The 110812-nt window shown below is 68.2% G+C and carries 115 protein-coding genes, 2 tRNA genes and 1 pseudogene; 73 read left to right on the top strand and 45 right to left on the bottom strand.

What is annotated here, in order from left to right; all coding sequences use genetic code 11:
• Nucleotides 1-393 precede the first annotated feature (393 nt).
• The 3 genes from rpsT to ccmA form a co-directional block, all read right to left on the bottom strand.
• A complete protein-coding gene (rpsT, locus tag GGQ91_RS16375; protein WP_007561677.1) occupies nt 394-660 on the bottom strand; it encodes a 30S ribosomal protein S20 in 267 nt (88 codons plus the stop codon).
• Between the two features lie 310 nt (nt 661-970).
• On the bottom strand, nt 971-1639 hold the full coding sequence (ccmB, locus tag GGQ91_RS16370; protein WP_043380469.1) for a heme exporter protein CcmB: 669 nt from the start codon (nt 1637-1639) through the stop codon (nt 971-973).
• The gene (ccmA, locus tag GGQ91_RS16365; protein ID WP_182592430.1) at nt 1636-2274 is read right to left on the bottom strand and encodes a heme ABC exporter ATP-binding protein CcmA; all 639 of its coding nucleotides are present in this window, start codon (nt 2272-2274) and stop codon (nt 1636-1638) included. Before ccmA ends, ccmB begins: the two co-directional genes overlap by 4 nt.
• A 127-nt stretch (nt 2275-2401) precedes the next feature.
• Here ccmA and GGQ91_RS16360 point away from each other — a divergent pair, with 127 nt between their 5' ends.
• On the top strand, nt 2402-2587 hold the full coding sequence (locus GGQ91_RS16360) for a hypothetical protein (RefSeq protein ID WP_043346103.1): 186 nt from the start codon (nt 2402-2404) through the stop codon (nt 2585-2587).
• Here GGQ91_RS16360 and GGQ91_RS16355 read toward each other — a convergent pair whose 3' ends face one another.
• Nucleotides 2588-3361: an RNA methyltransferase gene (locus GGQ91_RS16355; RefSeq protein ID WP_053608754.1), complete on the bottom strand. Its 774-nt coding sequence runs from the start codon at nt 3359-3361 to the stop codon at nt 2588-2590.
• A gap of 206 nt (nt 3362-3567) precedes the next feature.
• On the opposite strand from GGQ91_RS16355, the gene GGQ91_RS16350 reads away from it, so the two are divergent.
• Nucleotides 3568-4782 (top strand): NADP-dependent isocitrate dehydrogenase, encoded by a 1215-nt coding sequence (locus tag GGQ91_RS16350; RefSeq protein WP_043380473.1) that lies wholly within the window; start codon nt 3568-3570, stop codon nt 4780-4782.
• A gap of 73 nt (nt 4783-4855) precedes the next feature.
• Here GGQ91_RS16350 and GGQ91_RS16345 read toward each other — a convergent pair whose 3' ends face one another.
• The 3 genes from GGQ91_RS16345 to GGQ91_RS16335 form a co-directional block, all read right to left on the bottom strand.
• Nucleotides 4856-5035, bottom strand: a complete 180-nt coding sequence (locus tag GGQ91_RS16345) for a hypothetical protein (protein ID WP_043380476.1) — start codon at nt 5033-5035, stop codon at nt 4856-4858.
• A 2-nt stretch (nt 5036-5037) separates the two neighbouring features.
• Nucleotides 5038-5661, bottom strand: coding sequence for an acyl-homoserine-lactone synthase (locus GGQ91_RS16340; protein WP_182592429.1), 624 nt, complete (start codon nt 5659-5661; stop codon nt 5038-5040).
• A gap of 163 nt (nt 5662-5824) precedes the next feature.
• Nucleotides 5825-6553: an autoinducer binding domain-containing protein gene (locus GGQ91_RS16335; protein WP_182592428.1), complete on the bottom strand. Its 729-nt coding sequence runs from the start codon at nt 6551-6553 to the stop codon at nt 5825-5827.
• A 150-nt stretch (nt 6554-6703) separates the two neighbouring features.
• On the opposite strand from GGQ91_RS16335, the gene GGQ91_RS16330 reads away from it, so the two are divergent.
• Nucleotides 6704-6934: a hypothetical protein gene (locus GGQ91_RS16330; protein ID WP_182592427.1), complete on the top strand. Its 231-nt coding sequence runs from the start codon at nt 6704-6706 to the stop codon at nt 6932-6934.
• A gap of 38 nt (nt 6935-6972) precedes the next feature.
• On the opposite strand, the gene GGQ91_RS16325 is transcribed toward GGQ91_RS16330, so the two are convergent.
• Nucleotides 6973-7410: a DUF3429 domain-containing protein gene (locus tag GGQ91_RS16325; RefSeq protein WP_043346119.1), complete on the bottom strand. Its 438-nt coding sequence runs from the start codon at nt 7408-7410 to the stop codon at nt 6973-6975.
• Between the two features lie 136 nt (nt 7411-7546).
• A complete protein-coding gene (locus GGQ91_RS16320; RefSeq protein WP_179697819.1) occupies nt 7547-10768 on the bottom strand; it encodes an SEL1-like repeat protein in 3222 nt (1073 codons plus the stop codon).
• Between the two features lie 355 nt (nt 10769-11123).
• Between GGQ91_RS16320 and GGQ91_RS16315 the strand changes: the two genes are divergently transcribed.
• Entirely contained in the window at nt 11124-12911 is a 1788-nt protein-coding gene (locus GGQ91_RS16315) for an acyl-CoA dehydrogenase C-terminal domain-containing protein (RefSeq protein WP_182592426.1), read from the top strand.
• Between the two features lie 171 nt (nt 12912-13082).
• Here GGQ91_RS16315 and GGQ91_RS16310 read toward each other — a convergent pair whose 3' ends face one another.
• The 3 genes from GGQ91_RS16310 to GGQ91_RS16300 form a co-directional block, all read right to left on the bottom strand.
• Entirely contained in the window at nt 13083-14363 is a 1281-nt protein-coding gene (locus GGQ91_RS16310) for an O-acetylhomoserine aminocarboxypropyltransferase (RefSeq protein ID WP_182592425.1), read from the bottom strand.
• Nucleotides 14364-14450: 87 nt separating this feature from the next.
• Nucleotides 14451-14666, bottom strand: coding sequence for a hypothetical protein (locus GGQ91_RS16305; protein ID WP_182592424.1), 216 nt, complete (start codon nt 14664-14666; stop codon nt 14451-14453).
• A gap of 35 nt (nt 14667-14701) precedes the next feature.
• Nucleotides 14702-14944, bottom strand: a complete 243-nt coding sequence (locus GGQ91_RS16300; protein WP_043346132.1) for a hypothetical protein — start codon at nt 14942-14944, stop codon at nt 14702-14704.
• Between the two features lie 669 nt (nt 14945-15613).
• Here GGQ91_RS16300 and GGQ91_RS16295 point away from each other — a divergent pair.
• The 4 genes from GGQ91_RS16295 (at nt 15614) to GGQ91_RS16280 (ending at nt 22086) form a co-directional block, all read left to right on the top strand.
• The gene (locus GGQ91_RS16295) at nt 15614-17443 is read left to right on the top strand and encodes an ATP-binding protein (RefSeq protein WP_043380551.1); all 1830 of its coding nucleotides are present in this window, start codon (nt 15614-15616) and stop codon (nt 17441-17443) included.
• Entirely contained in the window at nt 17440-19110 is a 1671-nt protein-coding gene (locus tag GGQ91_RS16290; protein ID WP_182592423.1) for an EAL domain-containing protein, read from the top strand. The genes GGQ91_RS16295 and GGQ91_RS16290 overlap by 4 nt, the downstream gene beginning before the upstream one ends.
• 529 nt (nt 19111-19639) lie before the next feature.
• Nucleotides 19640-20293 (top strand): ABC transporter ATP-binding protein, encoded by a 654-nt coding sequence (locus GGQ91_RS16285; RefSeq protein ID WP_043346135.1) that lies wholly within the window; start codon nt 19640-19642, stop codon nt 20291-20293.
• Between the two features lie 569 nt (nt 20294-20862).
• Complete coding sequence (locus GGQ91_RS16280; RefSeq protein WP_182592422.1) at nt 20863-22086, top strand: tyrosine-type recombinase/integrase; 1224 nt, start codon at nt 20863-20865, stop codon at nt 22084-22086.
• On the opposite strand, the gene GGQ91_RS28520 is transcribed toward GGQ91_RS16280, so the two are convergent.
• Both GGQ91_RS28520 and GGQ91_RS16270 read right to left on the bottom strand, forming a co-directional pair.
• Nucleotides 22008-22226, bottom strand: coding sequence for a helix-turn-helix domain-containing protein (locus GGQ91_RS28520; protein WP_182592421.1), 219 nt, complete (start codon nt 22224-22226; stop codon nt 22008-22010). The two genes, GGQ91_RS16280 and GGQ91_RS28520, sit on opposite strands and share 79 nt — an antisense overlap.
• Nucleotides 22219-22587: a hypothetical protein gene (locus GGQ91_RS16270; protein WP_182592420.1), complete on the bottom strand. Its 369-nt coding sequence runs from the start codon at nt 22585-22587 to the stop codon at nt 22219-22221. The genes GGQ91_RS28520 and GGQ91_RS16270 overlap by 8 nt, the downstream gene beginning before the upstream one ends.
• Nucleotides 22588-22720: 133 nt before the next feature.
• Here GGQ91_RS16270 and GGQ91_RS16265 point away from each other — a divergent pair, with 133 nt between their 5' ends.
• The gene (locus tag GGQ91_RS16265) at nt 22721-23179 is read left to right on the top strand and encodes a hypothetical protein (RefSeq protein WP_182592419.1); all 459 of its coding nucleotides are present in this window, start codon (nt 22721-22723) and stop codon (nt 23177-23179) included.
• A gap of 74 nt (nt 23180-23253) precedes the next feature.
• On the opposite strand, the gene GGQ91_RS16260 is transcribed toward GGQ91_RS16265, so the two are convergent.
• The 4 genes from GGQ91_RS16260 to GGQ91_RS16245 are packed head-to-tail and all read right to left on the bottom strand — an operon-like array spanning nt 23254 to nt 25447.
• Nucleotides 23254-23889, bottom strand: a complete 636-nt coding sequence (locus tag GGQ91_RS16260) for a lambda exonuclease family protein (RefSeq protein WP_182592418.1) — start codon at nt 23887-23889, stop codon at nt 23254-23256.
• Between the two features lies 1 nt (nt 23890).
• Complete coding sequence (locus GGQ91_RS16255; RefSeq protein WP_182592417.1) at nt 23891-24688, bottom strand: ERF family protein; 798 nt, start codon at nt 24686-24688, stop codon at nt 23891-23893.
• A gap of 31 nt (nt 24689-24719) precedes the next feature.
• On the bottom strand, nt 24720-25208 hold the full coding sequence (locus tag GGQ91_RS28165; protein ID WP_246410732.1) for a hypothetical protein: 489 nt from the start codon (nt 25206-25208) through the stop codon (nt 24720-24722).
• Nucleotides 25209-25210: 2 nt separating this feature from the next.
• Complete coding sequence (locus GGQ91_RS16245; RefSeq protein ID WP_182592416.1) at nt 25211-25447, bottom strand: hypothetical protein; 237 nt, start codon at nt 25445-25447, stop codon at nt 25211-25213.
• Between the two features lie 253 nt (nt 25448-25700).
• Between GGQ91_RS16245 and GGQ91_RS16240 the strand changes: the two genes are divergently transcribed.
• Nucleotides 25701-25949 (top strand): hypothetical protein, encoded by a 249-nt coding sequence (locus GGQ91_RS16240; RefSeq protein ID WP_182592415.1) that lies wholly within the window; start codon nt 25701-25703, stop codon nt 25947-25949.
• On the opposite strand, the gene GGQ91_RS16235 is transcribed toward GGQ91_RS16240, so the two are convergent.
• Nucleotides 25946-26554, bottom strand: a complete 609-nt coding sequence (locus GGQ91_RS16235; protein WP_182592414.1) for a S24 family peptidase — start codon at nt 26552-26554, stop codon at nt 25946-25948. The genes GGQ91_RS16240 and GGQ91_RS16235 overlap by 4 nt on opposite strands.
• A gap of 175 nt (nt 26555-26729) precedes the next feature.
• Here GGQ91_RS16235 and GGQ91_RS28160 point away from each other — a divergent pair, with 175 nt between their 5' ends.
• From GGQ91_RS28160 to GGQ91_RS16175, 12 genes are all read left to right on the top strand, one after another.
• Nucleotides 26730-26879: a hypothetical protein gene (locus GGQ91_RS28160; protein ID WP_246410730.1), complete on the top strand. Its 150-nt coding sequence runs from the start codon at nt 26730-26732 to the stop codon at nt 26877-26879.
• A 418-nt stretch (nt 26880-27297) separates the two neighbouring features.
• On the top strand, nt 27298-27744 hold the full coding sequence (locus GGQ91_RS16225; RefSeq protein ID WP_182592413.1) for a hypothetical protein: 447 nt from the start codon (nt 27298-27300) through the stop codon (nt 27742-27744).
• A 47-nt stretch (nt 27745-27791) separates the two neighbouring features.
• On the top strand, nt 27792-28424 hold the full coding sequence (locus GGQ91_RS16220) for an MT-A70 family methyltransferase (RefSeq protein ID WP_182592412.1): 633 nt from the start codon (nt 27792-27794) through the stop codon (nt 28422-28424).
• Between the two features lie 5 nt (nt 28425-28429).
• Nucleotides 28430-28663 carry a hypothetical protein gene (locus GGQ91_RS16215; RefSeq protein ID WP_182592411.1) on the top strand — a complete coding sequence of 78 codons (234 nt, stop codon included), beginning with the start codon at nt 28430-28432 and terminating at the stop codon, nt 28661-28663.
• Nucleotides 28660-30123: a DnaB-like helicase C-terminal domain-containing protein gene (locus GGQ91_RS16210; RefSeq protein WP_182592410.1), complete on the top strand. Its 1464-nt coding sequence runs from the start codon at nt 28660-28662 to the stop codon at nt 30121-30123. The genes GGQ91_RS16215 and GGQ91_RS16210 overlap by 4 nt, the downstream gene beginning before the upstream one ends.
• A 41-nt stretch (nt 30124-30164) precedes the next feature.
• The gene (locus tag GGQ91_RS16205; protein ID WP_210281319.1) at nt 30165-31235 is read left to right on the top strand and encodes a DUF1376 domain-containing protein; all 1071 of its coding nucleotides are present in this window, start codon (nt 30165-30167) and stop codon (nt 31233-31235) included.
• A gap of 384 nt (nt 31236-31619) precedes the next feature.
• A complete protein-coding gene (gene nusG / locus GGQ91_RS28410; RefSeq protein WP_182592408.1) occupies nt 31620-32210 on the top strand; it encodes a transcription termination/antitermination NusG family protein in 591 nt (196 codons plus the stop codon).
• 197 nt (nt 32211-32407) lie between these two features.
• Entirely contained in the window at nt 32408-32767 is a 360-nt protein-coding gene (locus tag GGQ91_RS16195; protein ID WP_182592407.1) for a hypothetical protein, read from the top strand.
• Entirely contained in the window at nt 32764-34080 is a 1317-nt protein-coding gene (locus GGQ91_RS16190; protein WP_182592406.1) for a terminase large subunit domain-containing protein, read from the top strand. The genes GGQ91_RS16195 and GGQ91_RS16190 overlap by 4 nt, the downstream gene beginning before the upstream one ends.
• A gap of 43 nt (nt 34081-34123) precedes the next feature.
• The gene (locus tag GGQ91_RS16185; protein ID WP_182592405.1) at nt 34124-35701 is read left to right on the top strand and encodes a DUF4055 domain-containing protein; all 1578 of its coding nucleotides are present in this window, start codon (nt 34124-34126) and stop codon (nt 35699-35701) included.
• Nucleotides 35702-35710: 9 nt separating this feature from the next.
• Entirely contained in the window at nt 35711-36790 is a 1080-nt protein-coding gene (locus GGQ91_RS28155) for a minor capsid protein (protein WP_182592404.1), read from the top strand.
• A 6-nt stretch (nt 36791-36796) separates the two neighbouring features.
• Complete coding sequence (locus GGQ91_RS16175) at nt 36797-37024, top strand: hypothetical protein (protein WP_182592403.1); 228 nt, start codon at nt 36797-36799, stop codon at nt 37022-37024.
• On the opposite strand, the gene GGQ91_RS16170 is transcribed toward GGQ91_RS16175, so the two are convergent.
• Entirely contained in the window at nt 37021-37215 is a 195-nt protein-coding gene (locus GGQ91_RS16170; protein WP_182592402.1) for a hypothetical protein, read from the bottom strand. The genes GGQ91_RS16175 and GGQ91_RS16170 overlap by 4 nt on opposite strands.
• 103 nt (nt 37216-37318) lie before the next feature.
• Between GGQ91_RS16170 and GGQ91_RS16165 the strand changes: the two genes are divergently transcribed.
• From GGQ91_RS16165 to GGQ91_RS16140, 6 genes are all read left to right on the top strand, one after another.
• Complete coding sequence (locus GGQ91_RS16165) at nt 37319-38197, top strand: hypothetical protein (protein WP_182592401.1); 879 nt, start codon at nt 37319-37321, stop codon at nt 38195-38197.
• Between the two features lie 152 nt (nt 38198-38349).
• Nucleotides 38350-39390 carry a hypothetical protein gene (locus GGQ91_RS16160; RefSeq protein WP_182592400.1) on the top strand — a complete coding sequence of 347 codons (1041 nt, stop codon included), beginning with the start codon at nt 38350-38352 and terminating at the stop codon, nt 39388-39390.
• 67 nt (nt 39391-39457) lie between these two features.
• The gene (locus GGQ91_RS16155; protein WP_182592399.1) at nt 39458-39844 is read left to right on the top strand and encodes a hypothetical protein; all 387 of its coding nucleotides are present in this window, start codon (nt 39458-39460) and stop codon (nt 39842-39844) included.
• Between the two features lie 6 nt (nt 39845-39850).
• Complete coding sequence (locus tag GGQ91_RS16150) at nt 39851-40357, top strand: DnaT-like ssDNA-binding protein (protein ID WP_182592398.1); 507 nt, start codon at nt 39851-39853, stop codon at nt 40355-40357.
• 76 nt (nt 40358-40433) lie between these two features.
• On the top strand, nt 40434-40880 hold the full coding sequence (locus tag GGQ91_RS16145) for a hypothetical protein (RefSeq protein WP_182592397.1): 447 nt from the start codon (nt 40434-40436) through the stop codon (nt 40878-40880).
• The gene (locus GGQ91_RS16140) at nt 40877-41263 is read left to right on the top strand and encodes a hypothetical protein (protein ID WP_182592396.1); all 387 of its coding nucleotides are present in this window, start codon (nt 40877-40879) and stop codon (nt 41261-41263) included. Before GGQ91_RS16145 ends, GGQ91_RS16140 begins: the two co-directional genes overlap by 4 nt.
• 40 nt (nt 41264-41303) lie before the next feature.
• Here GGQ91_RS16140 and GGQ91_RS16135 read toward each other — a convergent pair whose 3' ends face one another.
• Nucleotides 41304-41510, bottom strand: coding sequence for a hypothetical protein (locus tag GGQ91_RS16135; RefSeq protein ID WP_182592395.1), 207 nt, complete (start codon nt 41508-41510; stop codon nt 41304-41306).
• A 58-nt stretch (nt 41511-41568) separates the two neighbouring features.
• On the opposite strand from GGQ91_RS16135, the gene GGQ91_RS16130 reads away from it, so the two are divergent.
• The 19 genes from GGQ91_RS16130 (at nt 41569) to GGQ91_RS16040 (ending at nt 56817) form a co-directional block, all read left to right on the top strand.
• Nucleotides 41569-41982, top strand: coding sequence for an HK97 gp10 family phage protein (locus GGQ91_RS16130; RefSeq protein WP_182592394.1), 414 nt, complete (start codon nt 41569-41571; stop codon nt 41980-41982).
• Nucleotides 41982-42410: a phage tail terminator-like protein gene (locus GGQ91_RS16125; protein ID WP_043346175.1), complete on the top strand. Its 429-nt coding sequence runs from the start codon at nt 41982-41984 to the stop codon at nt 42408-42410. Before GGQ91_RS16130 ends, GGQ91_RS16125 begins: the two co-directional genes overlap by 1 nt.
• Before the next feature lie 84 nt (nt 42411-42494).
• A complete protein-coding gene (locus tag GGQ91_RS16120) occupies nt 42495-42977 on the top strand; it encodes a hypothetical protein (protein WP_148291053.1) in 483 nt (160 codons plus the stop codon).
• 11 nt (nt 42978-42988) lie between these two features.
• Nucleotides 42989-43438 (top strand): hypothetical protein, encoded by a 450-nt coding sequence (locus GGQ91_RS16115; RefSeq protein ID WP_043346177.1) that lies wholly within the window; start codon nt 42989-42991, stop codon nt 43436-43438.
• A 53-nt stretch (nt 43439-43491) separates the two neighbouring features.
• A complete protein-coding gene (locus GGQ91_RS16110; RefSeq protein WP_182592393.1) occupies nt 43492-43803 on the top strand; it encodes a phage tail assembly chaperone in 312 nt (103 codons plus the stop codon).
• A 128-nt stretch (nt 43804-43931) separates the two neighbouring features.
• The gene (locus GGQ91_RS16105; protein WP_182592392.1) at nt 43932-47219 is read left to right on the top strand and encodes a phage tail length tape measure family protein; all 3288 of its coding nucleotides are present in this window, start codon (nt 43932-43934) and stop codon (nt 47217-47219) included.
• On the top strand, nt 47219-47803 hold the full coding sequence (locus tag GGQ91_RS16100) for a hypothetical protein (RefSeq protein WP_182592391.1): 585 nt from the start codon (nt 47219-47221) through the stop codon (nt 47801-47803). The genes GGQ91_RS16105 and GGQ91_RS16100 overlap by 1 nt, the downstream gene beginning before the upstream one ends.
• Nucleotides 47770-48177, top strand: coding sequence for a DUF6950 family protein (locus tag GGQ91_RS16095; RefSeq protein ID WP_246410728.1), 408 nt, complete (start codon nt 47770-47772; stop codon nt 48175-48177). Before GGQ91_RS16100 ends, GGQ91_RS16095 begins: the two co-directional genes overlap by 34 nt.
• Entirely contained in the window at nt 48177-49613 is a 1437-nt protein-coding gene (locus tag GGQ91_RS16090) for a phage tail protein (protein WP_182592390.1), read from the top strand. The genes GGQ91_RS16095 and GGQ91_RS16090 overlap by 1 nt, the downstream gene beginning before the upstream one ends.
• Nucleotides 49614-49620: 7 nt before the next feature.
• Nucleotides 49621-50295, top strand: coding sequence for a hypothetical protein (locus GGQ91_RS16085; RefSeq protein WP_182592389.1), 675 nt, complete (start codon nt 49621-49623; stop codon nt 50293-50295).
• A gap of 24 nt (nt 50296-50319) precedes the next feature.
• Nucleotides 50320-52416 carry a proline dehydrogenase family protein gene (locus tag GGQ91_RS16080; protein WP_182592388.1) on the top strand — a complete coding sequence of 699 codons (2097 nt, stop codon included), beginning with the start codon at nt 50320-50322 and terminating at the stop codon, nt 52414-52416.
• Between the two features lie 39 nt (nt 52417-52455).
• Nucleotides 52456-52677: a hypothetical protein gene (locus GGQ91_RS16075; protein WP_182592387.1), complete on the top strand. Its 222-nt coding sequence runs from the start codon at nt 52456-52458 to the stop codon at nt 52675-52677.
• Nucleotides 52674-53024 (top strand): hypothetical protein, encoded by a 351-nt coding sequence (locus GGQ91_RS16070; RefSeq protein WP_182592386.1) that lies wholly within the window; start codon nt 52674-52676, stop codon nt 53022-53024. The genes GGQ91_RS16075 and GGQ91_RS16070 overlap by 4 nt, the downstream gene beginning before the upstream one ends.
• Nucleotides 53025-53028: 4 nt before the next feature.
• Nucleotides 53029-53292, top strand: coding sequence for a hypothetical protein (locus GGQ91_RS16065; protein ID WP_182592385.1), 264 nt, complete (start codon nt 53029-53031; stop codon nt 53290-53292).
• 7 nt (nt 53293-53299) lie between these two features.
• On the top strand, nt 53300-54043 hold the full coding sequence (locus tag GGQ91_RS16060; RefSeq protein ID WP_182592384.1) for a hypothetical protein: 744 nt from the start codon (nt 53300-53302) through the stop codon (nt 54041-54043).
• Nucleotides 54044-54098: 55 nt separating this feature from the next.
• Nucleotides 54099-54764 (top strand): glycoside hydrolase family 19 protein, encoded by a 666-nt coding sequence (locus GGQ91_RS16055; RefSeq protein WP_182592383.1) that lies wholly within the window; start codon nt 54099-54101, stop codon nt 54762-54764.
• Nucleotides 54765-54766: 2 nt separating this feature from the next.
• Nucleotides 54767-55177 (top strand): 3TM-type holin, encoded by a 411-nt coding sequence (locus tag GGQ91_RS16050; RefSeq protein ID WP_179698085.1) that lies wholly within the window; start codon nt 54767-54769, stop codon nt 55175-55177.
• A gap of 94 nt (nt 55178-55271) precedes the next feature.
• Nucleotides 55272-55610 carry a hypothetical protein gene (locus tag GGQ91_RS16045; RefSeq protein ID WP_043351545.1) on the top strand — a complete coding sequence of 113 codons (339 nt, stop codon included), beginning with the start codon at nt 55272-55274 and terminating at the stop codon, nt 55608-55610.
• A gap of 961 nt (nt 55611-56571) precedes the next feature.
• Nucleotides 56572-56817: a hypothetical protein gene (locus tag GGQ91_RS16040; RefSeq protein ID WP_182592382.1), complete on the top strand. Its 246-nt coding sequence runs from the start codon at nt 56572-56574 to the stop codon at nt 56815-56817.
• A gap of 532 nt (nt 56818-57349) precedes the next feature.
• On the opposite strand, the gene GGQ91_RS16035 is transcribed toward GGQ91_RS16040, so the two are convergent.
• The 4 genes from GGQ91_RS16035 to GGQ91_RS16020 form a co-directional block, all read right to left on the bottom strand.
• Entirely contained in the window at nt 57350-58048 is a 699-nt protein-coding gene (locus tag GGQ91_RS16035; RefSeq protein WP_182592381.1) for a thermonuclease family protein, read from the bottom strand.
• Between the two features lie 43 nt (nt 58049-58091).
• Nucleotides 58092-58499 carry a hypothetical protein gene (locus GGQ91_RS16030; RefSeq protein ID WP_182592380.1) on the bottom strand — a complete coding sequence of 136 codons (408 nt, stop codon included), beginning with the start codon at nt 58497-58499 and terminating at the stop codon, nt 58092-58094.
• Between the two features lie 82 nt (nt 58500-58581).
• Nucleotides 58582-60057: a HEPN domain-containing protein gene (locus tag GGQ91_RS16025; RefSeq protein WP_182592379.1), complete on the bottom strand. Its 1476-nt coding sequence runs from the start codon at nt 60055-60057 to the stop codon at nt 58582-58584.
• A 54-nt stretch (nt 60058-60111) separates the two neighbouring features.
• Entirely contained in the window at nt 60112-60291 is a 180-nt protein-coding gene (locus GGQ91_RS16020) for a hypothetical protein (protein WP_182592378.1), read from the bottom strand.
• Between the two features lie 153 nt (nt 60292-60444).
• On the opposite strand from GGQ91_RS16020, the gene GGQ91_RS16015 reads away from it, so the two are divergent.
• Nucleotides 60445-60852, top strand: a complete 408-nt coding sequence (locus tag GGQ91_RS16015) for a hypothetical protein (RefSeq protein ID WP_343066805.1) — start codon at nt 60445-60447, stop codon at nt 60850-60852.
• Between the two features lie 503 nt (nt 60853-61355).
• On the opposite strand, the gene GGQ91_RS16010 is transcribed toward GGQ91_RS16015, so the two are convergent.
• Both GGQ91_RS16010 and GGQ91_RS16005 read right to left on the bottom strand, forming a co-directional pair.
• On the bottom strand, nt 61356-61610 hold the full coding sequence (locus GGQ91_RS16010; protein ID WP_182592377.1) for a hypothetical protein: 255 nt from the start codon (nt 61608-61610) through the stop codon (nt 61356-61358).
• 16 nt (nt 61611-61626) lie between these two features.
• Nucleotides 61627-61872 (bottom strand): DUF6894 family protein, encoded by a 246-nt coding sequence (locus tag GGQ91_RS16005; RefSeq protein WP_182592603.1) that lies wholly within the window; start codon nt 61870-61872, stop codon nt 61627-61629.
• Between the two features lie 151 nt (nt 61873-62023).
• Here GGQ91_RS16005 and GGQ91_RS16000 point away from each other — a divergent pair, with 151 nt between their 5' ends.
• The 9 genes and pseudogenes from GGQ91_RS16000 (at nt 62024) to GGQ91_RS15960 (ending at nt 69806) form a co-directional block, all read left to right on the top strand.
• Entirely contained in the window at nt 62024-62218 is a 195-nt protein-coding gene (locus tag GGQ91_RS16000; protein ID WP_342462038.1) for a hypothetical protein, read from the top strand.
• 42 nt (nt 62219-62260) lie between these two features.
• Nucleotides 62261-62371 (top strand): annotated as a pseudogene (locus GGQ91_RS15995) (DUF4113 domain-containing protein); the annotation flags it as partial.
• Nucleotides 62372-62605: 234 nt separating this feature from the next.
• Nucleotides 62606-63220 (top strand): 2,3-bisphosphoglycerate-dependent phosphoglycerate mutase, encoded by a 615-nt coding sequence (locus GGQ91_RS15990; protein WP_182592602.1) that lies wholly within the window; start codon nt 62606-62608, stop codon nt 63218-63220.
• A 182-nt stretch (nt 63221-63402) separates the two neighbouring features.
• Nucleotides 63403-64464 (top strand): YeiH family protein, encoded by a 1062-nt coding sequence (locus GGQ91_RS15985; RefSeq protein ID WP_403091324.1) that lies wholly within the window; start codon nt 63403-63405, stop codon nt 64462-64464.
• A gap of 122 nt (nt 64465-64586) precedes the next feature.
• Nucleotides 64587-65711 carry an adenylate/guanylate cyclase domain-containing protein gene (locus GGQ91_RS15980; protein WP_343066803.1) on the top strand — a complete coding sequence of 375 codons (1125 nt, stop codon included), beginning with the start codon at nt 64587-64589 and terminating at the stop codon, nt 65709-65711.
• A 190-nt stretch (nt 65712-65901) separates the two neighbouring features.
• Complete coding sequence (locus GGQ91_RS15975; RefSeq protein WP_182592374.1) at nt 65902-67125, top strand: molybdopterin-dependent oxidoreductase; 1224 nt, start codon at nt 65902-65904, stop codon at nt 67123-67125.
• An 11-nt stretch (nt 67126-67136) separates the two neighbouring features.
• Complete coding sequence (locus tag GGQ91_RS15970; protein ID WP_182592373.1) at nt 67137-67475, top strand: c-type cytochrome; 339 nt, start codon at nt 67137-67139, stop codon at nt 67473-67475.
• A 231-nt stretch (nt 67476-67706) separates the two neighbouring features.
• A complete protein-coding gene (locus GGQ91_RS15965) occupies nt 67707-68642 on the top strand; it encodes a beta-propeller fold lactonase family protein (RefSeq protein ID WP_246410726.1) in 936 nt (311 codons plus the stop codon).
• A 78-nt stretch (nt 68643-68720) separates the two neighbouring features.
• A complete protein-coding gene (locus GGQ91_RS15960) occupies nt 68721-69806 on the top strand; it encodes a molybdopterin-dependent oxidoreductase (RefSeq protein WP_182592371.1) in 1086 nt (361 codons plus the stop codon).
• 3 nt (nt 69807-69809) lie between these two features.
• Here the strand turns inward: GGQ91_RS15960 and GGQ91_RS15955 are convergent, their stop codons facing one another.
• From GGQ91_RS15955 to GGQ91_RS15935, 5 genes are all read right to left on the bottom strand, one after another.
• Complete coding sequence (locus tag GGQ91_RS15955) at nt 69810-69998, bottom strand: hypothetical protein (RefSeq protein ID WP_246410725.1); 189 nt, start codon at nt 69996-69998, stop codon at nt 69810-69812.
• A 78-nt stretch (nt 69999-70076) separates the two neighbouring features.
• Nucleotides 70077-70967 carry a LysR substrate-binding domain-containing protein gene (locus GGQ91_RS15950; RefSeq protein WP_182592370.1) on the bottom strand — a complete coding sequence of 297 codons (891 nt, stop codon included), beginning with the start codon at nt 70965-70967 and terminating at the stop codon, nt 70077-70079.
• Complete coding sequence (locus GGQ91_RS15945) at nt 70964-71767, bottom strand: anti-sigma factor family protein (protein ID WP_182592369.1); 804 nt, start codon at nt 71765-71767, stop codon at nt 70964-70966. Before GGQ91_RS15945 ends, GGQ91_RS15950 begins: the two co-directional genes overlap by 4 nt.
• Nucleotides 71764-72273 (bottom strand): RNA polymerase sigma factor, encoded by a 510-nt coding sequence (locus GGQ91_RS15940; protein ID WP_012322155.1) that lies wholly within the window; start codon nt 72271-72273, stop codon nt 71764-71766. The genes GGQ91_RS15945 and GGQ91_RS15940 overlap by 4 nt, the downstream gene beginning before the upstream one ends.
• A 43-nt stretch (nt 72274-72316) precedes the next feature.
• Nucleotides 72317-72700, bottom strand: coding sequence for a COG4315 family predicted lipoprotein (locus GGQ91_RS15935; protein WP_182592368.1), 384 nt, complete (start codon nt 72698-72700; stop codon nt 72317-72319).
• Between the two features lie 181 nt (nt 72701-72881).
• Between GGQ91_RS15935 and copM the strand changes: the two genes are divergently transcribed.
• The 4 genes from copM (at nt 72882) to GGQ91_RS15915 (ending at nt 77099) form a co-directional block, all read left to right on the top strand.
• Entirely contained in the window at nt 72882-73334 is a 453-nt protein-coding gene (gene copM / locus GGQ91_RS15930) for a CopM family metallochaperone (RefSeq protein ID WP_182592367.1), read from the top strand.
• Nucleotides 73331-74767, top strand: a complete 1437-nt coding sequence (locus GGQ91_RS15925) for a YncE family protein (protein WP_182592366.1) — start codon at nt 73331-73333, stop codon at nt 74765-74767. The genes copM and GGQ91_RS15925 overlap by 4 nt, the downstream gene beginning before the upstream one ends.
• Before the next feature lie 749 nt (nt 74768-75516).
• Entirely contained in the window at nt 75517-76635 is a 1119-nt protein-coding gene (locus GGQ91_RS15920) for a sensor histidine kinase (protein WP_075382278.1), read from the top strand.
• Complete coding sequence (locus tag GGQ91_RS15915) at nt 76632-77099, top strand: response regulator (RefSeq protein WP_182592365.1); 468 nt, start codon at nt 76632-76634, stop codon at nt 77097-77099. The genes GGQ91_RS15920 and GGQ91_RS15915 overlap by 4 nt, the downstream gene beginning before the upstream one ends.
• 190 nt (nt 77100-77289) lie before the next feature.
• Here the strand turns inward: GGQ91_RS15915 and GGQ91_RS15910 are convergent, their stop codons facing one another.
• The 4 genes from GGQ91_RS15910 to GGQ91_RS28150 all read right to left on the bottom strand — a co-directional run bounded on the left by GGQ91_RS15910 (nt 77290) and on the right by GGQ91_RS28150 (nt 82764).
• The gene (locus GGQ91_RS15910) at nt 77290-79203 is read right to left on the bottom strand and encodes a PAS domain S-box protein (protein WP_182592364.1); all 1914 of its coding nucleotides are present in this window, start codon (nt 79201-79203) and stop codon (nt 77290-77292) included.
• 632 nt (nt 79204-79835) lie between these two features.
• A complete protein-coding gene (locus GGQ91_RS15905) occupies nt 79836-80309 on the bottom strand; it encodes a VOC family protein (protein WP_182592363.1) in 474 nt (157 codons plus the stop codon).
• 103 nt (nt 80310-80412) lie between these two features.
• Entirely contained in the window at nt 80413-81915 is a 1503-nt protein-coding gene (locus GGQ91_RS15900; RefSeq protein WP_343066802.1) for a diguanylate cyclase domain-containing protein, read from the bottom strand.
• A 303-nt stretch (nt 81916-82218) separates the two neighbouring features.
• Nucleotides 82219-82764, bottom strand: a complete 546-nt coding sequence (locus GGQ91_RS28150; RefSeq protein ID WP_246410724.1) for a hypothetical protein — start codon at nt 82762-82764, stop codon at nt 82219-82221.
• 33 nt (nt 82765-82797) lie between these two features.
• On the opposite strand from GGQ91_RS28150, the gene GGQ91_RS15895 reads away from it, so the two are divergent.
• Together GGQ91_RS15895 and GGQ91_RS15890 are read left to right on the top strand one after the other, a co-directional pair.
• Complete coding sequence (locus tag GGQ91_RS15895) at nt 82798-84312, top strand: ATP-dependent nuclease (protein WP_246410723.1); 1515 nt, start codon at nt 82798-82800, stop codon at nt 84310-84312.
• Nucleotides 84299-86116, top strand: a complete 1818-nt coding sequence (locus tag GGQ91_RS15890) for an ATP-dependent helicase (RefSeq protein ID WP_182592361.1) — start codon at nt 84299-84301, stop codon at nt 86114-86116. Before GGQ91_RS15895 ends, GGQ91_RS15890 begins: the two co-directional genes overlap by 14 nt.
• A 772-nt stretch (nt 86117-86888) precedes the next feature.
• On the opposite strand, the gene GGQ91_RS15885 is transcribed toward GGQ91_RS15890, so the two are convergent.
• The 3 genes from GGQ91_RS15885 to GGQ91_RS15875 form a co-directional block, all read right to left on the bottom strand.
• Complete coding sequence (locus GGQ91_RS15885; protein WP_043351560.1) at nt 86889-87290, bottom strand: hypothetical protein; 402 nt, start codon at nt 87288-87290, stop codon at nt 86889-86891.
• A 23-nt stretch (nt 87291-87313) separates the two neighbouring features.
• Nucleotides 87314-87973 (bottom strand): acyl-homoserine-lactone synthase, encoded by a 660-nt coding sequence (locus tag GGQ91_RS15880; RefSeq protein ID WP_246410722.1) that lies wholly within the window; start codon nt 87971-87973, stop codon nt 87314-87316.
• 89 nt (nt 87974-88062) lie between these two features.
• A complete protein-coding gene (locus GGQ91_RS15875; RefSeq protein ID WP_182592360.1) occupies nt 88063-88800 on the bottom strand; it encodes a LuxR family transcriptional regulator in 738 nt (245 codons plus the stop codon).
• A 276-nt stretch (nt 88801-89076) separates the two neighbouring features.
• Between GGQ91_RS15875 and GGQ91_RS15870 the strand changes: the two genes are divergently transcribed.
• Nucleotides 89077-89310, top strand: coding sequence for a hypothetical protein (locus tag GGQ91_RS15870; RefSeq protein WP_182592359.1), 234 nt, complete (start codon nt 89077-89079; stop codon nt 89308-89310).
• A 95-nt stretch (nt 89311-89405) separates the two neighbouring features.
• Here GGQ91_RS15870 and GGQ91_RS15865 read toward each other — a convergent pair.
• Nucleotides 89406-89495 (bottom strand) — tRNA-Ser (locus tag GGQ91_RS15865).
• 175 nt (nt 89496-89670) lie between these two features.
• Between GGQ91_RS15865 and GGQ91_RS15860 the strand changes: the two genes are divergently transcribed.
• A tRNA-Gln gene (locus GGQ91_RS15860) sits at nt 89671-89744 on the top strand.
• 610 nt (nt 89745-90354) lie between these two features.
• Here GGQ91_RS15860 and GGQ91_RS15855 read toward each other — a convergent pair.
• From GGQ91_RS15855 to GGQ91_RS15835, 5 genes are all read right to left on the bottom strand, one after another.
• Entirely contained in the window at nt 90355-93402 is a 3048-nt protein-coding gene (locus GGQ91_RS15855; protein WP_455709731.1) for a PAS domain S-box protein, read from the bottom strand.
• A gap of 1302 nt (nt 93403-94704) precedes the next feature.
• On the bottom strand, nt 94705-95427 hold the full coding sequence (locus GGQ91_RS15850; RefSeq protein ID WP_043380492.1) for an ABC transporter ATP-binding protein: 723 nt from the start codon (nt 95425-95427) through the stop codon (nt 94705-94707).
• Nucleotides 95420-97468, bottom strand: coding sequence for a branched-chain amino acid ABC transporter ATP-binding protein/permease (locus GGQ91_RS15845; RefSeq protein WP_182592358.1), 2049 nt, complete (start codon nt 97466-97468; stop codon nt 95420-95422). The genes GGQ91_RS15850 and GGQ91_RS15845 overlap by 8 nt, the downstream gene beginning before the upstream one ends.
• Before the next feature lie 38 nt (nt 97469-97506).
• The gene (locus GGQ91_RS15840; protein WP_043345455.1) at nt 97507-98379 is read right to left on the bottom strand and encodes a branched-chain amino acid ABC transporter permease; all 873 of its coding nucleotides are present in this window, start codon (nt 98377-98379) and stop codon (nt 97507-97509) included.
• Nucleotides 98380-98511: 132 nt separating this feature from the next.
• Entirely contained in the window at nt 98512-99723 is a 1212-nt protein-coding gene (locus GGQ91_RS15835) for an ABC transporter substrate-binding protein (RefSeq protein ID WP_043760547.1), read from the bottom strand.
• Between the two features lie 453 nt (nt 99724-100176).
• Between GGQ91_RS15835 and GGQ91_RS15830 the strand changes: the two genes are divergently transcribed.
• From GGQ91_RS15830 to GGQ91_RS15795, 8 genes are all read left to right on the top strand, one after another.
• Entirely contained in the window at nt 100177-100488 is a 312-nt protein-coding gene (locus GGQ91_RS15830) for a hypothetical protein (RefSeq protein WP_246410720.1), read from the top strand.
• Nucleotides 100489-100527: 39 nt separating this feature from the next.
• Nucleotides 100528-101910, top strand: a complete 1383-nt coding sequence (locus GGQ91_RS15825; RefSeq protein ID WP_182592356.1) for a PepSY-associated TM helix domain-containing protein — start codon at nt 100528-100530, stop codon at nt 101908-101910.
• Nucleotides 101911-102382: 472 nt separating this feature from the next.
• Nucleotides 102383-104692: a TonB-dependent receptor family protein gene (locus GGQ91_RS15820; protein WP_182592355.1), complete on the top strand. Its 2310-nt coding sequence runs from the start codon at nt 102383-102385 to the stop codon at nt 104690-104692.
• Nucleotides 104693-104831: 139 nt separating this feature from the next.
• Nucleotides 104832-105803, top strand: a complete 972-nt coding sequence (locus GGQ91_RS15815) for an ABC transporter substrate-binding protein (protein ID WP_043345438.1) — start codon at nt 104832-104834, stop codon at nt 105801-105803.
• Between the two features lie 47 nt (nt 105804-105850).
• Nucleotides 105851-107827 carry a sensor histidine kinase gene (locus GGQ91_RS15810; RefSeq protein ID WP_343066801.1) on the top strand — a complete coding sequence of 659 codons (1977 nt, stop codon included), beginning with the start codon at nt 105851-105853 and terminating at the stop codon, nt 107825-107827.
• The gene (locus GGQ91_RS15805; RefSeq protein ID WP_182592353.1) at nt 107824-108222 is read left to right on the top strand and encodes a response regulator; all 399 of its coding nucleotides are present in this window, start codon (nt 107824-107826) and stop codon (nt 108220-108222) included. The genes GGQ91_RS15810 and GGQ91_RS15805 overlap by 4 nt, the downstream gene beginning before the upstream one ends.
• Nucleotides 108219-109484, top strand: coding sequence for an adenylate/guanylate cyclase domain-containing protein (locus GGQ91_RS15800; RefSeq protein ID WP_043345434.1), 1266 nt, complete (start codon nt 108219-108221; stop codon nt 109482-109484). Before GGQ91_RS15805 ends, GGQ91_RS15800 begins: the two co-directional genes overlap by 4 nt.
• Before the next feature lie 140 nt (nt 109485-109624).
• A complete protein-coding gene (locus GGQ91_RS15795) occupies nt 109625-110611 on the top strand; it encodes an ABC transporter substrate-binding protein (protein WP_043345432.1) in 987 nt (328 codons plus the stop codon).
• Nucleotides 110612-110812: the final 201 nt, after the last annotated feature.

Below are 110812 nucleotides of genomic sequence, written 5' to 3'. Positions count from 1 at the left end.
CCCTGGACGGAGTCAACCCCACCGCGAGGAACTTTTGCCGATTGGGAGAGCCTATCAACAATTACCTACGGTTCCTTTAACAGTGGGACTTGTGGGGACGGCGTGGATTCCCATTCGGAAGTGTTCCCGGCACGGCTGAACACGGGCGCTAGAGTCTTGGCGAATCAGATTGATTCGCTTGAGTCCCGAAATCGTCGTGTTTTGCTTGCCCGGTGTCAGTTTCTGTTAAGCTACACGCCGTTTCCGGACTCTGCAATCGCGTTGATTCTTGGATAGGGTTAACGGTTTCGGCGGGCGCACGCAGCCGGCATCGAGCCATCGCGCCCGGACAGCGCGCACGAAAAAGCCCGGCGCGAAGGCCGGGCTTGAAACCGTCTCGGTGGTGCGTGGGTGTTAGGCGGCCAGCGCCTTCACACGGGCGGCGAGGCGCGAGACCTTCCGCGAGGCGTTGTTCTTGTGAACGATGCCGTGCTGGGCGGCGCGCATCATCTCGGGCTCGGCAGCGCGGAGGGCGGCGAGCGCGTCCTGCTGGTTGCCGGTGGCGATGGCCTCCTCGACCTTGCGGACGAAGGTCCGCATGCGCGAGCGGCGCGAGCGGTTGATCGCCGTGCGCTTGGCGATCTTGCGGGTCATCTTCTTGGCCGAAGCGGTGTTGGCCATGTAAGTCCTCGTGTTTCTCGTCGGGCGATGCCGACGGGCCGGCTTGGCCGGAAATCGGTCGTCGCGTCAGGTTGTCTGGCGATGGCCGAGACGCAGAGCGCGCGAAAGCGCGGCCTCTCGGCGAAGCGGCTTCTATAGTGAGGGGGGCGCCGCGCGTCAACGCGCCCGGAGCCAAATCCGGTCGCCGGCTTCGGCCACAGCCGAGGACCCGGACAGCATTCGACCGGCCCGACCGAAGACATCGGAACGAAGAAGCCGGCACTGCTGGCGCAACGATGAGTGCTGGCCGCTTTGCGCAAGAGAGCTTCGGCTATTCAGGCCAACGCAGCGCCGCCGCCGCCGCCAGCGTTCCGACCACGGCAGCGATCAACGTCAGCGCCCCGAGCACGGCCAGCGGTACGAGGAACGGCACCGTCCCCCCGCTCGCCGCCTGGGCGGCCGAGACGCCGAAGATCAGCGTCGGGATCATCAGCGGCAGAACCAGCACGGCGAGGATCAGTCCGCCCCGCCGGATCGAGGCCGTGAGCGCGGCGCCCACCGCGCCGATGAAGCTGAGAGCCGGCGTGCCGGCGAGCAGCGTCAGCGCGGAAGCGCCCATGGCGGTACCGTCGAGGGCCACCAGCAGGCCGAACAGCGGCGCGGCGAGCGCGAGCGGCAGGCCGGTGGTCAGCCAATGGGCCGTCACCTTGGCGAGCACCACCAGTTCGAGGGGCACCGGCGCGGCGGTCATCAGGTCGAGGGAACCGTCCTCCTCGTCGGCCTGGAACAGGCGGTCGAGGCCGATCAGGGTCGACAGCACCGCGGCCAGCCACAGGATCGCGGGACCGATCCGCGACAGCAGGTTCAGGTCCGGCCCGAGCGCGAAGGGCACCAGGGCGACGATCATCAGGAAGAAGACCAGCGACAGGGCACCGGAGCCGCCGACCCGGCCGGCGAGGCGCAGGTCGCGGGCGATGAGGGCGAGGACCGCGCGGATCATGCCCAATCCTCGGGGACGTCGGCCAAGGGCGCCGCGGCGGAAGCCTCGATGCGCAGTTCCGCCGCGCCGGCGAGGCCGAGGGATTGGTGGGTGGCGGCGATCACGAGGCCACCCCCGGCTCGATGTCCTTCCATCAGTTCGGCGAGCACCGCCTGCGAGGCCGTATCGAGGGCTGCGGTGGGCTCGTCCAGGAGCCAGAGCGGCCGGGCGCAGACGAGGAGCCGCGCCAGGGCCACACGCCGCCGCTGTCCCGCGGAGAGATAGGCCACCGGCAGATCGTGGGCGTGACCGAGGCCGAGCCGCTCCAGCGCGTCGCGCGGGTCCAGGCGCGGCGCACCCAGGAGCCGCTGCGCGAACAGGAGGTTCTCGCCCGCCGTGAGGGCACTCTTCAATCCGTCGCGATGGCCGACGGCGTGCAGGCATTCGGGCAGGCTCGCTTCCCCGACCTCGGCGACGGCGATCCGCCCGGCATCGGCCCGCAACCGGCCCGACAGGATGGCGAGCAGGCTCGATTTGCCCGCGCCGTTCCGCCCGGTGATCGCCAGGGCATCGCCGGGTCCGACGGCGAAGGACAGGTTGGAGAAGATGCGGCGGCCGGAGCGGCGGCAGGCCAGATTGTCCACGCTGAGCCGCACCCGATACCCCGCCCTCGTCCCGCTGCCGCGCAGCCGCTCCGCGAACCGCCGACTCCATGCCCGATTGCGCCGCGGAACGGAACCGCACGGCCCAGCTGAGCTTTCGTTCTGCAACGGAGGATTGCCCATGGCCGAGGCGAGAAACCCGAGCGAGTCCGAGGTGGCCGCGACGCCCGATGCGGTGGCCGGCCGCGCCAAGGTCGAGGCGCGCATGGCGCAATGCACCCCCGAGGAGCAGGCGGCGTTCTGGGAGGCGGTCGGCCGATGCTTCGGCGGCGGCAAGCCTCCGGAGATGAAGTCGGCCTCCGGCTGATCAGGCTCCCTTGCGGGTCAGGGCCCGCAGGGCACCGCGAAACGTCCGCACATCCTGCTCGGTCAGGCTCATGCGATGGAGCATGTCGCGCATGTTGCGGGCGATGATCTCTTTCTTCTCCGGCGGATAGAAGCCCGCCGCGTCGAGCGCGGCCTCGAGGCTTCCGAACAGAGCGACCAGCGCCTCGCGGGTCGCCGGCGGCGAGAGCAGCTCGCCCGAGAAGGGCAGTTGGGCCCGGCCGCTCGCCTGCCGCCACGTGTAGCCGACAAGCAGCACCGCCTGCGCGAGGTTGAGCGACGGAAAATCCGGTGAGACCGGGAAGGTGATGATCGCGTCGGCGAGCGACACCTCGTCGTTGGTGAGCCCGACCCGCTCGCGGCCGAACATCACCGCGGTCCGCTGGCCTTCCCGCGCCACGAGTTCGCCCATGGCCTCCTCGGGGGCGAAGACCCGCTTCATCTGCCCGCGCTCCCGCGCCGTGGTCGCCAGCACGTACCGGCAATCGGCGATGGCTTCGGCGACGCTGCCGAAGATCGTCGCCCGGTCCAGGACATGCGTCGCACCGGAGGCCGCCTCGCGCACCCCCTTCTTGGGCCAGCCGTTCTTCGGATTGACGAGCCGCAGCTCCGACAGGCCGAAATTCGCCATGGCGCGCGCCGTCATGCCGATATTCTCGGCGAGCTGCGGCTCCACCAGGATCACGGCCGGGGCGATCCCCGGCGGGAGTTCGGTGACCTTCCTCGGGGCGTCGCCCGGCACGTCTCGGCTCGTCATGCGGGCCGTCTGACACGGGCAGCCCCGCGCCGTCGAGGGTCGGGTGACGAAGCCGGCCGGATGACAGTGCGCGCCTTCCGTCGCCGGGTGGCCCGCGCTATGTCGCGGGGCGATTCCGGCCTGGGGCGCCCCACAGGGCACTCGGGTCGACGACCGCACGGCCCTTGCATGCCGTGCGCGGGGACAACGCGGGAAGGCATCGGTCCATGGCGAAGATCAAGGTAGCGAACCCCGTCGTCGAGCTCGACGGCGACGAGATGACCCGGATCATCTGGGCCGAGATCAAGAACAAGCTGATCCACCCCTATCTCGATGTCGATCTCGAATACTACGACCTCGGCGTCGAGCACCGCGACGCCACCAACGACAAGGTCACGGTCGACGCCGCCGAGGCGATCAAGCGCCACGGCGTCGGCGTGAAATGCGCCACCATCACGCCGGACGAGGCCCGCGTGAAGGAGTTCAACCTCAAGGAGATGTGGCGGTCGCCCAACGGCACGATCCGCAACATCCTGGGCGGCGTGATCTTCCGCGAGCCGATCATCTGCAAGAACGTGCCGCGCCTCGTCCCCGGCTGGACCCAGCCCTTCGTGATCGGCCGCCACGCCTACGGCGACCAGTACCGTGCCACCGACTTCAAGGTGCCCGGCAAGGGCCGCCTGACCATCAAGTTCGAGGGCGATGACGGCACGGTCATCGAGAAGGAGGTGTTCAAGTTCCCCGACGCCGGCGTCGCCATGTCGATGTACAACCTCGACCAGTCGATCATCGACTTCGCCCGCGCTTCGATGAACTACGGCCTGGCGCGCAAGTACCCGGTCTACCTCTCGACCAAGAACACCATTCTCAAGGTCTATGACGGCCGGTTCAAGGACCTGTTCCAGAAGGTCTACGAGGAGGAGTTCGAGGCGAAGTTCAAGGCGCTCGGCCTCACCTACGAGCACCGCCTGATCGACGACATGGTCGCCTCGTGCCTCAAGTGGTCGGGCGGTTACGTCTGGGCCTGCAAGAACTACGACGGCGACGTGCAGTCCGATACGGCCGCGCAGGGCTTCGGCTCCCTCGGCCTGATGACCTCGGTGCTGATGACGCCGGACGGCCAGACCGTGGAGGCCGAGGCCGCCCACGGCACCGTCACCCGCCACTATCGCGAGCACCAGAAGGGCCGCGAGACCTCGACCAACTCGATCGCGTCGATCTTCGCCTGGACCCGCGGCCTGTCGCACCGGGCCAAGCTCGACGGCAACGACGATCTCGCCAAGTTCTCCGCGACCCTGGAGAAGGTCTGCGTCGATACGGTCGAGGCGGGTCACATGACCAAGGACCTCGCGCTCCTGGTCGGCCCCGATCAGAAGTGGCTCTCGACCACCGGCTTCCTCGACAAGGTCGACCAGAACCTGAAGACGGCGATGGGCGCCTGAACTCCGGACGAAGAGCGGCGGGCGTCCTCCGGGACGCCCGCCGTTTCGTATGGGCGGTCCGCCGGCGACCGCTTCACGCCCCGCCTGCGCGCTCCTGCGGGCTGGTCTCGGCCAGGGCCCGGGCGACCTCGAGAAGCAGGAGGTCGATGACGGCCCGCATCAGCGGGTCTCCGACCGTGTCGACGAGTTCGCGCACCCGCAGGCACTGTGCGGCGAGCGCGTCCAGGGCCACATCCTTGCTGTCGAACATCATCCTCAAGCCACCAGGTAAGCGGGTTCGGAGACCAGGACCGAGTTGCTGTCGCCGCGGACCGCGCGCAGCTTGGCGAGGGTTCGGGCATCGAACCGGGCGGTGGCCGCCATGATCTCCTCGCCGGCGATCTGAACCGGCAGGCCAAGGGGCTGCGGGCGGAAATGCAGCTGGATCACGTGGATCATGTAGAGGGTCGGCATCTGCAGCAGCAGGCTGTTGACTCCGTGGGCGAGCCCCCATTCGACGATGCCGGTGAGCAGCGCGATCGAGACCGGGTTGACCACACGGCCCTTCGAACGGTGCGAGCGCGCCACGCCCTGGCGGGTCCATTCCCAGATCTGCGGGCCGACCGGCCGCTCGACCTCGCAGAGCTGAGGCAGGACATCGGACAGAAGATGCGGGCGCGTCGTCGGCAGCAGCCGGCTGTAGCCGATGACGGCGTCGCCCTCCATGGCGAGGAAGTGGACCGCATGCGGCGTGTCGAACTGGTCGATCTCCCGGCCATCCGGGCGGGCGAGTTCGGTCCAGCCTTTCTCTGCCACGAAGATGTCGTGGCGCAGGCGCCAAGCCTGCTCCATCGCATCGGCGTAGCGATGCGCGTTGGCGGGGGTGACGATATGGATCACGAAGTAACCTCACGTTGGATTGACGTGGGTTTTCTTCGTTTCGCGAAGACCTGGGTACTACGAGAAACCGTAGGGTTTGCGTGCGTGAGGGCCCACCGGTCCAGACCTTGCCGGGCCCGAGCGGGTCGCGCTCGCGCGCGCTCCGGAGCCGACCGTGCCGGCCCTACGTGATCAGGCCGGCACGCAGCGCCTGCGCCACGGTGTGGGCGCGGTTGACGGTATCGAGCTTCGCCCGCGCCGAGCGCAGATGGTAGTCGACCCCGGCTGCCGTGATGCCCATGACCATACCGATCTCGACATCGGTCTTGCCCTCGGCCGCCCATTGGAGGGTCTCGCGCTCCCGCGGCGAGAGGCGCGCCGGCGCCTGCGCGGAAGGGCGGCTGTTCATCAGCAGGAGTTGGCCGACCGCGTAGGTCGCCACCAGATTGACCGCAACGCGCTCGGCCGGATCGATCTCGATCCGATCCCCGGACACGCTGATCCCGCCCGGCTCGCCATCGAGGGTCACGAACGGGATCGTGATGCCGGCGCGGATACCGAATTCGCCGGCCTCGTTCATGATGCGGCTCGCAATCGGCGTGTCCGGCGGCACGGTGCTCCAGTCGAAGGGCGTCGCGCTGGTGCAGAGCCGCCGGACCGTGGGATCATGGAGCGCGTAGCCCCGCGTCACGTACCGGCGTGCCCACCCCTCCGGCATGGTGCTCGTGAGGACGAATCCGGCATGCCGCCGCGCCGGCAGGCCAGGCGTCGGAACGATCCCGGCCATCACGTACGACACCCCGTAGCGGGTGAAGGCGTCGACCAGCAATCGCGCGATCTCGTCGGGCGCCGCAGCCCGCTCCAGATCGCGCAACACGCTGAAGGTCCTGTCCAGGTGCTTCGAATGCGGCATGCCCGATCTCAACGTTGGTGCACGCATTGCGACAAATGATACATCGAGCGCAACCTGAGGATGGCATCGCCGACGCTGAAAGGCTAGGGTGGCGGTGGAAAGCTCTGCCGTTTGAATCGGTCCAGCGGGCAGAACGCGAGTTTCAACGGGATGACAGACGACGTGACCCCGCCGACGACGCGCTGGCTTCTGGAACGGATCGCAGTCACGCTGAACGTCTGCCCGACCTATTTCCTGCAGAACGATCGGCTCGCAGCGACAGAGCAGGATCAGATTGACGAGCAATCCGCCGAGGCCGCCGCCTTGTTCCGGGCGATCAAGTCACCGGCACGCCGCGACGCGGTCCTGAAGCTCCTGCGCGAGATGACACGCGAGGCCTGACGGCGCGCGGCGCTCGTCTCGCGGTCTCCGCGCCGGCCTCATGCCGCCACGAGGAGCGCGGCCCCGGCAACCCCCGAAAGGACGAGGCGCATCCGGCCGAGCCAGAGCGGAACGAGGCCGCGGCGGGGCAGATCCTGATCGATCAGCCCCCAGGCGAGCACCAGGGCGCCGAGGATCCGCAGATCCCAGGGTGCGGGCGCCGCCATTGCCGCCCAGGCCACCAGGGACGGCACGATGGCCACGAGATAGTCGCCGTTGCCGGCATTGCGCGCCGCGGCCGCGCCCCAGCGGATCCCGCCCAGGAACGAGGCGATCACCGCACCGTAGGCCGAGAGGATGGTGCGCGGCGACAGGCCGATGCTGCTCAGGCCGCCATCGGTACCGGAGACCGCGAGGGCCGCAAATCCCAGGAAGGGAATGAGGCCGGCAATGCCGAGGACGATGGCGCTCAGCGGGACAGAGTTCCGGTGCGCCATCCATCCTCCGGGCATCGGCAAGGGTTGGCGACCCGCGCGATCCGACCGCGGTCGATGCCGCCCCGCCGGAGCGTTCCCGCATCGCGGCACGGCGGTCAAGGTCGGCGCGGCTGCGGCGCCGGCTTCAGGAGAGCCGTCAGCCCCGGCGGGGCGAGGCCGTGGACGGCACCGCGCTGGGCAAAGGCGCCCCAAGCAGCGACATCGGCGGGCTGGCGGGGGCCTTCGACGCCGGCGGCTCGTTCACCGCCGCGTCAATCTTTCGCGGCTTGAAGTTGGCCGCGAGGCTCTTCGCGCTGGCGAGATCGGCGGGACTCAGCTTGTTGGCCACGTCGTCGCGCTTCTTGCCGGCATCGTCGTCACCCTGGCTCGCCGCAGCCGAGAACCACGCGTAGGATTGAATCAGGTCCTGTGTCAGGCCGAGGCCGCGGGCATAGAGAACGCCGAGATTGTACTGGCTGTCGCGGACACCGAATTCGGCTCCCTGGCGGAACCACGAGGCCGCGGACGCGAAGTCCGGCTTCCCGTTGGCGACCGGATTCTCCGCATAGAGCACCGCCAGATTGTGCATGGAGCGGGCATGACCCTGCTCGGCGGCACGGCCGTACCAGAGCTTCGCCTTGTCGAGATCGCGGACGACGCCGGACCCCTTCTCGTAATGGCCGGCGAGCTTGTACTGGGCGGGGGCGTAGCCGGCCGAGGCCAGCTTCTCGTAGAGCTTCGCCGCGACCGACAGATCGCGCGGCATGCCGCGGCCGTCGGCCTCCCGGGTGGCGAGGTCCCAGATGGCCGTGCCGTCGCCCTCGAGGGCGGCGAGCTTCACCTTGGCCAGCGCCGGCGGCAGGTTCCCGAGATCGGCCTGCAGAGCGTTCATGCCGGAGACCTGCGGCACCGCCGGCTTGGCGGTGGAGTGCGTCTCCGCGGGAGCGGGATTCGGCAGCGACTGGGTCGTGGTCGGATCGGCCACGGCCGGCTTCGCGTCCGGCGTCTCCTTGGCGGCGTCCGGAGCCTTCTTCTGGACGTCGGCGGCATCCCCGCGCGACGGCGCGATCTGGCTCGCCGGGGCGGGCGTTTGCGGCTCATCCGCGCTGCGCATGGTGATCGCCTGGAGCGCGCCCAGCGCCAGCACGATGGCGGCGAGCCCGAGCAGGAGCGGGCGGCGGCGGCGATCGATCTCGGCGCGCAGCCGCGCGAGCCGCCCCGTCGTCGCGTTGGGCAGCAGCGCGGCCCGCTCGCCCCGGGTCTCCCGGCGCTCCACGGGCGCTTCCGCGACCAGCTCCGCTTGCGCGGCCTGGGCGGCCCGTCGCGCCGCGGCGATGAAGCTGGTCTTGATGTCGGTCTCAGAGGTGGCGTCGGCCGCGATCCGCGCGGCGGCCGCGTCGCCGATCCGCTCCTGCATCGGCCGGCGGGCCGACGGCTCTCTGGGCGAGCGCGGCTCGCGCGGCGGACGGCCGCTGCCGGGCTCGAGCAGGTCGTCGGCGAGGCGGGAAGCCTCGATGCCGTCCCGCCGGGGCTTCGCGCGCGCCTCGACGGGCGCGAGGGTCGCCTCCGCGCTCGTCGACGACATCAGGCGCTCGTCGAGGGACGGGACCCGCGGCGGGACGGACTCGGCCGGGCCGAGCCGGACGAGAAGGCGCTCAAGGGCCGATTGGACGCCATCGAGGGTTGCGCCGAGCCGCTGATCGGACGCGACCTGCCGGGCCTGCATATCGGCCAAGCTGGCGCGGAGGAGGCCGATCTCCCCGGACTCGGCCGTGCCGAGACCGGAACCCTGGAGGGTCTGGGCCACGGCATTGCGCGCGGCGCGTTCCACCACGGCCTCGGTCGGGGCGGAGTCCCGGAGAGCCGTCACCTGCCGGAGCAGGTCGCCCATGGTGCGCTCGAGGCCGGCCAGCGCCGGATCGACGCTCAGCGGCGCGTCGAGGCGCCCCGCCAGAGAGACGACCTGCCGCTCCAGGGCGTCGAGCCCTTCGTGCTCAGCCCGGGCGCCGACCTGATCGACCTTGTCGGCGAGGCTGCGCAGCATGGCGTGGATCGACGCCATCCCGTCCGGACGGGCGGCGGCTTCGCCGGTCCGCTCGGACCAATCGTCCCGGGCGCAGAGGAGGTCGACCTTCTCCGCAAGCGCCTGGATCTGCTCCGCCAGCGCGGCCGGCGCGGCGATCTTCACGTCGCTGCGGATCTCCTCCAGGATCGGGCGCAGGTCCGGACCGGCGCTCAGGCTTTGCAACTGCGCAATCTGCGCGCTCAGCGCCTGAAGGCTCTGCGCGAGACCCTGTATCCGCTCCGGACCCGCCAGGGCACCGATCTGCCGGCGAATCTCCTCAAGCTCGGCAAACAGGCCGGCGAGGGTTCGACCATCCGGATCGGCCGCGCCGGTCGCCGCCGCGGAATCGAGGCGCTCGGCCAGGCGGCGGACATCCTCCGCGACGCGGCTGTGGACGTTCTCGGCCACCTCTTCGGCGAGGCGCTCGACCTGCGCCCGGACCTGCTCGATGGGCACCGCGATGGCGGTGAGATCGGTTCCGGCCTGGGCCCGCTCGATGCCGCTGGCCAGGGTGATGACAGCCTGCTCCAGGGCGCCGATATCCCGGCTCGTCGCCAGCTGGTTGATCGCCTCGCGCAGGCGTGTGGTCTCCTCCTGAAGCTCGATCAGGGCGGTCGACGGGGCGACACCTTCCTCGATCCGGGCTTCCAGCCGGCGCGCGAGGTCCATGCGCATGCTGGCGACGACGCCGCCATCGGTCGCGGACATCGCGGCCCCCGGCCCGGCGGTCTCGGCGAGCTCGCGCTGCCGTTGCCGGATGTCCTGGACCGCATTGCGGATGTCCGCGGCGGCGGGGCGCGCGCGACGGCCGGGCTGGCGCGTGGTGGCGACCTGCTCGCCGAGCTGGGACATGCGCCGCTCGATATCGCCGAGCCGTTCGGTCACCTGCTGGACAGGGGCCGCCTTGAGGGCCCGCTCGATGCGGGCTTCGATCTCCGCGAGGCGCCGCGCCTCCGCTTCCTGGGCGGCACGCCGCTCATGGTCGAGGGCCCGGTCGAGCCCGTCCAGGCGATCCATCAAGGCGGCGATGCCCTGGCCGTAGGCGTCGGCGCGGGGCTCCGGGTTCTCGCCGTCCGGAGCGGCCGGGGCGGATCGATCCGGCGCGGCATCGGGCCGGACGGCACCGGAACCGACCTGCTCGGCGCGGTGGCGGCGCCGGTGCCGCCGGTTTCCCGGAGCGGCCGATTGCTGCTGCGGCACCACTGAGGCGATCCAGGTCTCGAGCGGCACGCCCGCCCGCGCCGCCACGTCGCGCGCCGCGTCGAGCACCTCGGGATCGAAACTGTCGAGCTGCGGCATCGCGTTGCGGGTCATCGGTGGCCTGTCGTCGGCAGCGGTCGGCGTCCGTTTCCTCTGCGCAGGGCGGACCGGAATTCGGTATCCACGAACACACGCGTCGGATCGTTCGAGGCGACCATTAACTTTCTTGGTAAACACGAGGTTAAGGTTCACCGGGCCCCGGTAATCGTCGCGAGCGACCGGCGGCGTGGGACGGGTGCGCCGGTCCGGCGACGACGGGGTCGAGCCGTTGCTCCGGAGGCGGCGGGGTCGAGCCGTTGCTCCGGAGGCGGCGGGGTCGAGCCGTTGCTCCGGAGGCGGCGGGGCGGTTACATGCGGCCAAGGCAGCGGGCCGTGTCGAGGGGCCTGCACCAGACGGGGGAAGCCAGAGATGCCGCAGTATCGCGCTCCGGTTGAGGACACGCTGTTCCTGCTCACCGATGTGCTCGGCTTTCATGCCCGGGACAACCTAGTTGGCTTCGCCGATGCCTCACCCGATGTGATCGAGGCCGTCCTGCGCGAGGGCGCGAAGCTCGCCGAGGAGGTCCTGGCCCCGATCAACCGGACAGGCGATCTGGAGGGCTGTCGCCGGGACGCCGACGGCACGGTCCGTACGCCGACGGGCTTCAAGGCCGCTTACGACACCTATGCGAGCGGCGGCTGGATGGGACTTTCGGTGCCCGAAGCCTATGGCGGCCAGGGCCTGCCGCACACGCTGAACACCGCGATCCAGGAATTCGCCTCGGGCGCGAACCTCGCCTTCGGCATGTATCCCGGTCTGACGCAGGGCGCGATGGCGGCGCTGCTGGTCCACGGCACGGAGGAGCAGAAGGCGCTGTATCTGCCCAGGATGGTCGAAGGGGCCTGGACCGGCACCATGAACCTGACCGAGCCGCATTGCGGCACGGATCTCGGGCTGCTCAAGACCAAGGCCGTGCCGAACGGCGACGGCGCCTACAGCATCACCGGCACCAAGATCTTCATCTCGGCCGGCGAGCACGACCTCGCCGAGAACATCGTCCACCTCGTCCTCGCCCGGATCGAGGGGGCCCCCGCCGGCACCAAGGGCATCTCGCTCTTCGTGGTGCCGAAGGTTCTGGTGAACGCCGACGGCTCCCTCGGCGCGCGCAACGGCGTGTCCTGCGGCTCCCTCGAGCACAAGATGGGCATTCACGGCAACGCCACCTGCGTGATGAACTACGACGGCGCGACCGGCTGGCTCGTGGGCCAGGAGAACCGCGGCCTCAACGCCATGTTCGTGATGATGAACGAGGCGCGGCTCGCCGTGGGCGTCCAGGGGCTCGGGCAGTCCGAGGTCGCCTACCAGAACGCCGCCGCCTACGCGAAGGATCGCCTCCAGGGCCGGGCGCTGACCGGCGCGAAGGCGCCCGACAAAGCCGCCGACCCGATCATCGTCCATCCGGACGTGCGCCGCACGCTGATGCAGATCCGCGCGTTCAATGAAGCGGCCCGCGCCCTCATGCTCTGGACGGCGCTCCAGGCCGACATCCTGCACCGTTCCGAGGATGCCCGGGAGCGGCAGGCGGCCGACGATTATCTCGGCCTCATGACGCCGGTGGTGAAGGGCGTGTTCACCGATCGCGGCTTCGCCAATGCGGTCGAGGCGCAGCAGCTGCTCGGCGGCCACGGCTACATCGAGGAATGGGGCATGTCGCAGTTCGTGCGCGATGCCCGCATCGCCATGATCTACGAGGGCGCCAACGGCATCCAGGCGATGGACCTGATCGGCCGCAAGCTGCCGAAGGATGGCGGCCGGGCGATGATGACCTTCCTGGGCGAGGTCCAGACCTTCCTGAAGGACCACGGCGAGGATCCCGCGATGGCGCCGTTCACCCAGCCGCTCCAGGCCGGGCTGAACGATCTCCAGGGCGCGGTGATGTGGCTGATGCAGAACGCCTTCGCCAAGCCCGACAATGCCGGGGCCGGCGCAACCGACTTCATGCACCTCTTCGGCCTCGTGGCCCTGGGCTACATGTGGGCGCGGATCGCCAAGGCCGCCCAGGCCAAGCATGCCGAGGCGCCCTCCCCGCGCTGGGAGTCGAAGCTGACGAGCGGCCGGTTCTACATGGAGCGGATGCTGCCGGAGACTGCCCTGCGCCTGGCCCGCATCAAGGCCGGTGCGGACAGCACGATGGCGCTGGCGGCGGACGCGTTCTGAGCGTCCCACGGGCCGTCGCGCCAGAGCGCGGCGGCCGGCAACGTGGCGTCCCCGCCTTTGCGAGCGTCGCGAAGCAAACCAGCCGTGCGACGCTGACCCAGTGCCCGCTGCCCTCGGTCGCCGCGCCGCGCGCGCGACGACGGCGGAGCCGGCTCGTGGCGCGGGACCGTGTCAGCCCTCGAGCGCGGCGTCGAGATCGTCGATCAGGTCCGCCGGATCTTCCAAGCCGATCGACAGGCGCACCACTTCCGGCCCCGCCCCGGCGGCGGTCTTCTGCGCGTCGGTGAGCTGGCGGTGCGTGGTCGAGGCCGGATGGATGATCAGCGACCGGGTGTCGCCGATATTGGCGAGGTGCGAGAACAGCTGGAGGTTCGAGACCAGCTTCACGCCCGCCGCGTAGCCGCCCTTCAGACCGAAGGTGAACACGGCACCGGCGCCCTTCGGCGTGTAGCGCTTGGCCAGCGCATGGTAACGATCGGTCTCCAGCCCCGGGTAGCTCACCCAGGACACGGCCTCGTGCTTGGACAAATGGGTGGCCACCGTCAGCGCGTTGTCGGAATGGCGCTGCATGCGCAGCGGCAGGGTCTCGATGCCGTTGAGGATCAGGAAGGCGTTGAACGGCGAGAGCGCCGGACCGAGGTCGCGCAGGCCCAGCACCCGGCAGGCGATGGCGAAGCCGAAATTGCCGAAGGTCTCGGCCAGCACCATGCCGGAATATTCCGGCCGCGGCTGGCTCATCATCGGGTAGCGCGCGTCGCCCGCCCATTGGAACGAGCCGCCGTCGACGATCAGGCCGCCGATCGAATTGCCGTGGCCGCCGAGGAACTTCGTCGCCGAATGGACGACGATGTCGGCGCCGTGCTCGAAGGGCCGGATCAGGTACGGCGTCGCCATGGTGTTGTCGACGACGAGCGGGATGTTGTGCTTCTTGGCGATCTGCGACAGCGCCGCGATGTCGGTGATGACGCCGCCGGGATTGGCGATGGATTCGCAGAAGATCGCCTTGGTGCGCGGCGTGATCGCCGCCTCGAAGGAGGCGGGATCGTCGTTGTCGGCCCAGGCCACCGACCAGCCGAAGTTCTTGTACGAGTGATTGAACTGGTTGATCGACCCGCCGTAGAGCTTGTTCGAGGCCACGAACTCGTCGCCCGGCTGCATCAGGGCGTGCATGGTCAGGAACTCGGCCGCGTGGCCGGAGGCGACCGCCAGGGCGGCGGTCCCGCCTTCCAGGGCCGCGATGCGCTCCTCCAGCACCGCGTTCGTCGGGTTGGTGATCCGCGTGTAGATGTTGCCGAAGGCCTGGAGCCCGAACAGCGACGCGGCGTGATCGACATCGTCGAACACGAAGCTGGTGGTCTGGTAGATCGGCGTGGCGCGCGCGCCCGTGGCGGCGTCGGGGGCGGCGCCCGCATGGATCGCCAGCGTGTTGAAGCCGGGCAGGCGGTCGGACATCGTCGGGTCTCCTCAGAGCACCCGAGCCTGTACGCCCGCCCGGGAGTTCGGCGCAAGGCTCCGCGAGGGCTGACGCGCCGGAGTCGGTTAGGCCTCCGGCCTGGAGCCGATGTCCATATGGGGCTGGCCCGCATCGACCAGGGCCCGATCCACGGCTTCGATGGCGAGCAGCGTCCGGGTGAGATCCTCCGCCATGGAGATCGGCGCCACGTCGAGACCGCCCAGGCGCCGGGCGATGGCATTCCTCTGGCGCGCCAGCGCGGCGCGGGCCCGGTTCAGCTCCTCGATCTCTTCGATGGTCATCCGCGCGTCCTCTCCTCGACTCAGCGACACCGTCATCAACTCCCCGGCGTCCAGTCGATATTCGGTCGCTGGGCCAGCATGCGCTCGAAGTAGTTGGCGACGGCCTGCGCCCCGTCGGTGTGCATCATTGCCACGGGATGCGCGAGATAGGCGCGGGCGAGATCGAGGGGAATGCGTCCGCCCTGGAGCGCGTTCAGCACCTCGTCGATGAAGGCGTCATTGGCCTCGTTGAAATCGCTGGACAGCTTCTTGCGGTCATTGATGGCCTTGATCGGCATGCAGACTTCCTGTTGCTCGGTGCCGGTGTAGCATCCGGTCGACGGGTTCGGCCCGGATCGCGGCGCGATATGGTCTGACGCGGCAAGACGGCGCAAATCGCGTGCGGGCCCGCACGGTTCGGTAACCCTCCGCGATCGTCGCATGGAGCGGATTGCTGCGCTGCGGCGTTACTGCTCTATGTCGATCGAAACAATGCACTCCCATACGGTCGAAATCGTCCCGTGCAGGGACGATCCCCGGTGCTTCCGATGGATCATCCGCAGCCACGGCGGCACGGTCGTCGAAAAGTCGCCCTACGCCTTCGTAACGCGGAACGGAGCCCGCATTTCCGGCGAGTGCTGGATGCGTGAGCATTTCGGCGACGGGCAGGCGGCCTAGCTGCGCGCCCGACATCCGCCATCGACCGCACCGTGCGATTCTGTACTCTCGGTGAGGTGGCCGGCTTTCAGGCTGCGTCCAATACCCGGAATCCCTGAGACACCGAGATCGCGAAGGGTGGCGGCCGCCCGTACCCCGAGCCGATGCACAGGACGCACGCAACCTGGGCGATAATACTGAGACAAAAAGCATCGGTTAAGCATTACGCTTTTGCGCGAATTCCTTTGTCAGAACTTTAATGACCACCCTGCAGTATCGTGTCGATTCTGTTTCAGAGCAGGGCGCGGATGATGCTGAGCGGCGACGGGACGTTCCGGGACGACGAGTCCGCGTCGCAGATGGGGTCTGTGACTTCCATCGAGGGGTCGAAAGTTCATCTTGAGCTCGGGCTCCGGAACGGGCGACCGAGCGTGAGGGTCACGGTCGGCAATCTGGTCCGGATCCGTGCGGGTGGGGCCATCCTCGTGGGCATCGTCACGACGTTGGCCTCGGCCCACGAGCGCGGGCGAGAACCCGGGGCCTTTGCGAGCCTCGACCTGCTCGGCCAGATCATTGAGACGAATGGGGTGCCTGGATTCTGCCGGGGCGTGACCTGCTACCCGGCGATCGGCGACACGGTCGAGCTGCTGTCCCCCTCCGAACTGCGAATCGTCCACCAAGTGTCTGTGGCCAACACGGCGGCCGTCGGGGCGCTCTACCAAGACCCCGAAACCCCCGCCTGCATCAAACTCGACGACCTTCTCTCCAAGCACTTCGCCGTTCTCGGCGCCACGGGGGTCGGCAAGTCGAGCGGCGTGACCATCATCTTGGACGAGGTGATGCGCGCCAAGCCGGCAGTGCGCATCTTCCTGCTGGACGTACACAATGAATACGCCGCCAGCTTCGGCGACCGCGCGAGCGTGATCAACCCGCGGACGCTCAAGCTGCCGTTCTGGCTGTTCAACCTCGAAGAGATCGCCGACGTGATCTACGGCGGGCGTCCAGCCGTGGACGAGGAGATCGAGATCCTCGCCGAAGTCATCCCGCTCGCGAAGAGCAAGTACGCCCAGTACAAGGAGGCGAGCGACCGGCAGATCGTGAAGCGGACACTGGGCAAGGCCGGCGGCTACACGATCGACACGCCCGTGCCCTACGTGCTCCAGGACCTGATTGCCCTCATTGACGAGCGGATGGGCCGGCTGGAGAATCGCGTCTCCCGGATGCACTATCACCGTCTGATCACGCGGATCGAGGCGATCCGGAACGATCCGCGGCACGGCTTCATGTTCGACAACGCCAATGTCGGCGGCGACATGATGGGCGAGATCCTGGCGCACCTGTTCCGCCTCGATCCGGATGGGCGGCCGATGACGATCATGCAGCTCGCCGGCTTGCCGAGCGAGGTGGTGGACGCCGTCGTCTGCGTCCTGTCCCGGCTGGCGTTCGAGTTCGGCATCTGGAGCGAGGGCGCGATCCCGCTGCTGTTCGTGTGCGAGGAGGCGCATCGCTTCGCCTCGGCCGATCGCTCCGTCGGCTTCACGCCGACCCGCCGCGCCCTGTCGCGCATCGCCCGCGAGGGCCGGAAACATGGCGTCCATCTCGGCTTGGTCACGCAGCGTCCGGCCGAACTCGACGCGACCATCATGTCGCAATGCAGCACCCTGTTCGCCATGCGGATGACGAACGCGCGCGATCAGGCCTTCCTGGCCGCAGCGGTATCGGACGCCAGCAACCTGCTCACCTTCATCCCGTCGCTCGGGACGGGCGAGGTCATTGCCTTCGGTGAAGGCGTTCCGATCCCGGTCCGGATGACGTTCCGGCGCCTCCCGTCGATCCGCCAGCCGCGCAACGACACGAGCGGCGCCGCGGCGGGGGACGGCGCGGCAGTCGCCGGCGCCGGCTTCATCGGTGCCGTCGTGGAGCGGTGGCGGGGCGCGACCATGAACAAGGTCGGCGGCCAAGACCACGATCCGATCGGCGCCGTGCGTCTCGGACGCGAGACGGGTCCGGAGGGGGCTCAGGGCGCAGCGCTCGATCACGTGCATCGTCGGCTGCTCCGCCGTCCCCTCGACGCCGGCGACACCGTCTCGCAGGCCGGACCACACGCTGCCACGCCGCTCTGGCAGCAGGGCGGAGTATGAGCGCCCCGACTTCCCCGACGCCTCAGACCCTGCTCGAAGCCGTGATCCAGACGCTCCCCGTGGGCGTCGTGGTCTTCGACGAGCAGGGAGGGTGCACCCTGGCCAATGCCGCCGCGCGCGCTCTCGGCGACAGCGCCGTCCACGCGCTCGCCGCCGCGGCGGGCTCGTCTCGGGAGGCCGCGCATGTCGAGGCCATCGGTGATCGTGTCGTCGAGGTGCGCACCCACCCGGTCACGGAGGATCACGGCAGCTTCACGCTCACCACGGTCACCGATGTCACGCGTCATCACAGGATTCAGCGGGAGCTGATCACCAAGGCCTTCATCGACGCCCTGACCGGGCTTCCCAACCGGACGATGTTTGAGCAAAGCATCGCCGAGGTTCTGGCCGAATCACGACCCGGGGACCGTTTTGCCCTGGCCTTCATCGATCTCGATAACTTCAAGCACATCAACGACTATTACAGTCACGCCGCGGGCGACGCCCTGCTGCGCAAGATGTCCGACCGGATCCGCGCGACGTTGCGCCCGAGCGACCTGCTGGCCCGCATCGGCGGCGACGAGTTCGTGCTCTTGCTCGATCCCGTCCTCGATCGGGACGACGCGCTGGCAGCCGTTCGCGCCATCTCGGAGCGGCTCAAGCAGCCATTCTTCATCGACGGGCACGAGATCTTCGCCTCCGCCTCCATCGGCGTGAGCCTGTTCCCGGACCACGGCGACACCTATGAGGTCCTCGCCCGGCAGGCCGACAACGCCATGTACCGGGTGAAGGGCGAGTTGAAGGGCGGCGTCAGCCTGTTCGACGACGCGATGAGCCAGGCGGCGACGGCCCGGATGGCTGTGGAGCAGCGGCTCCGGCTGGCGATCCGCGACCGCTGCTTCTGCTGCGCCTTTCAGCCGAAGGTCGACATGCGCACCCATGCCGTCACCGGCGTCGAGGTGCTTCTGCGCTGGCGGGACGAACTCGGCATGATCCAGGCGCCGGGCGATTTCATCGCCCTCGCCATCGAGCTCGGCCTGATCAACGAGATCACGCTCCAGGTCCTGGCCGAGACCGTTCGGTCGATGCCCGATATCGATGAGGTGTTTGGCCCGGACGTCACCGTGAGCCTCAACATCGCCGCGAAGCAGGCCTGCGATGTGCCCTTCATGACCGCCTTCTGTGCCTCCCTCGGCGAGACCGGGCTCGCGGAGCGTTTCGTCCTGGAGCTGACCGAGGAGGCCTTCTTCACGGCGGGCCGCTTCCAGCGCGACGTGCTCCCGCGGATCCGGGCGATCGGAGCGCGGGTCTCGATCGACGATTTCGGCGTCGGCTACTCGTCGCTGTCGGCCTTGGCGGACATCACCGCTGACGAGTTGAAAATCGATCGCTCCTTCATCACCGACATCGACAAGCGACCGCGCAGCCAGATCGTCCTGAAGGCGATCGAGTCACTCGGTGCGGCGCTCGGCATGTCGGTGGTGGCCGAAGGCGTCGAGACCTACGAGGAGGTCGCCTACCTTCTCGGGGCGACGCAGATCCGCTGCGCGCAGGGCTATTACTTCGCTCGCCCGCTCCTGCTCGATCAGATCGGTCAGGTGGAGCCGCGCCTGTCCGGATCACGCCATCCTTCGCCGCGCAGCCGCGCCTCGGAGTTGCGTATGCCCAGTCTGCTGCGGCGGGCGTAAAAGGCCACAGGCCGCGAAAGCCATCCTCTCCCCGTGGTTGAACGCTGCCGGGACAGACTGGGAGGACGCGACTCCGCCGCGAGACGGATTCCGGCGCGGCTTGAGGGGCATGATCGCCCCGCGTTCACGCCGACGGCCGAAAACTTCATCCGGCGGATCACCACTTGGCCCAGCGGCGACTCCGATCGCCTCAACCCGGCTACTCCCACGGGCCGCTTAGGCAGGGCCGTCGCTCAAACAGGCTGAGGCGGCCTCCGCGCCAGGTTCCAGCGCGCAGGCCTCGGCGCCGGCCGAGCCAGGGCCTTTTGTCCTCTGGAGGCATCCGAACGGCCCACGCTGCCGCACGCGGTCCCCGAGCGGGCGGCCCAGACACCGGGCGCAGATCCGAATGACCGGTGTCGATCGGGGCGGCCCCAGGGGGAACGCCAACGGCTTGACCCGACCGCTGTCATTCCCAGTTTTGGCCACCTTCAGGTGCTCTACCTCCGACCCAAAGACCATCAGGCCGCTGTGCCGTACGAGCAGTCCCGTGATCCGATTCGAGAACGTCACGAAAATCTACCGCGCCAACGGCGCGCCGCGAATCGTCCTGGACCGGGCATCCTTCACCCTGAAGCAAGGTATCTGTTACGGCATCCTCGGCATCAACGGTGCCGGCAAGTCGACGACGATGCGGATCCTGGCGGGCACCGAGGAACCGACCAAGGGCAAGGTCTATAGAGGCCGGCGTGTATCGTGGCCGCTGGGCTTCGCGGGCGGATTCCATCCCAAGATGACCGGCCGCGACAACGTCATGTTCGTAGCCCGGATCTACGGCGAGGATCCGCGGAAAGTGCTTGATTTCGTGGAGGATTTCTCGGAACTCGGGAGCTATCTAGAGCAGCCGATCTACACCTACTCATCGGGCATGGGCGCACGGCTCGCCTTCGGCATGAGTATGGCAATTCCGTTCGAGACCTACCTGATCGACGAGCTCACCTCGGTCGGCGACGCGCGCTTCTCCAAGCGGTGTGACGAAGTCTTCTCCGCCCGTCGCAAGAATGCCGACATCATCATGATTTCCCACTCGATGGAGCAGCTCCGCGAGTGGTGTACCCAAGGCATCGTGCTGCTGAACGGGCGGGCAATCGTCTACGAAGACATCAACGACGCGATTGAGGTCTACAGACGTCTCAATGCCTGAGTTTCAGCGCAGACTATGATCGGCCGACGCATAGGTTTTTGAAATCAACGGGCTCGGAGCTCGAAATCCGTTTCCCGAGATCATTTTGCTGGTGACACCTAATAGCAGCGCCAAGCCATTCGATCTGGGCAAGCACACAGGGGCCAGAAGGCCGGCCCGCGCCCCCCTTCAGCAGCTTGCCGGCGCGACTCGTCTCGACGTTGTCGAAATCTCGACCCAGCGCGGACGCATTCCCTCTGTCGCCAGATCGACGCGCGCGGTGCCGCCCCCCGGAACCAGCGCCTCGATCGGAGACGACCGCATTCCAACCGGAAGCGGCCTTTTCGTACACCCTCGATCCCGGTCTGCGCCTCGATCCGATGACGGTACCGCCCCTCCCCCGGGAATGCGTTGGCCGCCACAACCGCAACCCGCTGGCGGAAGGGGTGTCTGCCGAAGTTCGATCCACCAGCGTCCAGCGCCGTCGATTTTCCCTTGCGATGATAGGGCGTTGGCGGGAATAAATTCCATCGGTGTCCGCCCCGATCCGCCGCAATCGGTGTCGAATGGTGGGGTGGCTGGTGGGGTAGATGGCGCGCGAGATCAACCGCCTTTCGGCTCGCAAGGTCCAGGCGCTGAGCGAGCCTGGCCGGCACGCTGACGGCGGCGGCCTCTACCTTGTGATCGAAGCCAGTGGCTCGAAGCGCTGGGTGATGCTCTACCGGATGCCGGGCCGCCGGCGCGAGATGGGACTCGGCTCGGCCTGCGCGGTCTCGCTGGCCCGGGCGCGCGAGCTCGCTGCGGCGGCCCGGGCGCAGATCGCCGAGGGCATCGACCCGATCGAAGCCAGGGCTGCGGCGATCGCGCCACTCCCCCCACCGGCCCCCGTGACGTTCGCCGAAGTGGCGGAGACCTACATGGCCGATCGGGAACGGACCTGGCGGAACCCCGCGCACCGCGCGCAATGGCGCCAGACCCTGGAGGTCCAGGCCGCGAGCCTCTGGCGCATGCCGGTGTCCGAGATCGGCACCGACGACGTGCTCGCGGTGCTGCGGCCCATGTGGCACGAGAAGGCCGAGACGGCGCGCCGGATCCGCGGACGCATCGAGCGCGTCCTGGATGCGGCCCGTGTCGGCGGCCACCGGTCCGGCGAGAATCCGGCCCGCTGGCGCGGCCATCTCGATGTGCTGCTGCCCCGATCCCGCAAGCTGACGCGTGGCCATCATAAGGCCATGCCCTATGCCGGGGTGCCGGCCTTTTACGCGGCGGTTGCGGCCGGGCGCACGAGCTTTTCCTCGCTCGCGCTGTGCTTCACGATCCTGACGGCCGCCCGGTCCGGCGAGACCCGCGGGCTGACCTGGGGCGAGGTCGATATGGCCACGGCGCTCTGGACGGTCCCGGCCGAGCGCATGAAGGCCGGCCGGCCGCACCGTGTGCCGCTTTCGGCGCCGGCGCTCGCGATCCTGGCCTCGGTACGGCCCGACGGTGCAGGGCCTTCGGATCTCGTCTTCCCGTCGCGGGCGGGTACGCCGCTCTCGGACATGGCGCTGGCCATGTTCCTGCGCGGGGCCGACCCCAACGGCTTCACCGTGCACGGATTCCGATCATCGTTTCGGGACTGGGTGACCGAGGAGACCGACTTCCCGAGCGAGTTAGCCGAAGCCGCGCTCGCGCATCTCGTAGGTGACGAGACCGAGCGCGCCTACCGCCGCGGCGACGCTCTGGAGAAACGCCGTCACTTGATGGACGCCTGGGCGGCTTTCGTGGCGGCCGACAAGGCCGCACCGTCGAGCACGCGCGCAAGCTCGGCGTGAGGGATCAGAGTCGCGGCTCCGAGCTTCCGGGCGACGATCTGGCCGTCGGCGATCATCTGGTAGATCGTCGAGCGGGACACGCCGAGCACGGCCGCCGCGTCTTTGGGCCTATAGGCCAGGGGCTGAATGGGCTCATCCATGGCGCGCCTTCCGCGTCTCCAACTCGCGCAGAGCGGCGGCTAAGCCGCGGTATGTGACCGCGCGCCGAGCCTGCTCGACAGCGCGCTCGTCCGATGAGTGCCAGACCGCATCCTTCTCGGCCTGCTCGGCTGCGCCTTCGAGGACCTGGGCGATGCGCTCCAGTTCGGGGGCGGGCGTGATCGTCTCGAACCGCCCGTCGCGGAATTCACCGACCTCTCGCGCCCAGAGCCTGCCGTCCTCGCCGCGGTAGATGGCGAGCTTGCTGCCTTCCAGGACGGGGGCAGAGGCGATCTGGAGTTCGGCCACGCCCAGCACCTCGTACTCGGTGCCGCGCTGCTTGTGGCGGACGCGTTCACCCATGGTGTGTCTCCGGCATGCCTTGGAGCTCGATGCTGTGCAGGGCGACACCTGAACATCCGCAGATCCGGTCGGGCCGCAACCTAGAGGTAAGGCCCCATGCTGCAACCTCTCCGGAGCTGCAGAGAGGCTTCGAATGGCTTGGCCGGTTGATCCCCAAAACCTCGACGATGTGGAACAGGTCCGCAGATTGATGGCGAGTGCCGAACGCCTGAATGTTCAGGATTTGGTCACCGCGTGCATCCGGCGGATTTCCGAGCTTGAAGGACGGCGTTTCGCCGACCCCGTCGAGAGACGCTTCTGGGAGATCATCTCGGTCTTCGAAGAGCTGCTGACGAAGGAAAACGGCCGCACGTCGCGGGCGGCGCGCACCCGGGAAAAGGTGAAGCGGGTCGGGGTCGTGCAAACGCTCGACGACATCGCCGCATCGAGCAAGCCGTCCGAGGGCTTCCGTCGCCTCGTGGATGCGGGGCTTTCGGACTACCTTTTCGAGTACCTGGTTCTCGAAAATCCTGATCGCTTCACGTCGCGGGCAGTCACCGCGGCGGGGAACCGCCTGACAGACCACGACCTGCCTCACTTGAGGAAAACCTGATGATTGGCCCCCGCCGCTGATCGAAAGGCCGCGCAACCGAGGCTTCGTCGAGGCCGTGATCGGAGCACGCGGATTCATGCCGCCTCCGCGTAACCGATGGCCCGCAAGCGCGTGACCCGCGCCTCGACCTCACCGAGGAAGGCGCGCACGGCCTCTTCGTCCTTCGCGATCTGGGCCTCGTCCCGGTGCAGCCGCTTGACCCACAGCCGCAGGGCCGGCGGCACGCTCGGGTGCCACGAGGCGAAGTCACACCACGCCCGGCCCGTGCAGGCCATCTGCCAGCGCATCTGCGGCCGGTGCTCCTCCGGGATCTCCCCGGTGAGCAGCGTCTCCAGATGGGTGCGCAGGGTCGGGCACTTGAACTCGACGAGGCCGTCGGCACCGATGAGCCGGTCCGGGCTCGCCCCGGCCGCCGCGATCGCCGGATGGTCGACGAACCCGACTTTCACGGTGTCGACGCCGTACAGGAACTCGTAGGCGTCGCAGGCCTGCGGCTCCCGCTCGGAGCCTTCGAGCATCGCGGCGGTGAGATGGTGCTGCGTCGCGAGGCCGGTCAGGCGCTCGCCCACGAGCTCCATCAGATAGCGCTCGCGATCCGCGGTCGGTTTGCCGTCGCGCCTGACCGCCAGCACGTCGGCGACGCGCGAGGCCGTGACCTTGCCGCAGCGCGCGTCCAACCATTCGGCGGTGCCCTGGATCAACTCGGCCATGTCAGCGGCCCTCCGGCTGGGCACGCCGGGCGACGGCGCGCTCGATGGCGTCCAGGGCCTCGCCGTAGAGGCTGGCCGGAAGGTCGGGCACGCTCTCGACGGCGAAGACACGCAGGAACTTCGCCGGGGCGATGCCGTGCTCGGTGAGGAGGTTGCGCAGCGTTTCGGCCTGCGCGTCCGAGATCACGTCCGTGGACGCGTCCGCCCCGGACGCCCCGTCGGTGTCGTCCGGATCGTTGGTCAGGGCGATGTTGAAGACCTGCAGGACGAGGTAGCGGCGCGCGTAGGTGATCGTCGAGCCGATCCCCTGGATGGGCGTCTTGTTGGCCTTCCCCTGTGCGCCCGCCGTGTCGGGCGGCAGGTCGAGGTGGTAGGCGCGCTCGTGTCCGGCCTCGTGGGCGCAGGTGCATTTCACCCGCAGATGCCCCTGGATCGGCGACGCCTCGGTGTCGAACGAGAGCGAGAAGCCGTGCCGGGCGATGACCGGCTGCGTGGCCCGCGCGATCGTCTCCAAGCGCGCGTAGGGGGCACCGGAATGCGTGTTCCGGGCATCGCGCAGGACCCGCGGCAGTTCGGCCTGACAGGCCGCCATGGCGGCGATGAAGGCCACCCGGGCGCGCTCGGCCCGATCCTCCCGGGCCATGACCAGGAACCGTTCGACCCGGTCGGGATCGACGTTCGGATCGCGCGCCATCCGCTCGATGATCGAGAGGACCGTGGCGCCCTCGGTTGGCGAGGCCGCTGTCACGGCCTGGGACGTCGCCTCGGTGGCGACGATCTGCATCTGCGGCTGACTCACCGGCTGCTCTCCCCTCTCTCGCTGCGGGCGGTTACCGGCGCCGCCCGGTCGTGACGGTGCCGAGATCGGCCAGGACGGCGGCGCGGTCGGCATCGGTCTCGGCCAGCCGGTGCGCGTGCAGTTCGGTCACGGCTGGCGGCAGACTGGCCGCGAAGGCGCGGGCCGCGGCACGGTCCCCGACGATCGCGACGCCGCGGATCTCGGCGAGGCCGGAGCCGTCCCGGCTCACCTGAATCACCACCGCGTCGCAGAGGTCTTCGGCATCGACCACCGGGACGGGCAGGATCCGCACGACGTAGCGACGGCCGGAACGGCCGCGCCAGGCTGATAGGGGCATGGCGGGACTTCCCCGGAGACCGGCGCAAGAGCGCAGGCGCTCCTCGCGGGGCAGGCGTTCGGCGGGCGCGATCTGGAGGGCGAAGCGACGGGCCGCCTGCTGGTTGGCGATGATCGCAGCTTGCGCGGCCAGACGGTCGCGGCCCTCTTCGGCGGTCAGGTGGTCAAGCGGCTGGCCGTCCATGGTCAGGCAGCCTCGCGGATCTGGTCGGCCTCGAAATCGGCGAGCGCCGCCAGCTCGTCAGCCTCCTCGGCCTCGCGCTCCTCGATCCAGTGACGGGCAGCGGCGGTGCAGTCGAAGCCCTCGGCCTCGATTCCGAAGGCGCTGCGGACGGCCCAGGCGCCGTCGAGGGGAATGATCCAGCGGTCGGTGGGGAAGGCCGTTGGATCCAGGGACTGACGATGTTCGAGGCTTGGATGCATGGCGTCGGCTCCATCGACTCGCGGTCAGGCTATGGAGATAGCTACGCATAATGCGTGATCTGCGTCAACGCATTATGCGTAGTTGAAACGACCCGGTCATCGCGGCTCTGCGAGACGCGTTGTCCACAGGCGCACCTTCCCTGCGCTTCAAAATGCCAGGCGTTCCTGCAAGGAGATCCAACGTCGCCAAAGTTCTTGTTATGTTCTGAAATCTGAGGCAGTCAGATGACGTAAGCAAACGTTGGAGGCGGCAATGTCCCACGTCCAGGATTATGTCGTGCAACTCTTTGATCGCGGGGACCGCGGTGTTCTGTCGACCGCCGGAATTCGGCAGTGCTCAAGTCCTGACGGTGCTAAACGCTTGGCTGAGCGCCTCGTGCGCGAGAAAAGAGCAGCCGGAGCTCTTGCCTATTCGAGGCCCGGTGCGATCAGTGCGAGCGAGTTTTCCTCACCCACGTTTCTTGCCCGGATCGGCGATGTGCCGGAGATCGATGCCTACTAGCGGGGCTTGATCCAGGCCACCTTGGCCGACCACTCGATCTCTTCGACCTCCAGCGGGGCCGACCCGCTGGTAGAAACAAGGAGAAAGCTACCTCCGTCGCGTCCGCGGTAGACCTTCTTCACGTAGATCTGTTCGTCGTTGACCCAAACGACGCAGAGCTGGCCGATCCAGACGTCTGGCAGGCCGCGGACCCGCTCATCGTAGTAGATCAGCCAATCATCCTCGGCGACGCCGGGCATCGAATCGCCCCTCACCCGCGCCGCGACCGTGTTGGGGGACGATCCTGGCGGCCGCGGTGCGCGATCATAGCCGCCTTGCGGCTCGCCGCTGAAGAAGACGCGCGCGCCGGCGCCCACATCGCCGACGATCGGCACGGTCTCGTCCTTCGGAGCGTCGAGCCTAGGGCCGCCCTCCAGGATCCACTCCCATCGTGCCTTGTACGCGGTGGCATACCGCTTTGCCGTTTCACGGCTCGGGTTCCGGTCCCCGTTTTCGTGTCCGAGGTAGGTTGGGACCTTCCATCCGAAGGCGCGAGCCGCCTCGGTGGCCGTGGCGAAGCCGGCCTTCTTGCGAAGGTGCTGCAGGCGTTCGGCGATCGTCTCCATGCCTAGCGCTTCGCATAATGCGTTACGCAATGTGCGTTGACATCTGCTACGCATTGGGCGTAGTTCTTGCGTCGCGATGAAGACCGTGTCCGACATAATCGATGCGCTTGGGGGCTCGACGGCTTTCGGACGCGTCTGCGGATTCACGAGAAATCCGGGCGCCCGGGGCAGCGACATGCGTCAGCGTGGATCCATTCCGGTCGTCTACTGGCCACGCATCGTGGCGTACGCCTGCACCCGAGAGATCGCGATCGACAACGATGTTCTGGTGCGGGTTCACCTGCCGCGGGAGCGCACCGCCCTCCTCAAGTCGGAGGCCGCGTGATGGCGTCCGGCCTTTCCGTAGCGCGCGATCCGCACCGGCCGCGCCGCGCCCTGCGACGCGGCTGCGACGAACTTGGGCGGCCGGACATCGCGCCTAGACCCGCACAGAGCGTGGATGTCGGTTCCGGCTCTCGTCCTGGGCGCCGCCCCCGCCCGGATCCTGTCACGAATCGGCGCATCGATGCCGTCCGGTTGTGCCGGGGTGCGCGCGCTCGCGATGCCCGAATTGCGCCATTCGTCGGGTCACACCCCGGCTCATCTCAGGCACCCCGGCCGTCTCGCTGGCCGCTTCGCGACCGAGGTGCCGCCGCCGTCCTTCACCGCGTTTGTCGTCTCCCACTTTCCCGCCGCGCCCCGGCCCCGCCGATGATCTTGCACGGAGGGCTGATCGTATGCGGTCAAATTCGGGATCGCGTCGCATGGTGACGGTAGAGCAGGCCAACGAGGTCGCGCGGGATCCGCTGCTGCGGCTCGTACTGGACCGGAAGGATCTCACGGGGTCGCTGATGGCGGCCTACGACGATGTCGGCGAACGCCTCGGTCGTTCGCCCTCCTGGGTGCGCAAGGTGATCGGGCGCGCGGCCGACGTCACGGTCGGCCTGCACGACTGGCTCAACATCAATACGCTCTGCGCCAGACTCGACGCGGCGAGCGAGCGGCTGGAGGCCGCGACGACGGCACGAGAGGAGGCGCGACGTGCGGTTCGTGAAGCTGCTGCGATCTCTGGGCCGGTTTGGTCTGGCCGCGATCCGGGAGGTCCATTCGCGCTTGCGCCGTTGATCCAAAAGCTATCGCCGTCGAGCCTGCCGCCCGCCTCGATCGACACCGTCGTCGTGCCTGCCGATTCGGCTCGCTTCCCGGGCTGAGGGGCCCCGCCCACGCGGGGCGTTCCCGCGCGACCTGAGAACTGGCGATGGCCGAAGAGCCGAGCGTCGGCCCATGCGACGAGGGGGCCCTTAACTTCGCTGGCCTCCCACGGAGCCATTTCCAAGCCGTCGTGATCGATCCGCCCTGGCGGTTCTCCGGTGGTACGCGCAGCCGTCCGCAGCATTACCGGCGGATGAGCCTCGCCGAGGTCCAGGCGCTACCGGTGCGCGGTTTGCTTCATCCTGACGGTGGCCGGGTCTTCCTCTGGATCACCGCGCCCCTGCTGCACCGGATCCCGGAGATCGCGAAGGCGTGGAAGCTACGTTACTCGTCGGCCATTCCGTGGATCAAGCTGTGGCCCAGCGAGACCGGGCTCCTCGTCGACGCCTCATCCATCTCACGCGGCACTGGCTTCGAGGTGATCGGCGCCGCCGAGTACGTGGCGATCCTGAAGGCTGGGCGGCCCCATAGCATCAAGGGTCGCCCCTTCTCGGGCGTCTGGATCGAGCCGCGGCGCGACCACTCCCGCAAGCCGCCGAACCTGCATCGGGAAATCGAGGCGCGGATCCCGGGACCGTACCTGGAGCTGTTCGCGCGGGAGAGCCGGCGCGGCTGGTGCGCCTGGGGCGACGAGGCGACGAAGTTCAATCCCGCGCCCACCCTCGCGGCCGCGGAGTAGGCCGGATGCGCTGGGCTCTCCTCCGCAACGGGGCGATCCTCGGCCGCGGCAGCCGCGAGGCCGTGCTGACGCTCGCCGAGCGCCACGGCCTCGTCTGTCATGCGGTGCCGGGTCGGCCGCCCGCGCCTAGCCGTGGCTTCCATCCCGACGGCACGGAACTGCCCGCCCGGCTCGTCCAGGGCGCCGTGATCCTGCCGGAAGCCATGCTGCCAGCGAAAATCCGGAGGCGCGCGGCATGAACCTCCCGAACGCCATCACCGCACGCCTTGAGACGGTACGGCCGGAATATCGGGTACCGCCGCACAACATCGATGCCGAGCAGGCGCTGCTGGGTGCGATCCTGGTCAACAACGACGCCTACCACCGGGTCGCGGACTTCCTCCTGCCCGAGCACTTCATGGAGGAGGCCCACCGCAAGATCTTCATGGTGGCGGGATCGCTGATCCGGGCCGGCACGGTCGCCACGCCCATCACCCTGAAGACCTATCTGGGCGATGCCGATTTCGGCGGTCAGACGGTCATTCAGTACCTCGCGCGGCTCGCCTCCGACGCGACCACGGTGATCAATGCGAGCGCCTACGCCCGCACGATCCACGATCTCGCCGTCCGCCGCCGGCTGATCACCATCGGCGAGGAGTTGGTGAACGGCGCCTACGAGGCCCCGGTCGAGCAGGCACCCCGGGACCTGATCGAGATCACCGAATCCCGCCTGCTCGACCTCGTCGACGCCGAGCCCGGCCTGGGCTCGACGGCACAGAGCGCGGCGCAGTCCGCCGCCTGGATGCGCGAGCGGATCGGCGGCCTGCGCTCCGGGCTCCTCCGCTCCACCGCGATCTCGACGGGCCTGCCAGACCTCGACCGCGCCACCAACGGCGGGTTCCAGCGCGGCCAGCTCTGGATCCTCGCCGGGCGTCCCGGCATGGGCAAGACCGTGGCGATGACGACGCTCAGCCGCCTCGCCGCCCGCACGGCCGGCGTGCTCGCCTTCCAGTGCGAGGTGACGCGGGACCAGCAGATGGCCCGCTACCTTGCCGACCTGTCCTACCGGCACAACCGCCCGCTGCCGTTCGGCCGGATCATGGCCGCCGTCGATCTCGACGAGGAAGAGATGTGGCGGCTCGACGAGGCGATGCGGCGGTTCGAGCGCCTGCACCTCACCTTGACCTGCGAGCCCACCGTCAGCCTCGCGCAGATCGCCGCGGCGGTGAAGCTCGAGAAGCGGCGCCTCGCCCGGCACGGCATCCCGCTGGGCGTCGTCTTCATCGACTATCTGAAGTTCATCAAGGTCTCGGATCGGTATCAGGGCAACCGGGTGCTGGAGATCGGCGAGATCACCGGCGGGTTGAAGCAGCTCGCCAAGGCCGAGGACATCTGCGTGGTGCTGCTGACGCAGCTCAACCGCGCGGTCGAGGCCAAGGACCGGGCGGACCGCCGCCCGAACCTCGCGGACCTGCGCGATTCCGGCGAGATCGAGCAGGACGCCGACGCGGTGCTGATGCTCTACCGCGAGGCCTACTACCTGGAGCGCAAGCTGAAGGCCTCCGGGGGCGATCCCGAGATCGGTGCGCGCCTGATCGAGCGGCAGAACGCCCTCGAGCTCATCCTCGCCAAGAACCGCTCCGGCCCGTGCCCCACGCTCGACCTGTGGTGCGACGTGGCCGCCTCCGCCATCGCCCAGACCGCACGAGGCCCGCTATGAGCCAGCATTCCGACGCGTCCACGCCACTGCCCGATCCGCTGGTGCCGGCCGACATCGATGTGGACGGGATCCACGGCTTCCTGCTGCACACGGATCGGCTGTTCCATTCCGAGCTGTGGGCACTCTCGACCGGCGACGAGTTCAAGGCCGCGGTCGCCCTGTGGTGCCACGCCTGGCGCCAGCGCCCGGCGGGCTCGCTGCCCGACGACGACCGGCTGCTCGCCGCCTTCTCGGGGGCGGGCCCGCGCTGGAAGAGGGTGCGGGCGATGGCCCTGCGCGGCTTCGTCCTGTGCGCGGACGGCCGCTACTATCACCGGGTCCTGTGCGAGGACGTGCTGCGCGCCGCAGAGGCGAAAGACGCGCGGCGCGAGCGGACCGCCGCGGCCACGCGGGCCCGTCAGCGCAAAGGTGATCCCGAGAAGACCCCGCCCGGCGGCGAAAAACCCAGTCTTTTCAACGAAACCGCCGACCGTAACGATGGTCGTCACGATCAACGTCACGACCCACGCGACGATCGACGTGACGATACCGTCACGGTCGCCACGCGCGGACCGTTACGTTCACCAAGGGAAGGGGAAGAAGAAGGGAAGAAGAAAGATATACCGGCGGCCGCCTGTGATCCTGTACCCCGCGCGGACGGCGCGCCGCCCTGGAACAACCGGGCGAACTTCGACCGAGTCGAGCACCGGTGCCGGACCGCCCTGCCCCCAGGCTGGTGCCTGGACCCCGTCGTCGGTCCGATGGCGCGGCTGGAGGCGGACGGCCTCGACCTCGAGCGGGAAATCATCCCGGCGATCCTCGACCTCGCGGTCAGTCGCCGCGTGCCGATCCGGACCTGGGCGCTGCTGGCCAACGCGGTCGCCGAGTGCGTCGCCGCCCAGCGCCGGAGCCGCGCCGCGCAGGGCCTCTCCGCCGTGCCGCCGGCCTCGGTGCCGCCCGACGAGATGATCGACCTGCCCGGCGGCCTGCGCTGGCCCGAGGCCGATCTGCGGACCTGGATCGCCCGATTCCGTGAGAACCCGGCGACGTGGTCGGAATCGCTGTTCGGTCCGCCGCCGGGGCAGCCCGGATGCCGGATTCCGCCGCGGCTCCTGATCGGCGAGGCCGCCTGATGGCTCGGGCCGAAAGGCGCGCGGCCACCGCAGCGGCCATCGCAGCGGCCAAGCTGCGCAGGCCATCCGCTGCCCGTCGGCGGACGAAGCCGGCCCCGGTCGCGCCCAGGCCGGCGTCGGCCGAGACGTTCGCGGCCGGCGCCTGGCCGATCGCAGCCCTGCGGAACGGCCAGTGCCGGTTCGCGTGCACGCCTCACGGCGCCCGGCCCGAGCAGCACCGATTCTGTGGCGAGCCGACGGCATCGCGTGCCGGCAAGCCGACAAGTTGGTGCGCGATGCATCTCGCCAGAATCTTCGACACCTCGCGCCGGGTTCCGGACGGTGAAGACCACGCGACCGAACCGCCACCGGGACTGGCCGAGACAAGCACGAGGAGGGCATAGCGTGGGCAAGAAGCGCGGCACGAACGGATCCCGGATCCGAGCCGAACACGTGGTCCTCGATCAGAGTCTCTCGTGGTTCGTCGTCCACACCCTGCCGCTCCACGAAACCATGGCGGCCGAGGAGTTCGAGGGTCTGGCCATGGACTGGTGGCTGCCGCGGTACCGCGTCACCGTGGTCCGACGCGGCCGCAAGGTCGACACCCAGGCGATCTTCTTCGCCTCGTACTTGTTCGTCGGGCTCGACAAGCAGCGCCACGGGAGGCGCTGGACCGAGCCGCTGTTCGACAGCCGGCACGTCATCGACGTGCTCGGCCAGCGCGCGCCGCTGGAGATCCCCGGCTCCGTCCTGCAGGCCCTGTCCGATCGGATCGCGGGCGTCGACGAGACGGACCGGGCGAAGCGGAGGCAAGAGGCCGCGCTATTGCAGGTCGGCGAGATGCGCAGGATCTTGAATGGCCCCTTCATGTCGTTTTTCGCCGAGGTTCAGGATATCCTGAGCAACGGGATCGTGCGTGCGGACGTCAGCATCTTCGGCCGTGCTACGCCGGTCGAATTCACACCTGATCAACTTGGCGATCCCGTGGCTGCTTGACTTCAACGCACGGATCTGAACCTATGCCGCGCGTGGACGGCCGGATCGTGAGCTGCGCTCGTTGGAGGGTGCGCCTGCCGGAACTACCGGATCACGTGTCAGCGTCGGGACGATCTGCCCACGCGCGACATGGACAGCGGCGATTGCGTGTTCGGCACGCTGCCCGTCACGTTTGATATCAATCATAGGAATTCAACATGGCCCGCGGCGGAAAGCGCGCGGGGGCCGGCCGTAAGCCAGGGGCCGCCACGCAGCGAACGCGGGCGGTCGCCGAACGCGCGAGCGCGACCGGGCTGACGCCCCTCGACGTCATGCTCGACGTGATGCGCTTCCAGCATACGCTCGCCCGGTCGGAAATGGACAAGGGCGCGGATGCCAGACCCGCGATCCTCGCCGATGCCATGACGCGGGCCCTGAACGCCGCGCGGGACGCCGCGCCGTACATGCACCCCCGTCTGGCTCCCGTGGCCGCACAGGGTGGCGAGACCGCCGGCGACACGGCCCGCAAGATCCGCGAGGCCGTCGCTGCGGCAGATGCCGTCGAGGAGGCGGAGTGAGCCTCCTGACCCCGCGCTGGTACCCACTGCGGCCGCATCCTGAGCAGCGGAGGCTGATCACCGCCGGAACCCGATTCTGCGTCGTCCCGGCCGGTCGGCGCTCGGGCAAGACCGAACGGGCGAAGCGCTTCCTGATCCGCGCGGCGATGCGCGAGACCCGCTACGCCGACGCCCGGTTCTTCCTGGCGGCGCCGACTCGTGACCAGGCCAAGGCGATCTTCTGGCAGGACCTGAAGGCCTTCCTGCCGCCCTGGATCGTCCTGGATACGCGGGACGGCGAGCTGATGGTCCGCCTCGTCACCGGTACTGAAATCTGGGTCATCGGCCTCGACAAGCCGCAGCGCATGGAAGGGCGATCCTGGAACGGCGGGATCATCGACGAGGTCGCCAACGTCAAGCCGGGCGCGTGGCCCGAGAACATCCGTCCCGCGCTCTCGGATCGCCGCGGCTGGTGCTGGCTGATCGGCGTCCCCGAGGGCCGCAACCACTACTACGCGATGTGGAAGCGGGCGATCGCACGGAACGATCCCGAGTGGGACGGGTTCACGTGGCCATCCGCCGACATCCTGCCGCCCGAGGAGGTCGCCTCCGCGCGCCGGGACCTCGACCCGCTGACCTTCGCCCAGGAATACGAGGCGAGCTTCGTCAACTTCGAGGGGCGCGCCTACTACCCGTTCGCCGAGGCGACGCACTGTGCCCGCCTCATCTACGATCCTGCGCGGCCGCTCGCGCTCTGCTTCGACTTCAACGTCGATCCGGGCGTCGCGGCGATCGCCCAGGAGCAACGCCTGCCGAACGGCCAGGACGGCACCGGAATCATCGGCGAGGTGCACATCCCGCGGAACTCGAACACCCCCGCGGTGTGCCGGAGGATCGTCCAGGACTGGGGCCGGCATGCGGGACGCGTGGTGTGCTTCGGAGACGCCTCAGGAGGCGCGCGCGGTTCGGCCAAGGTGTCGGGCTCGGACTGGGACCTGATCCGCCGCGAGCTGGCCGGCACGTTCGGCGAGCGGCTGTTCTTCGAGGTGCCGGCAGCCAACCCGTCGGTGCGCGTCCGGATCAACGCTGTGAACACCCGGCTCAAGGCCGGCGACGGCACGGTCCGCCTGATGGTCGATCCCGCCCGGGCGCCGCACGTCGTGAAGGACTTCGAGGGCGTCCGGCTGCTCACCGGCGGCTCCGGCGAGATCGACAAGCGGGCCGACCCGGCGCTGAGCCATATCAGCGACGCGCTCGGCTACATGGTGGCTGCCGTCTTCCCGGTGACGAGCGGCGGCGAGGCGCGCACAGGCCGCACGATCGGACTGTACTGAGCACTGAAGGGCGGCCGATGCGCGACGAATCCGACCGCCCCTGATGCCGCTCTCGTCGAAGCACCCGGCCTACGCCGAGGCAGCCCCGGACTGGAAGATCGTCCGCGACACCCATGCGGGTGAGCGCCAGGTGAAGGCGGCCGGCACGGAGTACCTGCCGGCGAGCTCAGGCATGATCGCGGCGGGCTTCCTCGACGGCGCGAGCGGCACCGCCCTGATCGGGCGGCAACGTTCGGACGGGCAGGTAGAAGCGGTCGCGGGCGCAGCCTGTTTCAGCGAGGGCCAAGCCCAGTACGACGCCTACCTCTGCCGCGCGGTGTTCCATCCCCTGGTCGCCGCCTCGGCCGAGGCGCTGATCGGCATCATGCACCGGAAGCCGCCGACGATCGCGCTGCCGGAGAAGCTGGAGCCGCTGCGAAATGACTGCACGCAGGACCGCGAAGGCCTCGCGACGCTGCTGCGGCGGATCAACGAGGAGCAGCTGCTCACCGGCCGGATCGGCCTCCTGCTCGATGTCCGCGGCGAGCTCGGGCCCGAGGCGCTGCCGTTCCTGTCGACCTACACGGCCGAGAGCATCCTGAACTGGGGCGTGGATCGGGACGCGTCGCCCGGCAAGCTACTGTTCGCCGTCCTCGACGAGAGCGGGGACCAGCTGCAGGACGATCTGAGCTACCGCCACCAGCAGCGCTACCTCGTGCTCGGGAACGCGGCCACACCGTTCGTACAGCAAAGCGCCGCGGACGGGGCGGAGCTGCCGGCCGAAGGCTACGTCGCCGCGGCGGTGAGCGACACGGACGACGCGGCCGACCTGCCGTTCAAGGCTCCGCAGATCGCCGGCAACGGCCTGCCCGAGATCCCGTTCGTCACGATCGGCGCGAAGGACCTGCAATGGGCCCCCGATGCGCCGCCGCTCCTGCGGGTCGCCTCCATGGCGCTGGCGATCTACCGCGGCGAGGCCGATTACCGGCACGCTTTGTTCATGCAGGGCCAGGAGACCCTGGTCACGATCGGCGCCAAGCAGGCCAGCGCCTATGCGGAGCCGGGCGAGGTCGTGCGGGGCCGGCCGATCCTGCTGGGCGCCAACGGCCGCATCGACCTCGACCTCGGCGGCGACGCCAAGTTCATCGGGGTGTCGGCGGCCGGCCTGTCGGCCATGCGGCAGGCGATCGAGGACGACAAGCGCGCTGCGGCCGAGATGGGCGCGCAGATCATCGGCGACCGGTCCGGTGGTGCGGAATCGGGCGACGCCCTGGAGATCCGGGTGGCCGCTCGCACTGCTACGCTGTCGAGCGTGGCGCTGGCTGGCGCGCAGGGCCTCGAGCGGATCCTGAAGATGGCCGCGATCTGGGTCGGGGCGAACCCGGACGAGGTGAAGATCACCCCCAACCTCGACTTCGCCGGTTCGCCGATCACGGGCGCCGACATCCTGCAGATCACCCAGGCGAAGAGCATGGGCCTGCCGCTGTCCTGGGCGAGCATCCACGACTGGCTCGCTCGCAAGGGCTTCACCGCGAAGACCTACGAGGAAGAGGAAGACCAGATCGGGGCCGAAGGACCAAGCGGCATCGATCACAACGGCGGCCCCGCGCTGGACGACGCAACCACCGACAAGGCGGCCTGATCCGTGGCGGTGAACGACGCGATCCTCGACGCCCAGGTCAGCCACGCCGTCGGCCTGCAGCGCCTCGGCACCGGCATCCTGCGCCGAATCCTCGCGCTGCTGAATCGAACCGACGCCGATCTCGTAGAGCAGATCCGCACCCGCCTCGACGGCGTCGCGCCGGGGACCTTCGACACCGAATTCACGACCGAGCGGCTGAAGGGCCTACTCGACGCAATCCGGGCGCTGAACGCCGATGTCTACGCGCGGATCCAGGCGGTGCTGCTGCGCGAAGGGCTGGATCTCGCCGCCTACGAGGCCGCGTACCAGACGCGCATCCTGACCGAGCACGTGCCGGTGCGTCTCGACATCGTCCAGCCGACCGCCGAGCAACTCCAGGCCATCGTGATGAAGCGGCCGTTCCAAGGCCGTCTGCTGCGGGACTGGGCCCAGGGCCTGGAGCAGGGCCGGACGCAGAAGGTCCACGATGCAATCCGCATCGGCATGGTCGAGGGCGAGACCGTCGACCAGATCGTCCGCCGGGTCCGTGGCACCCAGGCGCTTGGCTATAAGGACGGGGTGCTGGAGATCGCGCGGCGTGACGCCGAGGCCGTGGTCCGGACCGCGGTGACCCACATCGCCTCCGGAGCCTCCGAGGCGGTCTACGCGCGCAACGCCGACCTGATCTCGGGCGTGCGCTGGGTCTCGGTGCTGGATGGCCGGACGACGCCGGTGTGCCGGGCCCGAGACGGCAAAGTCTACGAGCCCGGCAAGGGCCCGCGCCCGCCGGCGCACTGGAACTGCCGGAGCACGACGACCCCGGTGACGAAGAGCTTCGGAGATCTCGGCCTCGATCTCGGTGAAGTGGATGCCGGCACCCGGGCCAGCATGAACGGACAGGTCCCGGCCGACCTGACCTACGGCGCGTGGCTGGCGAAGCAGCCGGCCGCGTTTCAGGACGAGGTGCTCGGCAAGGCGAAGGGGCTGCTGTTCCGCAAAGGCGGGCTGACAATCGACCGATTCGTGGACCGCTCCGGCCGCGCCTACACGCTCGACGAGCTGCGGCGGCGCGAGGCCGGGGCTTTCCGGAAAGCGGAGCTGCCGGCATAGTTCGGCATGGCCGACATCCGCCGCGCCGAGAAGCCGAAGCGCCCGGTCCCGCATCTCCAGTGGACGTGCCGGACATGCGAGGTCATGGACGGCGTCGGGACCGCGGCCACGACGCGGATCCGCCAGGGCGGCTATGTCAGCCTCAAGTCCGGCAGGATGACCGGCGGCACCTTCTACGAGGTCTGCGCCATGTGCTTGGCGCGAGGGCGAATGACGATCGTGGCGAGGGTTTAGATCGTAGCCTTTGCATGCTGCAGCCATCCCTTGATGTGCTGATACGGATCGCCTGAGCATCGAAACCGAAGCTCGCCCGAATGGTGCAGCTTCATCGCGAAGGCTGCCGCTTGCTCGTCGGTCCTTCGCTCTGAAAGAGGCAATTCCCGCCAGCGACGTACAGCCTCCCGCTTCGCGTCTTCCATCAGCATCGCAGATTTTCCCAGATCCGCGTCCCGAGCGCGGTCGCCCGCCGGCAGCCATGGCGCTGACTGGCCTCTCCCGCCGTTGGGCGGGATGATGGAGCCCGGAACCATGAAGCTCAAGAAGGTCTACGACACCGAAGCTGAGATCCCGGAAGAGGCCGCCGCCTTCTACGAGGAGCGCGACGGCAAGTGGCACCTCACCCTGGAGATCGAGGGCTCGGCCAGCCAGGACGACGTGACCCGCCTCAACGGCGCCCTCGCCAAGGAGCGTAACGATCACCGCGCCACCCGGGAGAAACTGCGGGCTTTCGGCGAGCTCGACCCCGAGCGCACCCGCCAGGTCATGGACCGGATCGGAGACCTCGGCGAGTGGGATGAGGTCGAGCGGAAGCTTTACCGCCTGGACGGCGACGGCAGCACCCCGAAGGATGAGGCGGCCATCCAGGCGCGGATCGACGCCGAAGTCCAGCGCCGCGAGCGCGCGATCAAGGCGCCGCTGGAGCGCCAGATCACCCAGCTCACCGAAGCCCGCGCCGAGATCGAGCGCGAGCGCGACGAGGCGCGCGGGACCCTGCGCGGGCGCACCATCGCGGACGCCCTGCGCGAAGCGGCCGGCAAGGCCAAGATCATCCCCTCCGCGGTGGAGGATGTGCTTCTCGCCGGCGAGCGCGTGTTCGATCTCGATGAGCAGGGCCGCGTCGTCACGAAGGACAATGTCGGCGTCGCACCGGGCCTGACGCCCGATGCGTGGTTGACCGATCTGCAGGAGAAGCGACCGCATTGGTGGCCCACCTCCGAAGGCGCCGGCTCGCGGGGCAATCGCGGCGGCGGCACGCTGCCGAACAACCCGTTCACGGCCGAGGCCTGGAACGTCACCGAGCAGGGCCGGATCGCGGCGGCCGACTTCGCCAAGGCCGACCGGCTGGCCAAGGCCGCCGGGACGACGGTCGGCGGCCCGAAGCCCGCACCGCGCAACCGCGCGGCCTGACCCACGATCTCCGGCGGCGCATGGGCGCCGCGCGGTCTCCTCCCGGCGCCATGGGGCGCCCCTCCCCCTCCCCTGAGACAACGACCGGCCGGCCATGGGGTCCGGCTTGGCGGTGCTGACGGATCACACCCTCAAGCCTTCAGGAGTCCACCATGCCCGCCGGCGTCCTGCGCCTCTCCGACGTCATCGTCCCAGCCGTCTTCGTCCCGATGGTCCGCCGCCTCGCGGTGGAGAAGACCGCCCTGATCCAGTCCGGCGCGATGGTCCCAGACCCGCTGCTCGATCACTTCCTGGCGGGGCCGGGTCTCACCATCGACATGCCGAAGCTCAACGGCCTCGACCGGTCCGATGGCGAGAACGTCAGCTCGGACGATCCGACCGTCTTCTCGGTCCCGAACAAGCCCGCGACCGGCGACGAGATCGCGGTCCGCCTCTCGCGCAACAACTCCTGGTCCGAGATGGACCTCGTGCGCGCGCTCCTCGCGGCCGATCCGCTGGCGGCGCTCGCCGACGATGTGGCGCAATACTGGGCCTACCGTCGGCAGAAGGCCGCCATCGCTCAGCTCTCGGGTATCTTCGCCTACAACGCGCTGGCGACCGACGCGAACCACATCCAGAACTCGATGACCGTGGACCTGTCGGGCCTCAACGGCGGCAAGTTCGCGGACGGGCAGACCAACTTCCACGGATCGGCCTTCATCGATGCGCTCGTCACCATGGGCGATTCCATGGGCGGTCTTGCGCTCGTGGCGATGCACTCGATCGTCTACGGCAACGCCCTGAAGAAGAACCTCATCCAGTTCCGTCTGGACAGCGAGGCCAACCCGACGATCCCGACCTACATGGGCAAGGACGTCACGATGGACGATTCGATGCCGATGCCGGCGGCCGGTGTCTTCGAGACCTGGCTGTTCGGTCGCGGGGCGATGACCTACGGCACGGGGTCGCCCACGGTGCCCAATGAGGTCATCCGCGTGCCGGCGGCCGGCAACGGCGCCGGTCAGTCGACCATGCACGATCGCGTTGAGTGGTCCCACCACGTTCCCGGCACCGCCTATGTCGGCACGCCGGCCAAGGGCGGCCCGTCGAACGCCAACACGACCAACAACCTCGCCGCCGCCACGTCCTGGCGACAGGTCGCGCCGGACCGGCGCCAGATCCCGATCGCGCGCATCGTCACCCGCGAGTTCTGATCACCCATCGATCGCGGCGCGGTCTCGCGCGCCGCCGTTTCTGCAATCCGTAGACGGGGGGCCGGCCATGGCCGAGCGCAGCAGCAAGACGAACGACGACGGTCAGGCGGGCGTGGCGGAGCCCGACGCCGCCTCGACCCAGGGCGCGATCGCCACCGGGGGCGAGCCCCAGGCCGCTGACCCCGCCGCAGCCGGTCAGGCCGAGGTGCCGGCCGGCGCGGACGGACCCCGGACGCTTCAGGCGCTCGGCGAGGCCGTGGCCAGCGCACAAGCCGAGGTCGATGCCGCAATCCGCAGGCGCGATGCGGCCCGGGATGCGTATGACCGCGAGGCGGAGGCCCAGGCAGCGCGCGCGTTCGAGCCGCCAGGGCAGGTCATCACCGCGTACCTCGCCGCGCAGAATGCCGTGCGCGAGGCTCAGATCGCCCAGGCCAAGAAACAGGCCGCGCGGTAGCCTGCGATGGTCGTCGAGGACGGCAGGAGTCTGCCGGACGCCGAAAGCTACGCCGGCGTCGAGGCTGCCGACGCCTACCATGCGGCGCGCGGCAACACGGCCTGGGCCGGAGACCAAGCGGACAAGGAAGCGGCCCTGCGCCGCGGAACCGAGTATCTGGATGGCCTGTACCGGACGCGGTGGCTAGGCCGCCCGGCCGTACCCGGGCAGGCTCTGTGCTGGCCCCGCGCCTGCGCGTGGACCTCGGACGGATTGCTACCCTCCGACGCGATCCCGATGGCGCTGGTGCGCGCCTGCTGCGAGGCGGCGCTGCGCGAGATTCAGGACCCGGGCGGCCTGACGCCCGACATCTTCCCCGGCGAGCGCGTGGTGTCCGAGGCCGTCGGCCCGCTGAAGATGGACTATGCCGCGGTCCGGGCGCCGACCGACGTGCTGCCGGTCATCGTGACCGTCGAGCGCATCGTCGCTCCGCTGCTCCGTGCGGCTGTGGGCGCGCTCGTGATGCGGGCGTGATGCTCGCGATCCGCGGCGTCCCGTGGGGCGACGACGGCCGGATCGCCGGGCGACCCATTTTCTCGGAGGTCGAACCATGACGACGATCGCCTATCGTGAAGGTGTCATGGCCGCCGACAGCGGTTCTTGGATGGGGGACGCCTGCCATCGCTGGGCCAGGAAGCTGACTCGCGGTCCCGATGGCACCCCCTACGGAACCGCCGGACACGCCGCGGAATGCGAAGCCTTCTTGGCCTGGGTACGGGCCGGTTGCGAGGGCTCGGCGCCCCGGGCGCGCGAGGAAGACGACGGTCGGGGCAGCTCCTTCGTGGTGCTCGTCGCTCCGCCGGAGGGCGGCGTCCGAATCAGAACCGCGCGCGGCGACGAGGTCTCCCCGGAGGCAGCCTACTTCGCCGTCGGCGCCGGCAAGGAAGTCTGCTTCGGCGCGCTCTTCATGGGGCCCACGGCCGAGCAGGCGCTCCACGCGGCGATGGAACATGGCTGCGGCGCCATCGGCTCCGTCTGCACGATCATCCGGCGATGACGGGCGGCTTTGACTATGCCCGGTCGGTCGCGACCGCGAACCGCTTGATCGCGCGCTTCGGCCAACGCGGCGCGGTCCGGCGCGGCCCGGTCTTGTCCGGCGGCGACAGCACGAACGATCTGTCCCTGCCACCCGGCGACGAGGCCGAGCCGACCGACCATCCCTGCACCCTCGTCGTGCTCGACTACTCCGAAGAGGAGCGCGCGGGCAGCCTGATCGCGCAGACCGACCGCAAGGTGCTGATCGCGACGGCGGGCTTGGATATGGAGCCGACGCCCGAAGATGCGCTCCTGATCGGCACTGACGAGCACCAGATCGTCGCCGTGATGCCGCTGGCCCCCGGGCCGGTCAGGGTCCTGTGGCAGGCGCAGGTGAGGCGCTGATTGGTCGTCGCGCCAGCTTATGCGGTAGGGGTTGCGCAGATCACTCGGAAGCGCCCTGCAAGCCGGACAGGCCGGCGCCATCTTCACCCTGCCATGGCAACTTCCGCCAGTCCGGCTGAACGTCGCGATCCTCATAGGTGTCGATCGGCAGCGGGAGGCTGTTGCCGCCCGTGTCCACAACCTGGATGTGGGTCGGCCGATCCTGCTTGGGCAGGCACTTGTAGAGGCCTCGATACGAGCTCGCCATTCACGTCCTCCATCACGGGAGGGCGCAGATAGGCATCCGCCCGCAGATCGGGAAGAGCATGGCTCAGGACTTCGCCCTCAACATCGCGGCTTGGTGCGAGAAATCCGCGGACCGGGCCGATCTCGTCCTGCGCAAGGTTGCGCTCGACATCGGCGCGCGCGTCGTGCTGCGCTCGCCGGTGGATACCGGTCGGTTCCGGGCGAACTGGCAGTACGGCGTGGGCCGGCCGAACACCGCCACCCTGGTGGCCGCCGACAAAAGTGGGCAATCGAGCATCGCCCGCATCGCCGCGGGTGTCGCCACGGCGCGGCTCGGCGACGTGATCTACATCTCGAACGCGCTGCCCTACGCCCTGCGGCTAGAGACCGGATGGTCCAAGCAGGCGCCGGCCGGCATGGTCGGCCTCACCGTGACGGAGTTTCAGTCCGCGATCGATCGCGCGGTCGCTGCCGCCCAGGCCGAGAGGCGGTGATGGGGGGCGAAGCCGCGATCCAGGCCGCGCTCTACCGCCATCTGAAGGCGACCAAGCTGCCGGTGGCTCTTCCGATCGCCCCCGAAGGCCGGAACTTCGATCCCAAGGGCCGCGCCTACCTGCGTTCGACCTTCCTGCCGGCGGAGACCACGAGCTTCGGCACCGAGAGCGACGGCGACATCATCTACGGCGGCCTGTTCCAGATCGATGTGTTCTGGCCGGTGAACGAGGGGCTGACCCGGCCGCTGACGCACGCCGCCATGCTCGCAGCCCGGTTCTGCCGGGGCACGAGGCTCACCGCCAACGACTTGGAGGTCCGGATCGACCAGCCGGCCTCCGTGCTTGGAGCGCAGCAGGAGCCGAATTGGCTTCACATCCCGGTCCGGGCTCGCTGGGCTGTCTATGCGGGGCCGCCGTCGACGGTCTGACGACTGCAAGCCCAAGCCCGCGTCCGCCGCTCCGATCCTGCCGCACATCCCATGCGGTCTTCAGCTGTGCCCGGGGAGGACACCATGCCCATCACCACGCAAGTCAAGCCCACCGCTGGGTCCATCCTCTATATCGGCCCGTCGAGCGATACGCCGCCCGCCGACGCGAACGTCGCGGCGGCCCTTGCCTGGACCCGCATCAGGAAGACCGAGACGTTCGGCGCCTTCGGCGACGCCGCACAACCCGTGACCTTCGATTCGACCGACGAGGATCGGCGGTTCAAGGCCAAGGGCACGCGGGATGCGGGGGACTGGACCTTCACCTGCGGCTTCGTCGCCAGCGATGCCGGACAACAGGCCCTGATCGCCGCCGTGGATTCGCACCAGGACTACAATTTCAAGCTCGTGCTGGGCGATGAGCCGGTCAACGGAACGTCCGGCACGATCTTCTACCTGTTCGGCCTGGTTCTGACGGCGCGCCCGAATCCCGGCGGCGCCAACAACGTGATCCGCCTGGAGGCGTCCGTTGGTCTCAATGCCAAGCCCCTGATGGTTCCGGCCGCCTGAGGAGCGCGACGATGGCCCCCCGATCCACCGTCCCGAAACCCGATCCGACCCCCGCACTCGACCTGGCGGCCCTCGACCTCGCCAGCCTCGACCTGGCACCCGGGGCCGAGGCCGGCGCCGCGATGCAGCTCCTGCATCCGGTCTCGGCCGAGCCGCTCGGCATCACCATGACGGTGATCGGTCAGGACGCCCCGACCTACCGGAAGAACCTCCGCAAGCTGCGCGACATGCTCGCCAAGCAGGGAGAGACCGAGGAGGACGAGGATCCCGATCGGCGCGAGGTGATGCGTCTGGCCCGCCTCTCGGCCTGCGCGGTGCGCGGATGGGCGGGCGTGCAGTGGAAGGGCGAGGCGCTGCCCTGCAGCTTCGAGAACGCCGTCACGCTGTTCAGCGCGCTCCCCTGGATCGCCGAGCAGGTCGGCTTCTTCCGGGATCGGCGCGCCAATTTTTTCAAGGTCTGACGGCGCGGCTCATCTGGGCCGTCCGCGCCGTCACCCGCGATCAGCATGCGGGGGTGATCTCGGATCAGGACGCCCTCCGGATCCCGGTCGAGGCCGAGCACGTCTGGGCGTGGTTTTGGGACTTGGAGCGGGGACGCCGAGCCGGGTTCTCACCTGAGCCGTTCGGCTACACGGATATCGAGGCCTGGGCTCGGCTCTTCGGCGAGGAGTTGCGCCCCTGGGAGGTCCGGGCCCTGATGGCGATGGACGAGTCCCGGCGGAGCGAACACCGCCGCCTCACGGACCCGGCCCAAGCGGGCCAGGTGCAGGCGTCCGATACCGCCGGGATGATGCAGCTGATGCAGATGCTCAGCGCACGGCGGTGAATAGATCCTCGACGTGTCGATAGCTTTCCAGCGCCGTGCGGCATCGGTCATCACCCATCTGCCCGTCTTCGCGCTGCGCCGTCTCAATGGCGTCCAATTGATAATGGGCCAGCTGCTCTACGGGGATATTGGGTGCCGACAGATGTGCTTGCTCGACTGCACGCCGGCCGACGGCGAGCACGCGGTCCCTTGGGACGCCGCAGGCGAGAGCGCCGGCGATTGCACGCCCAGTCATCCGGACAGTTCCAACCGCTCCCACTTCCGGGGGGACCTGCGCGGCGGCCGAGCCGCCGATCAGTGTGGACAGGAGAGCACCGTACAACTCAACGCGCATGACTGACCTCGCAACCCTTGCAATCGTGATCGACTCGCGCCCGGCAACCGACGCCTCGGTAGCGTTGGACCGGCTGGCGCAGTCCGCGCGCGGTGCGGGGCTGGCAGCAGATACTTTCAATGTCGGTGCCGGCAAGGGCACGGCAGCCGCACAAGCCGCAGCGTCGGCCACGGCACAGGCGGCGGCCGGCCTCGACAGGCACACCAAGGCACTGAACGATAACGCCAAGCAGGCCGGCCTGACCTACCTGCAGTTCGAGGTGCTGCGCTCCAGCGTGACGCAGTTCGCGGATCAGGTCATCGCCGGGGCCAACCCGCTTCGCGCCTTCGTCCAACAGGCGACGGGCGCCTCAGCGGCGATCGGTGACGGTGGTCTCGGCGGCTTGGCTCGGAACGCCGCCGCCTCGATGGGGAACTTCGCGTCCGGCGCCCGGGCGGCCGCAACCGGCGCCGGCGTCGTCGGCGTCGGCGTCGGCACGGTGGCCGCCGCGCTCGCTACCGCCGTCGTCGCCCAGCAATCGTACGCGTCGAGCCAGCGCGAGACCGAGCTGGCGCTTCTCGGAATCGGGCGAGCATCCGGCGCCACCGTCGGACAGATCAACGCCCTGTCACAGGCCAACGCGTCCGCCGGCGGGATCTCGACCCGGACCGCCCGCGAGATGGCGGCCCAGTATGCCAGCACCGGCCGGATCGGTGGCGAGATCCTGGGGGATCTTCAACGCTCGACACGGGACTACGCCGCCACGACCGGCCAGAGTCTCGGCGACGCGCAGGCCGAACTGGCCAAGGCTTTCGCCGAGCCAGCCAAGGGCGCCGAGTTGCTGAACACGCGTCTGGGCTTCCTCGACGCCGCGACGCGCGAGACCATCCAGACCCTCGACGCGCAGGGCCATCGCTTGGAGGCGCAGCGTGCGCTCTACGATGCGATATCCGGCAGCATCGTGAAGGCGGACACGCTTACCTCCGGCTGGGGGCGTACCACGGCAGCTGTCGGCACGTTCATCGCCTCGGCCTGGGACCGGTTGGGTCAGATCATCGACCGAGGCGCCACCGGCGGAGACCTCGAGACGCGTATCCGGGATCTGCAAAGGGTGCTGGCGACTCCGCCGACCTTCCTGGAAAGGTTCAGCAGCACCCGTCCGGCCTTGCAGGCAGAACTCGACAAGGCTCTCGCCGATCAGCAGCGGCAGCAGGCGCAGGCACGGCAGACGGATCTGGCGCAGCGCTCGCTCGTCGTCGACAACCTCGGCAAGCAGTACAATCCGCAGGAAGAGCGCCTGAAGCAGATCACGGACGCGGCGCAGCGCATCCGCACTGAGCTCGCCGCCGGCGTGCTGGATCCCGACGGGAAGTCCTTGCGCACCGCCGAGGGTCTCGAAGCCTCGGCACGCCGCATCCGCGAGGATCTCGCTCAGGGGGGAACGCAGTTCGCCAACGCCCTCCGGGAATCGCAGTTCGCCCTGCGGACCGTCGGCTTCTCGCCCCAGGCACAGCGTGTCGCGGGGATCAACGAGCGGGCCGAGAACGAAATCCGCGATCTTCCAACCAACCCGAACGATCCGCTCCTGCGCGACTACCAGATCCACAGCATTCGGCAGCGGCAGCAGCTCGACTTGGAAGCTGCACGGCGTCAGACCTACGTCGACACCGCGTCTGGGAGCGGTCGCTACGCCATCGGCGTGGGGCAGGCTCCCGAGCAGTATCGTGACCTGATCTACAGTTCGGCGGCAGCGAACGGTGTCAACCCGGATCTGATCGCCTCCCAGATCCGCCGCGAGAGTCGGTTCAACCCGAATGCGGTGTCCCCGGCAGGCGCACAGGGCATCTCACAGTTCATGCCTGCCACCGCGGCCGGCATGGGTCTCGCCAACCCGTTCGACCCGGCGCAGGCGATCCCCAAGCAGTCCGAACTGATGGCGCAGCTCCTGCGCCGGTTCGACGGCAACGAAGTGGCTGCCCTCGTCGGCTACAATGCCGGACCGAAGGTTGCCCAACGCTTCGTCGCGAGTGGACAGGACGTCGCCACGCTCCCAGAGGAAACCCGCACCTACGTCAAGGAGATCCTGACGCCGCCGCCGAACGCCCAGCAGGCGATCAGCGCGAGCGTGGAGCGAAACCGGGCGCTTGCGAACGAGAACAACCTCGTTGCCCTCAATGCGCAGTATCTGGGCGTTAACGGCGAGAAACTGGACGCAGCGGCGCGATACCAGCAGGCGCTGAACCAAGCGATCGCGCAGGGCGTTGAGATCACCCCGCAATACCGCGCCGAGCTGATGAGGAACGCCGAGGGGATGGCGGCCGCCGCGCGCGGCTTGGCCGGGACCCGGGCCGGCGCGGATCTCGCCTTCGACCGCGACCAACTCGGTCGCGACCGCTACGACCAGCGCGCCTATGCCGGCGCCCGCTCGATCTACGGCGATACTGCGACCCCGGCGGCCCAGGCCTACATCGATCGTTCGCGGGACAATCAGTACCTGGCCGAAGCGCGCTCGACGCTGACCGACGCGATGACGGGTTTCGCCTCCGATCTTCTTCACGGCAGGGACGCCGCGCAGGCCTTCGGAAGCGTCCTCTCGCGCGTCGGCGACAAGCTGCTCGGCGGCCTGATGGATTCCCTGGTCGGATCCCTCTTCAAGGGTAGCGGTGGCCTGGGTGCCCTGTTCGGTTTCGCGGACGGCGGCTTCACCGGTTACGGCGGCCGCAACCAGCCGGCCGGCATCGTGCACGCGGGCGAGGTGGTGTGGTCGCAGGCGGATGTCGCCCGCTTTGGCGGCCCGCACGTGGTCAACGCCATGCGGCTCGGCTTGCCCGGCTACGCCGACGGTGGCCCGGTCGGATTCGCCATGCCCAACCTCGCGACGCTCCCGAACATGCCGATGCCCGCAAACGCGAACGCGGCAGGCGACGGGCCGCAACCCGTCGCCATCGCGATCGACGCCCGTGGTGCGCAGGGCAACAGCGAGATCCAGGCCGCCATCCAGCGCGGGGTCTCGGCCGGCATGGCACAGGTGCACCAGACCATCAGCCGGAACATCAACGGGATCGTCGCCACCGGGCAGAGGCGCTACGCGCGGGTGGGCTGATGTCGATCTTCGACGAAGCTGGCGCAGCCGCTCTTCGGGGCGAGACCATCACCGCCGAGGTCCTGGCCTTCTTCGACTTCCGCGACGCCCCGCAGCGGGTCCATGCCGGGTTCGGCACGCTCCGGGCCGGCGGCCACGACTGGCAGGGCCTGGGCGGGCTGGGATCGGTCTCGGATATCGAGAGCGCGGTCGGCGGCATCGCCCCTTTGGTGACCTTCACCCTCGCCGGCGTCGGGCCGGAGATCGCCCGCGACGTGATCGACGCCCGGACCGCGGTGAAGGGCCGCGACTGCCGCGTCTACCTCCAGCTCTACGGCGCCGACCTCGCGCCGCTGGGCGGCCTGTACACGCTCTACCGCGGCGTGATGGACCGGCTGACCCACACGGCCGCCGGGCCGGATGCCTGGACCGCCCAGCTCACCGCCGAGACCCGGTTCTCCCGCCGGGGCCTGCCGCCCTTCGGCAACCTGACCGACGCCGACCAGCAGCGCCGCCATCCCGGCGATGCCGGCCTGTTCGACATCGCCCAGATGATCAACCGAAGACGGCCATGGAATCCCGAGATCCCGGAGACCAGCAGCTGAGCGCCTTCCTGCGCGCCATGGCCCGGGCGAGCTTCGCCTGGGGGGCGTGCGATTGCGCGCTGGTGATGGCCGACTGGTGCCGCGTCCGGCGCGGCGTCGATCCGGCCGCGCGCCTGCGCGGGCACTACCGCACGGCGCTGGGCGCCCTGCGGACGGTCCGCCGCCGCGGCGGCTTCGAGACCGTGGTGCGCGCGCTGATGACGGAATCCGGCTTCGCGACCACCGAATCCCCGCGCACCGGCGATGTCGGCCTCGTCGCGCACCCGCGCGTCGGGCCGGCCTGCGCGATCCGCTGCCCTCTGGGCTGGGCGGTGAAGAGCCCCGCCGGCCTCGCGCTCGGCCCCTGGCCGGCCCGCGTGGCCTGGCGCGTCTGATGCCGGCCGCGATCGGCGCCGCCCTGATCGGCGAGCTGGCGCTCGGCGCCACCGCGGAACTCGTCGTCGGCTACGCGGTCGTGACGGTCGGCACCGTGGCCCTGCAATACGGCGTCCAGGCCCTGCTCGGCTCAGACAAGCGGGCCGACCACCAGGTCACCGTCCGGCAGGCGGTGGCGCCCCGCCGCCGGGTCCTCGGCCAGGCCAAGCTCGGCGGCGTGATCTTCGCGCTGGAGACGCTGAAGTTCAACGACACCAACACGGTCCTGTACCGCGGCGCCGTGCATTGCGTCGGGCCGGTGCAGATCCTGCAATACTGGTTCGGGGACGTGAAGACCGGCCTCGGGGCCGGCTCCGGCGGCTTCGTCCCGGACAGCGTCTACCAGGGCAAGGTCGTGATCGAGGGCCATGCCGGCACCGAGGACCAGCCGGCCTCGGCCGCCCTGCTGAAGCTGCCGTACTGGACCGACGCCATGCGGCTCAAGGGGCTGTGCTACAGCGTCGTCGTCGCCACGCCGCTCAAGAAGGGCAGCCAGATCTTCCCCGAGGGCGCGCCGGACGTCCGGCTGCTGGTGGCCGGCGCGCCGTCCTACGACCCGCGCACCGGCGGGTACGCCTACACCGACAACGCCGCGCTGCTGCTGCTCGACTACCTGATGCACGACAGCGGCTACGGCCTCGCCCGCGACGAGATCGACCTGCCGAGCTTCATCGCCCTCGCCGACGTCTGCGACGAGCCGGTAGCCCTGGTCGTCCCGGACCCGAACGGCGCGACGACCGAGCCGCGCTACCGGTCCTGGGGCAGCTACGACTACACCGAGCCGCGCTCCGACGTGCTCGGCCGGCTGCTCGCGGCCTGCGACGGCGAGATCTACGAGGATGCCGACGGCCGGGTGGCGGTGCGCGGCGGGCGCTGGCAGCCGCCGACCGTCACCATCACCGAGCGCATGATCCTCGGCTGGGACCAGCTCGAGGAGGGCGACGAGGCCTACAACACCTTCACGCGGATCAAGCACACCTACACCGACCCGTGGCACGATTATCAGCCCACCGAGGGCGACCCGTGGGACGACCGAGCGGCCCAGGCGGTCCAGGGCGTGATCGAGACCGAGCGCAGCTTCATCCGCGCGCCCTCGCACAGCCAGTCCCGCCGGCTCGCCAAGATCGCCATGGCGAAGGGCAACCCGCGCTTCCGGCTCTCCGGCCTGCGGCTCTCGCCCGCCGGACTGCCGGCCTACGGCGCGCCGACCGTGCGGCTGGTCCTGCCGTCCTTCGGCATCGACACGACCTTCGCGGTGATGCGCGGCACGCTGGCGATGGCGGGCAACGCGCTGACCGGCGTCAAGCTCGACCTCGTCGCCCTCGACGCCGCCGCCTACGCCTGGGCTCCGGCCGAGGAAGGGGCCCGGCCGCCCCTGCCCGACACGGCGACCTGAGGCCGGCATGGCGGCGCCCCTGCCGTGGCCCAACATCCTGGTGCCGTCCGCCGAGGACTGGTCCCTGCGCGGCGGCACCCGATCCGGCGGCCAGAGCTTCGAGGGCAACGAGGTGCTCGTCGCCTCGCCCACCGCCCGGTGGAAGGCGGCGCTGACGATCCCGGCCTTCGGCAACGACCGGATTCGCGCCCTGCGCCGGGTCGTGGCCCTCGGCCGCTCCCAGCTCTGGTCCGTCGGCCCCTACGAGCGGCCGCGGGCGCCCTGGCCGATCGAGCCGGTGGTGGGCGGCGCGGTCACCGACCGGACCCCCGGCCTCGCACAGCCGCCGCTGGCCTTCAGCCTGATGCTGGACGCGGCCGCGAACGCCGCCGCCATCGCGATCCGGCGCGACCGGGGCGGCCTCCTGGCGCCCGGGATGATCTTCTCGATCGGCGGCCGCCTGCACGTCATCGTCGGCCTGACCACCGCCGACCCGGCCGATCCGGCGACCGGCCTGGCGATCCCCGGCGGCGTCGGGGTGGCGATCCGGCCGTGGCTGCGCGCGGACCTGCCCGCCGGCACGCCGATCGCGTTCGGCGCCCCGGTCGGCACGATGCGGTTCGCGAGCGACGATACCGGCGCCCTGGACCTGCAGCTGTCCCGGTACGGGACCGTGACCCTCGACCTCGTCGAAGCCTTCTGACCCCCTCAGCACTCCGGGACCGGCATGGCTCTTCCGAAGCCCTCGCTCGGCGCGACGCCGGCCGCCAACGTCGCGCGCATCGGCGACGCGTTCGACCTCCTCGACGGCCTGGTCGCGGCCCTCGCGGACGAGCAGGCGGCGCGCGTCGCCGGCCTCGCCGCCGAGGGACGCGCCCGCGACGGCGCCATCGCGGCGGCCGTGGCGGCGGCAATGGCGGCTGAGGGCCAGCTTCGCCAGGCCGCCGTCGTCGCCGAGGGACGGGCGCGGGGCGACGCCATCGCCCGGGAGCAGCAGGACCGGACGGCGGCGGTCGTCGCCGAGGGCCGGGCCCGGGCCGCGAGCGACACGGCCCTGGGCGCGCTGATCGAGCGCTACCGCGCCGACGGCGTCGCCGACACCGCGCGCGTCGGGGAGGCCGGATGGGCCTTCGCCTTCGCGGCGACCGTGGCGGAGCTTCAGGGCGACGGCTCGGCCCTGCCGGCCTTGCCGGCGACGCTGCGCGCGTTCGGGGACAACGGCGCGGTGGCGCGCCTGACCGGGCCCGGCCTCGTCGCCACGCGCAGGCGGGTCGCGATCGAGCCCGGCCGCGTCTACCGCGCCCGGTGGGTGGTGCAGCGCCGGGCCGACGCGGCGGATCCGGCCAACGACGCGATCCGGCTGGGGATCGCGTGGTTCGACCAGGCGGGCAACCGGCTGCCGGACGGCGCGGGATCGTCGTTCACGGCCGTGGCCGATCTGAAGGGGACGACGGTCGCGTCCGGCCGCGTCGAGCGGCAGACCACCCTGGGGCGGCAGGCGGGCGCCGGCACGCTGGTCGTCGCCCCCCGCGCGGCCCGGTACGCCCGGCCGTTCGTCCGCGTGTTCGGCCCGGATCCGGTCACCGACATCGAGGTGCTGCAGCTCGACGACGTGTCGAACGCGAGCGTGTTCGCGCCGCTCGCGGCCGACGCCCTGGCGCGCCTCACCGCGCTGGAGAGCGGCCACCTCGCCGTCCGCGTGGCCGCCCTGGAGAGCGCCGTGCAGACCCCGCTCTGCCTCACCTTCGCCAGCCGGGGCGACGCCGCCGCGGCGACGATCCCCGCCCAGGTCACGACCCTGGCCCTGCGCGGGCGCATGCAGGCGGGAGACGGCCGGGGCGGCGATTACCTGCGCGTCGCCACGCCGCCGCCCGCGGGACAGGGCTTCCGCTCCCGGGACGGCGCCTACTGGGCGTCCGTCCGGCCCCTCGACCTCGCCCTGGGCGGCCAGCCCTCGGTCGCGGATCCCGGGCCGGCCTGGTCGGGCTACCGGCGCCTCCACGACACCTTCCGGGTCGCCGTGAACGACTACCCCGCGGACGCGCAGTTCGGCTCGAACCTTTACGGGGTCACCGAGGCCGTCGTCGGGGCGGTGGAGGTGCCCGCGGCGAGCGACGCCGGCAATCACAGCGTCGGCGTCGCCGGATACGCACGCACGTCGTCGAGCAGCCAGGGCGGCGTCGGCCTGTTCGGCGGGGCCTTCGCCGGCGCGAACGGTCAGCCACCGGGCGCCGCGTCGATCTGGGGCGCGAACACCCTGGTGTCGAACTGCGCGCACCACGTCGATCCGTGGGGCTTCACCAACGTGATCGCCTACGGGATCGAACTGGACTTCAACATCCGGAGGCAGAAGGACGGGTCGGACGTCAACGTGCCAGTGCGCGGCCTGTACTTCATCGGCGACAGCGACACCAACGGCCTGGCGATCTGCACCGTGATCGAGGTCGATCAGATCGGCATCAACCGGGGGATCCCCTGGAAGACCGTGCTCGTCACCAACGACGGCGCCGCCCAGGTCGCCCTGGACATCGGCGCGACCGCCAGGACCCCGAATGCCGGGTCCCAGCCGATCAACCTCCGGGCGATCGGCCCGGGCGGCGCGGGCCGCGCGGGCCTGATCCAGCTCAGTCCCCTGGGCGACCTCGTGCTGTCGCCCCACCGGGGCAGCGGCGTCAACGTCGTCGACACGGCCGGGTCGGTCGCGCTCCAGGCCGCCGCCGGCCTGTTCAAGGTCAACGCCGACGGCAGCGGCGCCCGGCCGGTCACCTACGGCGCCCCCGACAGCGCCGGCGCCGGCTACCGGGCCCTGCGCGTCCCGAACTGAGCCCCCGACACCCCCGCCGCGCCGAACCGGAGATTCGCCATGGCCCAGCTGATCGAGACGGCCGAGCAGCACGTCGCGCTGCATCTCGGGACCCTGACCGCGCAGAACTTCGCCCTCGCCTGCGCCCTGGAGCGGCGCGACCGGCTGCTCGCCGAGGCGCAGGCGCGGATCGACGCCCTGGAGGCCGAGCTCGCCGCCGCGAAGCCGTCGGCCCCCGACCGGGCCGACGCCACCGCGGTCCCGGCCGAGAGCGCCCCGTGAGCCCGGCGCCGCTCACCTATGCGTGGCGGATGGCGCGGGCCGACGCCGCGCCGCTCGGCCTGATCCTGCGGGGCCTCGACGTCGCGTCCGGGCAGATCGTCCCGCTGCCCGCGGGTGGGCAGGTGATCGCCTGGAGCGTCGGCCTGCCCGGCCGCCCGCGCGCGCTGACCACGGAGGCCGGCGGCGGCCTCGCGACGGATGCCGACGGCGTCCTGCGGTTCCCGCTGAGCCAAGCCGACCTCGCCGGCGCCGCCCCACGGGCCGCGATGCCGGTGGTCGTGCGGATCCGGGAGGGCGACGGCACCGGCCGCACCGTCCTGCTCGGCACCCTCGAACTGCTGGACTGAGCCGATGACCGTGGAGACGATCCGGGAAGCCGACCTCGCCCAGCGCTTCGCCGGGCGGGTGATCGAGTCGGTGATCCCCTACACGGTCGAGGTGGTTCTGCCGTTCTCGACCGGCACCGTGACCGAGGCGCTCGCCGCGATCCGCGACGGGGTCGACGGAAGCCGCAACACGCTGCGCCTGCTGTCGGACGCGCTCGACGCCAGCGCCGGCGAGACCCTGCGCGCGGCGGACGCGCAGGCCTTCGTCGACGCGCTCCTGTTCGGTTGAGGCCCCGATGAAGAGACCCCTGTTCGGCGGCGTCGCCTTCGCGCCCGCGCAGCGCACCCTCGACTTCTCGGGCGTGGCCGGCTTCGACGTGCGGGCGTTGCTCGCCGTGATCGACCTCAGCCGGTCGGCGCTCCTCTACGCCGCCGGCAAGCCGGGCTGCGGCTACACCGCCCTCGACGGCTCCGTGCTGACGCTGGCGGTCGACACCACCGAGATGGCGGCGTCGGACACGCTGCTCGTCCTCTACGACGACGGCACCGCCGTCCTGCCGGCGGGGGCGGCGATCGCGGCCCGGCAGCCGGCGTTCGGCACCGCCGGACGCGCGAGCCCCGACGTGGTCTCGGTCCAGGGCGTCGCGGCCGGCACGCCGATCCCGGTGGCGCTGGTGGCGCAGGCCCCGGGCGAGGGCGGGGCGATCGCCCGCACCGTCTACGCCGCGTCCGCGGCGGCCGCCGGCCAGCTCGTCAAGGGCGCCCCCGGCCGCGTGCTCACGCTCACGGCCTGGAACGGCGACACGGCCCCAATCTGGGTGAAGCTGTTCGACACCGCCGCGCCGCCGAGCCTGGGCACGGATGCGGCGGCCTGGGAGGCGATGGTGCCCCCCGGCGGCACGCTCGTCGTGCCCTTCGGCGCTCTCGGCCTGTCCTTCGGCGCCGGCATCGCGGTCGGCTTCTCCGGGGCGCAGGGCCGCACCGACGCCACCGCCCTCAAGGCCGCGAACAAGGCGGGCGTCAGCCTCGCCCTGACGTAGCCGCGGTGCCGATTCGGCGCCGCTCCCTCTCCACCCGGACCCCCGTGAGGCCGACATGACCGCTCCCCTCGTGCGGGCGACCTTCTTCGCGCGGCTGCGCGCGACGGGGTTGCTCGGCGCCACCCTCGCGCAGACCGAGGTCGACGGGCTGACCGGCCTCCTCGACGCCTGGGAGCGCCTGGGCTGGCCCGGCGATCTCCGCCACGTCGCCTACACCCTGGCCACCGCCTGGCACGAATGCCGGCTGAACCTGTCGATCCGCGAGGCCGGTCTCGGGCGCGGGCATCCCTACGGCGTGCCGGTGGACGGCCGGGTCTATTACGGCCGCGGCGCCAGCCAGCTCACCTGGCTCGACAATTACCGGCGGTTCGGCCGGCGGCTCGGCCTCGACCTCGTCGGCGATCCGGACCTGGCGCTCGTGCCGGAGACGAGCGCGGCGATCCTGATCGTCGGCGCGCGCGACGGCCTGTTCCGCCCCGGCCATACCCTCGCGCGCTACTTCGACGGCGGCACCGACGATCCGGAGGGTGCGCGGGCCATCGTCAACGGCGACGGCGCGCGGAACGGCGCGCGGATCGCGGGCTATCACGCCGTCTTCCTCGCCTGCCTCCGGGCGGCGTGCGCCGCCGCGGCGCCGCCGGCCGCCCCGGCCCCGCCAACGACCGCCTGGTGGCCGCGCCTGCGCGAGGCCGTCCGCCGCAACATGCAGAAGGGGGCCTGACCATGGGGTTCCTCGCCCTCCTGCCGGCGCTGCTCGGCGCGCTCGGTCCGATCCTCCAGAAGGTGCTGCCCGACGAGGGCCAGCGGCTCCAGGTCCAGCTGGAGCTGCAGAAGGCCCTGATCGAGCAGCAGGACGATCTCGGCCGGGCCATGGCCGAGGTGATGAAGGCCGATGCGGGGTCCGAGAGCCCGCTCGCCCGCAACGCCCGGCCGATCACCGTGCTCTGGGCGCTGGCGATGATCACCTGGGTGGGCGTAGTGGCGCCGATGCTCGGCCTGCAGGTCGAGGTGGTGGCGGCGCTCAAGGGCGTGCCGGCGGAGCTGTGGTCGCTGCTCACCGTAGGGATCGGCGCCTACATGCTGGCCCGCTCGGTCGACAAGATCGTGCCGCAGGTGCTCGGGCCGAAGGGGTGAACACCGGAACCGCGGGTGCGCCCCGATGACGGACGAGACACCGCCCCGGGCCCGGACGGCGCGGCCGGGCCGTGGCGAGCGAAGGACCGGACCCATGGCCGACCATCTGCCCGAATGGATCGGGCGCCTGATCGAGCGCGTCGAGGCCACCGGCCGGCAGATGGATGCGCTCGGGGGCAAGCTCGACCGGATGGACGAGAAGCTTGAGGGCGTGGCCTACCGGCGGGACATCGAGCACTTCGTGGCGCGCGACGAGATCGAGCGGCGGATCGACAAGGCGGTGGACGGGGCGAAGGCCGAGGCCGCCAAGGGGCTGGCCGAGGTCGCCGGGCAGGTGCGGGATCTGCGCAAGATCGGCTGGGGGCTGGCCTCGGCGGCGCTGCTGGCCTTCGGGGGGATCGTGCTGGCGAAGATCGGGCTGGCGGGGCGGTGAGCTGGATCGGCGACTGACACCGCGCCGCGATCCCGCGTTTAGGCCGGGTCTCGGCATTCCCCCAGCGCGATCACCTCGAACCGCCCGGCTCCGGCCGCGGCGGTTTTTTCGTGCCCGCCGGCACCGCCGCGCGGGGCTTTTTCGTGCCCGCCGCCCCGGTACGATACGCGTAGATTCGGCCCCACATCCCCTGAGGCTTGGATCTGGGAAGGCCCGCCCGGTCCGCCGGCGCAGGCTTTTTCGTGCGATCGCGACGAACTTTGCCGGGTGTTAAGGCGGAAGATCCTCGTTGGCGTAATCTCGATGCTCCTCCCGAGACCCAACTAAGCCCGCCTGGTTCTCCAGCGCGGGCTTTTTCGTTGGCGATTATACCGTTCGCACTTACGTCCTGAGAGCCTTCGCCTCCTGCGAACATAACCGTGTGCAGTTTGTTGGCCTAAGCGGGGGGCTACCATCGCCACGGCTTAGTGCATGCCACCGAAGCGGTCGGAAGACCCGAACGTCGCCCGTAGTCGCGCTCTTGCCCGCGAAGGCTGGCGGCAGGCTCAAGAGGTCAGGGCTGAGGTAGCCCGCACTCGAAGGCTCATTGAGGAGGCCCGCAGGCTGCTCGATACCGTTAAGCCGAGCGATCCTAAGCCTAACTCGTCCTAGCCCTCAGCCTTCTTCGGCTTCGCGATCCGCTTCACCGCGGCGTCGAAGTCGGCTTCATCCTCGCCGGCCCTAACCTCACGCGCGGCTTCGATGAGCCGCTCGCCATCCTGCCCGCGAGCCAAGTTGCGTATCGGCTAAGCTCACACGCTGGTGAGATCGGACGCTCCCCCGCCCCGTGAGCGGATCGGGCAGTTGACTGCGCAGAGCCCGGAACATCAGATGGCGTGGTCGGATGGTGACCAGATGAAAGCGTCACAAGTCTTGCAGGCGAGATCGCCATCCACATAACCCCGTGGAGATGCGAGGCCCCATGCTGGTCCTGACGCTCCTCACCACCCTCTCATTCAACCACCTCGCGCACTCCTGGTATCCTGAGGAGTGCTGCTCAAACGAGGACTGCGCGCCGGTCGACGATGCGGAGATCGTGCCCGGCGGTTTCCGATCGCACGGCTATTTTATCCCTGAGGCTCTGGCGCGACCGAGCAAGGATGCGAGCTACCACCTCTGCCAGTACCGCGGGCGGGTGATCTGCTTCTTCGTACCTCTGAATGGCTGATGGACGCGGCAACACATCCGTGCGGCGTCGAGGGCTGTGCGCTTCCCGGTACGATGCGCCGCTTAGGTAGGGCCGGCAAACGCCAGCTGCCTACCGCAACGTGAGCAGATCGGGGCGGGGCCGAGCGGGCAGAACCACCGTGGATTGATCAGCCTCCACCGCCTCCGCCGCCGCCCGTCCCTGGTCCGCCGAGATTGCCGTCCTTATTCGGCGTATTCCAGTGGATGATACCGTCACTTGGTGGCCGCAGGACCGTTGTCGACGTAAGAGGATATCTGAATTGGTGGGCTTCAATCTTCGCTTGAGGAGCCGCTCGACGAGTTCGCCCACGTTTTGCGTCAGCTACAGTGCTCGCGCTGATCATGAGCGCCGCCGTGAACAATCTGATGAGCAAGGCAATCATGATCGTCCTGCGTCGTGCAGAGTGCACCTCCCGGAGGCGACCACCGCGCACCTCGCGTCAGGATAGTTGAGCTTCGGTCAATCACAACCGCGCAGCATAGGGCGCTGGAGATCCTCGCCGCCCATCCGCTCAGCCTTGCGGCGCCCGCCAGCCCGCCGCCTTCGCCTCGTCCTCGCTGCAGAACATGCGCTCGCCGGAGTTCGTGGTGATGACGGTCCGGTCGTAGTCCCGTGTCCCGGGCAGGTGGTAGATCTTGTCGCCCTTGCGCGAGATGTTGCCCTTGATGGCGCAGGCGGCCTGTGTGGGCGCCGGAGCGGGGGCAGGCGGCTTCTCCATCTCCGGCCGGGTCTCGACGCCGCCAGCGCGCTTGGCACGCCTCCAATCCGACGGCGGATCAAACGTGCCGGCCCAGAGCCCGCGCCTTAGCGCCCGCGCAGTGGTCTCGTCCCCGACGTAGTCGCGGGAGTAGCGCTGGTAGGCCGTGGCGTAGCCCTGGCTCACCATCCAGGCGTTCAGGTCCTCGTCGCCCTTCCGGCAAACGGCGACGGTGCGGCCGTACCGGTCGGTGTCGCGCGGCTCGCACGAGATGTTGGCCTCGCCGATCCGGTCAGCCAGCGCGAGCGCCGCGACCTGCCCGCAGCGGTAGGACTTGCCGGCCGCGTCCTGGCAGAGCTGCGCACTCTCCGGCGCGTCGATGCCGTGCAGGCGAATGCGGGTCCCGCGGATCACCACGGTGTCGCCGTCCGTAACGGAGGCTCGGCCGACGATCGGCTCTGCGGCCAGCACCGGGCCAGTGAGCAGGATGAGGGCGGCGAGGGCTGTGCGCATCCCGCCAGGATAGAGGCGCTGCTGGCGCCGGCAACCAGAGGCTTCACTGACGCGGCGGGACGCTCATATCGATCTCGGGCGTGTTGATGATCGTCACGCCGTCCTCGAAGCCCGAGCCGGTCGGGACGAACGTCACATCGAACGTGCAGGTCGGCTTGGCCAGTGTTGCGATCCCGTTGCACGGGCCGATCAGTTTCTCAGCGATCGCTTCCGTTGTCCCGCCGCCGAGCCCGGAAGCGTCCAGCCGGAGCTTCTGGCCGCCGACCGTAGCCTCGCAGATGAAACCGCCCGGTGCGGAGTCAACGCATCGGATCCCATGGACGATGACCGTTTCGCCTCGAAGCCCTTTCGGCGCGGCCAGCAGCTCGCTTACGGTCCTAGTGACCTTGCTCGCGGCCTGCGCCTCCTCCGCCGCGATGACGAGAGCGAGGGCGGCGAGGAGCGTGCGCATGTGTACAGAATAGCTGAGCTGCTGATCGCGGCAACCCGTTCAAGGATGTAAGCCGCGTCTTTTCTCATCCCGGAACGATTAATCAATGCCGCTCGAGCACTTCATTCGGAAGTCCATGGCGCGCATTTCGATTATTGAACAGAAATTGTCTTATATTTGGCATTTCTATGCCAATATAATGCATCTCTACTACCGCGTACCAAAAGCATAATTTCAAACTATATTTATTAACCCTGTCAAAAGCAGCTTGCAATTTCGCTTTGTCATCGCTGCTCATATGAACGACAGCATTCCGTGTTTCCGATGCAGTTTTGGCAAACTCCGGAATTTGCGTCACTATCTCCGGGAAATGCCTTTGAGCCGCCTGCGTAATCATATGGGTGAGCACATCCCTATAGGATGTTTTATTACTTGAACCCACTAGACCAGCAACTCGATCAATGAATGTTTTTTCGAAATCCGATGAAAGAGCTGCCCTAATTTTGGCAACCGCTAATTTTATCATTGATTTCGGCATTTTTTCAGCTGCGCCAAATTCCCTTCCAAGGACTTCGAGAGCCTGTGAAACCGATACAAACCGAGCCAATCCATCAGATGTTTCATGCAACGCTCGGACAAAAATCCATCTAGACAGTTGCTCCACTTCGGTGGCCCGGAACCATCGATCCAATATCAGCGCTAGATTTTCTACATTTGCCAGATCGACAAGAAGTTGATGCTGCATTGGCGGCTTGAAAATTGACCGATCTTCGCCGTATCGCCAGACTAGGCCAACGGATGATCGCTCAGAAAAATGCAAAAATACATACTCGAAAGTGAATGGTTCCAAAGAGAGAACAGATATTATCTGCTCGATCTTCCAAGAGATATCCAGAGTGATCTGGGGAATAACCGCCTTTTCGGTATAAAGATCAATTGAAATGAGTGAATTTATCGTTGCACCGGTGGTCGCCGCCCACCCTCTAAGCGCCTGAGTCCTCAAAGCGAATGAAAAGCCTGTCTCTCCGAGACTCAGGTTTAATGCCGCAGGGCCGCAAAATGTCCAAATAGACTCTGGACTTCCAAGAACTCGGAAAGCCTCTTCTGCATTAGGGTCGTGGGGAGAAAGAGTAGTTAAGCCTGGATTGCCAAAAAAACCAGCTAATCTTGTATCTTGAAGGCCAATGCTGATGATGTTTTCGGCCGTGTCTTCGAATTCGGCCCCCATCCATATTTCAGTAGGCTGGAATGAGAGTTCGAACAATTCCCGTCCGGCAACTAAATTATGTAAATTGCGCCAGTTATAGCGCGCGCAACGCTTTAGAAATACTGTTCCATATTGAGGGATAATACCAACAATTGATGCTTGTAGTGGAGGTCGAGTAAGTACAAACAATGGGTGATCGGGCTCGCCAAAGCCAGGACGCGGCTGCTCGTCCAGCTCGATTACTAAGATAAGCTGCGGCTCACCATTTCTCCAAACTAAGCTACCATATGCTTGTTGATCTCCAATTCTCCAGAAAGCTGCGATAGGATCCATTTCATTTCTAAACCTGTTTATCTTTTCGGCATCCAACATGATGCATCGTTCCGACCAAAAATAATTAAAAAACAGCCCTGATCGGTGAGTAGATCAGGACACAACGCGTTCGCGCGCCAACCGCATCGCTCGCAGCCGTGCTGTCCGCTCGTCGATAGCCCGACGATCCGCCTCAACTTCCGCCCAGACTTCGTTCGCTCGGTCATACCTCTCGGCAGCCTTCGCCGCCTTGGTCTCACGGAAGCCCTGGACGTGGCTGGAGTTCTCGGACATCGGCGCTCCTCTCAACCTATGGGCGAGAGACCTAGGGCGCGGTTCGCCTACGTCAGTAGCCGAGAGGCTCTAGGTTGCATCGGACGCCCCCTTCCGTAGCCGCACCCCGGGCCCGTCGCGGTTCTCGTCGATGAAGATGACGCCGGCGGGTTCGTGAGTGACGCCTCATTAACGCTTGGCGCCTACCCCGCCGGCATGTCAGACTTCCCCCCCGCTGTCGCCTCCTGGCGCGACCAGATCGAGCGCCTGTCCGAGCACGCCTCGCCTTGTCGGTATCTGACGCCGGCGCGATGGGCGGCGATGCGGGCGAACGCGCTGGCCTTCATCGATCAGCATGGCGCCGAGGCGCACCGGCTGGGCTGGACGGCCGCGCAGCTTTTCGGCGTCCATCCCGAACACGGCTTCCTGCGGGTCGAGTATGCCGGCGCGTTGATGGTCAACGACAGCAAGGTCGTAGGCGTCGAGCCCAACCGGATCGTGTTCGACCGCTTCTCCGGTTACCGGACGAAGCCCGGACAGACCTGGGGGCCGCCGGTCTGGGAGTTCGCGAATAAAGGATGATTTGTGCTCAGCCTGCCAGCTTGAAGCTGTCTATACCGGTATGCAATTACTAAGCCCAAAGGCTATATTCCGGCTCGAAGGATCGCTGGCTACGCTCACTGAGGCGTCGTCAGGATAGTCACGCGCCTGGTTCTCATCTCGCTGGCCAAACGTGCCTATCAAAGATGATGAAAAATCAGCGGCTGCTCGCCGCCACGCCCTTCAGGCGATCGCAGATGTCCTTAAGCGATCTATGAGCGACTTTGACAACCAGCCCGTGTCGCTCATCGATGAGAAAGAAACCCGTGAACTCCTCCGGCTCTGGCGGGCGCTCAATCACCCCGTAGATCGTCGGTTGCTGACAGAGATGGCACGCGCCTTGGCCACGAAGAAATAGACCGGACCTTCCCGTCCGACGCCCAGGCGTCGGCCGCCGCGCTCGCGGTCTCCAAGCTGGTGACTCGCGCCGGGAGACGCTGACCGCGCCGACGTCGGGCGGCCTGCTCTCGTCGTTGCGTGGACTGTCAGCCGCCCTGCAGGCTCTCGGCGAAGTCGTCCGGCACCTCGCCCCACTGGCCGGGGATCGTGACGCCCTCCAACTCGCCGGTCTCGTCGTCGGCCACAACCTTCAGCGCCGCCGGACCCGGCATCAGCCTGGCCAGGGTCTCGGCCTTCTTCAGCGCGCCGCTCTCCGTCTGCGCCGGCTCCTGGCGGGCCGGGCGGAGGCGCTTGCGGTGGATCTCGAACGGCTGCACCACGAAGCTGGTCGTCATCGCCATGGTGCGGCTCCCGCCCTTACGCCGACGTGCCGCCGACCCGTACCGCAGTGAACGCGCGGAACAGCACGGGCCGGCCTGCGGCATCGCGCACGTCCACCGACCACACGGTCCAGTCCTCGCAGCCGACCCCGTCCATCAAGCCCAGCGCCACCCGGTCCGCGTGCTGCCGGATCTCGCGGATGCTCGACAGCCACCGCCCCTGCAGGTCGAACACGGCATCACCGCCTCCCAGGCAGTGGAAGCGATAAAGCCTCCGCGGCATTGGCGTTTTCCCGACCTCTCCACACATGCCCACTGCGATCTCCGCGGGATCCGACACGGCCATTGAACCACGCCGCACCATCGGGCTTTGTTCCCGATGTGTTCTAGTCGAGGTTGTGATCCGGATGCATGCCCAACGGCACGAACCGCCTGTGGAGATCCGTCTGTCCGAGGCCGAGGTGATCGCCCTGGCCTATCACCGGGCCGCCTCCGGCGATGCCTGGGCCGCCCTCGTTCGGGCGGTGGAGGATGCGCTCACCGACCTGCAAGACGCCGAAGCGCGCGTGCTCGCCCAGGGCCGGCTGATCTCCCGCGGATACGCACGATGCCGCGCCGGGACGGCCTGAGCCCCGTGCCGGTCCACCCGATCGACGCGCTGCTGGTCGGGAGTCCCGACGCGCGCGGGGCTGGTGAGCCGGCGCGACTGGAACACCAAGTTCGAGATGCGCACGCCGCGCTACACGACGCAGGTGGCGGAGCTGCCGGTGGCCCAGGCTTGAAGCGTCACCGCGGTGGGCAAGAGACTGCTTTGGGTGGGAAGCAGCTTGACTGCTTTCAGTCGCAAGACGTTCTAAAGCGGACCTAGGATGAATCGCCGTCTCCGGATGGACGGTCCAACCCATCTCAGGGTCGAAGTTCGTAAAAGCCGGATGCCGTTTTCATCAGAGGCGATGCAACCGGCGCGAAAGTGCGTTGCCTTGGGAGACAGAGTGATTCACGATCGCAAAGCCCCAATCACGCGACGTCTCGTGCTGGTCCGGCATGGCCAGAGCGTAGCCAACCGATCCGGTCTGTTCACGGGATTGCTGGACTCGCCCTTGACCGAGCAGGGTCGGATAGAAGCCGTGGCAGCCGGGCGGCGTTTGGCCGAGCGCAGCTGGCGCTTTTCCGATGCCTTCACCTCGACGCTGACGCGGGCCGTCGTGAGCGGCCGGCTTATCCTCGATACGCTCGGGCAACCTGGATTAATCCCTCAACGCTTCGCCGCGCTCGACGAGCGAGACTACGGCGACCTCAGCGGGCTCGACAAGACCGCCGCCGATGCGCGCTGGGGGGCGGAGCGGATCGAGACCTGGCGGCGCTCCTACGGCGAGGCGCCGCCGAACGGTGAGAGCCTGCGCGATACCGTCGCCCGCATCGTGCCATGCTACCTCCGATCCATCCTACCGGCGGTCATGGGCGGGGACGTGCTCGTCGTCGCCCACGGTAATTGCCTGCGGGCGCTCGTTATGGCGCTCGACGACCTCAGCCCGGCGGAGGTCGAGCAACTCGAACTCGCGACGGGCTCCGTCAGGATCTATGAGTTTGCTGCGGATACGACGATCGAGGCCCGCTGGATCGACGGTTGAATCCGCCTGTAGGCCCCCAAGAATGGGTCGCCTCACGCTTCAAAAAATCCCCATTTAATCTAATTAAGTGATGGGAATTATCTAATCATTCCGTTGGAGTGAATGAAAGGGAAGTGGGATTCTCCGGCATCACATCGGAGCCACCCATGTCCGCCCCCAGACTTGTCTCCCACCCTCGATCGATGCGTGCCCTGGCCGGCACGAGAGCCATCCTTCCGGGACTGAGCCTCTGCGTGGCAGTTACCGCCGCAGCGGTCGGCTTCGAAGCCGTCGAGACGCACCTGTTCGGTCGCGCTTGGCTCGAAGCCCTGGTGCTGGCGATCCTCCTCGGGAGCGCGATCCGCACCGCCTGGACCCCGTCGCAGCGTTTCTTTCCCGGCATCGCCTTCGGGGCCAAGACCGTGCTGGAGATCGCGGTCGTAATGCTAGGCGCGTCGCTCAGCCTCGCGACGATCCTCGCCGCCGGCCCGGGCCTGCTCTTCGGCATCGCGGGCGTCGTCGTGGTCGCGATCCTGTCGAGCTACGGCATCGGCCGGGCGCTCGGACTGCATTCGCGCATGGCGATCCTCGTCGCCTGCGGCAACTCGATCTGCGGCAACTCGGCGATCGCCGCCACCGCCCCGGTGATCGGCGCCGACGGCGAGGACGTCGCCGCCTCCATCGCCTTCACCGCGGTGCTGGGCGTGCTGGTGGTGCTCGGCCTGCCGCTGCTGGTACCGCTGCTCGGCCTGTCGCCGATGCAGTACGGGGTGCTCGCCGGCCTCACCGTCTACGCCGTGCCCCAGGTTCTCGCGGCGACCGCGCCGGTCGCGGCGCTCAGCGTCCAGGTCGGAACCCTGGTGAAGCTCGTCCGGGTGCTGATGCTCGGGCCGGTCGTTCTGATGCTCTCGCTCGGTGCGAGCCGGCTGCGCGAGGAGACCGACGAGGCCGCCCCCGGCGTCACCGCCGGCGACCGCCCGGCCCGCGGCGGCCTCGCGATCCAGCGTCTGGTGCCGTGGTTCATCCTCGCCTTCCTGGCGCTCGCGGGACTCCGCTCGGCCGGGCTGATCCCGCAAGTCGCGCTCGCGCCGATGTCGGAGACCGCCAACGTGCTGACCGTAGTCTCGATGGCGGCACTCGGCCTCGGGGTCGACGTGCGCAGCGTCGCCAAGGCCGGGGCGCGGGTGACCCTCGCTGTGGTCGCCTCGCTCCTTGCCCTCGGCGCCGTCAGCCTCGGCCTGATCCATGTGCTCGGCCTCGTCTGATCCGCGCTATGGCATCGATCCGACCCCTTGATGGAAGAATTGCCGTGACACGTTCGTCCCAATCTTCATCCGAGGCAGTCGCGCAGGCGACGGGATGGTTGATAGGGCCGGGTCGCGAAGCGGTGGACGCGGCAGCCCTTCTCGATGGGTTCAGTGCGTGCCTCTCGGAGCTCGGCCTGCCGCTGGCCCGCGCCACCACCCACGCGCCGACCCTGCATCCGTCGTTCCGGTGGGTGATGCGCGTCTGGCATCCAGGAACGTCGAGCCTAGCCCTGCGTCGCCGCCATGGAATCGAGACAACGCCGACCTTCCACGGCAACACCGTCGAACACGTGGTCGAGACGCGGACCCCATTCCGATGCCGTCTCGACGGGGATGGGCCGCTGCCGTTTCCCGTGCTCGGCGAGCTTCGCAACGAGGGTCTGACCGACTACCTCATCGCTCCGCTGCGCGCCGCGCGTGGACGAATGGGTGCCGCCTCCTGGGCCACGGCGAGACCGGGCGGCTTCACGCCGATCGAGATCGAGACGTTGCTAGCGCTGGTCGAGCCGTTCTCGCTGCTGTTCGAAATCAAGGCGCTCGACGACATGCTTGGCGCGGTCCTGAGCGCCTATGTCGGGCGCGACCCGGCGCGGCAAATCCTGGCCGGCACAGTGCGGCGCGGCGACGTACGCCTCATGCGGGCCGCGATGATGCTGACCGACCTGCGTGGGTTCGGCGAACTGTCCGACCGGCAGAGCCCCGACCGTGTCGTGGCCGCCCTCAACCGGATGTTCGATGTCATTGTGCCAGCCGTCGAGGCGGAAGGCGGCGAGGTGCTGAAGTATATCGGCGACGGGCTACTGGCCGTGTTCGATGCCGATCGCGACGAGGCCGAGGCGCGCCGTGCCGCCCTGCGTGCCGCCGAGGCTGCACTCGATGCGCTCGCGACCTTGCACGACGGCCTAAGACCGGCCTTCGAGGTCGGTGTTGCACTTCATGTCGGGGAAGTCGCCTACGGCAATATCGGCGGCGGCGACCGAGTCGATTTCACGGCGATCGGCCGCGATCTGAATGTGCTCGCCCGCGTCGAGCGCCTGTGCAAGACATATGATGCGGCGCTCATCGCCACCGACACCTTCCTCGACGGCCTCGCGCATTCCCTCGAACCGCTTGGCACCGTCGCCCCACGCGGTTTCGCCGAACGTCACGCCCTGTTCGGGCATCGCAGGACCGCGCCTGTCGAAGCGCCGGCGGCCAGACGTTGAAACAGCATCCAACACCACTGAGGCGGAGATCGAAAATTCCCAAATCATCACTTCGAGAGATCGTTCGCATCACGAAAGACCGTTGGTGGGAATGATTCGCATCCCGTAGCATCTCCCTGGTCGCGAGGTACCGCGACAGGCTTGGTGCCCGCGAACGCATCGACGCTGACATTCTTCAAGGGGAGAGACCATGCCCGGACTGGACAGACCGACGAACCGCCGCCTCGTGTTGGGTGGACTCGGGCTCGGCAGCCTCGGCGCCGCGCTGCCGGCCTGGGCCAGGGGCACTGTGAGGCTTCCACTGCCCGGCGGCCCGGATGAGCGGGCGCTGACCACCGCCTTTCCGGGCAAGGGCGAGATGATCCTGCAACGCACTCATCCGCCGCTGCTGGAGACGCCGTTTTCGGTGTTCGACGAGGGCGTGTTCACCCCCAACGACCGCTTCTACGTGCGCTGGCACTGGGCCTCGATCCCAACCGAGGTTGATGCCGGCACCTTCCGTCTCAAGGTCCACGGTCATGTCGAGAAGGAGCTCTCGCTCTCCCTCGATGCCATCGCTGGCCTGCCGCGCTTCGAGCTCGCCGCGGTCAACCAATGCTCGGGCAACTCCCGCGGGCTGTTCGAGCCGCGGGTTCCCGGCGCGCAATGGGCGAACGGCTCGATGGGCAACGCCCGCTGGACCGGGGTGCGCCTCAAGGACGTGCTCGAAAAGGCCGGGGTGAAGGCCGGTGCCGTGCAGGTGCGCTTCAGCGGCCTCGATGAGCCGGTCGTGGACGACGCGCCCGACTTCAAGAAGTCGCTCGATCTCGACCACGCCAACGATGGTGAGGTGATGATCGCCTACGCGATGAACGGCGAACAGTTGCCTTTGCTCAACGGCTTCCCGCTCCGCCTCGTGGTTCCGGGCTGGTACTCGACCTACTGGGTCAAGATGCTGTCGGACATCGAGGTGCTGGACAAGCCCGACGACCAGTACTGGATGAAGACCGCCTACCGTATCCCGGACGTTCCGGGCGCCAACATCAAGCCCGGCCAGACCGGCTTCAAGACGGTGCCGATCAACAAGATGGTACCGCGCTCGTTCGTCACCAACCTGCAGGACGGCGCCAAGGTGACGGCCGGCGCGCCGGTGGCGTTGCGCGGCATCGCCTTCGGCGGCGATTGCGGGGTGAAGACGGTCGACTTCTCCGGCGACGGCGGGGCGACGTGGTTTCCAGCACAGCTCGGCGCGGACGAGGGCCCCTACAGCTTCCGCCGCTTCGAGGGCAGCCTGCCGGCGTTGGCCGCCGGCACACACACGGTGAAGGTCCGCTGCACCAACACCAACGGCGTCGCGCAGCCCACGGACCGGGTCTGGAACGGGGCCGGCTTCATGCAGAACGGTATCGAGACCGTGTCCTTCCAGGCCGCTTGAGGAGAACAGCCATGACCCCGATCCGCTCTGCGGCCCTCAGCGTCGCGCTCATACTGTCTCCCCTGGTGGCGCTCGCCGCCCCGGCTCCCGAGCCGATGCGCTTCACCTCGCAATCGATCGAGATGCCGACCTCCGACCGGATCTTCCCCGACGGGCCCGGGGCCGAGGCGGTCAACAACAACTGCCTCGCCTGCCACTCGGCCGGGATGGTGTTGACCCAGCCCAAGCTCACGAAGGCGCAGTGGACCGAGACCGTGAACAAGATGGTCCACGTCTACAAGGCGCCGGTCGATCAGGCCGACAGGCAGACCATCGTCGACTACCTCACGGCGTTGAAGCCGACCCCCTGAACTCCCGAATCCCGAGGCCGACGCGTTTTTTCGCCGGCCTCGGGGAATAGACCGCCCTCGCTGGCATCTCCTTGAGGCGATGCATGGCCGGACCGGTCCCGCACGACGCAATCCGATTTCGAACCCGCCCGCACGGCTGGCCCCGGCCGCCGAACGAGCGCGCATGCCCGAGAGACCCGCTTCATGACCCATATCCGCACCAGTCTCCGCGCCTTACTCGCCGGAGCTGCCTTGCTTCTCGCCCAGGGCCAGCCCGGGTCCGCCGCTGGTTTCGACGGCGCGATCAAGAACAACGCCTTGGCGCTGAACGCTGCCGGGACCGTCGCCGCGGTGTCGAACAGCGAGGAAAGCGCCGTCGTCGTCTACGACGTCGCCAAGGGCACGGTGCTGCGCCGCCTCGACGGCTTCGTGACCCCGCGCAACATCGTGTTCGCGCCGGACGGCGCCCGCTTCTACGTCTCCGACAGCGGCACCGGCCGGATCACGGCCTACGAGACCGCCACCGGCAAGGAGGCCGGCGTTCTTGCCGCCGGGCCCGGGGCCTTCGGCACCGTGCTCTCGGCCGATGGGGCTAAGCTCTACGTCAACAACGAGGCGGCGAGCACGCTGACCGTGTTCGACACCAAGACCATGCTCGCCGAGGCCGTGATCCCCGGCTTCGCGCAGCCGCGCCAGGGCGTGAAGCTGTCGCCGGACGGCAAGACCGTATTCGTGACGAACTTCCTCGGCGACAAGATCACCCTGGTCGACACCGCCACCAACAAGATCACCGGCGAGATCGCCGGGTTCGACAAGCTGCGCGCCATCTCGATCACCAAGGACGGCAAGACGCTGTTTGCCGCCAATAGCGGCCGCAACACCATCGGTGTGGTCGATGTCGCCGCCCGCAAGGTCATGTCCGAAGTCGCGGTGGGCAAAGACCCCTACGGCGCCGCGCTGACCCCGGACGGGCGCTTCGTCTATTCGGGCAATCTCAAGGACAACTCCTTGTCGGTGATCGACACCGGAACCCTCAAGGTCGTCGCTACGGTGACCGGCCTGAACGAGCCGCGCCAGGCGATCGCGTTCTCGGCCGACAACGCTCACGCCTACGTCCTCAACCGCGACCTCAGCGTCGCCGTGGTGGATCGCGCGAAGAACGAGGTCATCTCGACGATGAAGCCCTGAGGCGACGCGCGCCGGGGGCCTTATCGCCCCCGGCGCGTTCTCGTCGTCGACACGTCACGAACGCAGGACAAAGACCCCATGCTCGGCCTGTTCCAGCGCAAGGACCGCCTCATCGTCCACGGTAAGGCGCCCTACAACGCCGAGCCGCCGCTCGATCGCCTACGGGCCGCCTTCCTGACTGATCAAGCCGACTTCTACGTCCGCAGCCACGGCGACATCCCGGACCTCGATGCCGACGGCTACCGCCTGACAGTGGATGGCATGGTCGCCATGCCGCTCGAACTCTCCCTCGCGGAACTCAAGGCGCGCTTCGCGCCCGTCACCGTCACGGCGGTGATGCAATGCGCCGGCAACAGACGGGCCGACATGCTGGCGGTGGCGCCGGTCTCCGGTGACCCGTGGGCGCCTGGTGCCATCGGCAACGCGGAATGGACCGGCGTGCGTCTCGCCGACGTGCTGCACGCGGCCGGGATCGATGCTGATGGTGAGCGCTACGTCGCCTTCGAGAGCCATGACCGGATCGCGGACACGGACACGCGCTTCGGCGCCTCGATCCCGCTCGCCAAGGCGCTGGCCCCCGAGACGCTGCTTGCCTTCGCGATGAACGGCGAGCCTCTCGCCCCCGAGCACGGCCATCCGTTGCGCGTGGTGGTGCCGGGATTTGCCGGCATCCGCAGCCCGAAATGGCTCGCCCGCATCACGGTGCAGGACCGGCCCTCCGACAACCCGATGCAGGCCGACGACTACAAGCTGTTTCCGCCCGACGTGACGGCCGAGACCGCCGACTCGGCCCACGGCATCACCATCGAGGCGATGCCGCTCAACAGCGCGATCTGCGAGCCCGCCCGCGGCGCAGCGTTGAAGGCCGGCCGGCACGCGATCCGCGGCTACGCCATCGCCAGCGACCGCACGGTCGCCCGCGTCGACGTCTCGACGGATGGCGGCCGCAGCTGGGCGCAGGCCCGGATCGACCGCGATGCCGACGCGCCCCACGCCTGGACGTTCTGGGAGATCGACCGCGAACTGACCGCGGGCGAGCACGAACTTGCGGTGCGGGCCTGGGACTCCGCCGGCCAGACCCAGCCGGCCGCCCCCGACGACACCTGGAACTACAAGGGCTACCTCAGTGCCGCGTGGCACCGGGTGCGGGTCACCGTCGCCTGACCGTCACGCCCTGAGCAGGGCGGTGGCCGCAAGGCCCGAGATCGCGATCAGCAGGGCCGCGATCCCGACGGTGAGGAGGCGCGGCATCATCGGGATCTCGGCATGGGCGAGTCGCGCCCGGATCGCCCGGTCCCGCCATGCGGCGCCGGAGAATGAGGCGAACGCGCAGGCGATCAGCGTCAGCGACAGCACCTTCGGCGGCCAGCACGGTCCGGTCCTCGGCGAGCCTCACCCGCGGGTCGTCGGGGGGCACGGGTTTCGCAGGCTCGCTCATCCGGGATCCGACGTTGCGATGAGTTCGAGCAGCGCGTCGGCGGCCCGACTGCGGTAGCGCTCCTTGTGGCGCAGCACCCGGAAGGGCCGGCTTGGCAACTCGAACGCCACCCTTACTAGGGTCCCGGCCCGAATCGCGGCGGCCACTACGGTCTCGGACAGGACGGCGGCCCCGCCCCCGGCCTCGACGGCGGCGCGCACCGCCTCGTTCGAGGGCAGTTCGAGCGTGACCCGGAGTTGGCCCGGGGCGAGGCCAGCCTCCATGAGCGCCGCCTCGAAGGCCGAGCGGGTTCCCGATCCAGCCTCGCGCAGCACCCAATCGGCCCCGGCGAGGTCCTCGGGTTCGAGGGCGGTCGCCGCTGCGAAGGGATGGGCTGGGGCGACCACGAGGACGAGTTGGTCCCGCGCGATGGTGGTGCTCGCGAGCGTCGGGTCGTCCAACGCCCCCTCGACGAAGCCGAGTTCGGCCGTTCCCGCGCGCACCGCGTCGGCGGCGTCGGTGGTGTTGCCCACGGCCAAGCGCATGGCGATCTCAGGGTAGGTGCGGCGGAAGGCGACGAGGTGGCGCGGCAACCAATCGCTAGCGATGGTCTGGCTGGCGTAGAGCGCCAGCGTCCCGCGTCGCATGCCGCTGAGGTCGGCGAGCACAAGTTCGGCGGCCTCGGCCCGGGCGAGCACGGCGCGGGCCTCGACGAGGAACACGCGCCCTGCTTCGGTCAGCTCGATCCCGCGGCCAACCCGGTGAAACAGCTTCGTCGCGTGCCGCCCCTCGATGTTGGCGATCGCCGTGCTGACCGCCGACTGGACGAGGTTCAGCGCCTCGGCGGCCCGCGTCACGTGCTGTCGCTCGGCCACCGCCACGAAGATGCGAAGCTGGTCGAGGGTCACGGCTGCCGACGATCCGGCGCGAGGCCGCGGACGTGCGCATCGACCGCCTGCGCGACGGTGAGCAGCCGGGCCTCGTCGGTGCGGCCGGTGACGACGTAGGACATGCCACCATCGACCCAGGAGAAGGCAGCGATGTCGCCCTCGCGGGCGAAGCGGAAGAGCGTGCGGCCGTCGCCGTCACCGACGCGGCTGTAGAGCGTCAGCCGGGTGCCGCGGTCGTCGTCGTACATCAACATCGCCGCGGGCTCGGGGCCGGCCGGCAACAGGCGCCCGCCCATCAGCCGGAAGCCCTGCGCCGAGAGGTCGGGGGCCGCGACCGCGTGACCGAGACGCTTCGAGAGCCACGTCACGAGGTGGGGCTTCTCGTCGGCGCGCACCTCCACCGGATGCACTGCCTCGACCACGAAGGTGCGGAAGGCTGCGACCGCGTCCTGCGTCGCCGGTGCCTCCGCCACCGCCGCGGGCACACCGTGCATGGCATGGCCGACCCAGCCGCCGGCACCGCCGAGCGCGAGGCAGAGCACGGCCGCAGCCGCCATGGGGAACCAGCGTGCGCCAGGGTACAGGTGTCGCGAGCGGATGTTGGCCACCCGCAGTCGCGCCGGGATCGCCTCCTCGGCGATCGGCGCGAGGCGGGCGCGCAGGCGCTCGCGCAGAACTCGGTCCGTCGAGACTTCAGCCGCACGCGCGGGGTTCCCCGCGAGCCACGCTTCGACCAGCGCCTGCCGCTCCGGTTCAAGGCGGCCGTCGATCAGGCCGTGCAGGTCGTCCTCGCCGACCGGGCGCGGATCCCCGCTCATTTAACCCTCCTCAGCAGGCCTGTCCGGCCCGTCTCCAGAAATCCGCGCATCCGCGTCCGCGCCCGGCTCAATCGCGACATCACCGTGCCGAGCGGCACCCCGAGCACCTGTGCCGCCTCGGCATAGGACAGGTCCTCCACCGCCACGAGGAGCAGCACCGAGCGCTGCTCCTCGGGCAGGGTGTCGAGCCCGGCGAGCACGTCACGGGCTCCCAAAGCTGCCCCCGGGTCGGCGCTCGGATCCGGCACCTGCTCCAACGCTTCCGCGCCGAGATCGGCGCCGCGCCGGCCCCGGCGCCGGACGGCGGCCAGGAACAGGTTGCGCTCGATCGTGAACAACCACGCCCGCAGGTCGCCGTCGCGGCGACGCCCGGACCAGGCGGACAATGCCCGTTCCAGGGTGTCCTGAACGAGGTCGTCCGCCGCTTCGCGGTCCCGAAGAAGCGCGACCGCGTAGCGACGCAGGGCCGGGATCTGCGGTTCGATCAGGGCGGCGATCTCGTCCAACGACGTGTCCCAATCAGAGGGAGCCGATCCGGGCATTCACCGATCAGGGCTTTGCGATGTGCCACGCACCGTTGAGGAAGCCGTCACCGGTGGTGTCACCCGGCTTGGTGTCCTTGGCGAAGGTGTAGAGCGGCTTGCCCTTGTAGGCCCACTGCATCGTGCCGTCGTCCCGGGTCACCGTCGTCCAATCGCCGAAGGCCGCCGATCCGGAAGCAGCCGTCAGGGCCGGCCAGTTGGCGGCGCAGGGGCCGTTGCACATCGACTTGCCGCCCATGTCCTTGTCGAAGGTGTAGAGGGTCATGCTCTTGGCATCCACGAGCGCCGGCCCCTTGGCGGTCTCGGCCGTCATGGCGGGCGAGGCGGCCTGGGCGGCCACGGCGGGCAAGGCGATAGCCGCGAAGGCGGTGCGGATCAGCAGATTGCGCATGGGTGAAGTCTCCCGCGGTCGAGCATGACCGCATCGGGAGGGATGCGGAACGGGCGCCTTTATTCCGCTGACACACGAAAAAAGGCGATCCCATCGGCGCGAACGCTTTTTCGGCCCCGCCGCGGAATAAAGCCGGTCCTCTGGCATCCCTTCCATCGATACCGGATCGCGAGGAGGCCGCATGCGCGGAGCACTGGGATTTGCCGTGACGGCGGCGCTGATGGCGAGCGGCCTCGTCGGCGGCCGGATGATGATGCGCCCGACGCTGGCCGCCAGCGAGCCTCCGGCCGCGTCGTCAACGTCGTTCGACGCGATGATGGCGCAGTCGATGACGCGGATGCACGCCGACATGATGGTCCCGCCCTCGGGCGATCCCGACCGCGATTTCGCCGCGATGATGATCCCCCACCACGAGGGCGCGATCGCGATGGCCAAGGCGGAGCTGCTCTACGGCAAGGATCCGGTCCTGCGTCGCCTCGCGCAGGGAATCGTCATCGAGCAGGGCCAGGAGATCGATGTGATGCGCCGTGCGCTCGCCAGTCTTCCCAAAGCGCCGCAGCCATCGACTGGTGCGGCCCATTCCCACGACCACGGTGCGGCCCCCGCCGCCATGCCCTCGGAGACCCGCCGATGAAGACCGCCCTGACTATCCTCGCCCTCGCGCTGCTCTCCGGCCCGGCGCTCGCCGGGCAGGCCCCGGGCGCAGCTTCCGCCCCGGACGTGCCGGTTAGCGGCAAGGATCGGTTCTACACCTCCGACCAGTTCTCCAACACGGTCTCGGTGGTCGATCCCGCCGCCAACACCCTGCTCGGGGTGATCCGGCTCGGCGACCCGACGCCGATGAACCTGAGCCCGCTCTATCGCGGGCAGCTTCTGGTTCACGGCATGGGCTTCTCGCCGGACCACAGGACCCTGCTCGCGGTCTCGATCGGTTCGAACTCCGTGAGCTTCATCGACACGGCGACCAACGCGGTCCGCCACACCGCCTATGTCGGCCGCTCGCCGCATGAAGCCTTCTTCACGCCGGACGGCCGAGAGGTCTGGGTGAGCGTGCGCGGCGAGGACCATATCGCGGTGCTCGATGCCGCCACCGCCAAGGAGACCCGCCGGATCACCGTACCGAACGGGCCCGGCATGACGATCTTCTCGCCGGACGGCGCCTACGGCTACGTCTGCTCCAGCTTCAGCCCCGAGACCGTCGTCATCGACACCAAGACCCACACCATCGTCGGCCGCGTGAAGCAGGAGAGCCCGTTCTGCCCCGACATCGCCGCGACGCCGGACGGCAAGCAGGTGTGGTTCACCCTCAAGGATGTCGGCCGCACCCAAGTGTTTTCGGCGCGTCCGCCCTTCGCGCCGCTGAAGACGATCGAGACCGGGCCGATCACCAACCACGTCAACATCGTCTCGACCAAGGCCGGGCAGTTCGCCTACGTGACGATCGGCGGCCTGAACCAGGTCAAGGTGTTCCGCACCGACGACTTCTCTCAGGTCGCCACCATCGCGACCGGCGCCCTGCCGCACGGGCTCTGGCCCTCGGGCGACGGCAGCCGCGTCTATGTCGGCCTGGAGAACGCCGACAAGGCGGCGGTGATCGACACGGCGTCGAACACGGTGATCGCTGAGGTGCTGATCGGGCAGGGTCCGCAGGGCGTCGCCTACGTCCCGAACGCCGTGCCGGAGGGCGACGGAAAGCAGAACCTCCAGCCGCTGGGTGCTGCCGGTAAGACCAGCGCGCTGACGCTCACCGGTTCCGATGACAAGCCGGCGACGCAGGTCACCCTGTTCGACCAGGGCGTGCTGCAGACGCTGCAGGCCGCGGTCACGGGACTGCCCGCGAAAATGCCCTTCGTGCTGGCGCTCGCCGCCGATCCGAAGGGAGCGACCGGCCTGGAGCCGCTCGCCGCCTTCATGACCAACCCGGCCGGCGCGGCCATCGTCAACGCGATCGGCCCGATCCGACAGGTCGCCCGCACGGATGCCGGCGCTAGCCGGCGCTACCTCGTGGTGGTCTCGGGCAAGCCCGGTGAACTCGGCAGTGTCGTCCAGATGCAGACTGTGGATTGATCGAGTGGGGGGGCGCTAGTTCGGAAGGCGAACACTCATAAGAGTACCTTGGCGGCGCGAGCCCAGTTTCAATGTCTGCTTTCGAGAACGACGTCGGACTGCTTCTACGGCGCAGTTGGGTCGGATGCGGAACGTCCGCTTCTAGGCGAGTAGCTGACTTCCGCTCCCCACCCTAAGCAGCACTTCCGATACCGACCCAAACCAGACGCCGCGACAATCCCAACTAAGTGCCCATAGCGGACCCGCTGCAATGCGGTCGGGTCTGCTGAGGGAAGGTACAGATCAGTAGCCGTAGGAATGAACCTCTTACGGCGATGGCTCATCCTTGTTCCGCGCTTTTGCGTGGGTACGCAACGCCGCCAGGACGTCCATTTCGCGACACAGGACCTGCTCGGTTTCGTCAGTATCCTGTCCGTGTAGGATCCTATCCATCAGCAGGGCCGTGTGAGCCCCCGCCCGGGCCTCCGCGGCGATGATTGCGACACGAAGACTCAATCGTTGGGTTTTGGAAATCATTACACGCAATGACGGTCTGGAGGCCGGGTCGGGCCGGCAAATAGACGACCGACCGCCAACATCCAAGCCTCGCGTAAAGCCACTGTGTTTGGGCTATGGAACAACCCTCCCGTCAGCGCATTGGCAGGCTCGGCCTTGTGGCGCCTGCCACAACGCGGCATGCGAGATGCACGATCCCGACGGTTCGTTGGGCCCCGTCCTTTTTGACACCCCCGCTGTGAAGGGTCGTATCAGTGCCGCATACTCGGCAGCCGCTGCAATCTGTTCCCGCCGCCAATACACCTCTCGTGAGTCTCAGGCCCGGCGCCGGCCAACTATTCGAGACCGAGCGGCGCCTCAATGCCGTGCTTAACAACGCCTCGGTCTCCATCTTCCTGATGGATGACCGGCAGCACTGCATCTACATGAACCGCGCCGCCGAGCAGCTGACCGGCTGGACGCTTAACGAGGTTCTGGAGCGCGACTGCCCGCTGCACGACATCGTGCACCACACCTACCCGGACGGCCGGCCGTTCCCGCTGGCGGAATGCGCGATCGATCGCGCCTTCCCGGAGAACAACCAGGAGCGTGGCGAGGAGGTTTTCGTCCACAAGGACGGGCATTTTTATCCGGTCGGCTTCACGGCCAGCCCGATCCGGGACGACGCGGCCAACATCATCGGCACGATCATCGAGGTCCGCGACATCAGCGAGGAAAAGGCCGCGGCCGAGCGCCAACGCCTGCTGATCAACGAGCTGAACCACCGGGTGAAAAACACGCTGGCCACGGTCCAATCGATCGCCGCGCAGACGTTCCGCGGCCAGACCGACCAAGCCGCGCGGGCTGTGTTCGACGCCCGCATGGCTGCGCTGTCGACCGCCCATAACGTGCTCGTCGAGGACAACTGGGAGAGTGCCAGCCTGCGCAGCGTGGTTGAGCGCGCGCTTGCACCGCACCTTCTGGCAGAGGTCGACGTTAACCGCTTCGTGCTAAACGGACCGGATGCACGCCTGCACCCCAAGGTCGCTGTAACTCTGGCCATGGCGCTGCACGAGCTGATGACCAACGCCGCCAAATACGGGGCTCTGTCGGTCCCTGAGGGGCGGGTCGCGGTGACGTGGTCCCTGCAGGCCTTGGACGATGGCCGCGAGCAGCTAGATCTCGCATGGGAGGAGCGCGGTGGCCCGCCGGTCACTCCGCCAACACGCAGAGGCTTCGGCTCCCGGCTTATCGAGCGGCAGCTTCCGATGGAGTTCGACGGCAACGCGGCGATCACATACGCGCCGAACGGTGTCGTCTGCCGGCTGGAGATCCCATTGACCCAGCTCGGCTGGGTCGGCCAGGAGACACTGGAAGGGCACCCTGCCCGATGAGTTTGCTGGAAGGGCGCCGCGTTCTGCTGGTCGAGGACGAGAGCCTCGTGGCCATGCTCGCGGAGGACATGCTGCTCGACCTAGGCTGCGAGGTCGTGGTGGCCATGCGCCTCGACAAGGCCGTGGATCATGTCCGCACCGGGAAGTTCGACTTGGCCGTGCTGGACGTCAACCTGGGCGACGCCCGCAGCTATCCGGTAGCCGACCTGCTGTTAGAGCGCTGCACGCCGTTCCTGTTCGCGACCGGCTACGGCACGCAGGGGTTGGAAGAAGCGTATCGGTCAGCCCCGGTGCTTCAGAAGCCTTATCAAGCGGCGCCGCTGGCGCATCTGCTAACACAGCTCCTCACTTGCGAAGCGCCGATGTGGGGCCGCGCCGACGAGAAAGCCGCGGCGTGCGCCTGCCACCGGCCGAAAGGGGAACCCTCCGGAGCGGAGCCTTTCCAGGCCGACCCTGTCCGCTGACGACCCATGCCAGCCACTTCGACCGCCATCGGGGAATTCCAAAAGCAGACGTTCGATGAGCGTCTCATAGGTCTGCATCGCATCGCTTGGCAGATCAGCGAGATGAAAGCGGTGCGAAGTTCTTGAATTTCGCACCGATCGGCTGCCGCCGCCCATACCTGGCGCAGAGAAGGCACCAAGCGCTCGCTTCTCAGCCCCGTAGTTGTAGACCTGTCAGTGGCACACGCAGCGCGCAGCTGACGCCCTCAGTCGGGTAGCTGATGACGACATGGCTGCCGCCCATGCCGCGTTCGATGAGGCGAGAGCCAAACCCCTTACGCTTTGGCGGCACAACCGGCGGCCCGGCCCGTTCCTGCCAATCTATCCGAAACTCAGTGGCCTCGCCCTCACCAACAAGACCCCACCGGACATCGACCTCACCCGTGGCGTTAGAGAGCGCCCCATACTTGGTCGCGTTGGTCGCCAGCTCGTGCAGAACCAGCCCAAGCATCAGCGCCGCGCTCGGCCCGATAAACAAAGTCGGCCCAGACACATGGAAGCGCGTCGCGGTATCCTCGTGCAAAGCGAGTGCGCCTATCACGAGGTCCCGCACGTTAGCGCTTTCAGAGTGTCCGAGCAGCAACACGTCATGGGCTTTGCCAAGCACGATCAGGCGGGCCGCAAGGGCTTCTTGTGCTGCCGACAGGCTCGATGCGTTACGCAGCGTCTGCGTGGCGATCGACTGCACCATGGCGAGGGTGTTTTTGAGCCGGTGGCTCAGCTCGCGGTTGAGCAAGTCCTGTGACGCTTCGGCCGCCTTCCGGTCGGTGATGTCACTGACGGCGACCACCGCGCCGATCGTCGCGCCCGCTTCGTCGTCAATCGCCTCGCCGGAAATCATGATCCAGCACCGCGAGCCATCGGGCCTTTGGTACAGCGCTTCCATGGCGGCTCGCTTGCATTCTCCGCCGGTGATCCGCGCAAGTGGATACTCGTGTCCGTCAACCTGGCGACCATCCTCATGGAAGGCGACAAACGCGCCATAGGCGTCGCTGGAGGAGGCATAGAGCGTGTCGTGGCCGAGAATTTCGGCGAGGCGCTGATTGCCCATCAGAATGCGACCGGAGGGCGCTTCAGCAAACATGATACCGACCGGCACGGTTTCCATGATCGACTTCAGCCTTGCCTCACCCATGGCGCGGGCGGCATCGACTTGCTTGCGGGCGGTGATGTCGATGGCGACACCGGGATAGCGCAGCGGTTTTCCATCGGCATCAAGGAAGCACCGGCCCCGTGCGTGGACCCAAATCAGCGTTCCGTCCGGGCGAAGCAGGCGGTAGTCCTCGCTGAACTCACCTCCGGTATCGAGGGCTTGCTGGATGCGATCGCCGACCCATTCCCGATCGTCCGGGTGGATGCCGTTGACGAAGGCGGCGAGCGGCGCACCCTTGGCGGCCTCCACCGGGTCTACGCCGTACATCTTCGCGAATTGCTCCCCGGCGTAAATCCGGTTGGCCGGGATGTCCCAATCCCACCAACCCAGGCTGCCAGATGCGGCGAACGCAAAGCTCAGCCGTTCCTGTGACGTCCGCAGCGCTTCGCGGGTAGCCCGCATCTCCATGTTGAGCTGGCGCTCGCGCAATACCGTCGTGACCTGCCGGGCCAGGCGTCGCAGCCCGTCCGCCTGCCTAGCGGTCAGCCCCCCGGGCCGGGGCTCATGGTCGATCACGCACAGGCTGCCCAGCACTTGGCCGTTCGGGTGGTGTATCGGCGCTCCGGTATAGAAGCGGATGAACGGCTCACCGGTTACCAACGGGTTGTCCTGTGTGCGCGGATCTGCGGTCAGGTCCGGGATGCTCAGCAGGTCCGGGGCGGACAGCGCATAGGCGCAGACGGAAGCGTTGAGCGCCGTCTCGCAAAGGGGGAAGCCGACCCGCGCCTTGAACCATTGCCGGTCGCTCGCAACGAGGCTGACCAACGCTACGGGCGTGTCGCAGACCAACGAGGCCAGTTGGGCGATGTCGTCAAACTCGGCCTCCGGCGGCGTGTCGACGAGGCTGCTGGCAGCGAGGGCGTCAAGCCGAGCCGGTTCTTCGAGAAGAGGCGAGAAAGGAGGCTTCGGCATCAGCGCAGGTGATTATCGTTGCCGTCTCATAGCTCAGCTGTGCGCAATCGTCTCGCGGCTGCACGTCGCGGCGCTTTCGCATTCCGACTTTCGTTCGGACTAGGTGTCGAGCCGCCGCAGCGTATGGCCGGAGTCCGCAAGGCAGCTTCGCGCGGCTTGCTCCATTGCCTTGTGGTCATCCTCATGGATAGGGCCGGGCTAGACGTTGACCGCCTCTCCATCGAAGGGCACCCGGATAGACGATCTTTAAGGTGTCGTCGTCGGCGTTTTTGCCCAGCCCGATCGTGTGCCTGCCGACCTCGAAAACAGAGATCCCCGCCAGTATCACTATGGCTGCCCCCGGCTGAAAGAATCGGTCCGTATGGTCAGGCCCAGGCTTCGGGGCCGGGGCCGTCCCCGATAACACCAAGCGTTGCGGACGATCGCCCCTGCCTTGAACCGCGCAGCTGCGATGTCTGCTTTTCAATATTATCGCCGGGAAGCTAACCGACCGAAATCCACCCCAAGCAGCCCTTCGGCTCGCGACCCAACCCAATCGTTCGAAGTGCCGTCAAGGCTTCTCCGAAGCGGTCGTTCGCCGCGCCCCTGTCGACTTAGGATCGGGATGGCAAGCGGTCCCCCGCCCGGCGGCATCAGAGATCCTGAACGGAGGCTGGCGTCTGCATGAACTCGATCGTCGCGCCGTCAGGGCCAACAGCGTAGATCACCCGCGTTCCAGCCCGCGCACCGCTCGCGATCGTCTGCGGAATGCCTTGCGCCTTCCAGCCGTAAGCGGCGATCCGCACCAGAAGCGCGTCGATGTCATCGACCACAAGAGCCAGATGCGCGAAGCCCGGGTCGAAAGGCTTGGCTGGCACACTTGGTCGGTCCGGACCTTGATACTCCAAAAGCTCGATCGACTGATCCGCTAGCGCAACGATCGCCATGCGCACCTTCGCTCCGTGCGCTCCCGTCACCTGACCAAGGAATTCGCCCCCCATCTCGCCCGTCCGCACAAGCTGCGCGCCGAGCCCATCGACCCAGAAACGAAGGGCCTCGTCGAGAAAGGCGACCGCGAAGCCGACATGATCGGCGCGCCGTACGTGGATGCCTGTGTGTTCCGTCATGAGGGATGATCTAGCGGCAAACGGCCCATTCGTCCGCAGCGGGTCGTGCCCGGTCCTTCGGCAGAGCAGTCGGTCTGATAGCGACCCACGTCAGTCATAGGCGTCATTTTGGGGCGAGCTTGGAAGCGGACACGCGGCGACCTTGCGCGGTCGCCTGGCCCACTTGAACCGAGTAGCTTTGAGCCGTTCCCTTCTGCGCACGCTTCGCGGCGTAGAGTGCCGCATCAGCGTGGCGCAGGAGAACGTCACGATCCTGTCCGGCCTCGCGGGACCACGCGAGGCCGATCGTACCCGTCACGCGCGCGATCTGACTCTGTCCGTCCACGATGATCTCGAGGTCGTGCAAGAGGCGTTGCACTATCGCGCTCAGGCGCGCGCCGTCGCACGCGGCAGGTGCCAGGATCGCGAACTCGTCGCCGCCCAACCGCGCCGGCAAGCACCCGGTGTAGCTGGATGCGCGCAACCGTTCGGCGACGCGACGGAGAACGTCGTCGCCGGCCGCATGCCCGAGGCGATCGTTCACGCCCTTGAAGCCGTCGAGGTCGATCAGGAGAACGGCCACGTCGACATCCGAAGCGCGGGCCTCGCGCAGCCGCGCGTCCAGAACACGGTGGAACTCGGCTCGGTTGGCCAGCTGTGTCAGGTCATCGGTGCGGGCCCGATGGCGAAGACGCTCCTCCAGGCCATGCCGTTCGGTGATGTCCTGGATCAAGCCGACGAGGGCGACAGGCTTACCCTTGGCCAGCTCGATCTCGCAGGAGCAGCGCACGCGCCGGGCGTTGCCCTTGGCTGTCACGAAGTCGGCGTCCATCTCGAAAGGCTCGCCCGTGTCCAGCACGCGCTCGACTGCCGCGCGGAAGAGGGCGCGATCAGTCTCAGGAAAGAAGTTCATGATCTCGCCTGTCGGCACGCCGCCGCTGACGGGCAATTCATGAATGGCGAAGACCCCGTCCGACCAGGAGGTTGACTGCTTCTCGATATCGTAGCGGTACGATCCCATGTCGGCCATGCGCTCCGCTTGCTTGAACTGGCGGCGCTCACGCTCCAGACCCTCAACGGCGACACGGCGCTCTTCGGCGTTCTCGGCAGCTCGAAGGGCTACGGCGCGAGCCTCGATCAGGGCCTCTGCAAGACAGGCCAGTTCTGTGAGCACCTCCAAGTCTGCCGCCATTGGCTCGCGGGGTCGTTCATCGAGGACGCAGAGCGTGCCGATCGTGATTGTGTCGCCGTCTGCTCGCCGGACCCGAACCGGCACGCCCGCGTAGTACCGGATGTTCGGGGCACCTGTGACGAAAGGGCTGGCCTCGAAGCGACGGTCGAGTTTGGCATCTGCCACGATCAGCGGAGCCTCAGTCTCGAACACGACGGGGCAGAACGCCTGGGCACGCGGGGTCTCGGCCGCCAAGGGGCCGCAACGCGCCTTGAACCACTGGCGCTCCGGGTCGATCAGAGTGATCGAGGACATGCCGGTGCCGAGCATGCGTTGTGCGAGCTTGGCGAGTGCGTCGAACTCTCGCTCTGGCGGCGTGTCGAGCAGAGCGATCTCGATCAGCGCCTGTTGGCGGAGTGCCTCGCGCTGCGTGTTCGACCCGGTCCCCTGCAACACGGCGCAACTCCGCTCAAGCCTTAAGGCTGCCTGGGGGTTACAACGAGAAGGTTTAATCGAGCGTGAGGTGGCCTGACGGGTCATCGAGCCAGAGCGTACCGGTTAGACCGCCACCGTTTGGCTTGTGAAAGGTGCCGTATTCACCGGTTCTCCGCAGAGAAGAGTAACAAGCTTGTGCCGGGAGCTGCCATTCGGCTCGCGACCCATGTCGGGCGTCTGCGGGGCCGCCGGCGTATCCCCAAAGCGGCCACAGGGTGGCGGCTGGGCAATTACCAAACAACTTAATTCGACAATACCAAAGATCTAGCTGGAGGTTTGGGGATCCGTTTGACGTTCGCCGCCGGCATAGGTGCTGATTGATACGTCACGGTGCTGGCGTCGTACCCACCAGTCGAAATGACCAAGCAAGCTGGCTACAGCCACCAGGCGGGCCTTTCCGAGCCAAATGCGTCCGAGCATCGGCACCTCTGCTTTGCCGGCACCCATCCAATCGCGAGGCACCATCAGCCTAGCTGGGCTGTTCACGCAACCTATGGTAAGCAGGCGCTCCGGGGCAGAAGGGCTACTGGCGTGCGAATTTGTCGGATCGGGATACGCAACTTCGCTAATTTCAGAAACTTCGAGGTTACAACTGGAAGAAACATCGTCGTTGTTGGTGAGAACAAGGTCGGTAAAAGCAACCTGCTCTTCGCCCTTCAGCTGATTTTCGACCCGAGCCTCTCGGAACGCGACCGCCGGCTTGGCCTCGAGCACTTCTGGGATGGGCTCGGCGACGACAAATTGGGGGAGACGATCGAGATTTCCGTCGACCTCACGGATTTCGATGCAGATCCGCGATTGGTGGCCCATCTCGGCGGATACTTGATCGACCCGGGTCCCCCGATGATCTCCCGCCTCACGTACCGCTACCAGCCAATGGCCAGCCTCGAAGGGCAGCCCGGCAGCCTCGCGGACTACGAGTACCTCCTCTTCGGCGGCATGTACCCGGACACCCCCGTCGGGAGTACCCTGAGGCGCATGCTGCCCCTCGACCTGCTGCCGGCCTTGCGCGATGCCGAGAAGGATCTAGCGAACTGGCGTCGGTCGCCGCTGCGCCCCTTGATCGAGGACTTGGCTGGAATCCTGTCGGTCGCCGATCGCGACGCCATCCTGGAGGCCGTCGACGGCGCGCAGGCCGCTCTGTCGGAGCGTCCGGAGGTCGTGGCTGTGGCCCGGACCATTGGCAGACGGCTGGAAGGCATGGTCGGCCCGGCGCACGCGACCTCCGTCGCGCTCGGGCTGGCACCGTCGCGGCTGGACGCGCTTCTGAGGGCGCTGCGGCTCCTGATCGACCGGGGCGAGCGGGGGATCGCGGAGGCGAGCCTCGGGACCACCAATCTAGTCTTCCTCGCCCTGAAGAGCTTGGAGCTCGACCGGCTGATCCAGGACGGCGAGCGTGACTACACGTTCCTGGCCGTCGAAGAGCCCGAGGCGCACCTGCACCCGCATGTCCAGCGGCTGGTCTATCGGCATTTCCTCGAAACCGCCGAGGTCGACGATGAAGATGTGGACGAAGATGAGGATCCCCCCGAACGAGCCGGCGACGCCACGGCCGGACGCCACGTCACCATTCTGACGACCCATTCGCCGCACATCGCGAGCATCGCACCGTTGCGATCGATCGTACTTCTCCGACGTCAAGCCGATGGCAGCACCGAGGGCGTATCGACTGCCGAGATCCCGCTCAACGATGCCGAGGTCGACGATCTGCAGCGCTACATCGACGTCACACGAGGTGAGCTTTTCTTCTCTCGCGGCGTGATCCTTGTCGAAGGCGACGCGGAGCGCTTCCTCGTCCCGGCCTTCGCCGATGCCCTCGATATTCATCTCGACGAGCTCGGGATCTCGGTGTGCTCGGTCAGCGGCACCAATTTCGCGCCCTATGTAAAACTGCTCGGACCATCCGGGCTCAGGATTCCATTCGTCGTCCTCACGGACCGTGACGAGCTCCCCGACGGCACCGCTCTCGGACCCGGGCGCGTCAGGGGTCTGCTCGGGATCTTGCGACCCGGTCGGGATTACGAGGCGATGGACGAAGCCGAGGTGTTCCGGCGCGGAGCCCTCCGCGGCATCTTCGTGAATTCCAGTACTCTAGAGCCGGCGCTGTTCGCGACGGGGATGCGGCGACAGATGGTCAGGGTCCTAAAAGCCGATCTTCCCCTCAGGCGAGCGAACAGGGAGCTACTGGACGGGTGGGAGGCCCGCCCGTCGACTCTCGAACCGACGGGGCTCATCAAGCTGATCGAGCGCATCGGGAAGGGACGGTTCGCGCAACGCATCGCCCCCGCAGCGACCGCCGATCGTTGCCCCGCCTATATCCGCGAGGCCCTGGAGCGGATCCGCGATGAGGTTGCGTAGCTCGAGCGCCGCCTACCTCCGGCATGCCGGGGATCTCGCGGACAATCCCGGCCAGCAAGCGGCCTACGACTCGCAAGGCCATTGCGTCGTCTTGGCTGGGCCGGGCTCGGGCAAGACGAAGACGCTCATCCTGAAGCTCGCGCGCATGCTCGCGGAGGATGTGCGGGTTCCCCAAGGCGTGGCCTGCATCACCTACAGCCAGGAGTGCGCGCGCGAGCTCAAGCGCCGGCTTGAACCACTCGGGCTCGGCGAGGCGCAGAACCTCTTCGTCGGGACGGTGCATGGGTTCTGCCTGCGCCACATCCTTATGCCCTATGCCCACCTCGCCGATATTGGCCTCCCGCGCCGGCTGGCGGTCGCCACGAACCGACAGGCCGACGTTGCCTTCAAAGTGGTGGCAGAGCGCCTCTTTGGCCTCAACCAACCCCACAAACGGGATGACATGGGCCGCTACCGGCGTGTCCACCTCGACCGGGAAGCGCCGGACTGGGAGGCCGATCCCGATCTCGCCCGGATCAGCGAGGGCTACGAGGCCACGCTGCGACGGCAGGGCCTGATCGATTACGACGACATGGTCGTGTGCGCCCATCGCTTGGTCAGCGCGCACGACTGGGTGCTGCCGGCCATCGCCGCCCGCTGGCCGATCCTCGCAGTTGACGAGTACCAAGACCTCGGCGTCCCGCTGCATCGGATCGTGACGAGGCTCGCGTTCGAGGGCGGGGTCCGGCTCTTCGCCGTGGGCGACGCAGATCAGTCAGTCTACGGCTTCGCCGGATCAGACGGGGACCTTCTCCTCGAATTGGCGGAGCGGCACGACATCCAAAGGGTGCGCCTCGAACTCAACTACAGGTGCGCTGGGCGCATCATCGAAGCTTCAGAGTACGCGCTGGGGGAGACCAGGGGCTACCGGCCCTACGACGAAGAGCGTCTGGCGGTGATCCGGTTCGTGGAACGCCCCGGAGGCCTGGCGGATCAGGCGGCCTACGTCATCGACACGTTGATCCCTGAAGCCCTGGCGGCCAAGGACGAGAGAAAGCTCGGGGACATCGCGATCCTCTACCGCAACGCCGCGGTCGGCAACGCGTTCGCCGACGCGCTCATGGCCGCGGGCATCGACTTCGTTAGGGTCGACACAGGGGCTCCCTACAGGAAAGTGGAGCTCACGAGCTGGATCGAGGATTGCGCGGGGTGGTGTTCGGGCGGTTGGAGACGTGGCCGGCCACAGTTGGATGGCCTCCTTACACGGTGGGTGAGGTTCCGGACCAGCCTATCGAGCGAGCGGGAGGCGAACAAGGCGAAGAACCTCGTAACGGCATTCCTCATGCGGAACCGCCGCGACGACGGACCGGCTGCACCGTTCGTCGCGGCGATCCGGCGGGACCTCGTCGATCCGCTGGCGCGCGAGGAGCCGAGCCTCCACGACCAGATGGAGCAGGTGCATCGCATGGGCGCGGCCGTGACGGCCGGCGGCAAGCTCGAAGGTTTGGACCTCGTCGGCCTCGGCGGGCGCGACGGTTCGCCGTCCCACATCAACCTCTTGACCCTGCACTCGTCGAAAGGCTGCGAGTACGACGTGGTGATGATGGTCGGAATGGATCAGGGCGTCATACCCTGGAACAATGAGAGCGGGGCTGAGCTTCGGGAAAGCCGTCGCCTCTTCTACGTCGGTCTCACGCGTGCGCGCGACGCCGTTCACCTGATCTATTCCGGCTGGATCGATGGCCGGTACGGCCCCCGCACATTCGGGAGATCCTCGTTCGTGGAGGAGTTGGAAACGCGCCTGCTCGCCGCCGGGCAGGAGTAGTAGTGCCTGGGATATTCGCACGGCGGAACGGGGGCACCCTTCCGGATTCCCATCCCCTGACCCTCGAGGGATGGGCATGTTGGCCAGGGCCTCCGCAACGTGCCGATCGTACGCCGCTTCGGCCATATCCATTGCGATCCCGACGTCATCCGGCGTTCCATGGACGTAATGCTGTCGGTTGATCAGGACGTTAGAGTGCCAAAGGTGTTTCGACACGGTGCCGATACTCCCGGTGGCGCTATACATCCAGGCCCCGGCCGTTCGGCGTAAGTCGTGGATCACGAGATCCTTGATACCGACCCGCCCAGCGGCCTGCTTAAGCGCCCCGGATCGCTAACGGCAGCTTTCGATATTTTCCACGCTCAAAGCAGTCGGGCCGTTTCCCACCCGTTCCGGTCGTAGTTTCGGGCTCATCGATCTGCCGGTAAGAGGACGCTCCCAGCTTCGGCAAAGGGTCGTTTGCAGTCACAGGGGAGCGCGCCTTACTGCGCCGCTCGCCAGCGAGTCCAGTTTCGGTGGGTCTTGCCGATTGCCAAGCCGGCGACCTTCAGGTGCGCCTGCGCGCGGGCGGCGTGCACTACCCACTCCGGGCCAGGAAGCCCGGCGCGCTCGGCGGTCGATGGCTCGGACGTGTAAGCGGCCGGAACGCGCGGGCTGATTTCCAGGCGCGGGCGGGCGCCTCGAGGTGATGGGGCCGTCTGCATAGGACTGAGCCATCGTGGCGGCCCGATCAGGGATAGCCTCATCTACCGTTGGACGGGGCACGACAAACCTATCGCCGTCCGGCGATCGGTAGATCATGTATCATGACGAGGGCGATTCGGAGCGCTTGCCGGAAGGACTCGTCGGTCAAGGCCGGGCCCGCTTGTCCGTCGGCGATTGACAGCATCGACGACCCGATCCGCGCGAAGCGAGCCATCACGGCGTCAACCCGTGCCTCGATTGTCAGGTCGGCGTCAACCTCGTGGTCCAGGGCTCCCAGGCGGTTGAGCGCTGCGTTGACCGTCTCCGCGAGCTTAATGAACTCTTGACCAATATCCTCAAGGACCGTCGCTAACTGGAGTGGCAGGTGGGGCGACGCACACAGCTCGTCCACGAGCGCGGCGTAGAGTGGGAGCGTCGCCTCGCGATAGGTCCGGAAGAACAGGACGCTTCGCGCAGCCGCGGATGGCATTGTCATCTCCTCTGGCTGGAAACTCACTGGAGGACCGGCACCGGCACGTCGGTCGCAGCCGCGCACATAGAGCCGCGCGGGACGTGCAGGTGTGCCCCCGGCCAAGCCGCAAAAGCCGCCTGCGCGATCTGGAGCGTCTGGTCGGTCAGGCGCGCGTAAACCGGCACCAAAGAGCTGCCCTCATATTTCACCGGAAGAGCAAGCGGCTCGGCATCCCAACCCGTCTCCGTGAGGCGTTCAATGAGCGCGGGATGCAACTGAACAAGGAGGCCTTCGAGATCGAGCGCCTCAGCTGCGTAGGCCACGGCGCCGGAAACCACGTTCGAAAAGGCAGTCGCCATGGCCGATTCCCGCATCCTGAGTGCGACCGCGTGGCGTGTCCATTCGTAGATCCGCCGTCCCGTCGGTGCCGGGCGGCCCTGCAGGATTTCGGGGTAGAGATGCGAGAGCAGGTGCGGCCGGGTGGTCGGCAAGAGGCGAGCGTAAGCCAAAATCTCCGCGCCCTTCTCGCCGAGGACGTGAAAGCTGTCCGGCCCGTCGAAGCGGTCGCGCTCGCGGCAATCGGCCTGTCGACAGCCCTCCCATCGGAGATGTTCGACGAAGTACGCATGGCGGAAGGCATAGATCCGATTCGCCATCTGCGGATCAGTCGTATCGACATCACCAGATAAAAGCGTGAACATTTTTCGCCTCCTTGAAGATGACTACCAAGATCTTCAAGGGCAGACGCACGGTCTAGCCGTAAAAATGCGGAGTGCCGCAGGTTACGACATCAGTCTATGATGCCGCGGCGCAGAGCCTCCGCTACGCTCTGGACGCGACTAACCGCGCCCAGCTTGCGCGCGGCACTGATGAGATACTGCTCGACGGTCCGCCTGGAGAGCGACAGGATCACCGAGATCTCCCACGCCGTCTTGCCAACCGCGGACCACTTCAGGCACTCAACCTCGCGACCTGTCAGGTGCGCTGCTGCAGGGGGCTCGTCATCTGCGCTGACCGCCCGGCTCAGGATCGCCCGCGCCGCCGAGAGGGCGTAGATGCCGATCAGGTGCAGCGCGGCGCGCTCGTCGTTTGAGGGCGCGAGCCGTTGCCCGCCGAAGCTGAGGCCCGACTCACCGCCCCCGGCATGATGAAGCGGTACGCAGAAGCCTTCTACCAAGCCGAAGGCCCGCGCCTCCTCAAGCACGATCTGACCGTCGCGACCGCCAGGCGTAACGAGCGCCTCGCGCCAGAGGAAAGGATCGACGCTGCGCCGGATGTGCCGGATGACCGGGTCGACCTGAACGAATCGCTCGGCCTGATAGCGTCGCTCCCACTCAGCGGGCCAACCTGAAAGGGTCGCGCAATCGAGAAGATTCTGTGTCGGCGACCTTGGAAGCCGTCCCATCAAGAAGGTGTCGTAGCCGAAAATGCGCCCACTTAATTTCAGCTCTAAAAGGATATCTTCCAGACAATTGGCGCTACGGAGCTTCGCAACGATATCGAATGCGGATTGCGGAAAGCATTTCATCGAAGACGATACCCGATCGGGAAAGCATCCGCTCAGACGATTAAGTATCGCTAAGATTTATCTCTCGACCGCAGCGTCAGCTAGACAACTGCAGGACTGCCTTTCGGCACGCATTTAGTCTACACAAACACCTGGACCGGTCCGCATTGGAGATGCGGCGGATTTGCAAGACATGGAGTGCAGGCGTCCTTTGCCCAGCCAAATACGCCAACAATGAGCGGACCGATGAGTATGCCGACTCTCAACGGACTCGATTTATAAAATTCTGAGAAATTGTTGGACGCCGGCACCCAAACTCCAGAAGATCAGAACCCAGAGCATGAGGCTAACGGCGAGGGCTGCCACGCGAAGCACGAGCGGAGGCCGGGCGGGCTGAAAGCGTTGACGCTGACCAAGACCAGTGGCGTGCTCGGCGAGCCAAGCATCGAATTGCTCCTGAGGAGTGGCTTTCGAATCGCACGCCATGACCTCAGCGCTACGCCGGTCAACTCGATCCGTCCATCTGCTTGATGGACCCACAGCCACCACTTTCCGCTCCACTGGTGGGGCAAATGGTGGGGCAACTCATACGTGAAGCTGAAAAAGCCTTATGTATCAACATACCCTGGCGGAAGGGGTGGGATTCGAACCCACGGTGGAGTTGCCCCCACGGCGGTTTTCAAGACCGCTGCCTTAAACCACTCGGCCACCCTTCCTGACGGGTCTGCGGCGTTACGGTTACGGCCGCGGCAGAGGCTGCGTCAACAGGAGAACAACCGGTTGACCTTCCGAAGCATTCCGCCTATCTCACCGCCCACGCCCGGCGCCGCTCGATACGGAACGGGTTTCGCCCAGCCCCATCCGGTAGGGATGCGCTTGGCTGAAGGCTTTTGGGGGATAGTTTAACGGTAGAACGGTGGACTCTGACTCCTCTAGTCCTGGTTCGAATCCAGGTCCCCCAGCCACCTGTCACCGCTCCGTAGTTTCCGCTTTTGACTGAGATTGGACTGGCCCGTTGGCCGGACCGACCGGACGCTTGGAATCGCGTTGGCGCGTCCCGGTGATGGTCTCAAGCTGAGCTGTTTCTCGCCTCAGGAACACGCATCGCCGATCGAGCGGGGCCAATCGCAGGCTTAGTCGGGTCTCCCCGGCAAACGCCCTTTCTGAGCAGCCAACAGGCACCGTATCCGTGACGGCGCTCTCAGGCACACTTATCAAATGGTCAGATCGCCGGTCCCGGCCGCGCAAAAGCCTTGCGCTCTGAGGCGCGGAGACCCGTTAGAACGAGTAGTTCCGACCAAGTTTCGGCGTGACACCGCGATGCCCCTCGGCCGCAGCCCGCACGGCCGCGAGACCTACGCCGACCTGAAGCGATGCCCTGCATCTACCCCGCACCTCTCCTGTCGGCGCAGGGCGACCCCGTTACGTTGAGCGGTGGCCCCGGCCGGGAAGATGATCGTCGGCGCTTGGCCTCCGCGTCACGGATTCGGTGGTGCCCACCTGCGAGCGACCAACCCGCGTCGGATCGACGGTCCGCCGCAATACCGCGCGCGTACTCCCTGACCGCGTTTGCCGTCAGGCGGCCGGGGCCGTTAGCTTGGACCGCACGCCGAGGACTTGGTGCAGGATGCGCCCGAGTTGCTCGGCCGAATAGGGTTTGTGCAGCAACGCGAATCCGTGGTCGCTTTCCTGGGCGAGCACGTGGCTGTACCCCGACGTGAGGACCACCGGCAGATCCGGCCACCGCTGCTGCAGCTCACGCGCCAGCGCGACGCCGCCCATGCCCGGCATGACCACGTCGGAGAAGATCAGATCGAACCCGTCACCGTCGCGACCCAGCCGGTCCAACGCTTCCTCGGCATTGCCGGCCCATGCCGTCCGGTAGCCCAGATCCTCCAGGATCTGGGTCGCGAACTGGCCGACCCCGATATTGTCCTCGACGACCAGGATGCGTTGACCCGAACCCAGCGGGGCCATCCCCATTTCCTGGATGCGCTCACCGGACGACAGATCGGACGCAGCCACCTCGGGTAGATAGAGCGTGAATGTGGTGCCCCGGCCGACGACGCTCCGGACATCCACGTCGCCGCCCGACTGCTTGGCGAAACCGAAGACTTGGCTCAACCCGAGACCCGTGCCTCGACCAACCTCCTTCGTGGTGAAGAAGGGCTCGAAGATCCGCTCGATCCGGTCCGGCAAAATGCCGGTCCCCGTGTCGGTCAGGGAGACCGCCACGAACGGCTTCTCGCACCCTGCATGGCCGCGAACAGCCGGCAGCGCCGCCCCCCCGGTTACCCGGAGGATGAGCGTGCCTTCACCGTCCATGGCATCGCGGGCGTTGACGGCCATGTTGACCAGGGCCGTTTCGAACTGGCTCACATCCGCCCGTACATGACAGGCGGTGTCCGGCACCTCGATCAGAACCTGCACGCGTGCGCCGGTCAGCGTGTCGAGCATGTCGGCGATCGCACTCACCCGCTGCCCGGCGCTGAACACCTCCGGCTTCAGCGCTTGACGGCGCGCGAAGGCGAGGAGTTGGCCGGTCAGCTTGGCGGCCCGGTCGACCGTCTCGGAGACCGCGTCGAGGTAGCGGCGCTTGCGGACCTCCGGCAGATCGGGCCGACGCAAAAAATCGACGGATGAGCGGATGATGGTCAGAAGGTTGTTGAAGTCGTGCGCCACTCCGCCCGTAAGCTGGCCGACCGCCTCCAGCTTCTGGGATTGGCGCAGGGCTTCTTGGGCCAGGACCAGCTCGGCCTGATCGCGCAACCGCTTTGTCACGTCCATGACGAACTGATAGCAGCCCGTGCGCTCGCCATCCGCTCCGCGCAGGGTGCGGAAACTGATCTCATAGGCGGGGCGGACGCGTCCGGGATCGCCGAACTCTTGGACGAGGGTGATCTCCTCGCCGGCCAGCCCGCGTCCCCAACCCGCTTTGACCTGGGCCTGGTGTTCAGGCTGATCGGCCAGAAGATCGAGCATGTTGTCGCCGACCTTCGGCCGTACGCCATAGATGCGCTCGAACTCGTCCGCATTCGCCTTATTGATGGCCAGGATGTTGTAGTTGAGATCCGACGCCATCACCATGATGTCGGTTCTTTCGACGATCGTGGCCAATAGATTGCGCTCGGCCGTGCGCTCCGAGACCTGAAGTTCGAGCGTCTCGTTGAGAAGCTGTAGGCGGCGCTCGCTTTCGGCCAGCCGTTGCTCCGCCTCCCGGCGATGGCTGAGATCCGCCGTGACGACCAGCAGGTTCTTGAACCTGCCCTGCCCATCGTCGAGACGTCTGACGCTGCTGCTCGCCCAGATGGACGTGCCGTCGGGACGACAGTAGAGCTTGTCGAGGGCGGAACTATGCCCGGTCTCGAACGCCTGCGCGATCGTCGCCAAGCTCTGCGTGATATAGGCTGGATCGGTCACATCCGCGACGCCGATCGAGAGAACCTCGTCTGCAGACCGTCCGAGAATGCGGCACATCTCCGTGTTGACCCGAAGATAGCGGCCGCTCGCATCCACCTCGGACAGGCCGACGGACGCAGCCGAGAAGATCGCCGCCAGACGCTCCTCGCTCTCGCGCAGCGCCACTTCGGCACGGGCCCGCTCGGTGGCAGCCTTGACGCGCTCGCCGACCTCCCGGATCAGGTTGCCTTCCGCGGGCGTCCAGGCGCGCGGGGTCGCGCTCTGCACCGCGAGCAGGCCGACCCATTCGTCGCCCCGAAACAGAACGACATCAACGAAGGCGCCGACCTGGCGTGACCGTAAGCCCGCCCGGGCTTCGACAGTGAACCGGGGATCCGAGGGCACGTCGTCGACCGCGACGACCACGCCGTCGCGGTAGGCTGCCAGCAGGTCCGGGCCAAACGCCGCCAGCGAGTGCTCGCCGATGATCGAGCCGACGCCGTGGACGTACTCGCGTTCGACCGTCATCAGGCTGCCGGCGATCTCGGCGTAGAATACGCGGCTCGCACCGACCCGCTCGCCCAGACGCCGGGCGGCCACTTCGACGATGTCGGTGGGCGTGTTCAGCGGCCGAAGCGCGTCGCTCAGATCCAGCAGGAACGATTGTCGCTCCTCGTTCTCGCGGAGCGTCGCATCCGCCTCCTGCCGCTCCCCCTCGACGAACCGTTGGTCCGCGATCTCAGTGCAGGTGCCCCACAGGCCATCCACGCGCCCGGCCGGATCGCGAATGGGCACGTAGGACAACGAGAACCGGCCCCCGTCGGGCGACCTCACGACGTGTTCGAACGCGGCCGTGTCAACGGAGCGACCGGAGCAGGCCTCGTCCACGAAGGATCCAAGCTCGGCGCCGAGGTCGTGCCAGACCTGGAGATAGTCGCGACCGAGCGCGGACGGATGCGCGGCGCCGAGAAGCCCGACAAAGGAATCGTTGTAGAGGAGCCTGCGCTCGGGCCCCCAGATGACGAAGGTCGGCTGCCTCGAACCGAGCATGACGCCTGTCAGCGTCGTCAAGGATGGCGGCCAGGTCGCGGGATCACCGAGCGGTGAGGCGTCCCAGTCGTGCGCGCGCATGAGCGCGCCCATCGCGCCACCGTCCATCAGGCAGGCTGGGATGCACATCGTCACGTTCGAACTTCTGTGCATCACGGCGTGGCGCTGTTTCACGGGGCCTCAGGGATTGACCGAGCGGACTGCTTCCGCGGTTGAGCCTGAACGATCGCGCGTATGCGCCGCCATGACGGCGCGCCGAACGACCCTTCAGTTGCCGCCCTGAGAGAAGGCAGGCCCGTTCACCGTGTTGGCCGTGACACGCGACAGGCTCGTGCATCCAACACCCTAGAGCGGTCTCATGGCGAGCCGAGGTTGTCAAAGCCATGGACGGCTGACCGGCGGCGCAATCGCCAACCTTTGAGAGTCGTCGCGCGCCGGAGATCTGGCGATGCCGTTCGGCGTGGTGCGCCCGCTCCATCTCCCGATCCTGCCGCCCCCGCCAGGTCGCGGGCGCCAGCGAAGATCGTCCTTCCCGATGCGCCAGGGGAACGCCGCCATGCGTGACCAAGCCGCTCCGACCGGCGCTTCCACAATCCTGGGGATCAGCCGAGCTTCAGACCTATGCGCGAGGACGCGGATGCCGGTTCGGCACGCGGTTCCCGGCGGCATCGGGATGACCCTTCTCATCCCTGCAGGCCACGCCCGCCTGGTCACCGGCGGCCTCGGAGGCCTCATCGGCTGAGTCGAACCAGGCCGCGCTGTCTCGCCTCAGCGCGCCCGGCGCGGCGGCTCGGGGTCGTGACAATGCATCTTCGGCGGTGCCGTCGCACAATCGATGGAACAGGTCTGATCGCGCCGGCAAATCCATTGCAAGGCCCCCGTCTTCATACAGGAGCCGGAGCAATGACGGTGCGGCCCATCCATCGGTTCGACGAAGGTGGCCGGCGCGTCCGGCGACCCCGCACTTGGCTGCACGGAGCCGGCAAAGGCGAATGCCGGAAGGATCAGGAGGGCCGACACGCGACGTCTCATCAGACCGCCCTTCCCGTTCGGCAGCCACCCTCGGCTGCCGGAGCCCCACGACAGGGCGACACAGGAGGTTACCGGCGTTCGGAGCTCGCGAATGCAGGGATGATCAATGACAAGTCATTTCATCCGGCTCCGCGCAGGGGCAGCCACGATGCATCTCCTGGCCGGCAATGCTTGATTCGTGCTCGCGTCGGCCGGCGAGAGCCGAAACGGCGGGGGCCTCCGGCGGTGCATGCGTCCGATTCCCCAAAGCGAGGCGTGGCCGGGCTGCTGGAGCACGGATGTCGTCGTTGGGCAGGCTCCGCATAGCCCTGTGCAGGACACGCCGGCCTTCACGAGGGCGACGCTCGCAGGACGCGACGGTCCAGATTGACGGCATCGCGCCCCGCCCGAAGCGTCAGCCCCCGGAGCGGATCGGTCTCCGCGACCGGGGGTCTCGCGGCGGCCTCAGTGGCTGCCGCCGAGATAGGCCGCCCGGACGGCCGGATCGTTGCGCATTTGCTGCGCCGGGCCCTGGAAGCGGATCCGACCGTTCTCGAGCACATAGGCGTGGTCGGCGACGCCGAGCGCCGCCATGGCGAACTGCTCGACGAGCAACATGGTGACCTGCTCGGCCTTGAGCAGGCGGATGATCCGGAACACCTCCTCCACGAGCTTCGGGGCGAGGCCCATCGAGGGCTCGTCCAGCAGGAGGATCTCCGGCCGCAGCATCAGGGCCCGGCCCATCGCGAGCATCTGCTGCTCGCCGCCCGAGAGGGTGCCGGCGAGCTGCGTGCGCCGCTCCTTCAGACGGGGGAACATCTCGAAGGCGCGCTCGCGGTCGGCCGCGACGTCGCCCTTCGGCCGCGCGCCCGTCAACCGGGGGAAGGCGCCCAGAGTCAGGTTGTCCTCCACCGAGAGCGTCGGGAAGACGCGGCGGCCCTCCGGCGAGTGCGCGAGGCCGAACCGGGCGACGTCGTGGCTTTCGAGGCCGCCGATCTCGCGCCCGTTGAGGCGGATCGAACCCGCCCGCGGGCGGATCATGCCCGACAGGGCGCGCATCGTGGTGGTCTTGCCGGCGCCGTTCGAGCCGATCAGCGCCACGACCTGCCCCTTCGGGACCGCGAAATCGAGGCCGTGCAGCACCTCGACCTGGCCGTAACCGGCCGACAGACCCGTGACCTCAAGCATGGGTCAACTCCTCGTCGGCGACCGGGCTGCCGAGATAGGCCTCGATCACCTTCGGGTCCGCCTGGACCTCGCGGGCGCTGCCCTCGGCAATCTTGTGGCCGAAATCGAGGACGCTGACGCGGTCGCACAGGCCCATGACCACGTCCATGTGGTGTTCGATGAGGATCACCGTGATGCCGGCGTCTCGGATCTTGCGGATGATCGCCGTCAGCTCGGCGATGTCGGGGGCGGTGAGGCCGGCGGCGGGCTCGTCGAGGAGGAGCAGGACAGGATCGAGGGCGAGCGCGCGGCCGATCTCGAGGAGGCGCTGCTTGCCGTAGGGCAGGTTGCGGGCCTCCACCTGCGCCAGGGCGCCCAGGCCGACGAAGTCGAGGATCGCCATGGCGCGGGCGCGCTGCTCGCGCTCTTCCCGACGGCGGCGCGGCGTGCCGAGGATCGCGTCGAAAAGGGTGCCGCGGAACCTGTGATGGAGCCCGACCAGCACGTTCTCCAGCGCCGTCATCTCCCGGAAGAGCTGCACGTTCTGGAAGGTGCGCGCCACGCCGGCCGCCGCGATCTCGGAGGGCGTGCGCCCGTCGAGGCGCTTCGAGCCCTGGCCGCGGGCCAGGGTCACGCTGCCGCCGGTCGGCCGGTAGATACCGGTCAGCACGTTCATCATCGTGCTCTTGCCGGAACCGTTCGGCCCGATCAGGCCGTGGATCGTGCCGGGCCGGACCGTGAGGTCGACGCCGGCGAGGGCCTTGAGGCCGCCGAACTGCATCAGGGCCTGCTCGACGGTGAGCAGCGGGTCGGCGCCCCGACCGCCGCTCTGGACGCTGAGCGCCGCACCCTCGGCGTGGAGGCTCTTGCCCTCGGCGGTGTGGGCCGGCCGGAGCGCCGGGATCTTCTCGCGGACGAAGCCGACGATCCCGTCCGGCAGGTAGTACACCACGAACAGGATCATCAGGCCGAAGACCGTCAGGCGGAAGTCGGTCACGGATTCGAGCGCCAGGGTCGCCGGGAAGAAGGCGAGGCAGAGCCCGACCGGCACCAGCAGGGCGAAGCGGTCCTCCCGGCGCCGGAGGAAAGCGAGGGCGCCCACGATCAAGGCGGCAAGGGCGATGAGCCCCGCCATGATCCGCACCAGCTCGATATCGGCCAGCACGTTGGGCATCATCACGACGATCGCGGCCCCGATGATCGGCCCCGCCCGGGATTTGCGCCCGCCCATCGTGACGGCAAGCAGGAACAGCACTGTCAGCTCGAAGCCGTAGGAGTTCGGAGCCACGTAGCGCTCCGACCACGCGAACAGCGCACCGGCGAGACCGGCAAGGGCTGCCGAGATCACGAAGGCATAGACTTTATAGCGGTAGACGCTGACGCCCATGCAGTCGCAGGCGATCGGCGAATCCCGCAGCGCCTCGAAGGCGCGGCCGTAGGGAGAGCGCACCACCCGGTTGACGACCAGGATTGTGGCCAGCAGCGCGACGCAGACGAGGTAGTAGAATTCGAGCTTGCGCCCGGCTGCGCCCCACGGGGCCTGGAGGCCGAGGAGCGAGAAGTCGAGGACGCGGGCCGGCGGCAGGGTGATGCCGAGGGGGCCGTTGGTCAGGGGCGTCAGCTCGTTGATGAAGATCTGAATGATGGTGCCGAAGGCCAGCGTCACCATGGCGAGGTAGGGACCGGTGACCCGCAGCGCCGGGACGGCCAGCAGCACGCCGAAGGCCGAGGTCACGCCGATCCCGGCGAGGATGCCCCACCACACGCCGAGCTTGAAGTGCAGGAACAGCACCGCGGCCGCGTAGGCGCCGACCCCGAACAGGCCGGCATGCCCGAGACTGACCTGACCGGTATAGCCGACCACGATGTCGAGCCCGAGGATCAGGATCGCGTAGATGGCGATCACCACCACGAGGTGGATGTAATACGAACTCGTCACCACGTGCGGGAAGGCGGCGAGACAGACCACCAGCAGCACGGCGCCGAGGGCGCCCATGTGGCGGGACAGGCTCGGCGCGGCGGTCGGGACGGGCGCGTCGGCGGGGGCGAGGGTCTGCGCCATGGCTCAGGCTGCCGGGAGGGATGCGCGGGCGGTCACGGTCAGACCTTCTTGATGACCGCCTTGCCGAACAGGCCGACGGGGCGAATGGAGAGGACGACGAGGAGCAGGATCAGGCCCGGCACATCCTTGTAGCCGGTCGAGATGTAGAAGCCGGTCAGCGTCTCCGCGACACCGAGGATCAGGCCGCCGACGATGACGCCGAGGCCGGATTCGAGGCCGCCGATGATCGCCACCGCGAAGGCCTTCAGCGCCAGCACGGAGCCCATCGTGGCCCCGGTCAGCGTCACGGGCGCCACGAGCACGCCCGCGAAGGCCGCCGTCATGGCGCTGATCGAATAGGACAGGGTGATCACCTTCTGGGTGTTGATGCCCATCAGGCCGGCGGCGTCGATGTCGTTGGAGGTGGCGACGACCGCCTTCCCCCAGATCGACTTGCGATTGAAGATCTCGACCGCGAGCATCATCAGCAGCGCCCCCGCGACGATCAGCAGTTCCATCGGCAGGATGCGGACGCCGCCCACTTCGAGGGCAGTCTCGGGGAGCGGCGAGGGAAATTTCAGGTCGTCGCGGCCCCAGACGTTCTCGGCGACGTTCTTGAAGATGATGCCGAGGGCGATGGTCGCCATGATCCATCCGTATTCGGACTTGATCTTCACGGCCGGGCGCACGCCCAGGCGCTCGACCACGGCCCCGAGGGCGAAGCCGAAGACGAGGACCAGCGGGATCATCAGCCAGTAGCCGACGAAGGGCACCAGGGTCAGGCCGAACAGGGCCCCGAGCGCCAGCGCCTCGCCCTGGCCGAAATTGAGCGTCTTCGAGGTCGCGAAGGTGAGCTGATAGCCGAACGCGATGGCGGCGTAGATCATGCCGACCGCGACGCCTGAGGCGATGAGCTGAAGCAGGATGGCCATGGATGCGTTGTCACCGGAGGGTCGTCCGGCCGCGCGGCGCGCGCCGCGGGACCGATATGCGACGTGCCGGCAGGCTGGAGTGCCGCCGGACTCTGGGGCACCCGCGCCCGGGTGGGCGCGGGCGTCGGGACCTCAGTTCGAGGACTTCTCCTTGACGCGGACGACACCGGCGTTCTTGGCGTCCTCATCCTTGGCGTAGACGATCTTGCCGTCCTGCACCTTCCCGAACACGACCATGTTGCGCGAGATGGCGTTGTGGTCCTTGGCGGTGAAGGGCTTGTCGTAAGTGGTGACGACGCCCTCGACCTTCTCGTTCAGGTTCTCAAGGGCGGTGCGGATCTTCGCGCCGTCGGTGCTGCCCGCCTGCTTGATCGCCGCGGCGAGGAGGTAGATCGAATCGTAGCCCTGGGCGCCGGCCACGGGGGTCGGGATCTTCGTGACGCCGTAGGTCTTGTAGTAATTCTCAAGGAAAGCCTTCCGCTTCGGCAGCGTCTGGTCCTCGATGAACGTCTGGGGCATGACCACGCCGTTGCCGTTCGCGCCGGCGATGTCGATGAAGCTCTGCATCGAGGACGGCCAGCTGGTGATCATCGGCACCTTCCAGCCGAGCTTGGCCATGCCGTTGGCGATCTGGGCCAGCTCCGGCCCGATCCCGTAGGCGAGGATCACCTCGGCACCGGCCTGCTGCGCCTTGAGCAGCTGGGCCGTCATATCGACGTCCTTGATGTTGAACTTCTCGACCGCGACCGGCTTCACGCCCTTCGTGCCGAGATACTTCTCGATATCCTCACGGCCGAGCTGGCCGTAATTGGTCGAGTCTGCGAGGATCGCGATCTTCTTATGGCCCTGCGCGAGGGCCTCGTCGACCATCAGGCCCGCCTGCAGCACGTCGTAGGCCGAGTTCCGGAAGACGTAGTTCGCGTCGTAATCCGGCTCTTTGAACTGATTGGTGATGATCGTTCCGGTGGCAACGTTGTTGAACACCGGAATTTCGGCTTCTTGGTAGAAGCGTTGGGCCGCGAGCGCGACGCCGGTGTTGATGAACCCGACCGTCGCGACCACCTTCTCCTTATTGATCAGCTCTTGCGCGACTTGCGCACCGACCTCGTTCTTGGCCTCGTCGTCGCGCTCGACGAGCTGGATCGGCCGACCGAGGACACCGCCGGCCTTGTTGATCTCGGCAGCGGCGAGCTTGGCGCCGTCGCGCATTGAGACGCCCATCGAAGACGATCCCCCGGTATAGGGACCGCTCAGCCCGATCTTGATCGGATCCGCAGCCCATGCGGGGGCCGACAACATCGATAAGAACAGCACCGCAGCTGCTGCGCGACCTGCGAAGACCATCGTTCCCTCTCCAAGCTCCCGCTCGCGCGGCATGCCCTTCACCGTGGCACTCTGCCGACGACGTCTCATTGACTCAGGTCGGGCCGTCAAGCTGATGCTCTGATGAATCCAGAACGAATAATAAAGATTGTACCGATCTCTCCGCAGGATGAGCAACACAGGAGAAGAATCCAGCCCTGCCGACCGGGCGAGCGGATTAAAGGGCGACCGGGCTCGTAGGACTCCGACATCCGGCACGGCGCGCTCTGCGGCGTCCGCAGGGCCTCGAAACCAACGGCGTCAGGGCGGATGCGGCGCGGTCTCATCAGGGCGCGCCCCTCCCGGTCGTCGCCGATGCACAGGGCGTCCAGCGCCGTATGAGAACCGCGCATTGACGCGCCGCAGCCCGGCCGCCTAGATCGCCCCATGCGCCGGCGGCAGCCTCGAACGGGTAGAGGGCGCGCGATCATTGGCTTGGTCGCGCTCTACGCGCTGCTGCTTCAAGCCTTTCTGGGACTCGCCACACCGAGCCGCGCCCTGGACGGTCCGGGCGAGGTGCTCTGCGCCGGGCATTCGTCGGGCGAGCCTGCGAGCAAGGGCGTTCATGTCCATGCGTGCTGCACGGTCGTGCAGGCCGGGACGCTGACGCTGCCCCCCATCGATCCGGAGGCGGCGGCCTGGCCCTCCGCGCCCACCTCGTTGTGTGCGTGGCGCCCGGAAGCCGAGATCCCGACGACGGGACCTCCGGCCTATAACGGAACCGCGCGAGGTCCGCCCGCGGCCTGACGATCCCGATCCCGATCGCTCAGGCCCGGACCTCTCCTCATGTCGATTGTTCTGCACGGCAGCGCCCCCGCGTACGGGGCGGCTGCCACTGGACGACTGTCCAGCGACGCCATCTACCGGGCCGTCTGGCGCTGGCACTTCTACGCGGGCCTTCTGTGCCTGCCCTTCCTGATCAGCCTGTCGGCGACCGGCGCGCTCTACCTGTTCAAGGATGAGATCAACGGCAGCCTGTTCGCGTACCGGACCAAGGTCGCCCCCCAGGCGATGGCGCCGCTCGGCCCGGATCGCCTGATCTTCAATGCGCTGCAGACGGTGCCGGACGGCGCGCCCGTCACCTACGTCGATCCCGCCGCCCCGGATGCCGCCGCGCGCGTCACGGTCGCGGTGGGCGATCGCCGCATCCAAGTCTACCTGAACCCCTACACCGGCGACGTGCTCGACCGCGTCGGCTCCGATCGCGAGTTCATGGCGGTGGTTCGGGGGCTGCACAGCCTCGCCCTGCTCGGCCCGCTGGCGAATGCCGTGATCGAGATCGTCGCGGGCTTCGCGGTCATCCTGGTGGTGACGGGCACGTATCTCTGGTGGCCCCGCGGTCGGACCGGCGGCGTCGTCACCGTTCGCGCCACGCCCCGCCGGCGCGTGTGGTGGCGCGATCTCCACGCCGTCACCGGATTCGTGGCCGGCGGCGGTCTGCTCTTCCTCGCGCTCACCGGGTTGCCTTGGTCGATCTGGTGGGGGCAGCAGCTCCGCGCATGGTCGAATGCCGCCGGCCTCGGCCAACCGGCCGCGCTCTGGGCGAACCGGCCGGTCTCCACGATACCCCTGCGCGACAGGCTCGAGGATGCGGGCTGGACCCTGCAGGACGCGCCCATACCGCGCTCTGCACCGCCTGCCGCAGCGGGCGCGGGCATTGGAATCGACGAGGCCGTCGCGAGTCTCGGACGCATGGGGATGCCCCACGGCTTCGAGCTGGCGCTGCCCGTCGGCGCCGACGGGGTCTACGCCGCCGCCATCTACCCGCGCGACGTCACCCGGCAGCGGGTGATCACCCTCGAACAGTATTCCGGGCGGCCGCTGGTCGACGTCCGCTTCGCCGATCTCGGCCCGGTCGGCCGGGCGATCCAATACGGCATCGGGATCCACAAGGGTGAGCATTGGGGCCGCGCGAACCAGTTCGCGATGCTGGCCTTCTGCCTCGCCACCATCCTGCTCGCCGTGACGGCCGGAACGATGTGGTGGAAGCGGCGCCCGGCCGGCAGCCTCGGGGTGCCGCCGTGGCCGCGCAACCGGCGGGTGCGGGTCACCGTGACCCTGATGATCCTCGGGCTCGGGATCCTCTTCCCGCTGACCGGCCTCGCGATCGCCGGGATGCTCGGTCTCGATCTCGGCGTGGATCGGCTCCGAAGGCGCGGGATGAGCTGATCCGGAGCGGACGGGCGCCATGCCCGTGCGGAGCCGTTCTCGTCTGACGCGCCGGCGCCCGGGCCTTCTGGGTGCGGGGCTGATCGTGTGCGCGCTCTGGATCCAGGCGCTGGCACCGGCCGTGGCCCTCCGGATGGCGCAGGCGCCGTGGGCGCTGCCCGGTCAGATCCTGTGCGGGCATGGGCCGGATCAGGCGACGGAAGTCGCCATCGGTCCGCATGCGCCGGCACTGACGGGCTGCGGCCTCTGCGGGCTGTGTCGGGCCGGCGCCGTCCCGCCGCTTCTTCCGACGGTGGTCGGTCTCGCCCGTCGCCTGCGCTGGCATGCGGTGACGTGGCCGATCCCGCCCCCCAGGCCCATCGTCTCGGTCCACCGCATCCCCGGCCAACCGCGAGGGCCGCCCCGTTTCGCCTGATCGCCTGCCCATGCCCGCGGCCCCGCCGCTTGCCCCACCGATCAGACGAGTCCTCCGATGCCCCCCGACCAGACCGCCTTGCGCGGCCGCGCCCTCGCGCTTCTGCTTGCCGGTACCCCCCTCCCCGCCCTCGGCCAGACCGCGGTGACGCTGGACGAACTCTCCGTGGAGGGCGAAGCGGCGCCGTCTGCGGGCCGGACCACGGCCCCGCCTTTCGGCGTGGCCGCCCCCCCCGGCGCGGCCCCCTCGGTCATCGAGCATCCGGTGGGCGAGATCGTCACCGGCATCGGCCGGGACGGCACCATCGCGAACCGGCCGGCGACCAGCATCGGATCGGTCCTGGTGAACAGCCCGGGCGTCACGGTCCGGCAGGGCAATGGCGGCCGGGACGTGGTGATCTCGATCCGCGGCAACAACGCCCGCTCCACCGGCGTGATCAAGAACACCGTCGTTCTGGAGGACGGCTTCATCCTGACCCAACCGGACGGGGCGTCGCGCTTCGACCTCACGGACCCGCGGGCCTACAGCCGGATCGACGTGTTCCGCGGGCCGCAATCGCCCCTCTTCGGCAACTACGCCACCGGGGGCGCGCTCGCGTTCCGGACGCGGACCGGGCGGGAGATCGACGGCTACGAGATCGGGGTGGATGCCGGCAGCTTCGGCTACCTCAGCAATTACTTTACCGTCGGAGGCGTCAGCGGTCCGTTCGAGATCAGCCTGTTCGCGAGCGACGTCCGCGCCAACGGCTATCAGGACCATGCGAGCTATGACACGCAGACCATCAATCTGCTCGCGAGCTACACTCCGACCCCGGACAACCGCTTCACCCTCAAGGTGATCAACAACACCCTCGACGCCAACCTTCCCGCCCGCTCGTCCCTGGCCCAGTACCGGATCAACCCGTACCAGCGCGGCTGCGCCGCCGCCGCAAGCGCGGCGGCCGGCTGCACCACCTTCAACCTGTTCCGGAACGGAGCCTTCGGCGCGACCGTGCCGGTGACGGCGGATGAAGGCGGCTTCGGGCGCAACGACCGCCGGACCATCGTGGCGGCCCGCTGGGAGCACGACATCGACGCCTTCACCACGTGGCGCACGCAGCTCGGCTTCGACGAGCGCAATTTCGATCAGCCCTTCTACCAGACATCGTCGCGTGGCTCGTATCCGTCCTGGAATTTCCTGACGGACCTGACCCGGCGGGGGGATCTGTTCGGTCTGCCGGCGACCGGCTACGTCGCGCTGGCCTACAACACGATCGACAACCACATCACGACGTTCAACCGGGCGCCCTATGACGGTCCGCGCCTGGGGGCGCTGATCGGCGATCAGACGGCGGTGCAGTCGAATCTCAACGGCCGGGCGCGGCTCGAACTCGCCCTGTCGGACCAATGGACCGGCGTTCTCGGCCTCAGCGCCGAGAGCACGTCCATCACCGGCCGCAACCTGGCCTACAGCTACGCGGCGAGCGGCGCGACGCGGACAGTGGCGGACGCGAACCGCTCCTTTCTCAACGTCGCCCCGGAACTGGCGCTGGTCTACCGGCCGGATCCGGCCTGGGCGCTGCGCGGCCGGGTCGCCACCGGCTATACGACGCCGGCCGCGAGCAACCTGTTCATCACCCCCGCCGGACTTCCGGGCAACAACACCCAGCTCCAGACGCAGGAAAATCTGGGCTTCGATCTCGGCGCAGAGTGGAGTCCAGTGACGGATCTTCGCTTCAGCGTCACCGGCTTCTACGAGTTCTTCCGCAACGAGCTGGTCACGCAATCGCCGGGGGCGGGCCTCCTCGCCTACACGTTCAACGCGCCCGCCTCGGAGCATCGGGGGATCGAGGTCGGCGCCGACTGGGCCTTCGCGCCCGGCTGGCGCGGAACCCTGGCCTACACGTTCGACGACCAGATCTACACCCGCTACACCGAGCAGCTCAGCGCGGGCAGCCTGAGCCGTCGGTTCGACCGGGCGGGGAACCGGATCCCCGGCGTTCCGGCCCACCAGCTGCTGGCCCGCCTGGGCTACGACGTGCCGAGCGGGCCGCTCGCCGGTCTCGGAGCCTTCGTGGAGACGGTGGTTCAGGGCGACTTCTACCTCGACAATGCCAATTCGCTGAAGGCGCCGGGCTATGCGATCGTCAACGCCAACCTGCACTACGCCACGGACCTGACCGGCGGATACGCCAAGCGGCTCAGCGTCTATCTCGAAGTGCGCAACCTGTTCGATACGACCTACGTGGCCTCCGCGCAGAATCTCGCCAACGGGATCAGCGCCACGACCGGCCTCCAGAACGGGGCGGCGGTGCTGGCGACGACGACCGGCTCGATCTTCGCGGGGGCTCCACGGAACATCGTCGGCGGGATGCGGCTGGCATTTTGAGCGTTGCCGGCGGGCCGGCGCGTGGTGTCAATGCCGAGCTTGCACTATGCTCCGGCGATCGATCGCGGGGGCCGGGCCGATGCGCGCGGTCCGGGCTGCGCGGCGCGGGCCGTGGGCGGAGACTTGGCGCGATGGTCGGATGAGGCGGCGCACCGTAATCGCTGGATTGGCGCTGGCCGGATGGCCACGCATCGCCGGAGCGCAGACGCAGGCCCACGTGGCGGCGCTCTGGCCGTTCACGGAAAGCGATGACGAAGGTCGCGCGCTCGCGGAGGCGTTCAATGCCGCCCTGCGCGACCAGGGGCATCCGGATCAGCCCGTCGATCACCGCTGGGGCGGTGCCGACCCCGAGCGGACGCGGATCCTGGCGACCGAACTCGTCGCCGCAAGGCCGCCGGTCATCTTCGCTTATCTGAATGCGCAACTCTCGGCCGTCGCGACGGCGACCCGAACGATTCCGATCGTGTTCGTCGGCGCCTCCGATCCGGTCGGGTTCGGGTATGTGGAGAGCCTCCAACGCCCGGGGGGCAACATCACGGGCTTCACCCTCTACGAGGCGCCCCTGGGTGGAAAATGGGTGGCGGCCCTCAAGGAAGCCGTGCCGAGCATCCGACGCGTCACGCTCCTGTCGAATCCGAGCACCGAGATCCGGGGCAAGAACCTCTACGCCGAGCCGTTCCGCAGCACCGCGTCCGCGCTGGGAATCGAACCCAGGGTGGTAAAGGTCGAGAAGACTGCCGACATCGATCCTGTCATCGCAGATCTCGCGCGACAGGGGCACGGGGGGCTGATCGTCGCGCCCGGGACATTCAGCGAGGCCAACGGCGATCGCATCGTCGCGCTGACGACGCGCAACACGATCCCGACGGTCTTCGCCATCCGGCGCTTCGCCTATCGCGGCGGCCTGATGTCGTACGGTCCCGATCCGACCGAGGCGGTCCGTCGGGCGGCGGCCTATGTCGGTCGCATTCTCCGCGGCGAGAACCCGGCAACCCTGCCCGTCCAGGCGCCCACGAAGTTCGACTTCATCGTGAACCTCAAATCCGCGCGCGGCATGGGCGTGGACATCTCGTCGGCACTTCTCGCCCAAGCCGATGAGATCGTCGAGTGACGGCGCTTCCCCCACCGACCGGAGATACGGTCCCGCGGTGGCTCCGCGTGCCGCTGTCGGTCAAGTTCGCGGTGGCCTTCGTGGGCCTCGTCAGCCTGGTCCTGCTTATCAACGGGGCCGTCGACCTGACCCTGAACTATCAGGACGCCAAGCGGACGGCGATCGAGACGCAGCGCACCAAGGCGCGGGCGGCCGCCGAACGCGTCGATGCCTTCCTGTCCGGAATCGAGAGCCAGATCGGCTGGACGACCCGCGCCGAGTGGCGGCGGATCCCCCCCGAGCAGCAGCGTTACGACTTCATTCGCCTGCTGCGCCAGGCGCCGGCGATCACGGAGGTCGCCTATCTCGATCCGGCCGGAAAGGAACAGCTGCGGGTGTCGCGGCTCGAACCCGACGCCGTAAGCAGCGGCAAGGATTTCTCGACCTCTCCGCGGTTCACCCAGGCCATCGCCCAGAAGACCTGGTTCGGCCCGGTCTATTTCCGGCGCGGTTCCGAGCCTTACATGACGGTCTCGGTCGCCCATGCCGGCCGCGACCCGGGCGTGACCGTCGCGGAAGTCAATCTGAAGCTGATCTGGGACGTGGTCAGCGCGATCAACGTCGGTGAGCACGGCTACGCCTTCGTGACGACCGCGACCGGACGCCTGATCGCGCACCCGGATCTGAGTCTGGTCCTGCGTGACACCGACCTGTCCGGTCTGTCGGAGGTCGCGGCGGCGCTGCCCGGATCCCGGATGGCGGGACAGGATTACGAGATCACCACCGGCCTCGACGGCGGCTGGGTGCTGGCGGCCCATGCCACCATCCCGCGGGTCGACTGGATCGTGTTCGTGCAGGAATCGCTGCGCGACGCGATGGGGCCGGCTCTGGAATCCGTCATCCAGACCACCTCCCTGATGGGCCTCGGCGTGCTGCTGGCGGCCGTGGCGGGAACCTTTCTGGCGCGGCGCATGGTCGTTCCCATCCGACAGCTGGAGGATGGTGCAGAACGCTTCGGATCCGGAGACCTCTCGGAACGCATCGTGATCCGCACCGGCGACGAGATCGAGACCCTTGCGCACCGGTTCAACACGATGGCGGGCCGCGTCCAGGAATCCTACGAGACCTTGGAAGCCAAGGTCGAGGAGCGGACCCGCGACCTCAATCAATCACTCGATGACCTTCAGAGAGCCCAGAGCCGTCTCGTGCAATCGGAGAAGCTCGCGTCCCTGGGCCAACTCACCGCCGGCATCGCCCACGAGATCAAGAATCCGCTGAACTTCGTCAACAACTTCGCATCGCTCTCGAACGAGCTGGTGGAGGAGTTGCGGGACGTGCTCGAACCCGCCTCGCTCGATCCGAGCACGCGGGAGGAGGTCGAGGAGATCACCGGCCTTCTCAAGGGCAATCTCGAAAAGGTCGTCCAGCACGGCAAGCGTGCCGATTCGATCGTCAAGAATATGCTGCTGCACTCGCGCACCGGGTCCGGGGAGCATCGCCCGGTGGACGTCAACGCTCTGGTCGAGGAGAGCCTGAATCTTGCCTATCACGGAGCCCGTGCGGCGAAACCCAGCTTCAACGTGACCCTCGTGCGCGATTACGATCCGGCCGCCGGCACGGCCGACCTCTTTCCCCAGGAGATCACCCGGGTCCTCCTCAACCTGATGTCGAACGGATTCTACGCCACCGAGAAGAAGGCCGACGGCGCGGAGCCGGGCTACGAACCGACGCTGTCGATCGCCACCCGGGATCGGGGCGACAGCATCGAGATCCGCGTGCGCGACAACGGCACCGGTATCCCCGACAGCGTCAAGGCCAAGATGTTCGATCCGTTCTTCACCACGAAGCCGGCCGGCGAGGGAACGGGGCTCGGGCTCTCGTTGAGCCACGACATCCTCGTCAAGCAACACGGCGGGACGGTGGACGTCGCCACGGAGCCGGGCGCCTTCACCGAGTTCACCATCACCCTGCCGCGCCAGAGCGTCACGACGACCGCGTCCGCTGCGCCTCCACAGCCGGCGACCGAGACCGAGAGCCAACCATGAACGTCCTGATCCTCGTCGTCGATGACGAACCCGACGTGACCGACCTGTTCCGGCAGCAGTTCCGCCGCGAGCTGCGCGCCGAACGGTTCGCGATGGGCTTCGCGCATTCGGCGGCGGAGGCCCTGGACCGGATCAACGGGTCCAACGATCCGAGCCTGATTCTAATGCTCTCCGACATCAACATGCCCGGGATGACCGGCCTCGAATTGCTGCCGCGGGTGCGCGCCGCCCGGCCCGACGTGCCGGTGATCATGATCACGGCCTACGGCGATGCCGAGACGCGCGAGAAGGTCATCGCCGCCGGCGCGGTGGGCCTGATCACCAAGCCGATCGATTTCCCCGTCCTGAAGGCCGAGATCGACCGCCGCCTCTCCGCGCTCTCGGGGGCCGAATGACCCCCGGCATGCCGAGCGCCAAGATCCTCGTCGTCGATGACGAGCCGGATCTCGAGGCGCTGATCACCCAGAAGTTCCGCCGCCAGATCCGCCAGGGCCTCGTCACGTTCCTGTTCGCCCATGACGGACAGGAGGCCCTGGACCGCCTCTCGGACAACCGCGACGTCGATCTGGTCGTGTCCGACATCAACATGCCGCGCATGGACGGGCTGACGCTGCTCGCCAAGCTGCAGGACCTTGCCGAGCGCCCCTCGACCATCATCGTCTCGGCCTATGGCGACATGGCGAACATCCGCACGGCGATGAACCGGGGTGCCTTCGACTTCCTGACGAAGCCGATCGACTTCGTGGATCTCGAGACGACGATCGAGCGGACGCTGAGGCATGTCGAGGCTCTGCGCGAGGGGCGGCGGCGGCAATCGCTGGCCGAGCGGGCGCATGCCTCTCTGGCCCGGTACTTCTCGCCCAACCTTGCCGAGCGGCTCGCGGGGGATGCATCGGGCCTGGAACTCGGCGGCCACCGGCGCGACGTGGCCTCCCTGTTCACCGACATTGCCGGCTTCACCAGCCTGGTGGAGAGCCTCGACCCGGCGCAGCTCGCCGAGATCCTCAACGGCTACTTCGCCGAGATGACCGACGTGGTCTTCGCCCACGAGGGGACGGTGGCCAAGATCGTCGGCGACGCCCTGCACGTGCTGTTCGGGGCGCCGGGGGACCAACCGGACCACGCGGCCCGGGCGGTGGATTGCGCGCTGGCCCTCGACCAGGTGGCCGAGGTGTTCCGCGCGCGCTGGCGGGAGCGGGGGATCGAGATCGGCGTGACGCGGATCGGCGTCCATGCCGGGCCGGCGATCGTGGGCAATTTCGGCGGCGGCCGATACTTCGACTACACGGCCTACGGCGACACCATCAACACGGCGGCCCGTCTGGAGAACGCCAACAAGGCGTTCGGAACGCGGATCTGCGTCAGCGAGGCCGTGGTGATCCGGGCCGGGCAGTTCCGCGGCCGGCCCCTCGGCGACCTCCTCCTGCGCGGCAAGCAGACGGCTCTGCGCGCCTACGAACCCCTGACGGAGGCGGTCTACGGCGACGCGCCGCTCGCCCAGTATCAGGACGCCTACGCGAAGCTCGATGCCGGGGAGGCCGGCGCCCTCGCGGCCTTCGCGGCCCTGGTCGGGCTGCGTCCCGACGACGGGGTCGCGGCCTTCCACCTTAAGCGCCTCCTGAACGGCGGCAGCGGCAGCCGGGTCGAGGTCCGCTGAGTTCCGCGCCCCGCCGGGATCCCCATCGGCAACCGCGATAGCCCCGCCTTAAGGCAGCGCCTATTACCATCCCCGGGCGCGCGATCGGACCCCCTCCCGATCGGCGCGGCTCGGAACGGGTGAAGGCGGGAGACCGGCGCATGAGACGGCGCGACGTCATCGCGGGCCTCGGCGGCGCGGCCGCGTGGCCGGCCCTCGCCGCCGGGCCGGCGAAGGGTCAGCGTCGCCTGGGGATCCTGCTGGTCTACGGCGAAGCGCATCCCGACAGTCCCGTCATCGTCGACACGCTCAAGGAGAGCCTCAATCGGGCCGGCTGGATCTGGGGCCAGAACCTCGCCGTCGACCTGCAGTACGGCAACGGCGAAGCCGAGCGGATGCGCGGTCAGGCCGAGGAGATTCTGGCGCGCAAGCCCGACGTGGTGCTTGCGCAGGGCGTCGTCGGCGCGACGGCGCTCCAGCGGGCGACCACGACGGTGCCGGTCGTCTTCATGATGCTGCAGGATCCGGTCGGCGGCGGCTTCGTATCCAACCTGTCGCGGCCCGGCGGCAACCTGACCGGCTTCACCAACTTCGACTTCATTCTCGTCGGCAAGTGGCTGCAACTCCTGAAGGAACTCAGTCCCGGCGTCACGCGGGCCCTCGCCCTGATCAACCCGGATTACCGGGCGCGCCTCGCAGGCTACACGGCCGAGATGGCCCGGATCGGCCCCGAACTCGGGATCGACGCCCGGATCGCCGGCGTGCACGACGCCGCCGAGATCGAGGCGGCGATCACCGGCTTCGCCGCCCAGCCGAAGGGCGGCCTCATCGCGCTGCCGGACGCGGTGACCGGCGTGTACAGCCAGCGGATCGTCGACCTGGCGGCCGCCTACCGTCTCCCGGCCGTCTACGCCTATGCGGCGCCGGTCCGCCTCGGTGGCCTTGCCGCCTACACGACCAGCGTCGAGCAGGATGTGCAGCGGGCGGCGGGCTACCTCGACCGGATCCTGCGCGGCGCGGTGGTCGGCGACCTGCCGGTGCAGGCGAGCGAGCGCTTCATCACCCTGCTCAACCTGAAGACGGCCGCCACCCTGGGTCTGACCATCTCGCCCTCGCTGATGGCGAAGGTGGACGAGTTGGTCGAGTAGCGGCTGCCGGAATCGTCGGGGGGGGGGGGGGGGGGGGGGGGGGGGCCCCCCCCCCCCCCCCCGCGGGGGGGGGGGGGGGGGGGGGGGGGGGGGGGGGGGGGGCCGGGGGGGCACCGAGCGGCGGTGTCACCGCGGGCGCGCGCGGCGCCGTGATCAACAACCTCACGATCCGCAACAAGGACCAGGTGATGCTCCGCGTCA

The organism is Methylobacterium fujisawaense, assembly GCF_014138435.1.
In the GTDB taxonomy this organism is placed as follows: Bacteria; Pseudomonadota; Alphaproteobacteria; order Rhizobiales; family Beijerinckiaceae; genus Methylobacterium; species Methylobacterium fujisawaense.
Note: the sequence above shows the minus strand (reverse complement) of the source record. Positions and strands in the feature narration are given on the sequence as shown.

Bases quoted from the DNA above. Each gene is read 5' to 3' on its own strand.
- rpsT (WP_007561677.1), bottom strand. From the start codon at position 660: ATGGCCAACACCGCTTCGGCCAAGAAGATGACCCGCAAGATCGCCAAG.
- ccmB (WP_043380469.1), bottom strand. From the start codon at position 1,639: ATGATCCGCGCGGTCCTCGCCCTCATCGCCCGCGACCTGCGCCTCGCC.
- GGQ91_RS16360 (WP_043346103.1), top strand. From the start codon at position 2,402: ATGGCCGAGGCGAGAAACCCGAGCGAGTCCGAGGTGGCCGCGACGCCC.
- GGQ91_RS16355 (WP_053608754.1), bottom strand. From the start codon at position 3,361: ATGACGAGCCGAGACGTGCCGGGCGACGCCCCGAGGAAGGTCACCGAA.
- GGQ91_RS16350 (WP_043380473.1), top strand. From the start codon at position 3,568: ATGGCGAAGATCAAGGTAGCGAACCCCGTCGTCGAGCTCGACGGCGAC.
- GGQ91_RS16345 (WP_043380476.1), bottom strand. From the start codon at position 5,035: ATGATGTTCGACAGCAAGGATGTGGCCCTGGACGCGCTCGCCGCACAG.
- GGQ91_RS16335 (WP_182592428.1), bottom strand. From the start codon at position 6,553: ATGCCGCATTCGAAGCACCTGGACAGGACCTTCAGCGTGTTGCGCGAT.
- GGQ91_RS16330 (WP_182592427.1), top strand. From the start codon at position 6,704: ATGACAGACGACGTGACCCCGCCGACGACGCGCTGGCTTCTGGAACGG.
- GGQ91_RS16325 (WP_043346119.1), bottom strand. From the start codon at position 7,410: ATGGCGCACCGGAACTCTGTCCCGCTGAGCGCCATCGTCCTCGGCATT.
- GGQ91_RS16320 (WP_179697819.1), bottom strand. From the start codon at position 10,768: ATGACCCGCAACGCGATGCCGCAGCTCGACAGTTTCGATCCCGAGGTG.
- GGQ91_RS16315 (WP_182592426.1), top strand. From the start codon at position 11,124: ATGCCGCAGTATCGCGCTCCGGTTGAGGACACGCTGTTCCTGCTCACC.
- GGQ91_RS16310 (WP_182592425.1), bottom strand. From the start codon at position 14,363: ATGTCCGACCGCCTGCCCGGCTTCAACACGCTGGCGATCCATGCGGGC.
- GGQ91_RS16305 (WP_182592424.1), bottom strand. From the start codon at position 14,666: ATGACCATCGAAGAGATCGAGGAGCTGAACCGGGCCCGCGCCGCGCTG.
- GGQ91_RS16300 (WP_043346132.1), bottom strand. From the start codon at position 14,944: ATGCCGATCAAGGCCATCAATGACCGCAAGAAGCTGTCCAGCGATTTC.
- GGQ91_RS16295 (WP_043380551.1), top strand. From the start codon at position 15,614: ATGCTGAGCGGCGACGGGACGTTCCGGGACGACGAGTCCGCGTCGCAG.
- GGQ91_RS16290 (WP_182592423.1), top strand. From the start codon at position 17,440: ATGAGCGCCCCGACTTCCCCGACGCCTCAGACCCTGCTCGAAGCCGTG.
- GGQ91_RS16280 (WP_182592422.1), top strand. From the start codon at position 20,863: ATGGCGCGCGAGATCAACCGCCTTTCGGCTCGCAAGGTCCAGGCGCTG.
- GGQ91_RS28520 (WP_182592421.1), bottom strand. From the start codon at position 22,226: ATGGATGAGCCCATTCAGCCCCTGGCCTATAGGCCCAAAGACGCGGCG.
- GGQ91_RS16270 (WP_182592420.1), bottom strand. From the start codon at position 22,587: ATGGGTGAACGCGTCCGCCACAAGCAGCGCGGCACCGAGTACGAGGTG.
- GGQ91_RS16265 (WP_182592419.1), top strand. From the start codon at position 22,721: ATGGCTTGGCCGGTTGATCCCCAAAACCTCGACGATGTGGAACAGGTC.
- GGQ91_RS16260 (WP_182592418.1), bottom strand. From the start codon at position 23,889: ATGGCCGAGTTGATCCAGGGCACCGCCGAATGGTTGGACGCGCGCTGC.
- GGQ91_RS28165 (WP_246410732.1), bottom strand. From the start codon at position 25,208: ATGGACGGCCAGCCGCTTGACCACCTGACCGCCGAAGAGGGCCGCGAC.
- GGQ91_RS16245 (WP_182592416.1), bottom strand. From the start codon at position 25,447: ATGCATCCAAGCCTCGAACATCGTCAGTCCCTGGATCCAACGGCCTTC.
- GGQ91_RS16240 (WP_182592415.1), top strand. From the start codon at position 25,701: ATGTCCCACGTCCAGGATTATGTCGTGCAACTCTTTGATCGCGGGGAC.
- GGQ91_RS16235 (WP_182592414.1), bottom strand. From the start codon at position 26,554: ATGGAGACGATCGCCGAACGCCTGCAGCACCTTCGCAAGAAGGCCGGC.
- GGQ91_RS28160 (WP_246410730.1), top strand. From the start codon at position 26,730: ATGCGTCAGCGTGGATCCATTCCGGTCGTCTACTGGCCACGCATCGTG.
- GGQ91_RS16225 (WP_182592413.1), top strand. From the start codon at position 27,298: ATGGTGACGGTAGAGCAGGCCAACGAGGTCGCGCGGGATCCGCTGCTG.
- GGQ91_RS16220 (WP_182592412.1), top strand. From the start codon at position 27,792: ATGGCCGAAGAGCCGAGCGTCGGCCCATGCGACGAGGGGGCCCTTAAC.
- GGQ91_RS16215 (WP_182592411.1), top strand. From the start codon at position 28,430: ATGCGCTGGGCTCTCCTCCGCAACGGGGCGATCCTCGGCCGCGGCAGC.
- GGQ91_RS16210 (WP_182592410.1), top strand. From the start codon at position 28,660: ATGAACCTCCCGAACGCCATCACCGCACGCCTTGAGACGGTACGGCCG.
- GGQ91_RS16195 (WP_182592407.1), top strand. From the start codon at position 32,408: ATGGCCCGCGGCGGAAAGCGCGCGGGGGCCGGCCGTAAGCCAGGGGCC.
- GGQ91_RS16185 (WP_182592405.1), top strand. From the start codon at position 34,124: ATGCCGCTCTCGTCGAAGCACCCGGCCTACGCCGAGGCAGCCCCGGAC.
- GGQ91_RS16175 (WP_182592403.1), top strand. From the start codon at position 36,797: ATGGCCGACATCCGCCGCGCCGAGAAGCCGAAGCGCCCGGTCCCGCAT.
- GGQ91_RS16170 (WP_182592402.1), bottom strand. From the start codon at position 37,215: ATGCTGATGGAAGACGCGAAGCGGGAGGCTGTACGTCGCTGGCGGGAA.
- GGQ91_RS16165 (WP_182592401.1), top strand. From the start codon at position 37,319: ATGAAGCTCAAGAAGGTCTACGACACCGAAGCTGAGATCCCGGAAGAG.
- GGQ91_RS16160 (WP_182592400.1), top strand. From the start codon at position 38,350: ATGCCCGCCGGCGTCCTGCGCCTCTCCGACGTCATCGTCCCAGCCGTC.
- GGQ91_RS16155 (WP_182592399.1), top strand. From the start codon at position 39,458: ATGGCCGAGCGCAGCAGCAAGACGAACGACGACGGTCAGGCGGGCGTG.
- GGQ91_RS16150 (WP_182592398.1), top strand. From the start codon at position 39,851: ATGGTCGTCGAGGACGGCAGGAGTCTGCCGGACGCCGAAAGCTACGCC.
- GGQ91_RS16145 (WP_182592397.1), top strand. From the start codon at position 40,434: ATGACGACGATCGCCTATCGTGAAGGTGTCATGGCCGCCGACAGCGGT.
- GGQ91_RS16140 (WP_182592396.1), top strand. From the start codon at position 40,877: ATGACGGGCGGCTTTGACTATGCCCGGTCGGTCGCGACCGCGAACCGC.
- GGQ91_RS16135 (WP_182592395.1), bottom strand. From the start codon at position 41,510: ATGGCGAGCTCGTATCGAGGCCTCTACAAGTGCCTGCCCAAGCAGGAT.
- GGQ91_RS16130 (WP_182592394.1), top strand. From the start codon at position 41,569: ATGGCTCAGGACTTCGCCCTCAACATCGCGGCTTGGTGCGAGAAATCC.
- GGQ91_RS16125 (WP_043346175.1), top strand. From the start codon at position 41,982: ATGGGGGGCGAAGCCGCGATCCAGGCCGCGCTCTACCGCCATCTGAAG.
- GGQ91_RS16120 (WP_148291053.1), top strand. From the start codon at position 42,495: ATGCCCATCACCACGCAAGTCAAGCCCACCGCTGGGTCCATCCTCTAT.
- GGQ91_RS16115 (WP_043346177.1), top strand. From the start codon at position 42,989: ATGGCCCCCCGATCCACCGTCCCGAAACCCGATCCGACCCCCGCACTC.
- GGQ91_RS16100 (WP_182592391.1), top strand. From the start codon at position 47,219: ATGTCGATCTTCGACGAAGCTGGCGCAGCCGCTCTTCGGGGCGAGACC.
- GGQ91_RS16095 (WP_246410728.1), top strand. From the start codon at position 47,770: ATGGAATCCCGAGATCCCGGAGACCAGCAGCTGAGCGCCTTCCTGCGC.
- GGQ91_RS16090 (WP_182592390.1), top strand. From the start codon at position 48,177: ATGCCGGCCGCGATCGGCGCCGCCCTGATCGGCGAGCTGGCGCTCGGC.
- GGQ91_RS16085 (WP_182592389.1), top strand. From the start codon at position 49,621: ATGGCGGCGCCCCTGCCGTGGCCCAACATCCTGGTGCCGTCCGCCGAG.
- GGQ91_RS16080 (WP_182592388.1), top strand. From the start codon at position 50,320: ATGGCTCTTCCGAAGCCCTCGCTCGGCGCGACGCCGGCCGCCAACGTC.
- GGQ91_RS16075 (WP_182592387.1), top strand. From the start codon at position 52,456: ATGGCCCAGCTGATCGAGACGGCCGAGCAGCACGTCGCGCTGCATCTC.
- GGQ91_RS16065 (WP_182592385.1), top strand. From the start codon at position 53,029: ATGACCGTGGAGACGATCCGGGAAGCCGACCTCGCCCAGCGCTTCGCC.
- GGQ91_RS16060 (WP_182592384.1), top strand. From the start codon at position 53,300: ATGAAGAGACCCCTGTTCGGCGGCGTCGCCTTCGCGCCCGCGCAGCGC.
- GGQ91_RS16055 (WP_182592383.1), top strand. From the start codon at position 54,099: ATGACCGCTCCCCTCGTGCGGGCGACCTTCTTCGCGCGGCTGCGCGCG.
- GGQ91_RS16050 (WP_179698085.1), top strand. From the start codon at position 54,767: ATGGGGTTCCTCGCCCTCCTGCCGGCGCTGCTCGGCGCGCTCGGTCCG.
- GGQ91_RS16045 (WP_043351545.1), top strand. From the start codon at position 55,272: ATGGCCGACCATCTGCCCGAATGGATCGGGCGCCTGATCGAGCGCGTC.
- GGQ91_RS16040 (WP_182592382.1), top strand. From the start codon at position 56,572: ATGCTGGTCCTGACGCTCCTCACCACCCTCTCATTCAACCACCTCGCG.
- GGQ91_RS16035 (WP_182592381.1), bottom strand. From the start codon at position 58,048: ATGCGCACAGCCCTCGCCGCCCTCATCCTGCTCACTGGCCCGGTGCTG.
- GGQ91_RS16030 (WP_182592380.1), bottom strand. From the start codon at position 58,499: ATGCGCACGCTCCTCGCCGCCCTCGCTCTCGTCATCGCGGCGGAGGAG.
- GGQ91_RS16025 (WP_182592379.1), bottom strand. From the start codon at position 60,057: ATGTTGGATGCCGAAAAGATAAACAGGTTTAGAAATGAAATGGATCCT.
- GGQ91_RS16020 (WP_182592378.1), bottom strand. From the start codon at position 60,291: ATGTCCGAGAACTCCAGCCACGTCCAGGGCTTCCGTGAGACCAAGGCG.
- GGQ91_RS16010 (WP_182592377.1), bottom strand. From the start codon at position 61,610: ATGGCGATGACGACCAGCTTCGTGGTGCAGCCGTTCGAGATCCACCGC.
- GGQ91_RS16005 (WP_182592603.1), bottom strand. From the start codon at position 61,872: ATGCCGCGGAGGCTTTATCGCTTCCACTGCCTGGGAGGCGGTGATGCC.
- GGQ91_RS15985 (WP_403091324.1), top strand. From the start codon at position 63,403: ATGCGTGCCCTGGCCGGCACGAGAGCCATCCTTCCGGGACTGAGCCTC.
- GGQ91_RS15975 (WP_182592374.1), top strand. From the start codon at position 65,902: ATGCCCGGACTGGACAGACCGACGAACCGCCGCCTCGTGTTGGGTGGA.
- GGQ91_RS15970 (WP_182592373.1), top strand. From the start codon at position 67,137: ATGACCCCGATCCGCTCTGCGGCCCTCAGCGTCGCGCTCATACTGTCT.
- GGQ91_RS15960 (WP_182592371.1), top strand. From the start codon at position 68,721: ATGCTCGGCCTGTTCCAGCGCAAGGACCGCCTCATCGTCCACGGTAAG.
- GGQ91_RS15945 (WP_182592369.1), bottom strand. From the start codon at position 71,767: ATGAGCGGGGATCCGCGCCCGGTCGGCGAGGACGACCTGCACGGCCTG.
- GGQ91_RS15935 (WP_182592368.1), bottom strand. From the start codon at position 72,700: ATGCGCAATCTGCTGATCCGCACCGCCTTCGCGGCTATCGCCTTGCCC.
- copM (WP_182592367.1), top strand. From the start codon at position 72,882: ATGCGCGGAGCACTGGGATTTGCCGTGACGGCGGCGCTGATGGCGAGC.
- GGQ91_RS15925 (WP_182592366.1), top strand. From the start codon at position 73,331: ATGAAGACCGCCCTGACTATCCTCGCCCTCGCGCTGCTCTCCGGCCCG.
- GGQ91_RS15915 (WP_182592365.1), top strand. From the start codon at position 76,632: ATGAGTTTGCTGGAAGGGCGCCGCGTTCTGCTGGTCGAGGACGAGAGC.
- GGQ91_RS15910 (WP_182592364.1), bottom strand. From the start codon at position 79,203: ATGCCGAAGCCTCCTTTCTCGCCTCTTCTCGAAGAACCGGCTCGGCTT.
- GGQ91_RS15905 (WP_182592363.1), bottom strand. From the start codon at position 80,309: ATGACGGAACACACAGGCATCCACGTACGGCGCGCCGATCATGTCGGC.
- GGQ91_RS28150 (WP_246410724.1), bottom strand. From the start codon at position 82,764: ATGGGCCACCAATCGCGGATCTGCATCGAAATCCGTGAGGTCGACGGA.
- GGQ91_RS15895 (WP_246410723.1), top strand. From the start codon at position 82,798: ATGATCTCCCGCCTCACGTACCGCTACCAGCCAATGGCCAGCCTCGAA.
- GGQ91_RS15890 (WP_182592361.1), top strand. From the start codon at position 84,299: ATGAGGTTGCGTAGCTCGAGCGCCGCCTACCTCCGGCATGCCGGGGAT.
- GGQ91_RS15885 (WP_043351560.1), bottom strand. From the start codon at position 87,290: ATGCCATCCGCGGCTGCGCGAAGCGTCCTGTTCTTCCGGACCTATCGC.
- GGQ91_RS15880 (WP_246410722.1), bottom strand. From the start codon at position 87,973: ATGTTCACGCTTTTATCTGGTGATGTCGATACGACTGATCCGCAGATG.
- GGQ91_RS15875 (WP_182592360.1), bottom strand. From the start codon at position 88,800: ATGAAATGCTTTCCGCAATCCGCATTCGATATCGTTGCGAAGCTCCGT.
- GGQ91_RS15850 (WP_043380492.1), bottom strand. From the start codon at position 95,427: ATGCTTGAGGTCACGGGTCTGTCGGCCGGTTACGGCCAGGTCGAGGTG.
- GGQ91_RS15845 (WP_182592358.1), bottom strand. From the start codon at position 97,468: ATGGCGCAGACCCTCGCCCCCGCCGACGCGCCCGTCCCGACCGCCGCG.
- GGQ91_RS15840 (WP_043345455.1), bottom strand. From the start codon at position 98,379: ATGGCCATCCTGCTTCAGCTCATCGCCTCAGGCGTCGCGGTCGGCATG.
- GGQ91_RS15835 (WP_043760547.1), bottom strand. From the start codon at position 99,723: ATGGTCTTCGCAGGTCGCGCAGCAGCTGCGGTGCTGTTCTTATCGATG.
- GGQ91_RS15825 (WP_182592356.1), top strand. From the start codon at position 100,528: ATGTCGATTGTTCTGCACGGCAGCGCCCCCGCGTACGGGGCGGCTGCC.
- GGQ91_RS15820 (WP_182592355.1), top strand. From the start codon at position 102,383: ATGCCCCCCGACCAGACCGCCTTGCGCGGCCGCGCCCTCGCGCTTCTG.
- GGQ91_RS15815 (WP_043345438.1), top strand. From the start codon at position 104,832: ATGAGGCGGCGCACCGTAATCGCTGGATTGGCGCTGGCCGGATGGCCA.
- GGQ91_RS15805 (WP_182592353.1), top strand. From the start codon at position 107,824: ATGAACGTCCTGATCCTCGTCGTCGATGACGAACCCGACGTGACCGAC.
- GGQ91_RS15800 (WP_043345434.1), top strand. From the start codon at position 108,219: ATGACCCCCGGCATGCCGAGCGCCAAGATCCTCGTCGTCGATGACGAG.
- GGQ91_RS15795 (WP_043345432.1), top strand. From the start codon at position 109,625: ATGAGACGGCGCGACGTCATCGCGGGCCTCGGCGGCGCGGCCGCGTGG.